Raw genomic sequence first — 92,213 nt, forward strand, 5'->3', positions numbered from 1 at the left:
CAGCCGCTTGATCAGCTGCCACCAGCCGGCGAAGAGATCCTCGGCCCGGCGGCTGGGGATCAGCACCGCCTGAAGCCACCGCGAATACCCCGTCACCATCGTCAGCACCGGCAACTGCGACGGCCTGCGGGTCTGCCCGAACCCCACCGGCAGCGTGATCGGCGGGAACCACAGATCGCACTGAGCGATCTCCCCAGCCACATACGCGGTGCGCGAGACCGGATCCGGCGGCAAATACACCGGCCGCAACTCCGCCACCCGCCCCGACAGCACCCGGATCGACCGCGTCCACCCGATCCGCTCGGCGATCACCGTCGCCGGCATCGTCGGATACGCCCGCAGCAACTCCCGGATCTGCGGCTCGACCGCGTCCACGATCGAGCCCTTCGGCTTACGCACATACTTCGGCGGCGCATCCGAAGCCAACGCTGCACGCACGGTGTTGCGCGAAATACCCAACACCCGAGCGATCACCTTAATCGGCAACCCCTCCGACCTGCGCAAACGACGAATCTCAGCCCAATCTTCCACAGACAACACCGCCTTCGGTCCTCCCTGACTCGACTCGAGTCAAGGTCACCGGACAAAGGGGTCAAAATTCGGATGCCACGCCGGGGTCAGTATTCACGTGCCGTCGACAGCGCTTGATGTCCGGACCACCTCCACATGCGTGGAGAGCACGCACCCCACGCTTTCGCGCCGCGCTTGATGTCCGGACCACCTCCACATGCGTGGAGAGCACGGCAACAGGTCGGGCAGAGGTTTTGCGTGTTCCGGACCACCTCCACATGCGTGGAGAGCACTCCCGATCGATCAGGTGCAGCATCAGCCAGTTCGGACCACCTCCACATGCGTGGAGAGCACTGCCGCAGCACCTCGCCGGTGTTGCCTCGGAACGGACCACCTCCACATGCGTGGAGAGCACTGGAGCAGCTGCTGGAGCACATCACGGACAAGCGGACCACCTCCACATGCGTGGAGAGCACTACCCGATGTGATCGGCAGCGGACCGCCGGGGCGGACCACCTCCACATGCGTGGAGAGCACCCTTTGCGACCTGCAGCTTTAGGTAGCGGTTTCTCCGTTTTTGGCGCGGGGTGGCGGACATGTTGGTTGCATGGGTTTGGTCTGTTTGGGTGATTGTTTTTGTGGACTTGGTGGTTTTGTCGGGGGGTGTCGTTAGCGTTCGGCGCTCGACGTGATCGTAGTGGTTTGTTGGCTGGGGAGCGGTGTCGTGTTGGTGGATCTTCGTTTTTGGGGGAAGCAGCGGGGGCTTGGGGTTGGTGTTCGTTATCCGTTGGTGTGTCACGGTTTGGATGCTGCGGCAGCGGTGCGGGTTTTGTGGCGGGATGTGGTTTCGGCGGGGTTGCGGGCGCGGATCTCTGCTGGGTTGGGGATGTCGGAGGCTGAGGCGTGCGCGGTGCTGGAGTTGTGGGCGTCCCTGCATGATGTGGGCAAGTTGACGCCGTCGTTTCAGCGGCAGGTGAGCATTCCGCCTGGATTTCCGGATGATCCGGCGGGGTTGAGCGTTGCGCATGAGCGGGCGTCGCATATGTGGGTTCCTGCGGCGTTGGAGTCGCTGGGCTACCCGGGTGCTGGCCGTCGGTGGTCGCGGGTGGTTGGCCAGTTGTTGGGTGGGCATCATGGCAGGTTCGGCACGCTTGACGTGGCAGATTTGCAGCCGGCGTCGTTTCCGTATTCCGGCCTGGGAGGCCGGGAGTGGGAGTCTCAGCGCGTCGAGATGTTGTCGGTGTTGGCGTCGGTACTGGGTGCTCCGGTACCGAGCGGGCGAGCTGCGGTACCGGTGGCCGCGATGGTGACCGGGCTGGTGATTCTCGCGGACTGGCTGGTCAGCCAGATCGGGTTTGTCCGAAGCCGCCTGCAGGATGTCCCTGCCGTCGGTGATGTTGACTCGTTGGCGGGGTTCCTTGCGGGGTCGGTGCAGGAAGTCCCTGGCTGGCTGGAGCGTGCCGGGCTGTCCCGGTTGCAGCTGAAGCCCGGCTCGTTCTCGGACGAGTTCCCTGAGTTTTCGCCAAATGCGTTGCAGCGCAGCGTTGCTGGGCGGTTGCCGGAGTTGCTGTCTGGGCCGGGGTTGTTGATGGTGGCGGCGCCGATGGGGTTCGGTAAGACCGAGACGGCGCTGCATGCTGCGCGGTTGATGTTCCTTCCCGGTCCCTGATCAGGAATCGTGCCCGGCAGCACACCCAGGTACGCCAGTCTCAGCAGCACGGCCGATCATCATGCCGGAGTGATCCTCGGTCCTGCCAGAGCACCGACTCGAGCGGCCGACATCCCACGAACCATCGCACACTGTCTGCCATCAGGGTGGATGAGGTTATCGGCAAGGGCATCGTCGGCCGGCGTCGTTTCCGTTCTTGGGTCTGGAAGGGCCGGAGTGGGAGTCCCAGCGGCGCGAGATGCTGCCAGAACACGCACGTGCCTGGACCAGCTCCACATTCTTGGAGAGCACGAACCCACTCAGCGGATCGGCCGACGGCCGTGCCGACCACCTCTCAGCGCGTGGAGAGCGCCGCCCATTGCAGCCTGAAAGAACCCACCGAGGCTCGTCCACGATCCTTGACACACCCACACCCCCACGCGCTTCGTGAGCTGCGATGTTAGGATGCGGTTTCTTACTCAGACTTGGGTGGTCGCAAAGGCGTTTAGACCAGTCCTGTTGCACCGACAGCTGACTCAAGGGTCTTGCGCGGTGGGGCGAGGGTGAGTAGGCCGCAGCCGTAGGCTTTGCTTGGGCCGATTCCGGTGGTGAGTGCTGTCGTGAAGGCTTGGTGGTCGGTGATGACGAGGTGGCCGTCGTAGCGAATTTGATCGACGGTGAGGGTGTTACCGCGGTCGTGTTGTTTGCCTGTTTGACGTGGTGCGGTGGTGAGGCTGATGTCGGGGCGCGTGTCGCTGCCGGTGGGGATGATGAATCCGTGCCGGGCTGCTTGGTTGATGAGCCAGCTGATCTGCGCGTCAGGTTTGACGATGGGGTAGCGGTTGTCCCGCCGGCCGCCGGTGCGTTCTGGGTCGTGTTGGTCTTTGAGGCGGAGGCGTTTGGTCGGGTTGGCGGTGAGGCGGAACGCGAAGGTGCGTCCTGGTTGGAGGGTTTCGAGTACGGGGGAGAGGTCACGTGTGTTGGCTGGCTGGGCGAGGTAGTCGTTGAGGTGGCTCCAGTTGGGGCGAGTGCGGCTTTGGACGTAGAGCGTGTGGCCGTGGTGGGTGCGGTCGAGTCGCCAGAGCACGCCGTGGTGTGTGCGGGCCGGCGTGTTGTCGGTGATGTCGGGGAATCCGGACATGACGGTGCGGTGCATGTTGTGCAGGTCGGCGTGGTCGCGGCGGAAATCGTGGGAGGTGGTGTCGGGGATGAGTCGGCTCAGGTACACGGTTGTGCTCCGGAGTGGATCAGGGATTCGGTGAGCTGGACGTGTCCGGTCCGCACGGGGCGGGTGGTGAACAGCCGGTTGCCGGGTGTGAAGGAGACCGGGACGTCGCGGCGGGGTTCGGCGAGCTCATCGGTGGGTTCGGTGTCGGTGAGGGTGCGCAGGGGGAGTTCGCGGCCCTGGTGAAGGGCGTCTTCGGCGCGTCGGCGGGACTTCGGAAGGTTTTCCAGCCAGGGGTGGGTGTTGAGGGTTTCGGTGAGCGTGGAGGCTGAGATTCCGAGATAAATGCTGTCGGGGTGGGGGTTGACGAGTGGTCGTGAGGGAACGAAGGCTTTGCGTCCGAGGTACAGCGGCCATTGTGGTTGCTGGAGCGCGGCGTGCCAGCGCAGCAGTTCGTCTCGGTCGGGGTGTTCGAGGACGACGAGGAAGACGGCGTCGGCGAGGTAGTAGCGATCGCTGATGACCGTTTGATGCCCCTTGCCGTCGGTGTTGGGCACGTTGCTGACGGTGTGGAAGTCGCGTTCGACGAGCCCTTCGCGGTCGACGCGGATTCCGAGGCGGGTGTGGGCGAGCCGTTGGATCTCGCTGGTGTTCTCTCGCGCGATCCCGAGTGCGGCGGCAAGCAGTCCGACGACACCGGACTTGGTGGGCTCGTGGGCGGTGTCGCGGTTTTGAAACCGGGATCGCAGACCCCAGGATTGCATGGGGGCGTCCAGACAGACCGCGAGCGTGTTCGGGGATGTCATGCGGTGGTGTCCAGTGCCGCGGTCAGCAGTCGGGAACTGAAGGTGTCGATGGTGTCGACGTGTTCCTCGGTGGGGAGTGGGGCGCTGTCGCTGCTGAGGGCGGCGCCGGCCACGGCGAGCAGGTCGCTACTTCCGTAAAAGCCGCGCAGTGTTTGGAAGTGCCCGAACAGCTGTTGGGTTGAGGCGGTCATCAGGTCGTGTCCGGTGACCGGTTTGAGGAAGGCGTTGGCCAGATTCCAGGCGCCTCGGTCCCGGACGGTGCCGAGCAGAGTTTCCGGCATGGTGCGGGCCGCTGTGGTGCTTTGCTTGCCTGTGGGGGTGGAGTGAATGAACGCGCCGAGCCAGGCCCGGGCTGCCTTGGCGACGAGTTCATCGTCGCCTTCGAGGTTCTCTCGAAGCTGGTTGAGGTCGAGGTTGGCGTACCGGTAGTAGCAGGCGGTGTTGAAGTCGATGGTGCCGATCATGTCGGCACCGGGTTCGTCATCCTTTTTGAGGTCGTCGATAGCGGTGTAGTAGTCGAACTCGGTCGTGACGGCGTGGGTGGACAGCGCGTGCGCGACCTGTGAGGCTGCGGTGACGTTGAATTCGGTGTTGTCAGCGATCATGCGTCCGAACAGCCCGATGTCCGCCACACGGCTGGCGTCGAGCAACTTCCTGGTGGCCACGGCGTCCTTCGTCGTCTTGCTCTTGGTGAACGTGGCTACCGGATCATCACTGGAGTTGGTCTTCTTTTTGGCTGCGGCCTTCTTCTTCGCTTCCTTCTCTGCGGCCTCGACGACCTTGGTGAGGTCATCCCAGTGCTGCTGGCAGTACTCCACGAGAGCCTGAGCGGCTTGCTTTCCGACGAATAGCAGGTACTGCGAGCGGCGGCTGTCGACCACACCGAACCCGAGTTCCGCGAGGCCTGCGGAGAGGATGTCGGTAGCGCGTGGGTCGGCCTGATGGGTTCCGTCGAGGAGTTTTTCAGCGGCGAAGACGACTCGTTTGGTGCGGTCGCCGAGGTCGGCTTCGTCCAGGCCGTGTTCGGTGAACAGATCGCGCGCGGCGCGTTTGAGCGATTGGCTGGAAAGTCGGGCACGGGGCACGCCACCGAAGGTCGCGCTCTTGGGCTGGCCGAGGTCGTCGCGGTTGAGGTTGCTGACGGGGAAGGACTGGAGCAGGTGAAGTTCGAGGATCACTGATCGGTCTCCTGGGAAACGGTGCTGGTCTGGGTGCTGGTCTTGCGGTGGAAGTCTCTGGCCCAATGCCACCGGACGTCCCGTGCTCGGTCCTCGTCACGGTCCGGGTGCAGAAGGATGACCAGGTCATCGAGCAAGGCGTGGAAGTTGACGGCGATGCCGTCGCTTGCCAGCAGCTGGAGAGCTGAACGCAGGTGCTGGGGCAGGCTGTTCGCGTCGGCAGCGAGCAGCTGCCGCAGGCGCTTCTTCGCGGTCCCGCTGGGCCGGTGCTGATCGAGCCGTTGTAGTGCGGTGCCGAGAGACAGGCGCGTTCCACCGGTCTGAGGCACGAGCGCGAAAAGCCCGGCGACGGTGAGCCAGATCTGCTCTTCATCGCGGGGCGGCTGATGCTCGAAGACGAGCGCCAAGGCGTCGTGCTCGTACCGTTGTTCGGTGATGGTTCTGCGCAGTTGCGCGAGAGTGCGCCGCGCTTCAGCGGCGAGGTGGTGATTGCCCGATGTCAGGTTCCATGCGATGCGTTGAAGGTGGTCGACGAACTCCCGTCGCCGCTGGGGCACCGGGGAAATCGCGCTTGTGGTCATGGATTCGCGTTCCTATGGCAGGTGGCGGGAGATCTGGCCGTCGAACTTCTTGAGGTGTTTGGACACGGTGGACTGGAAGTTCTCGTAGGCTGCGGAGATCTCGAAGAGGTGCCGGCTCTGGCGTTCGCGCAACTGTGTGACCAGCCGGTCCGCGGCTTGGTTGGCAAGGCCGCGGACGGTCTGTTTCCAGTTGAGCACCGGAGGCTTGGCGGGCACGTCGTCGGCGACGCTCTGGCCGAGGTGCACCAGGAGCTCGGCGAACTCGGGCGGGAGCTGGGGCCAGTAGGACTGGGCCAGTCCCAGGTTGCGCTTCGCCTTGCTTCGGATCCTGGCTGGTTGTTCTGCGTTGAATGCCTGGCGGCATTCCTTGTCGAGCGTGCTCAGTGCTTTTCCGAGATCGTCGGCGAGTGCGACGCAGCTGCCCAGCACCTCGCCGAGCCAGGGTTGACGGGCATTGAGCAGGGCGGCCGGGGCGGGAAGTTGTTCTTGCAGCCAGGTGCGGACCGAACCGCCGCCGCTGTCGTCGAGTTTTTGACCGAAGACGCGCAGGGTGAACACGGTGTGCGGGGAGAGCGTTTCCCACTCGACCTGTTCCGCCACGTGCTCCAGGACCCGGGGGCGTCCATGCTCGTCGGCCTCGACGAGCAGCATGTCGCGTGCGTGTCGCCAGATGCCGTGCAGCTCGGCTAGACGGACCGGGTTCCATTGCGGTTCATCGGTTGCAGTTTTGCCCTTCTTCTGCTGAAAGCTGGCCATGAGTTCGACCCGGTAGAGCTCGCCCTTCAAGGCGGTGCCAGGCGTGATCACGGCCCCCTCGACCTGGCCACCCTCTTTGGCCGGGTGCAGCAGCACTCTGCGGGCGGGCCAGGTCAGCAGGTCCAGCCACCCGTAGGGGGGACGTTCCTCCGGCGTCGGCGGCGGAGGTTCGGCGTCCCACGCCGGCCGGTCCTCATCCGCTGATTTCCAGGGCTTCTTGCGTGGCGGGTCGTACTCACAGGTGTTGAGAAGCAACGTTTCCTTCAGCGTTGCTCCCTCCACTAGCACCATCCCGAACCGGTTGCAGAGGCTCGCGACAGAGTTCTTCGTTGTGACAGGAGTTTTGGTGCCGCCCGGGTCGTATGCCTGAATCGTGACGAGCCAGCGAGCCGCCTCGGCGGGAGACAGATCGATCTGGTCGCCCGCCCGGGTGTGGTCGAACAGAGTCCTGTTGTTTCCTGCCGCTCGGAAATGCACCAGCGTCGCGGCCGAATTCATCTCCAAGCTGCGCAACTGCGGGCACTGCAGGAACGGACGCTCGGCATCGAACAGATCGAAGTTTCGACTGTGTTTGTCCAGGTACTCGTCGACCTCAGCGGAGGGCAGGGTCGGTGCTTGCCAGAGCTGAGCCCAGTCACGCCACGTTTCAGGACCCCCGAGGGCATGGTGGAGTGCTGCGATCAGTAAGCGGTGCAGCGCGGCGGTGACAGGCGGCGCCTCGGCGTCGAGCCACCGCAGCTCGTGCGCATCGCGGAAGACCTCACGCAGGCTGAGCACCCGCGGGTGTCCGTCGAGATCGAGCACGGGGATCCACGGCTGGCCGGTGAGGTCGAACGTCGGCGGTGTCGTCACTGGTCCTCCTCGATGCGCAAGCCCAGAACCTCGTGAAGGATGAACCGCACCGGTCCGGTCCGGGCGGTGTCATCGAGCACGAGGGCGTGGTGGTCATGCAGCCACCCGGAGTGTCTGAAGCGGACGGGAACGGGCAGGGCTGATACGGCCTCATGGGAGGTTTCGGTGAGATCGTCGAGAAAGATCTGCACGGTCGAATCCAGCAGCGCTTGGATCTGCGACTCCGTTAACGGTTCGGGAGTGGCGAGGTCGACGGTTGTGCCGTCGAGGGTTGTTGGATGCGGCGTGTTGGGGAGTAGGAGGACGACGTGGAACGGTTCGAGCTGTGGGAGAGCGTTTCCGGTCACCTGCGCTCCTTCCACGCGGTGTCCTTGCGTGTGCGGCTGGCCAAGGTGGGGTACCTGGTCAGTTCGCGGATCGAGTCGTTCGCGCCGAGTGGTGGAAGGTAGAAGCGACTTACGCGAGATTCCTCGTTGGCGTCCTGTTTCAGCATGCTCTGTGTGGCTGTGTCGAAGCGCCGCGCCCACTGACCTTGCAGCTGAGTGGGGTCGGTGTAGATAGCATGAATAAGCTCCGGTGCTTCAGCGGGCAGTTTGAGTTCTGGGCGGTTCTGCAGCTCCAACCAGGTGCGTAGCAGCAGCGCGGGGTGATAGACGGTGTGCAGGCCGCGCGCGAACTTGGGCCCCTCGTGACCTTCGGGCGGCTGGAGCAAACCGAGCTCAGGTACCGGGCAGGCACGTGACTGCGGATCGCGCTTGTGGCGGTGAACCCGGCCCAGGCGCTGGATCAACTCGTTGACCGGCGCGACGTCGCTGACCAAGCAATCGAAATCCAGATCCAGGCTGTGCTGCAGGATCTGGGTGCCGATCACGATGATGTGCGGACGAGCCTGCTCGTCCGGTCCAAGAGCGGTGCGGAGCCGCTTCTCGATCTCCCGTCGCTGGCGGGAGGGGGTCTGGCCGGTGAGCAGCACCAGTTCCGGTGGGGTGGTCCAGTTCTTGATGGCCTGCTCACACTGGACGTGGGTCTTCTGCGCGTCACGGACCAGGTTGCGGATGATCACAGCGCACCCGCGAGCATGGAGGCGTTCCTCTAGCCAGCCGGGCAGCTGTTCCTCGTCGTCCAGGTGATACACGGTCACAGGCGGGCGCTGGGCGTTCACGCCTGACAGGCCGATGGGACGCGATGGCGGCTCGTCTTCGGCACCGGTCCACATGACCTGTTGCCCACCTGCCTTCGCCGGGCGCGCAGTGATCTCGCCGGGCTTGCGCCGTAGGCGTCCCGCTCGCCAATGCGCGATGAGTTCCTCCCGGTCGTCAGCCGGCAGCGTGGCTGACATCAGCACGACAGGGATTCCAAGACGACCGCACCACCACATCAGTCGGCGAAGCAAGGTGGTCATGTGGGCATCAAGATCATGTGCCTCGTCGATGACCAGAACTTTCCCGGACAGACCGGTGAGCCGGACGAACACGTGCCGCGACGTGATCGCCGCTTGTAGCGCTTGATCGACCGTCCCGACACCGATGGGAAAAAGCAGGCCCCGTTTCCTGGTGAACCACTCGTGACCGTCGTGGGCGCCGTCGCCGTCTTCGTCCACAGCGCTCGGGGCGACACGCCTGGCCTGCACGAGATTCGGCGGTTGGTCGATGCCGAGGCGATCAGCGACCTTGGCCAGCTCGGTGTGGATCTGAGCAGCGGTGGCACGGGTCGGCAACGCGAAGTACATGCCAGATAATCCCAGCCGACGTGCCAACGTCGCGGCAGCTTGGAACCCCGCGCGAGTCTTGCCCTCCCCAGTGGGTGCTTCGATCACCAGCACCCCGGGCTGGTCACATGCGGCCACAACGTCTTCGACGACCCGTTGCAGCGGCCGCGGTGTTTCGCCGAACAATCCCGTATACGAGGTGTCGGCTGGCGGAGTCCAACGCTGCCACCGCAAGCGGTCCCCGATAGCCGTGGCTGCTCGCTGACGGGAGAGACCGAGGTATGGGCGGAGATCATCCGGTAGCGGAAGTTCCGCATAGAGGAAATTTCCGGTGTCGGAGGCGATCCAGTCCGATACCGATGTCAGCCCGGCCAGTCCGACGAATGCAGGAACGGACAACGACACGGCATCCCACGCAGCCGCAGCAGGATCGCCAAGCCCCCACAAACGCGCCAGCTCCCGAACCACCTCGACACGCAGGTTGTGCCACGGTTCGGCCCCGTGATGCGCACTGCGGTCGCGCGCCGCCTGAACGCTCCGGGCTGTGGGCATCGCCCCGTGATGGCCACCGAGCCCGAAAGCCAGCGCATCACGAACATCAACGCTTGCTCCCCAATGAGCCAAACACCGACTCAGATGCACAGCGGTCAGAACACCGTGCGTCGTCCTGACGTCCGGATGCTTCGACGTCCCGCGCAAACGCTCCACCAAGCCCCGGACCTCTTCGCCGAGGTACCGCACGGCGAGATCGTCGCGCATAGCCTGAAAAATCGGGCTGCATTTGCCGATATCATGCCAGCCGCACATCACCGCGACCCACGCACGGACGTCGCCCAACGGGCCCAGCCCACGCTCTAGCTCTCGCCGAACCTCAGGTCCCAACAACACGTCGTAGAGCAACTCGGCTACCGCTGCGGTATCGATCGCATGGCACACCAACGGATGCGGCACATTTTCTTTGCCGGCTTTGCCCCATGCTCCCCACACCGGGGCGTTGACACCGATGCCGTACACGTACTCACCCCAGAATCGACGGTACCCAACGAAGCGCCAAGTGATCAATTGCGCGGCACATGTTGCCTCTTGCCCCCGACAGCTCGAGCCGGAATCCGGCAGATACCGGAGGAAATAACCCAAATGGAGCAGTTTTCACGTCCAGATTGGTGCCCGATACGGTTGCAGTGCTCCTTGGTAACTCCACAACGACAGGCCTGGGCGGTGCGGGGCGCTCGAGAGTTGACGACACCGCCATCAAATCAAACAACAGACGGCACCATCATGTGTACGTATCTTCCGGTCGCGGCGATCTCCTGGCTGCTGCTCGGTCCCGGCACATCGGCGACGCAACCTCCGCCGCAACTACGACCCCAGCAACTGGCATGACAGAACCCTGTCAACCAAGCCCTGTCTCCGCTAAACACCGCCCTGTACGGAGCGGTGCCCAGCGCCATCCTCGCGCTGGGCTGCTCAACGCTCCTTCGTCTACGACATCGCCGACCTCTACAAAGCCACCCACACCATCCTGCTTGCGTTGGCGGACCACAAACTCGGCAACCACGAACGCGAAGCCCGCTGGCGCCTCCGCCGCGACTTCCACCTCTACAAACCGATGCCCACCATCGTCGGCGACATCCAGGAACTCCTCGACCCCACCCGAGTCACCCACCTCGACGACATCGACGAGCCCGACGAAGTCGAGCTCGTCCACCTCTGGGACCCCCGCCTCGGCCCCGTCGACGCCGGGATCAACCACGCCCAGCACGGAGAGGTCTAGCGACCATGCCGAACCTCGTCGTCATCTCCACCACCGCCGTACCGGACTACGTCCGCGGCTCGCTGAGCCGCTGACTCACCGAACCAGCCCCCGGCCTCTACATCGGCTCCATCTCAGCACGAGTCCGCGAACACCTCTGGAAACAAGTCAGCCAAGCCATCGGCGACGGCGCCGCCGTCTGCGTCCACCTCGACAACAATGAACAGCGCTACACCATCAAAACCGCCGGACAACGCCGCCGCCACGTCATCGACCACGACGGCCTCCAACTCATTGCCTTCACCCCTCTACCCGCCCCACAAGATCACCAAAACGAACAACTGCCCTTCTAAAACCCCAGGTCACAAAGTGCGCTCTCCACGCACGTGGAGGTGGTCCGCCACCGCAGTGGCCGAGGCGACGCTGGCTCAGCGCTCTCCACGCACGTGGAGGTGGTCCGTTGGTGACGGCGTGGATTCCTCCGGCAGGGACGTGCTCTCCACGCACGTGGAGGTGGTCCGGTGGTGCAGTGCGGGCACCGGTAGCGGGTGGCGCGCTCTCCACGCACGTGGAGGTGGTCCGCCGAGGCACTGGACTACGCCCAGCAGCTCGTCGTGCTCTCCACGCACGTGGAGGTGGTCCGCCGAGGCACTGGACTACGCCCAGCAGCTCGTCGTGCTCTCCACGCACGTGGAGGTGGTCCGCTCCTGGGCAACGCCGTGACGCCGCCCGCCGCATGCTCTCCACGCACGTGGAGGTGGTCCGACCCCGCTGAGGTCGCCGATGAATCGGAGCTGGCGCTCTCCACGCACGTCGAGGTGGTCCGTTCCCTGCATCCGGGGCGGGGCTGCGAGCTGGTGCGCTCTCCACACATGTGGGGGTGGTCCGCGCACCGAGAAGATCGGTCTGAGGCGCCCAGAGCGTTCTCCACTACGTGGAGGTGATCGGAAATTGAACAGTGCTGGTGAGATGGCTTGCTGGACCGTGCCTGACCAGGGTGGTCTCTGCGTGAGTGTCGAGTATGCGATGGCGGACGCGCAGGAGCTTGGGGTCATGAATCCGCATGGCTGCCGCTGGCTCGCGGGAGCGGTGGGGCATGGTCGGCGTACTGGCTTGCTCTGGTGCTTCCTCCGCTGCCTCAATCGCATTGGCCTTCGCCTGTGGCTTCCGACCGAACCGGTCCTAACAAGAGCCGGCCAGGTCTCGCAGCCACTCAGCTCATATGCGAGCGAGCAGCGTAACCGTGCTCTGTCTGGTTTGTGTTGTTGGTAAAGACACGTTCCTGGCCAGTGTGGACACATGAAAACCGTTCCCTTATGCGGGTGTTTTGGTTAGGCATGGGTATGTAATGGAACTTGTCGTGAGAAGTAGTGATTTGATGTTGGTGATGAGGCATGACGCAAGTTCTTCGAGACCCCGGTGAGGTGGAGCGTGTTGCGGTGACGGTCGCCGTTGCTGCGACTATGTTGTCGCTGTCGCCGTGGCAGGTCAGGAAGTTGATCGCTGACGGGAAGCTGCGGGCGAGAAATACCGGCAAGGCCTACATTATTCCGGTCCACGCCATCAGCGAGTTCTTGGATGGGGCGGATACGCCGTTGCGGCACCCCGACTCGCCTTGAGCACTTCGGCCTGTCTTGAGTGATCGTGTTTCCGGTGCGGTCGACGAATGCTGCCCCCTTGACCGCTCTGCTAGCGGCTGGCGATGCATCGGTGCTCGACGGCGTTCTCCTGCGTTGCGTGGAGATGCCGTCCGTGTCTGGGGAGCGATGTGTGCCCGCGGATCTTGTCTCGTTCGGTTCTTGGACGGGCTTGGCGGTGTTGCAACAGGGGAGCGCGTGATGGCGGAGATCGATGATCGGATTGTCCTTCCCAGAAGGGTGTATGACCGCCTACTCGCAGATGCTGCGGCCTGGAGGGACTTCGCGGAGCGGTTGCACGACGAGTTGCCGGTGCTGGCGCGGTTGATCGAATCTCCGCACCTGCGTGAGCTGATCAGCGACTGGTTTGAATGGGACCGGCGTAGTCGCATGGTTCGGTCGTCTCATGCGATCAGCGCCCGCGAGGACTGGACGTTGCAAGCTGCCGTTCCCACGTTCGCCGACCTGCGGCGTCGGCGTGCGCAGCCTGGGGAAGTCGCTGCTGAAGCGCGCCGGCGTCGTGGGGAGTACGTCGGTGGTCCGGTGGATTGGCATACGGGGTTACCGGTCCGTGTGGACTGCGGTCGGTCAGCATGAGGTACGGGCGGGAGAATTCGGATGCTGCTTCCTGGTACGACCCGGCCGATGGCGTGGTGTATCCCGCCGGGAACACGGTGAACGCGGCGTTGGAGGCAAAGGCACGGCGAGAGCAACAAGACCGCGAGGCCGCGAAGGTCCTCAGGATCGACGGCGGAAGGCCGGCGGAGCCGGTGCGCCGTGTCGCGTGGCGCAGGGCCAGCGATTTCGGGATCAAGCGACGCAAGTGGGCTTGGGAAGACCGTGTTCCGCTGGGGGAGGTCACGTTGTGGGTCGGTCATGCCGGCATCGGCAAGTCGTTGGCCGCCGCGTGGTTGTCGGCCCAGGTCACTCGTGGCGCCCTTGCTGGTGAGTTGCGTGGCAAACCGGCGCCGGTCATGTACCTCGCTACGGAAGATTCGTGGGAGCTGTCTCTGGCTCCTCGGTTGCTGGCTGCGGGAGCGGACATGGACAACGTGCTTGCGCTGCATACCGAGACGTTGGTCGGTGAGGATATTGCCGAGGGAACGCTGTCGCTGGCTGTGGACATTCCTTCCTTGCGTCAGGCGGTGGAGAAGACGGGAGCACGTGTGATCGTGCTCGATGCTCTGTTGTCGGCGATGAGTGGGTTCGATTTGGCCAAGCAGGGGATCGTGCGGTCGCTTCTGGAGCCGTTGTCCAGGCTCGCTCAGGACTTGGCGGTGGCGGTGGTCGGTGTCGCGCATTTCCGGAAGTCTGGAGGGGCTGAGCCGTTGCTGATGATTTCCGGGTCCGCGGAGTTCGGGCAGGTGGTGCGATCCGCGGTGGGGTTCGCCCGCGACCCTGATGCGGAAGACGGGTCGTGTGTGTTGTCGGTGATCAAATCGAACGTCGCGTCGCTGAGGACTCCGTCTCTGCGATACGTCGTCGCACCGGCTTCGGTACGTGCCGAGGATGGGCTGCCGACCGAGGTGGGGCGGTTCGAGCTCGTCGGTGAATCGGACCAGGATGTCTCGGCGTTGCTCAATCACGGGCAGGTGTCGGCGGATGAGCAGTCGGAGCGGTCGGAGTCTCGTGAGTGGTTGATGGCGTACTTGCGGGACTGCGGTGGCCGTGCTGAGGCTGGGGATGTGATCCGGGCTGCCGAGGCGGCCGGCCTGTCGAAGGACAAGGTCAAGAAGGCGCGGGTGAAGATCGGCGCCAAGACAGAGAAGATGGGCTTCGCCGGGCGGTGGGAATGGGTTCTCCCCGAAGGTGCCGGAGAAGGTGCTGAAGATGCCAGGGATAGGGCGCAGGCACCTCCGGCACCTTCAGGCACCTTCCAGACGCCATGCGCGGGTGCTTGTGGTCTGCCACTCGGCGATGAACCGGACAACCAGGATGGCTTCCACGCCGAATGCCATCCCGACGGCAGGCCGTGATGCGTCGGTGCGCCGCGTGTGGCAACAGAATGAGACTCGAGGGGGCCTACCACCCGTGGTGCGACCCGGAGGTGCGTGCCGCTCTCGTGCGGAACGCGGTCTGCTGCAGGGTGTGCGGGGAGCAAGTGAAGGAGCTGACGGGCGACGGTGAGTGCGGCTGGTGCCGCGATCGATGCACTAGGTGAGTTGGCTACTCAGGCGTTGGGCAACGATCTCGGCGAAGGAGAGGGGGGAGTTGCTACACGGCTGGCTCACCCAGCAGCGCCGGCGTTCTCCTCCAGGTGTGTGATCGATGCGGTGCCTGGAATTGGCAGCACGACCGGCGAGAGGTCGAGCAGCCAGGACAGTGCCTACCGCGCACCGGGTGATCACGAGGACGTGGTTGGTGAGTCCTCGGGCGTCCAGATCTTCAAGCACGGCGAAAAGGTGGTGCTTGACCTTCGGTAGGCAGGAGTCGGTGGCCCGAGTGAATAAGCGCCTGCTCGGCGTTAGCGGGGCGGGCGCACTCTGCGGTGATGGAGGCGGTGCGTAGGGTTCCGGTAGCGTTCCGCTCTGTGGCGAACGAGACGAACACGCCCGAGCTGGCGACTTGGACCATCCACGGCGAACGACTGATCGACGACACCCGGCGGCTCAAGCTGAGTATCGCGTCCGTCGAGCTGCCGGACGGTGTCACGTTCGAGCAGTACGTCTTGCGCATGCCCAAGGCCGCGATGACCGTGGTCGTCAACGACGACCGGGTGCTGATGATCTGGCGGCACCGGTTCATCCTCGATCAGTGGGTGTGGGAGCTCCCCGGCGGCTACGTCGATCCGAACGAAGACCCGGCGCTCACCGCCGCTCGCGAAGTCGAGGAAGAGACCGGATGGCGCCCGCTGTCGATCCGGCCGTTCGGCACCTTCCAGCCAATCACCGGTACCGCCGACTTCGAGAACCTGCTGTTCCTCGCTGAGGGAGCGGAGGACACCGGCAAACCGGCCGACATCAACGAGACGGCCCGCGTCGAGTGGGCGCCGCTCGCCGAGATCCCCGATCGCATCGAGCAAGGGCTGATCCCGGGCGCTGCGGCACAGGTCGCCTTGTTCAAGCTGTTGGCGCAGCGCCGAAGCTGATTCCCATCGCGGCCAGTCCCTCACCAAGCTCAACCACCACCGGCACGGCCTGGTGACGGTGGAGGCGCTTGGCGAGGTCCTGCAAGTAGAGCTGGGTCCGCGCTGACTGCAACTTGCGGCCAAGGCGTAGGGCGTCGTGGCCGACGGCGCACGCCTCTTCGATCTCCCGCAGGTCGGCGAGGATCGAGGCGAGCAAGGCGGTGTTGAACAGCTTGCCGCGGTCGTATCCGGCGCTCATTTCGAGGGACCGGCGCGCGAAGCGCTCCGCGGCGCGGAGGTCGCCGAGTTCGCGCATGCAGTGGCGATCCAGCGGGCGAGGCTGTCAAGGGTGCCGAGGATCGAGCTCACGTCGCCGTCGGCGTCATCCGGGCCGAGCTGGTGCGGCTCCGAACGGGGTCGCGGGCGGCGATCATGTCCAGCCAGGCCGCCGGCCACCATGCCCGGGTGCGGCCGTGGTGGCGGCGTCGTACCTCGATCTCGCGGAGCCAGCGGCGCATCTGCTCGGCGCAGTGGCCGCAGCAGTAGCGGCCGAGGTCGGCGCGGGAGCAGCGGTCGACGATGCAGGGCGCGGTGTGGTCGTCACGGATCACGCGGTCACCTCCGGGGGAACGCCTTGTCGGCTGGCCACCATCCGGCGTTGACCAGCAGTGCCCGCACTTCTGCGGCGGGCAGATTGGCCATGCGCTGCGCCCACTCGTCGGCCGCGGCATCGACGTCTTGCGGGCGTTCGCCGGTGAGCAGCGCGACCAGATCGTCGACAGTGAAGGTCATCCACTGCTGTCCAGGTTCGCTGACTCCGTGTCTCTTGTGGACGATGACGGCCGCCACGGCGTCGTCGTTGCCGCGCTCGGTCTCGACCGCCCATTCAGCGAGGTTGAGGCGGGTGGTGTTCTTGCACTCGGCGACGATCCGGCCGCCGAGCATGCCGGGGGTTCGCAGTCCGCCGATGTCGCCGCGGTCCTTCGCCCCGGTGCGGGCGCGGCGGTCGATCCGGTCGTCGACGTGGGCGGCGAGGTAGTCGGACACGGAGCGCTTGAACCGGGTGCCGACCACCTTGGCTGACTGACGGGTGCGGTGGCGGTTGGCCGTCATCGGGTGCCGCCGATCCTGACTTTTCGTTCATGGGACGGGGTGCCAACCTGGCCAGGGCCGGCTTCCGTGTTCGCCGCGTAGGCAGGCGAGGCGGTGGTCAAACTGGGGCTGGATCGCGGGGTTTGTGCTGGCAATCTGTGCTGCCATAGTGGTCATCCGCAGCTCGCGGATGTCTCGTAGGACCTCGAAGCCGTCCCATTTTGTGACGTCGTATCCGTAGATCTTGCAGTAGGCAAGCCATGCTTCGGAGTCGATCATCTGCGTTGTGACGTACCCGACCGCGGTCGACACGAGGTCCCATTCAGGAGGCCCGAACGAGCAGCGTTCGAAGTCATGGAGAACGGGGCCGGCCGCTGTCAACGCGACGTTTCCCCGCCATGCGTCCCCGTGGACCACACGTCGGGCCATACCTTCCGGCAGGTCAGCGTAGGCGCTTTCAAGCTCATACAGCCGTTGGCTCATCCACGCACGATCATCCGAGGACAACGCGCGCGCGTTGTCGATCCGATCTGCCAGACGGACGAATGGAGCCAGTTCGGGAAGGCTGAACCCGGGAGCCGGAAGGCTGTGAAAGTCGCGTAGCACCGTAGCGACGTCGGCGGTCGTTCCTTGGTGGTGTGGTGGCAGCTCATGCCAGAACGTGACCGCGCGACCGAAGGCGGTGACAGGCTGTTCGACGTCGCGAAGAGGGCGCACGGCAGCCACGCCATTATCCTCCAGCCAGGTGGCGACTTTGATTTCCTTTGCCGCCGCCTCCTCCTGGCCTGATCGGGCGATGCGTGCGACTACGCCGTTGGGAAGACGGAAGAGAGCGTTCTCGCCGAGCCGGATCACCTCGGCGCCATCGGCCCGCAGGCCGACCCGGGTGGCTGCTGCGTTGAGCACTGCTGCAAGAGACAAGTCGTTCATGCCTTCGCCACTGCTGACCCGATCCGGCTGCAAAGCTCGGCGACCTCGTCGAGGCACACATGGGGCTTGCCCACCCTGCGAAGTTCCCTGAGATCATCAGCAGCTCGCCGTGACTTGATCGGCCCCGCCTCCTGAAGTGCTTGAGTACCGAGTTGAGCGGCCTCGGTTGGGTCGCCGGCGACCATCGTCAGAGATGCGAGCTTCGTCTGACTGATCGCACGTGATCGAGCGTGGGCGTCGGCGTGTGCAGCCACAGACCCTGCGAGACGGCTTCGAGCCTCCGTGATGAACTGGCCACGCACCCCGAGTTCCCACAACGCATGCCCTGTGTCACCAGCATGCTGGGCAGCGTCGTAGTACATCATCCACGGTGGGTTCTCTGCCGGATTCGCGTTACTGAATGACTCATCAGCGAGCCCGACCGCAATCAGGGTGTCCTGGATCCGACCGAGCTTTCCGAGAGCCCGGGCTCGGGCGGTGTGCAACATGGCGCGTTCAGTCGGCACGAGCCGGTCGGCTCGAACGAGTGCCAGTTCGGTGTAGGTCAATCCTGCGTCAGGGTCTCCACACCAAATCGCCTGGCGTGCCATCGAGGACAGGACTTTGGCACGCAGGTGCCAGTCTCCGGCCTCCTCGGCGCACGCCAGCGCAAAGCGGAACATACGGTGGGCGTCGTCGTGGGCGTAGGCGTCAAACGCCATAAAACCTGTGACGTGAGCTAGATACCCAACCGCCGACAGCAATTCGTTCCGAACTGCTGGGGCGCACCGTCCGTTGAGAAGCTCCGCGGAATAACGCAGTTGCGCGGCTACTGCTTCCCGGACCAGGCCGCCCCCGTAGCGGGCATCCCAGCCGCCGAAGGCTTGGGCGGCGGCACGAACGTCTGCCACCTCGGACGCGCCAACGACGGATGGAACTGGAGTCGGCTCGCTAGGGGCGAGCATGTCGAGGATCGACGGGCCGACTAAGGCGGCGGCGCTGACGCCGACGGCCGCACGTAAGAATTCCTGACGGTCCACGTCGACCACCGTAGAACGGCTGCGCCGAGGACGTCGAAACCCCAACTCCCGATCGGTGCGGACTCCGAGTACTGCGCGTAGTCCTGCGCGCCGGTCGGCGTCTTGTGGCCATCGGATCTTTCCCTGTTCAAGTTTGCCGATGTAGTTCGCGTTCAGCGCGGTCACGCGAGGTGGGTCTGTGTGCTCGAAGACCCACGTGTTGACCAGGTCGGCAAGCTCTTCGCGTGACAGCGGTTCGCCCGTTGCGTTCGGTGACTCGGAGCGCTCACGGGCGCGGCGAAGTAGATCGTTGGGCTCAGACACGGTTGTTCTCCTTGAAGGGCGGAGTGTGCCCATGTTTGCACAATGAGTAACCGGCGTCACGTTTGAAGCTCCCGGCTATCCTCCCGCAAACATCCCCTTGACAACCCAGCAATGCACCGTTCCGGTGCCTCCGCGCCACCGGCAGAGTCGGCGCCATGTCGGGACGTCGGAAAGCAGAGACGGAGGCTGCACAGGTGCGATGGGCGCGCAGTGGGGCGGCGAAAGCGGTTGCGGCAGGGGAGGTATCAGTACGATGACCAACCCGGCGAACACCTTCCTTGAGCTCGGCACGCTGCCTGCGTGGCTCGAACAGCACATCCAGGCGATCGAGGACACACGTCGCGCTGGATACAGGTTTCTCTACCTTCCGAGCCTGGAGAACCTGACGATGTTGCAGGCATTCCACCCGGTGCATGGGGCCACTGACTGGTACTGCGCGGGCTCGGCGACGGAAGCGATCGGGTGTCGGTTCGTTCTCGACTTCGGTCGGCCGCGCCAGTTGTGGCAGGCGTGCGGTTCGGTCACTGACGTGATCGGCGAGCTGCTGCAACTACCGCCGCACGGGTCCCCGGGCGCCCCGAGCCTCGCGCTTTCGCGGCCTAGCGACCTGTGGGTGCCCCCGATTGCGCGGTCGACGTTCGGTGGCATCGGCCTTTCCTGATACGCCGTTGCGCGGCGATTGGGTTCCTGTAGTTGAACCCCGTTCCGGTACCCCGGCCGTTTTCAAGAGGAGGAGAATATGTTGGCAGAGTTGAAAGAAGTTTCGTGTCGCGATCGCGCGGGCCGGGACCGGGACGTCGTGGTCGGTCACATGTCCTCGGCCGTGTGGCTGCGTATGGCCGGCGAGGAGCGATTGCTCGACCTCGTGCAGGCTGAAGCGTTGCACGCTGCGATCGGCATTCAGGTCGCCGCCTTGCAGACCGCGCGCCGTGAGGCGGTGCGGGCGTGAAAGATCTCGCTTTCGCCCTGATCGTCGTCGCGGCTCTCGCCGTTGCACTGGGAACGGGTTTGTGGTGGCTGGTTCTCGGCCCGAACGGCCTGGAATCGGAGCAGTCGGAGGGAAAAGAGTGAGCCGCCTGGGTCTGTCGAACCGATCGTCCTCCGCGGAACCCGCCGAGATCGACGATTTGACGTGGGTGGCGAGCCCGGAAGAATCAGTGATCCACGCCCACTTTCTCGGGGTAGGTCTGGCGTGCGGGCACAAGGTGGCCGACGAGCCGGAGACCTGTACCGGGTATCTCCCGGCGTCGCGCTGGCGCGGCTACCAGCCGCACCTTGCGTGTCTGGCCGCTGCTCCGGCATGGATCACGGATCTCGTGGAACCGCGACCCGCTCGCCCGTACGGCGAAGAGGAAGCGGCCACGGGGCGGCACGCCATCGAGATGGTGGCGACGCTGCGGATGCCCGGCCTCGCACAGGGCGTCAAAGCGTTCGAGCGCGCGATGGCCGTGCCGCCGCCCAGGTCCACCGACGAAAACGGCCCCGGCAGTTCCACCCTGCCGGGGACGCGAGCGGAGTCTAGCCGGACGTCGACCCCGGGGTCGACCGCGCCGTGCCAGCACCGGGAGGCCGCATGAACTTCCTCGGCCGGCGAGGGGTCAGGCCAAATTCGTCCAAATCGGATGGTGGCGACAACGCCGCACCGCGTCGGACGGTCCGCTACACCTGTCCCCGCAACCACGAGTTCGAGATGCAGTTCTTCGAGGACGCCGACGTGCCGCCGTCCTGGGACTGTCGCATGCACGGCGCCGAGTCGAAGCGCGTCGACGGCGGCGAACTGGAACAGAAGCAGACCAAGCCGCCCCGGACCCACTGGGACATGCTGGTGGAACGGCGCACGCTCCCACAGATGAAGCAGCTGCTCGATGAGCGGCTGGCGCTGTTGCGCTCACGCACTGATTAGCGCCCTCAGCTCGGTCCGGCGGCCTGGCCCCCCGAGCCGTCGGGCCGAACCAGCCTGGCCACCCGTACAACGAGGTGCGGGTGGCCAGGATCTAATTGCCAGAAGGAAAGAGTAGTGTTGTCGAAGAAAATAATCCCATGGCGAAGAGTGGTTCTCCTGAGCTACCTATGGGAGATGCTGTGCGCGTTTAACCTGTTTATCTATCTTCGTGTGGACAGGATTGCTTCTTGTCAGGTTTCCTGGTGGTGGGCAGTCGTGGTCCACTCGATCGCCTCGATCCTCCTCGCGGTGATCATCCAATTCTATCGAGCGAACTGGGCGCGAATCGCCTTGGCGGCGATGGGTGTCGCAAGTGTCTTTCTTGCGATCTACGGCGGCCTGCACGGCGCGACTTTTGAGATGGCCCTGCAAATAGTCCTCGTCGGAACCGTTCCTTTCCTGTACTTTCGGGATTCCGGAAGCTCGCCTGATCATCCAGAGGTCGATGCTCCCGAGAAAGCGATGTCACGCGAGGGGGCGCAGTGAAATACGTGATGACTGCCGCCGTGCTGCACAGTCTGATCGTGGCCTCGATGCTGATCGGTGCCGCGTCCACTGTGGCTGACATCGACCGAGGGGTGGTTCGAGCCCGGCCCACGGTGTGCGAGGCCGGCGTCTAGGGCGCCCGAATTCACGGCTAGATAGGGCCGGCGCGGGGGCGCATGCAGCGCCTCCGCGCCGGCCCTAGGGAAGAAGAAATGCGATCGAGTCAACTAAGGCGGAGTAGGATTCTCCTAGACGGCAACAAGTCCCGAATCGGTCCGGAACACTTGGGGTACGTTACTCCAAGCGAGGAACTTATTATTCTTGGCGTCGTCAACGGGTGTCGCAATTCAGAAGTAGTGGAATTGTTGGAGCTGAGACTCAATTCCGTCAAGGCGCACGTGAGAAATATCATCAAGAAATTTGACCTGAATGCGCGATCGGAGATTCCGCTCGTCGCCTACGAAACAGGATTGGTGGTTCCCGGATGGGTCGCCTCTGCTGAGTGGGTTCATGCGCCGCAGGTTGGTCGAGAGTACTAGCCGAGTGAACCCACGCCGAGATTGTGGCCGCTGGTACCGCTGCGGCCGTCACGGTGCTGAGGTTGAAGAGAAGGATTCATGCTTCGTTTCTTGGCGCGTTCCCCTCGCGGCTACGACACGCCGCCGCTGCATGTGCGGAGACCATCAAAACGGTGGCTCAGGATCGCCGTCGCTGTGGTCGTCGCTGAGGTGGCCGTCGTTGTTGCTCTGGCGCTCCAGGGCGAGATCACAGCACTTGTCGTGGTTCCGTTGCTGGCTGTCGCTGCTGCGCACGGGATCGGCCTCGTCGAGTCGCGCACCTACGCCATTGGTCGTGACTGGATTCGACACGGATTCTGTGCGGTCGCCTTGGACGACATTCGGTCAGCGGGTCTAGTCCGGGGCAGCGTGGTGCTCCGGGACGGCCGGGGGGCCGTGCGTTTCCCAGTGAGCGTGCTGCGCGACGATTTGCAGTTCTGGGATCCGATTGACGAGGCACTCTGCCTGCGGGAGGACACCGAGATTTCCCAAGCGGTGTGCGAGCTCCTTGACGAGCTAGCGGAGGCCGCGGCATGAACCACGGTCCTCGGGCATGGCCCCCGCGGCTTCACCTGCCTGCGTGCGAGCTCTCGAGAGCCATCCAGTGTTGTCCCGGTCCCGAGGTGTCGGCCGGGTGAGCAGTCGCCTTGATGATGCGGCTGCGCGGCTGCATCGGCTTGCCGACCAGATGCCCTACGCCGTGGTGCACGGTGTCGGTGACGAGCTGGAGACCGTCGCGGAGCTGGCGAACGAGCTCGTCGGCGACACGGCCCACGCCGATCTCCTCCCGGTCGTGCTCAGGGTGCGCGCCGAGATCGTGGACACGGGCACCTGCGGGCTCGACAGCGTGCGAAAGGCCTTGCAGGACACCGCAGAGGCGATCCGGGATGCGAGCAACCGCGCCGACTCGACGCCCAGTCAACCGGCGCCGCCGGCGAGCTCAACGAAAGCGCACAAGCTGAAAGACGTGAAGCGGCCCCGCCACAACCGCAAGGACCTTGAGCGGGCGTTCGTCGCGTTGGAGGCCCATGGCTGGGCCATCCAGAAGACCACGAGCCACTGGACGGCTTGGTGCCCCTGCGGAAGGCATCGAACCGGCTTCAGCTCCACGCCTTCAGGGCGAAAAGACCTGCATCGCGCGAACGCCGCGCTGCGTGACTGCACAGGAGAAAGCTCATGACCTCACCCCCAGTGCCATCGACGTTTGTCGCGCTGGTACTCCACTACGCCACCGACACGGTCACCGGCGACGACCTGCATACCTTCGTCGAGCGTGTCAACGAGAACTGGATCGGCCTCGTCGGCACCAACGACCACGGATCGTGGGTCGATCTCGAAGAACAGTTGATCAGACTGGAGATGGCGCACCCGGACCGGGAAATCGGCGTTGCCGTCGCGACAGGCGCAGCGCTACAGCTGCTTGCCTCGTCGTTCGGTGTGGAAGGCGTCCACCTCGATGCCAGGTGGTCCATGGATGTGGTCCCCGATAGCGGCCCCGACGATGAGCGCGTTGCCGCGTATCTGGACACGACGTCCGAACGCAACACCGCCTATCGGGCTGAACGGGAACACGCACAGCAAGACACGACCACCGAGTCCTAACCAGCCCGAAACGTGCGTCAGGCGGCCTACCTGCTCAAGGTGACGCGCGAGTTCCGCGACAAGTCAGCTACGAGAACAGAAAGAAAGCCACATGTCAGAGGTGAGCGAAGCGGCGGCGCAACTTGAGGCCCTCGCTGACACCCTTCCCTTCGGTGCGGCACAAGCCGTGGCCACCGAGCTGGAATCGATCGCGACCCAAGCCGGCAGCCTGGTCGCCGAGACCGGCCACGCCGACGTCGTCGGCTCCATTACCGCCACCGGGACGCAGATCGCCGAACACATCACCACCCAACTCGGTGCGCTGGCCGTGCAGCTGCGGGACAAAGCCACCGCAATCCGAACGTAGACGGCGCTTCCAGAACCAATTTTGTACTCCCAGACGACAAGTTCTGATGCAGCAGAAGGAGAAACGTGCCCGGTATTGAAGAAGTTCGCGCGGCAATCGCGCTGGCGAACCAGAAGATGCAGGAAGGAATCGCCGCCCTGCAGCAGGGCAACCTCGCGCTCGAAGAGGCGCAGGCCGCCTTGGTGCCGGCGACCCAGGGCAGCACTCAGGAGGAGATGCAGCACGCGCACGGCTCGCTCGCCGAAGTGCGGCAGGTGATCAGCGGCGTGCAGGCGCAGATCAGCGCCACGATCAACGCCACCGAGGGCTACGCGGGCAGGCTGTGACGATGGCACCCCGCGATGCCCGGCGCGGATGGCTTCTGAGCGCTGCGCTACTTGCCGCCACGGTCACGAGGTGCAGTAGCCCGGCCGCCGATCCGACAGGAGACCGGTTCACCGCGCTACCGGGACCGATCCGAACCGTACGACATCGAGGTATCCCATGTCGACAGTGCTCATGACCAGCTCAACAGCCTCGCGTAGCACCATCCACGATGCATGTGGCGGTACGAATCCGATGCGGCGGGTGGTCGTTACCGGTGCTGCTGGGTTTATCGGTGGGCATCTCGTGGAACGGTTGGTCGATGCCGGGGTGCTGGTGATCGGCGTTGACCGGCGAGATCCGGACCGCGATGTCGCCGCCGCGGCGAACGTGGAGGCTGTCCGGGCGGCGCCGAACTTTGTGTTCGTCCCGGCTGATCTGGCCCACTGCGCGGCGGAATCGCTGGTGTTGGACGCCGACGTGGTGTTTCATCTGGCCGGTGTGCCGGGGGTTCGGCCCTCGTGGGGGCCGGGGTTCGCGGAGTACGCCGAAAGCAACATCGTGGCGACCCAGCGTCTGATGGAAGCGGCTGTGCGGTTGAAGGTCCCGCGAGTGGTGCTCGCGTCCTCATCGAGCGTGTACGGCCGGACCGGTGGTGCCGCGTCACCGGAGACCGCTGCGACGGCGCCGTTGTCGCCGTACGGGGTGAGCAAGCTGGCCGCCGAAACGCTGTGCCTAGCGTACGCGCGGCGAAGCGACTCAGCGACAAGAGTGTCGGCGCTGCGCTACTTCACCGTCTACGGGCCGCGCCAGCGTCCGGACATGCTGATCGGCCGGGTGCTCTCGGCGGCAATGGGGGGCCCGCCCGTGCGGTTGTTCGGTGCGGGCGACCAGCGACGCGACTTCACCTTCGTCGACGATGCGGTGGCGGCCACGCTCACGGCCGCCACCGCCCCAGTAGCGGGCGTGTTCAACATCGGCGGCGGCCGGGCGGCCAGCGTCGCCGATGTTGTGCGTATCGCCGAAGACATCACCGGTACCCGCATCCCAACCCGCCCCGTCGCCGCCCGGGACGGTGATGTGCCCGCCACCCTGGCCGACCCGACCCGCGCTCGTGAGGAGCTGGGGTGGCAACCGCGGGTGAATCTGGTCGAGGGCATGACCCGGCACTGGCGGTGGCTCAACGCCGAAGCCGGCCACGCCGAAGCCGCTTCCTGACGAAAGGACCTGATCAGTGCACACATTGTCAGCAGGATCGGCCACCGAACTGTTCACCGCGGCCTGCAGTTGCCTTCGTATGCACGGTTCGGCGGTGGCGCCCCGTGGATTGGCCACCACTGAACTCCTCGGCACGCACTTGCACTTGACGCGGCCGCGTTACCGGTTCGTTGATGCGGCCCCGGCAAGGGTGATCAACGCCGCGTTCGCGGCCGCCGAGGCGGTCTGGATCCTGTCCGGATCCGACGAGCCGTGGATCTTCGACTTCAACAAGCGGCTGCGCCGTTTCACCGACCACGGCCGCCTGCAGGGCGCCTACGGGCCACGGCTTCGGAACTGGCAGGGACGGGATCAGCTGGACACGGTCCGGCGGCTGTTGGAAGACGACGACCAGTCGCGGCAGGCGGTGATCCAGCTGTTCAACCCCGCTCGTGATTTCTCCGGCCACCGCGATGTTCCGTGCACCTTGGGCTATCGCTTCTACATCCGGTCCGGGCGGCTGGTCATGTTCACCACGATGCGCAGCCAGGACACGTGGCTGGGCTTTCCCTACGACATCTTCACCACGACCTTGCTGCAGGAGCTGCTGGCTGGATGGCTGGACGTCGACCTCGGCGAGTATCACCACCTGGTCGACTCGCTGCACCTCTATGACGACCACCTGACCTTGGCCGAAACACTCAACACACAGCCCACAGACCACCAGGCGGAGGCCGGGGCGCAGCTGGATCTGCGGGTGCCGTGGGAGGACTTCGACACGCTGCTGGCCCAGATCACCGCAGGGGAACTCGTTGGCCACGCCGGTTGGGATGACTTCGCGATCGTGTTGGCCAGCTACCGCCGCTGGAAGGCCGGTGATCGCGACAATGCCCGAGCGTTGCTGACCAGCTCGGATCAGCTGCTGTCGGCCGCGCTGCGCCGGTGGTACGAGCTGCTGGAATCCGAGCCGCACCGGATCGCGTCCGCACCGGCCACGCCCAACACGGGCGGGAGGCTGGCATGAGCCGATTGGTTCCGAACGTGGTGCTGGGGCTGTGCGCGTTCACGCACGACTCGGCCGCCGCGCTGCTGATCGACGGGCGCCTGGTGGGCTTTGTCGAGGAAGAACGGCTTTCCGGCGTCAAACACGACCGTTCCTTTCCCCGGCACGCGGTGCAGTGGCTGCTGGGCGAGCAGGGCTTGAGCGTCGCCGATGTCGATGAGGTCGCCTACAATTTCGTGCCCGCCCGCTACCTGCCCGCCGCGCTCCCGGCCCCGGCGCGACTGGTCGGCGACCCTCGTCGGGCGCTGGCGCGGTCGCGGTCGTTCGTCAAGGTCGCCGCCCGCACCCACGTCCGGCTGGCCGAGTTGCGCGCATGGTTCCCCCGCGCAGGGGTGAGGACGATTCCGCATCACCGTGCCCACGGGCTGTACGCCTTCGCCGCATCCGGTGCCGACGACGCGGCCGTGCTCATCGTCGACAGTCTCGGCGAGACCGAGACCACCACGATCGCCTCCGCACACCACTCCGACGGTCGGCTGGTCTTCCGGCAGCGTGAGGCGCTCACCGACCCTGCCTCGCTGGGATACGTCTACGGCGCGGTGACCGAGCACCTGGGATGGCGCCGTGGTGATGAGGAAGGCACCGTCATGGCCCTGGCCGCGCTGGGCGACCCGACCCGGTTCCGGCAGCTGCTCGCCGACGCGGTGCGCATGACCAGCCGCGGATTCACCGTCGACCCGCGGCTGATCGCGTTGCGAGTGCTCTCCAGGCGCACGCAGCGGCTGACTCCGGAATTCATCGCCCGCACCTGTCCACCTCGGCACAGTGACGAGCCGGTGACCGACGTGCACCAGGATCTGGCCGCGGCTCTGCAGGAGCGCACGGAGCAGATCATGCTGCACCTGGCCCGGCGGGCACGGCAGGCCACCGGAGCCTCCACGCTGTGCGTCGGCGGAGGTGTGGCGATGAACTGCGTGAGCATCGGCCGAATCGCCGACGCCGGAATCTTCGAGGCCGTGACCGTCCCGCCCGCACCCGGCGATTCCGGCACCGCCATCGGGGCCGCGCTGGCTTCCTGGCACCACCACAGCGGGCACATGGCCACCGGAGTCGGAAACGCCTGCTACCTCGGCCCAGCCTTCGGCGGCCTCACCCTGCCCGCCACACCACGGCCCGGCGCCCGCGCCCGACGGCTGCACCACCGAGCCCGCTACCTCGCCGAACAACTCGCCGTCGGCCGCATCATCGGTGTATTCACCGGAGCGCTGGAAGCCGGCCCCCGGGCACTGGGCCACCGGTCCATCCTGGCCTCACCGCTGGATTCGTCGGTCGTCGACCGGCTCAACAGCACCGTGAAATACCGCGAGCCGTTCCGGCCGTTCGCGCCGGTCATCCTCGCCGACAAGGCATCCGACTACGTCCGCCTCGGCGCACCCTCGCCGTTCATGTCACGAGCGCACCCCGTCACCGACCTGGCGCGGGAGCGGATCCCCAGCATCGTGCATGCCAACGGCACCGCTCGCGCCCAAACCGTCGACGCGGCCCAGAACCAGTTCCTGACCGAGGTGCTCACCGAGTTCGCCGCACTCACCGGCACCCCGGTGCTGATCAACACCTCGCTGAACGTCAAAGGCAAACCCATCTGCGGCACCCCGGAGATGGCGCTGGACTGCTTGGCTGAATCCGGAATCGATGCGCTGCTCCTGGGGGACTGGTGGGTGGTGCGCCAGTGAAGATCGGCTACAGCTTCTGGGGATTCCTCGGCGCCGGGATCACCGACACCCCAGACGGCGGGCGCAGCCACCGCCGCACCCTCATCGACGGACTGCGCGAGGCCGGGCACGACATCGTGTTCCTGCAAACCAACCGCGACCTCACCGAAGCCGGTACCGACCTGCGGCAGACCTACCGCTGGGACACCGGGTTCCCCGAGATCGACGCGCTGTTTCTGGAGTGGCGCTGGCCCCTCGCGGGCCGCAACACCACCCCATGCGGCGCACCCAGGCACACCTGCGACCTGCACCGGCAACAGCAGCTGGTCGAGCATTACACGCAGCACGGTCTGCCGACCCTGCTCTGGGACAAAGACCAGCAACTCCCAGCAGCCGACCCACTGCGCAGTCATCCTGCGGTGTGGGTGTGCGAGCCAGCGTTGTACCCGAGTCCGGGGGCACACAGCCTGCTGTTCCCGGTCGCCGACGACACGCTGGACACGGTTGACCCCTCCGAACTCGCGCGAGGCCGGAGGTCATGGCCACTGGTGTATATCGGTAACCAGTACGGCCGTGACGAGGCGTTCGACACCTACTTCGCGCCAGCCGCCGCCGAGCACCACCACCAGGTCGCCGGGAAATGGACAGACACCGACCGGTGGCCGCACGTGCAATTCATCGGCCGGATCCCGTTCACCGCGGTGGACCCGCTGTATCACGACGCGTTGGCGACGGTGCTGCTGTTGCCGCCGCGCTACGCCGCCAACGGCCAAATGACCCAGCGGCTGTTCGAAGCCGTCCTCGCCGGATGCCTGCCACTAGCCCCGGCCACGATCCGCGGGGTCGAGCACTATGTGCCCGCCGACCTACACATCACCAGCGGCCAGCACGCCACCGAGCTGATCAGCGAACTGCGCCTCACCGGGACAGCTCGGCACGCCGATCTCCTGGCCGAGTGCCTGCACCACCTGAAGATCTTCCGGCTACACCACCAGCTGGACATGATCGACACGCTGCTCAGCCAGTCCCGACGGATACCACCGAGACTGCCACGGTAAACACCGGGCACAGAGCCTGACCAACCGGAACGGAGGACCATGCGCAAGATCGTGATCTGCGGGTGCGGCGGCAGCGGCAAATCCGAGCTGGCGCGCCAGCTCAGCCAGCGACTCGGGTTGCCGGTGACGCACCTGGACACGGTGTTCTACGACGCCGACTGGAAACCCCTGGGCCAGGAGGCTTTCTCCGACAGGCAACGCATGCTGGTAGCCCGGCCAGGGTGGATTATTGATGGCAACTACGCCAGCACCATGCCGATCCGGCTTACCGCCGCTGACACCGTGATCTTCCTTGATCTACCCGCGCTGACATGTCTATGGGGCATCCTGCAGCGCCGCCTCCAGCACCGCGGCGACGACGAACTGTCGCGTCACCTGCGTGGCCGGATCACCTGGGGATTCATCAAGTACATCCTCGGCTACCGGCGCACGATGCGTCCGAAGGTCGAAACCCTGATCGCCGAGCATGCCAGCGGCACGGCGATCACCCTGCGCTCCCGCCGTGAGATGCGCCGGTTCCTGCGCTCGGTGCCCAGCAACGGCGGCCACCCTGACTCGGCGCGCGCATGAGCACTAACCCGTTCCTGAGTGGGCAGCAGGAGCTGTACGGCACAAGCCGGCGGCTGGCCAGGCGCACTGGCGCGCTGCATGGCGCCAAAATCCAGGGCCGACCGGTGCCCGAAGTCATCAGCGAACTACCCGACCCCGAACGAGCCCGTGCAACCGTGATCGACGTCGGCTGCGGCCGCGGTTCCACCACCGCGCACTTGGCCCAGCAGTGGAATCCCGTGCTTCTGGCCGGCATCGACCTCTCCCACGCGCTGCTGGACGACGCCCGCCGACGCCTCCCGCAACAGGCCCATGCAAGGTTCTTACGTGCTGACTTCCACGCACTGCCCCTGGCCGAAGCCAGCGTGGACGTTGTGGTGGCAGCGTTCTGCCTCTACCACGCACGCCAGCCTCGGCGGGTCATCGCCGAGTTCGCCCGTTGCCTGCGCCCTGGCGGCCAGGCAGTGCTGGTCACCAAGTCTGCCGACAGCTACCGCGAACTAGACGAGCTCGTCACCGCAGCAAGACTCGACCCACACGCCACGCGCCGGCCCAGCTTGTACGAGACGTTCCACAGCGGCAACGCCGAGCACATCACCACACACCACCTCGCCGTGCGCAAGACGGTCAACCACCAGCATGTGTTCCACTTCCGCGATGCCGCACACGCGGCGCGCTATTTGACCACCACCCCGAAATACGACCTCGCCGCCGACGAACAAGCCATCACTACCGCACTTCATCCCCTTGTCGGCCAGTCCGGGGTGACCGCGACCTCGACAGTTACTTACGTCCTGGCGGAGCGACGATGACCACCCGGCGATTCATCAAGACCTACCGCGACGCCCACTCCGCGGACACCGCGCGCGAGCACTACCGGTGGCTGACCGGTCTCAACGCCGGGGTCGAGTACCCGGAAATGATCGGCGGGACCGACACGACCTTGGGCTTTGCCCACGTCACCGGGCGGACCGCCGAACTCGACGATCTCCCTGCTGTCGCCGCCGTATTGGGGCGTCTGCACCACGCCGCCCGCCGGGCAGGAATAGACCGGGCGCAGGTCAACTCCCGCTACATCACCCCTGGTGGGCTGTGGCTCGCCCCGTTCGCCGGACCTCGCCGCAAGCGGCTGCACCATCAACGTGATCAGACCCCGGACTCGCCACTGGATCATCAGGACATCGACGCATGGCTGGACCACGCCGCGCTGTTCCCTGCCGCGATCTACAAAGACTCCAACCCCCGCAACTTCCTCATCACCCCCGACCGCGGTCCCGTCCTGGTGGACTTCGACTCCCTGACGCTGGCCCCCGCCGGCTATGACCTGGCCAAACTCCTGGTCACCACCGGGATGACCTACGGCCGGCTCTCCCGCAGCGCCGCCGATGACGCGGTGGCCGCCTACACCCACGAACTCGGCGAACCCTGCTCCCACACCGAAATCGCTGTCTGGGCGGAGTTTCACGACCTCCTGACCCGCCGCTACCTCGGCCGCCACGGCTACCGGCATCCGTGGTCGGCCGTACGCCCCTGGCCCGCGCACGACGTGGTCAGCACACCTACCGAACGGAGCCGCTGATGCCCGTCACCACCGAACTGGTCCTTGCACGCCACGGCGAAGCCGCCTGCAACGTCGCCGGACTCGTCGGAGGTCCCCGTGGCTGCACCGGGCTCACCGACCACGGCCGCGAGCAAGTCGCCCGCCTGGCCACCCGTCTCACAGGCGAGCCCGCCTTCGATGCGCTCTACACCAGCCCCCGCCAGCGCACCCAAGACACCGCCGCCGCACTGGCCCACGCGCTGAACCTCACCATCCGCACCGACGACGAACTCCGGGGACTCGACCACGGCGCGGCCGACGGCTGCGACTGGATCAGTATCAAAAACCGCTTCGGTGGCCGCCCCCAGCGCTATCCGCATCAGCCGATCGCCGAAGACGCCGAAGCTTGGAACACCTACCTCGACCGCACCAGCCGGATCCTGGCCAGCCTCATCCACCGCCATGAGGGCCAGCGCATCCTCATCGCCGCCCACGGCGAGACCATCGAAGCCAGCTTCGCATTCCTACTCGGCTTTCCGCGCTCAGAAGCCGAACAACCCGGCATCGTCACCAGCCACGCGAGCCTGACTCGCTGGCAGCAACACCGCAACCGCTTCGGCCACACCGTGTGGATGCTGGCCGCCCACAACGACATTCAGCACCTCGCCGCTACCGCAGCGGAAACCGCAGCCGGATGAACGACGAAAACGTTGAGCGTCTGCGCGCCCTCGCACGCTCCGCCGGCTACGACCCGGCCGACATCACCTCACCGCCGCTGACGCATGCCACCGGCACAGTCGTGCGGATGCACAGCACCGAAACAAGCCTCATCGGCAAGATCCACCGATCCCGCACGCTGCACCAACGCGAGGTGAGCGCCTACCGCGAATGGACCCCGCACCTCGCCGACGCCACGCCCCGGCTCCTGGCCGTCGATCCGGACCTGCCCGGAATCGTGATCACCGCAGTCCCCGGTCGGCCGCTGGACGAACTCGACCTTCCCCAAGAAGCCGAACACGCCGCATTCCGCCAAGCCGGGCACCTTCTCCGCCGCCTGCACCAGATCCCCGTCACCGGCCACGCCCCAGGAATCACGTCCTACCTTGCTGAACGCGCGGAACACTGGATCGCCCGCACCACGCTGCATCTCACCCGCCACGACACCCAGCGCATCCGGCACCACATGCAGCGACTCATGAAGATCACCACAGCACGCGTGACCGCATGCCACCTTGATTTCCAGCCTCGCAACCTGCTCTGGCATCCCGGCCAAGGACTCCGGCTCATCGACTTCGAACACGCACGCATCGACCTCGCGGCACGAGACCTCGTCCGCATGACCACCCGCCACTTCGCCCAGCGCCCCGACCTGAAGGCCGCCTTCTTCGCCGGATATGGGCCACTCAACGAATCCGATGCCGCAGTACTGGCCCACTGCACCGTCCTCGACGGCCTCACCACCCTGGCGTACGGACACCGAAACGCTGACCCCGCCTTCATTCAGCACGGCCGCGCCTTGCTCAGCACACTGCACCAGCGAACACTCAGATGAGTTCCCCACCCCGCGTGTTGGCCTCCGAGCGGCGGGACCAGCGCCGAGATCAGAGCTGGCTGATCAGACCCCAGCAGGGATCGGTCACCGGGTCTGACCACGTTTACACCACGTTCCGCGCTGCGTGATCTGGATGTCCGCTGTGCCGCTTCGCGGTCGCGACGGCGTTGCACGAGGCGGCGAGAATGGCGGGGGCTGAAGTCGCGTCGCAAGCGACTGAGACCACGGCTCTGATTGTGCGGGAGATCAGCACGAAGCTGGGCGCCGAGCTTGGCTGACACCGCGGAGCGCTCCAAGAGCTGAAACCTGCCAGCCCGCACGCCATTGGTGCGAGGTTGTCACATGCCCGGAATACGTTCCTCAATGTTCACCAGATTCCATCCAGATCAGGATCAGGCGCCCAGATGACGCAGGTCGGCCGTTGCTGAGTACGCGCGAACTCGCGCAGCGCCTCTTGAACCCGCGCGATGGGAACCTCGGCGCCAGGAGACATCACCATCAAATGGCCGTCCATGGTGAAGTAGTCGACGTGCTCGGTATTCGTGCCGTCAGCGGGCACGAGGCCGGACGTGGCGTCGAACCACATGAGCGCTCCGGTGGTGCCGCGTACACCGAGGGTCAAAGTGGGCGTGTCCTCGCCAGGCTCGTGCTTAAAAAACCAGGTCAGGCCAGCTTCGGCGCCTTGGCGCTCTTGATCGTGCTCGGCGAGGCCGCGGATGATCTTCTCGATGTCCATGGCCGGGGTGAGCAGAACTTGCCCGTAGTTGAGAACGTCTGTCCCCGAATCGCTCATGCCTGCCCCCTGTAGGTCTTGGAGAACGGCCTGCCTGCCTGGGTGGTGCCGTGAACCGTCAAGGTGAACCCCTTCGGCAAAAATCGTTCGATCACTTGATCACACCCTGGTGGCTGCGTCGGCTGCGAACCGCACGGAACATGGTTGATCACTAGCTCGCTGTGGTGCTTGCCCGTCTGCGTCATCATCGCGGCCACCTTCATCTCGACGTGGCTGCTGACGAACCTCGCAAGATGACGAGAGATCCCGACTTCGCGAGCCCGTGCAAGAACCGCCGGCGTCCAGGTCTGATCGATACCCGAGACGAAACTACTAGTCACCGAGCCGTCGACGAAGCCGACCGTCTTCTCCCCGGCTTTTCCCTCCTGGACACGACGAGGCAGGACATCGGCCACCGCCCCGGCTGCTGGCGGGTACTGGGACCCGTCCTTCGCTGTCACGTGTCGAGGCTGACCACCCGAACCCCCTCCACTGGTAGGCGGAGCGCTGGGCTCTGCCGCACCAATACTTTTGAGATAGGCCGCGCAGGCATTACGCACCTTCAGGCAGATCTGCCATGCCCGGTCGATCTCCTCTCGCACGTCACTCAACGCGCCGATCGTCGCGGCCAGCTCGGCGTCGTCGGTCTCCAGCGCGAGCGGATACAGCTCGGTGCCTGCTTCATCGATGCGCTCGCCGGCCATCTGGATCTCCTCCGGCGGCAGCTTCGCCATCGCCGCCCGGACCTTCGCCGCCACCGCCGCTACGTCATCGCCCACACAGGCCGATGCTCAGCACGACCCCGACAGCTTCCGGGCTTCGCGAGCAGTCGTCACCGAATCGGAGGAGCGGATACCACCCGAACAGCCTGACGAACCCGATCAGTGTTACGGCCGGGGGTGCTGGTGCTTCGGCGTTGTGGTGCTGCGTCCTGCGCGAGCTTCGTCGATCGACTTCCGTAGTGCTGCTTCGAGGTCCGACACCGGCTCCGCGACCGCCTCGGCCTCGGTGGGACGGCCGGCGAGCTTATCCACGATTCGTGCTTCGACCGCTTCGCGGTAGCGGTCCCGCCACTGCTCGGGGTGGAGATCGGCCGACATTGCCTCGACCAGTGTCCTGGCCATCTGCCGCTCGGCGGGCTGCGGCGCGGCCCCTGCCGGGGGTACGTGGTCCGAGGCGGGGTTGATCTCGTCCGGCCAGTACAGCAGGCACCAGCACCAGCAGGCTGCCTTCCTGCCGCAACATCGTCAGCCGTTCCCTGCCGCGCAGGGAGAGGGTGCCGAGTGCGGCGCGGTCGGTCTCGGCGAGCACGTCGCGGAGCAGGGCGTAGGCGCGTTCGGCCAGCGGCTCGGGGTGGACGTAGTAGGCGCGGCCCACCGCCACAGGATCGATCTGCTTGATCGGCACGAACTGTCGGACTTCCAGCCGGCGGGTGCTGGTCAGCGGGAGGTTGGCGAAGTCCTCGTCGGTCAGCTCGACCAGGCGGCCGGCGTAGTCATAGGCGCTGGTGATCTCCGAGGCCGGAACCTCGCGGTTCTCGTTCTCGCAGAACTTCCTGTAGCGGATCCGCGCGCCGCAACCAGACCCGGTGTGGATCTGGTGGAAGCTCACCGAGCGGTCACGGGTGGCGCGGTGCAGGGTGCATCCGATGGTGACCAGCCCGAAGCTTATCTGCGGGTATTTCCTGTTTTCGCAGGTCAACGAGCTGCGTCATGTTGAGGCACATTAGGCATTAGACGCCGCGGCTTCGGCGGGCCTTTGCTGAGGCGACGCTTGCTTGAAGTGCCTCCGTCAGATCTTGGAAGGCGGTCTCGCCGCCTCGCGGCGGCGGCACTGCGACAGGGCGGCCTGCGAGCTTGGCGTCGATGCGTTCCTGCAGCTTCTCCCGGTACTCGTCTCGGTAGGCCGACGGGTCGAAGGCGTCAGCGGACAGCGTGTCGACCAGCATCTGGGCCATATCCTGTTCGTGCGGTGCAGCGTGCACCTGGCCGACCTCGGAGAGCAGCGAGAGTTCTGGTTTCCGGATCTCGTCAGGCCACAACATCGAGGTCATATTGTGGATGGGGTTCAGCACTGACCGTTGACCGCACTGTGTCCACCGCCGTCCAGGCTGTTTGTCCTTGGGCGGGGCGCGGGTTGAGGTTCCCACCACGTTGGCAGGACTGGGTTCTGCTGGAAGGACACGCAGTGCTGTCTGCGACGGAGAAGATTGAGAGCGGGGTTTACTGCGGCGTTGTCAGCGTTGGCGGTCGGCTGCTGTTGTGGCCAGTTCGGCGAGTTGTGTGGCGTCCGGCAGGCCTGTGAGTGCGGCGCGTGCTTGTTCGGCGCTGGAGGATGCCATCTGTGCTGCCTTGGTGACAGCTCCGGTGCGTGTCATCACGGCGAGGATGTCTCGGTGCGCGGTGACGGGATCGATGCCGCTGCGGAATATGGTGGTCAGGCGGTCGCGGTCGGCGTTGTCGGCGGCTTCGTAGGCGAGCAGGACGGGCAGGGTGGGCTGCAGGTTGGCGACGTCGCTGATGGCTGTCTTACCGGTGACCTGGTCTTCGGCGGTGTAGGGGAGCAGGTCGTCACGGATCTGGAAGGCCATGCCGAGTTGTTCGCCGTACTGGCGTAGGGCCTGGCTCTGCTCAGGGGTCGCTCCGGCCAGGATGGCACCGGCCTGGCAGGAGGCGGCGAGCAGCGCGGCGGTCTTGTCGTGGATCACGTTCAGTACGGTCGGTATCCCGCAGGTGAGGTCGCCGCGGAGTTCGGTTTCGCGCATGAGGCCGTGGCACATCTCTCGCCCGGCCTCGACGACTATCCGTGCTGCGTCCAGTACGCGCTCAGCTGCGGGCCCGCCGCTGAGCATGGCCGCGAGTCCGGTCATCGACAGCCCGTCGCCGGCTGCCACGGCCTCGGCGAGGCCGTACTGCTCGGCGGTGGTGGCCCGCCCGCGGCGTACCGGGTCCTGGTCGATGATGTCGTCGTGGATGAGGCTGGCGACGTGCATGCATTCGATGCCGGCGGCGAACGTCAGCACCTGCTCCACGTCACCGCCGACGGCTTTCGCTGACTCTATGCACAGGATGGGGCGCAGGAGCTTGCCCGGTGGGAACAGGGCGTCCAGGCAGGCCACCTCCAGCAGGCTCTCGCCGCTGCCCACCCAGCGCCGTAACTCGGCTTCCAGGTGCGGGATGTGTGTGCGGCCGGCTTGGGTCACAGCGCTGGACATGACACGTCCTTTCGATGGGTCAGCAGGGGATGGCGGCGCGCAGGAAAGGGCGCCACACGGTGAGGAACTCGCCCACGGGTGGTTGGATCCGCCGGTGTAGCACGTCCTGACCTGCGGCCAGCACGCTGGCCACGAGCAGCCTGTAATGCTCGTCCAGTGCGTGGATCAGGGGGCTGATGAGGGTGTGGTCCAGTTCAGCGGCCAGGGCCGGAAACCGGTCAGTGACGCGCGCGGCCTCGAACGCGATGAGCTCACCCATGGCCGGTGTCCAGCGTTTGGCCTTGACGCCGTCCGGGTCCACGCCGAACCGGTCGAGATCCTCCAGCGGGAGGTAGAGGCGGCCGTCGTCGAGGTCTTCCGACAGGTCGCACAGCACGTCGGACAACTGGCACAGTTCACTGACCTCACCGCCCAGTGACGCCGCTTCCGTGATTTCGGGGCCGGCCACGACCCACACGCCCGCGAAACCTGTGCCGTTCACCTGCCTGGCCCACTGGCACAGTTCCGTGTAGGTGGCGAAGTCGCGGAAGTCGACGTCGCGCCGCATCGCGGTGAACATGTCCTCGATCAAGGACAGCGGCATCCCGAAAGTCCGGTAGGTGTGCACCGTGGCATGCAGGACGGGGTCGTCGGAGCCGCCGGCGGCGAATGCCGCCCAGGTGGCCTCCGTGAATTCGGCGAGGCGGCGCTGACGGTCCTCGGCCGGCCCGCTGTCCGCACAGACATCGGCACGGCAACCGTGTGCCGTAAGCGCCGCCATGTGAGGCCGTGCTGCTGCGGGCATGGCCCGCAGCAGCATGACCGCTCTGTCGGGCACCCCGTTGAGACCGGATACCTCGCGCGCGCACATCGTGTAGCAGTGCCGAAGGACGGGATCAGCGATACCCGCCGCGTCCAGCCATCGCCTTACCAGCATCTGTGAACCCTTTCTGCTCAACCGGATCCCGTTCGGGGCCAGGGCTTCGCTCTCCGATGAGGACGCGGCACATCCCCCGCCTGGTCCTGGGCAAGGCACCGCACCGGGGTGCCGTTCAGGGGGCGTCGACGTGGTCCGGGGTCGGGCGCTCAGGGTGCCGGTACCTGGGCGCCCAGGGCAGACGGAAGGGTGACTTCGCGGTCAGGGCGTCTTTGGTGCGGCGGTGGAAGGCCAACAGCCCCAGCAGCGCCGCACCGGTGAACCACAACAACTGCACGGCCAGATCACCAGGCCGGGACTGGTCGGTGAAGCCCGCAGCCGCAGCGGCCTGCATGGTGCCGTAGGTGGGCAGCAACTGCGTGGCCGAGCTTCCGGTGCCGCCACCGGCCAGCGGGCTTTGCAGGCCGACATCGACGAGACTGACCATGATCAGGGCGAACATGCCCTCCACCTCCCGGCGCAGCAGCGAGCCGAGAACAACGCCCACCGCCCCGTAGGTCATGGCCCCGCAAAACAAGGCCGCGGCGAGCAGCACAGACTGACGCGGACTCCAGGCTATGCAGATCACCGCGGTGGCGTAGCCGGCGATGGCGGCGGAGGCCAGGGTGAGCGAGGTGGTCTTGGCCAGGACGAGATGGATACGCGGGTAACCGGCCATCGCCAGACGGCGATCGAAGCGCCCGCCGTTGAACGTGACGGCGAACATCATGAACCCGGTGATGAGCGTGACGGCGTTGATGGCCCCGGTGATCTGCGTGATCTGATTACCGGCCGGAGCAATCAGCTCGCCGGTCGCGTCCAGCTTGAACGGCAGGGCCGTGCTGGGGATGACGGCGTGAGCCAGGCTGACCCACGTGGGGATGAACAGGACGACCAAGACCATGGCGAGCCGGTTGCGGGCATGTTCGATCAGGTCAAAACGAGCTGCCGTGACGAACAGGTGCAGGTGCCGCCTCACGCCGGCACCTCCTCGGCGGGGCGCAGCACGCCGCCCTCCAGGTGCCACAACTCGTCCAGGCGCTCAGCGTCATAGGCCAGGTGGGAGACGACAAGGACCGAGCGGCCCGCGTCACGTAACCGGGCCGCCAGGTCCCAGAAACGCTGGTAGGTCTCCCAGTCGAAACCCTGGTAAGGCTCGTCCAGCAACAGCACCTGCGGGTCATGCATCAGCGCCAGGGTCAGATTCAGCTTCTGACGGGTTCCGCCGCTGAGCCGGCCGGCACGCTCATCGACGTACTCTGACAACCGCAACGCCTCCATAACCTGCTCGGCGTGCTGCAGATCCGGCAGCCCGCGCGCGGCTTGGAAGAACTCCAGATGCTGGCGCACGGTCAGAGCCTCGTTGACCACCGCATCCTGCGGGCAGTATCCAAAACGGCCCCCATGACAGACCGTGCCACCCAGCGGTCGCAGCTCACCGGACAAAATCTTCAACAGAGTCGACTTGCCCGCACCGTTCTCCCCGACAATCCCGGCCAGCACTCCAGGCCTCAGATCAAGGTCGAGGCCCCGCAGGACCTCACGACGGCCGTAAGCGTGACGCACATCCCGGACCTCCACCGCACCCCCGGTCTGAAGGCGGTGGCCCGCACTCGCTGCTGACCACTCGCCGCACGGCAAGACTAAGCATCTACGTTGACATGCTCTCCGCCGTGAACGGCGGGAGATTCCACCACGGCCAAGCCGTGAATCGGGCCCCTAGCGGGAGGTCTTACTTGGACTCCACAGGCTTTCCCACCTGGTGGTGGCGTTCCGCACGCCCTGCGATGCCCAATGAAAATGATCTTAACAGCTCGGCGAGCTCACCTGAAGGGGCCGGAACTATGGTGCGGTTATGAGCGACGCGACTGCGCGGATCGGCACCATGGCCGCCTGGCGGTGGTGGACACCCGCGTTCTCCCGTTGCCGCAGACAACAGGACTGATTGAATGCCTGCATGTCGCCAGCCTCATCCGCGACGACATCATCGACCAGGACCCAGTACTGGTGCCTGCTGTTGGAGTCCGAGCGCAGTGAAGCTGAGGGAGTCGAGGTAGGCATGCAGGCCGGTTTCGGGGCTCCAGCCGTGTTGGGTGGTCAGGAAGAGGGCGAGTTCGGCGCGGACTTGGGGGCTGGCCTGCTGGAAGAACTGGTCGGTGAGTTCGAGGAGGCTGGCGAGGTGTCGTTGGTCATCGGCCTCGTCGAAGACTGAGTCCTCCGGTGGAATTTCTTCGGGATCGTGCTCGAACACGGGCAGCTGTCCTTTGTCGCGTCGGCCTATGTGGTCTTGCGTCGAGTCCTGCCGGCCCTGGCCTCCTCGACACTGGCTTGCAGGGCGTCCATGAGGTCGGTGACGGCGGTCGAGCGTGGGGGCGGCACGGCTTTCTCGATCGTGGTGTCGGCGCGTTTGGCCTCGATGAGCTCGCGGATTTTCTGCTGGTAGGTGTCGTGGTAGTCGTGCGGGTCCCAGTCGATCGACATGGCTTCGATCAACTGGACTGCGGTGTCGAGTTCGTGCTGGGAGCTGGTGGTCTGCTTGGGCAGCAGCATGCCGCCGAGCTGCTGATGCGGATCGCGGATTTCGTCGGCCCAGTGGAGCAAGCAGAGGTGAAGGGCGTCCTTGCCCGGCATGAGGGCGGCCGGGTGCTGCTTGTTCCGCAGCACCAGGGTCGCGATTCCTGCTCGGTGGGCCTGGTGCAACGCGTCTCGAAGCAACGCGAAGACCTTGCCGTATTCAGGTGCACTGGGTGCGAGGTAGTAGGTGTCGCGCACGTAGATCGGGTCGATGTCGTCGAGGTCGACGAACCCGATGATCTCCAGCGAGCGGCTGCGGCCCGGGGCGATCTCTTCCAGCTCCTTGGGGTCGACGACCACCCAGCCGTCCTCGGCGGGAAGGCCTTTGACGATCTCGCTGTAGGGGACCTCGTCGCCCGTGCGTTCGTTGACGCGCTTGTGCCGTACCCGGTCGGTGGTTCCGCGCTGGATCTGATGGAAACGGATTGTGTGGTCCTCGGTGGCGCTGAAGATCTGCACTGGTAGGGCTACGAGGCCGAAGGAGATTGCTCCGGTCCACGCCGCAACCATGCTTCTACCCGCTGCTTCGGTGTCGATGTGGCTTGCCGGGGCGGGTCTTCGTCGATGGCATTGGACTGACGGACCCCGGGGCGCACTCCTGTGGGCAACTGGGTCCTTCCTCCCCGGCAAGCCACCTGCCGGTTTCCCGGAACGCTGATCCTGATGCAACCTGCGACCCGGGAGCAGGGCAGAAAGTCCCCGGGATTCGATGTGAAGCTCTTTCAGGTGAACGGACGGCTATGGTCGCTGCCGCCATGGCTGACCCTCCGCCGCGCCGTCGACCCTAGGGACATCCGTGGTTTCCTCCGGCAACGGCGCTTGCGACCGAGCCGTCCGCAGGGCTGCCGCGGCGACCCGAAGATCATCTACGCCTCCGCGGTCATAGACGTGCTTCAGGAAGCGCAGGACCAACCAGAGGCACAATGGCGCGCTGATCAGTCCAAATATGCCAACGAGGACGACGATGGCTGAGGACAAGATCTCCCCCAAGCGCCGCGATCGAACGCGCGACGCAGCCAGTGCCGACACGATGTCGGTCGCCAGCCCCATCCTTCCCCAGGCGCCCGCTGCGACGCGCAATCCACCGGTTCGATCCGACCCGTCCCATGTCCTGGAAGACAGTTCGGCAGTGGCCCCGAACCCATCGCAGTGCCGAGGAGGCTAGCGCATGCACCGGTCCGGTTTCGAATCCGTCATAGGCCGAGCCAGGTTGCGTAGTCGGTGAGGTCGGTGTGGCTGCGGCGGTGCAGGGTCAGCAAGACGGCGGTGGTCTCGCGCACCATGGGATGCAGGCGGGTTTGCTGTGGCGCGATCGACCGGGCGTGCTGTAGAGCACCCAGAGATTTGGTCTTGTCGCCGCTGAGCAGGTGAGCGCGGGCCAGGTCAATGTAGTGGTGCCCGCGCCGGGTCTTAGGCATAGCCTGGGGCGGCGACCATCCTGCTGCGGCGGAGAGAGCCGATTCGGGTTGTCCGAGTTCAACGTGGGCCGCGATTTCGTGCGTGGTGGTGTTCGCCGGCCCGAACGTAAGCCCATAGTGGACTTGGTCGGTCGTGCCGAGCCGCTGTGCCAGCTCTCGCGCGGCTTGGACGTGATCCTCGGTAGTGCTGGCGTTGCCCGCCCGGGACGCGAGCGTCACCGCCCGAAGGTGCAGACTTCCCGCGATGGTCAGAGCTGCCGTACTGGGACCGTGGAGATGGTGGCCCTCGATGTCGGCTAGGGCGGTGTTCATCAGCCTGATGCCGTGGAGGTAGTCCCCGGCGGCTTGGAAGGACTGCGCGCGTGCCCATTGCGCGAGCCCGCCGGCGAGCGGGTCACCGCTGCGTTGGGCGGCGTCGATGAGCTTGTGCTCGACCGACTCGGACAGGTCCCGGTACCCGAGCCGGTAGGTGACGTGGTGGGTGGCGTAGTAGACCTCGGTCAACAGCCCGTAGACGCGGCTGCGCTCGTCCGGGTTCGCGGCGTGCGCCGTGATGAACAGTTCTTCCAGGAGCCCGGGGAGGCGTGCGGTCAGGCGCCGGTACTCGGCGTTGCGCCGCAGTTTCCCGACCTCTGCCACGTCGGCGGCGATGGCGCCCGGTGAGCGGGGTCGGGTGTCGTCGTCGGGCGGGAGATCACTACGCCGCAGCACCGACCGCAGCGCTTCCACGGCCCGGTGAGTTTCGGCGTCTCGGGCGTTGTCGTGGTAGGGCTGACCGGTCAGCTGCTCTACGGGAACCCGCAAGGCACGCGCCACGTTCGCGAGCACAGCATGGGTCGCGGCGCGCTCGCCACACTCGATCTTGGCGAGAAGCGACAGCGAAACCCCTACTATTTCAGCGAGTCTGAATTGAGTCATGCCGTTTGCCTTGCGACGCAACTTGATTGCTGCGCCAACGTGCTCGGTCTCGTGCATGGGTCGCTCCTGCTCCTGACGCCGCTCGCCGCCTGGTCGCTGTTCAGCGTGGCAAAGTGTGCGGGTTTTGTGAACGTCCGCGATCTCTTCCGGGGTGAAACTGTCTGTGCCTGGCCAGGTACAGACAGTACTGACGATGAAGGGAGAACTCCGTGACGGTGGACGAGCTGTTCCGCGGCGAACTGGTGGAGGGCACGCCGTCGGCGGCCGAGGCGATGGGCACCAAGGCCCCCGGTCCGGAAGACGGAAACAGCAAGGGCGACTACTGCAACTGAGCTGGCACTGATCCAGCTCGCGGGGGCGGGCCTGCGCCCGCCCCCGCTCATGTTGAACGAAGGCGGAACCCATGCTTGCTCTCCGATTGAACCTGTCCGATCTCGGCGCACCCGGCCAATGGAGGTACTGCGGCGGCCGATGGGAGCGCGCCGGCAGTTGGATCGCCCCGCCACCGGTCACGGCGTTGCGGGTGTTCGCCAAGCACGAACCCGACTCGACGACGTTCGTGGTGCGGGAGCCGTTGACCACCGACATTACCCCGCCAGAGAACGGCCTCGACCCAAACCAGCGGGCCCACTGGCCCGGCGACTACCTCTGGCTCCGGGTGGGCGCCGCAGAGGTGGAGGTGGAGGCGAGCGCGTATGGCACCGCGCCGGTCTACCTCACCGCTACCGCCGGCACCCTGCACGGTTCGTGGTGGTTTCCCGACCTCGCGCCGCACCTGTCCGAAACCCAGCTCAACGTTCGAGGGGTTGCTCGCCTGCTAACCCGCCAGCAGCCCTACACCGCCGAGACCCCGGTCACCGGGGTCTGGCAGCTGACCGAACGCGCGCACGCGACGTTCACGCCCGCTGGGCTGACGATCAGCTACCCCGAACCCGCAGCCCATGTGCTCCACGCTCGCGACGTCGCGCCGGGCGTCGACGTGATCGAGGCGTTCGAATGCCTGCTCACCCAGTCGATCGCGACCCGGCTGCCGCACGACGGCATCGGCATGGAGCTCTCCGGCGGCATCGATTCGGCCAACGTGGCGCTCTCGCTTCGGGAAGTCCACGACGGGCCGATCGTCAGCGCCGGTCTGATCGTCGACGACGGCGAGCTCGGGCACCTTCAACAGCAACGGCGCAAGGAGATCGCCGCGCGATGCCGACTCCAAGACGAGCCGATCCGCGCCGCGGCGTTTCTCCCGCTTGCGCCGGGCGGAATCCGCGCGAGCGGGCGTCCGCATGACGTCGGCGAGTTCTACCGAGAAGCCTTCGCTGCACTCGGCCAGCACCTCGCGAATCACGGAACCCAGGTCGTCCTGACCGGAGTCGGCGGAGATGAACTCAGTGCACTTCGCCCCGCCGAATCCACACCGGCACCGCCACCGCTCGAACCGGTCCCGTGGCTGTCCGACCGTGCCTGCGATGCGGCCGACGACACCGACATCGCGCCGCACCCGGTCCTGCCGACGTCCGTGCTGACGGGCAGCGCGGTCCACAATCCGGACTACCTCTCGGCTGGCCTGTGGCCGCTGTCTCCGCTGGCGGCGCCGGCCCTCGTGCGCTTCGCCGAACAGTTGCCGGTGGACTGGCGCCGTTCCAAACGGTTCCTGCGCCAGCGTCTTGCCCGAGCGGGGCTACCCCGATCGGTGACCCATCCGGACCGCACCGAGAACTTCCTCGAGGTCATGCAGTTCGGGCTCCGGCATCACGGCATTCCCTTGGCGCGGCGGCTCTTGCGGGACGGAATGCTGTTGGTAGACACCGGTTTCGTTGACCCCGTGGCGCTCGCCGCCGCCCTGGGCGATGCTGGTTCTGGCGACCGAGTCCCGAGCGTCCTCTGCGACACGCTGATTGCCGAATTGTCCCTGCGCAGCCTGCTAGGGTGTCCCGCTCCGCGCCGACCCTGGAGCCCCGATGACGAATGACCTCAGCCAGTGCAGCCTGCTCTACGCACGCCCAGATTGGTATGACGAACTCCTGTCGGAGGCCACAGCTCCACTCCAAGCGGTACGCGACCTGATCGCCGACTACCAGCCCGACGCGAGAACGATCCTCGACGTCGGGTGCGGGACCGCCCGAGACCTCGCGAGCTTGGCGGTCGAGGGCTACAGCTGCACCGGCCTTGATCTCCAGTCGGCGATGGTCGACTACGCCCGCGAACAGCACCCCGAGCTGACTATCGAAGTGGGCGACATGCGCACCGCCCGCCTCGACATCACCGCCGACGTGATCCTCTGCCTCGGCAACTCCCTGGCCTACCTCCACGACGACACCGACATCCGTGAAGCGTTCGAGACCTTCGCCGCGCACGCCGAGCAAGGTGGGCTGCTCATCCTGTTCACCCCGGTAGCCCCGCCGGCACCAGACGCGGCCGAACCCAGCACCTCCCGGGTCGACACCGGAACCCTGCACGCCGAGGTCACCACACGGGTGGTCTGGGACGCCGAGAAGCAGCTGACCACCATGTATCGGGACTGGGCGTTCGACACGGGAGACCTGCACTCCGACGTGATCACCCGCCGCGTCCTGCCCACCGGCGTCCTGACCGGGTACCTCGCAAGGGCTGGATTCGATCTCCTAGAGCAGTTCGCCGACCCTGCCCACCGCAATGAGCACAGCCACAGCTCGGCGCGGGCACTGTTCACCGCTGCCCGCTACCGCGGGTAACAGATGCGGTTCCGCGTTAGCCGATCGGCTCGGGCGGGTCTGGCTCCGAAGTCGTCAGTCGGTAGTCAGCCCGGTCGGGCTGGGGCGTCCGCGCGCAAGGTGACGACTGTTTTCGGCACCCACATCGTGTGCCAGACACCGCCGCCGCTGCCATCGCCGCGGCGCACCCGGAACCGGACCTCGGCGATCAGATGCCCCATGGTGTTGCGGCGCCACGCGAGCAGTTCACCGGGTACGCGCGTTTGCAGGTCCCAGCCGGCGGGGAATGGCTCGACCGGACGCGTGATCGGGTACAGCTTGGCCAGGTCCACCCATACCGGCGTCGGCGGACGTCGCAGTCTGTTCGAACATATGGTCTAATGTAGGTGGTGCGTGCCCCGACAGCACGCCGTCGTTTCCGGGTAGGGGAAGTACCTGGAAACGCAAAACAGCACCCTCGTTCCCGGTTCGTGCCGGGAATGAGGGTGCTGTTCATCGTGAGATGGCCGGTATATGGCTCGCCGGGCAGCGGGATCGGTCGGCCAGTGGCGAGACGTGCGAGGAGCCTACGGTCTCGGCGCGGCCAGCGGGGCAATGATGCTCCACGCCTCGCGAGCCGTGCCTTGCTGGGCAGTGTCGAGTGTGGACAATCATGCATAGGCATGGAATTGATGACCAGCGCTTCGGCGCTGGTCGCCAGCTGGCTCTTCCGTGGGGTAGACCAGAAGCCCAACACCCACGGAAGAGCTCACAGAGGTGTTGAACCTTCGCAGCTTTCAGTCCCGGCCGGGGACCATCGTGTCGTACCAGCGAGAGAAGATCGAGTCCCCAGATGTGGCGGAGTTGTTGGTACTGAAGATGTGGCCGATGTCCTCGGCTACATCTTGTCGCCGTTCGTCGTCGTAGTCGCGCTGTGCGCGGGCCCAGTCGTCCATGGCGCTCCCCAGGGTTGACCTGTGGTTGACGCACTCGATTGTGACATGGTTGCTTGCCGGGCCATGTGGCTGTGCTGGTGGGGACAGTCTTGTGTCTTCAGCCCGATCATCGGGGGGCGGCGTCGGTTTCTCGATCCATTTCGCTGCTGCGTTGTCACTGGTGGTGTGGCGTAGCTGGTCGACTGCCAGGAGGACGGTGTTGTGCTCTCGGTGCCCGACAGGCGAGTATTAGCGCCGGGTTCCGAGGTGGCGCGGCGCATCCCCATGTCCTCGCCACCCGGGCCTGGTGTGGAAGCGGTGGAGCACATCCCAGTTTCTCCCGCTTCTGCGCTCGACCGCCGGGTGGGAGTGGTTGTGTTGCCCACTCGGCGGTCTCCCTCTTTATGGTGGCCGTCGCGGCTTTCGGTGGCCTGGGTTGAGGCCCGTCATGCGGGCACTGGGGCAGGTGGGTGAGCCCAGGAGCTCAGTACGCCACGCGGATCAGTCCTGGCGGCCACGTCGGTGAAGTAGCGAGGGCCGTGCGCGCGCCACTCGTATCCCATCGGGATCGACCCGATGGGATACAGCGTGCCTCCCAAGTTCTGAGCCCGGGTCCACCAGCGGCGGTTGCGCTCTGCTTGCCGTGTGAGCCAGGTGGCGTCGGCGCCGGCTGGCTGGTCGCTGAGGACGTCGACGAGGTAGTGGAAACCGTCGTCGCCGGGGCCGGGCTTGGGCAGTCGGAGCGCTGTGTCGCCGAAGGCGGCGGTGCGGTGGGGCAGGATCAGACTCCATGAGTCTCCGGACAGGTCGTGCGGGCCGATTTCTGGACGCGTTTGGTCAAGGTAGGTGGTGATGGACCGGCCCGGGAGCGTCAGGTCGGACCAGCTGCGGGGGATTGTGTGCCAGGCGCGCTCGGCGATCGCGTCGTCGTAGATGGCGTCTGCTTGGGTGATGTGCTCCCAGTAGTTCAGCTCGAACCGGGCGCTGGGGCTGCCGAGGGCGGCCAGCACGCGGTCAGTCGGGGGTTTGCGCGTGTAGTAGGCGACGGCGATCACCCGGAGGGTGCTGGTGTCCGGTGGGTGGCATTGGGTGGAGAGCTCCGTGACGACTCCTCGGTCGGCGAGCACGCGCATCGCGGCGATCGCTTCGCTAGGGGTGGCGACGTTCAGCATCCAGGTCCGGGTCCCCGGTAGCGCTTGGCACAGCTGTAGGTGTGCTCTGGTGATGATGCCGACGCGCCCGCATCCCCCGAGCGCAGCGCGGAACAGGTCTGAGTTATCCCGCGGTGAGCACCAGTAGATCCCGGTCGGAGTCACGAGCTCGAGCCCTGTGCAGCGGTCGGCGATGCTGCCCTCGCGCCAGTTCATCGACCAGCCGCCGGCGGAGAGGACGCCGCCCACGCTCAGGCGGGTGACGCCAGTGGGGCCGGATACGAGCCGCTGCCCGGAGTGCCAGGCGGCGTGAACGACCTTGCGGAGGGTCGAGCCCGCCGCGACATCGATCGTTCCGGGCTGCACCGAGTAGATGGAGTTCATCGAGGTCATGTCGATCCGCAGGCCACCCTCTGGCGGGATGCTCTGCCCGGACATGTTGTGCCTCGTCCCGGTGGCCCGTACGGGCACGGGAACCTCCTGTTTGCTGCACCATTGCAGCACTTCAGAGATGTCCTCCGTGGTCTTGGCGATCAGCACCGCTCCGGGGAGGGCGTGCACGACGTTTCCGAGATCGCCGGCTGCGCCCTGCCGCGTGGCCATATCGGTACGAAGCTCGCTACCGCCAGGAAGGTCCGGGATGCTGTTCCAATCCGGCGTGTCCATGTGCGTTCCCCTCAGCCCCAGATACCAAGACGAGGAAACTGTCCGGGATCGCGAAGCTCCAGCAGAACGGGTAGCACGCGAAATACGCAGGTCAGGCGCGAAAATACCTAGGAGGTAGTCACTGGCTACTCATCGAGACGGTGCTTCTACCCGCTCGCTACTCCGTCAATGGTGGCCTGGTAAACGCGGTGGCATCTGGTGTCGCAGATACCCAGGCCAGTGCAAGGGCGAGAATCTTGGCGTCGTCGGGGGAGACGTCGTTGCTCATCTTCCACCCGAGCTCGGAGAACCAGCCCCAGTCGGTGTCGATCAGGGTGTGTTCGCCATATGGCTCAGGTGAGCCGTCGACGATTGCCGCGTAGATGCGCCGCTGGAGCACGCGGTCGTCGTTGCCGACGAGAGTGAGTTCGGGTGGGAGCAACCCAGTGTCGCGGTGGAGACGTCCACGTGCAGCGTCTTCGACACGACCGTCCTCAACAGGACAGTCGTCGATGGTCGCGCTGGGGTTTGATAGAGGCCCACGCGCGATTTACCCATAGATAGCCAGCAAATACACGCGATGTTGGCTGGGGCTTATGAGCCAGACGTAGGCCAGATGAGGGGGAGTGCGTCGACGCCGCGCAGCCGCCCGGTGGTGCGACGCGGCGAAGCGCCGGGCGCGAGCTGGAAGTCTGGGATTTCGTCGAGCACGACGTTGAGGATCTCTGGCAGGGCGACCATCGCGAGTGGACGTCCGATGCAGGTGTGGGGGCCGGATCCCCAGCCCAGATGTGCGCCGAGGCGGCGGTCCAGTCGGACCTCGTCCGGGTTGTCATGGCGGGCGGGGTCGCGGGCGGCGGCGCCCCAGCACTGCACCACGGTGGCGCCGGGTTCGAGTTGTATGCCTCCGAGCCAGGTCGAGTCGCGCACGGTGCGGCCCGAGGCCCACACCGCGGACTGATGCCGTGCCATTTCGTCGACGAGCGGCGGCAGCAGGCTGCGGTCGGCATTGACGCGGGCACGCATGTCACGGTCGATCGCGAGATGCAGCAAGATGCTTGACAGCAGGTCACGTGAGGTGAGACTGCCCGCACCGGACATGATCACGGCCCATCGCAAGACTGCGGCGGTGGTAGGCAGCCGGCCGAGTGCCGTCGGTGTCGCCAGGATGGTGCTGATCATGCCATCGCCGGGGGCTTCGCGTGCGCGGCGAATTTCGTCTCGGAGAAAGCTTTCGAACGCCGCCGTGTCGTTGACGGTGGCGTTCGGGCTGAAGGCTGCTTGGGCGAGCGTGCGGTACTCGTCGCGTTGTTGAGAGGGTATGCCGAGCAAACCGGCGGTGAGTGTCCACGGTAGGTGGCCGGCGATGTCGGTCGTTGCCTCGCAGCGACCTCGCGGCAGCAGTTCGGCGATCCGGGTTTGTGCGACTGTCCGGATGTAGTCCGCCCACTCCTGCACACGTTGGCGGGTGAAGTGCGGCTGCAGCGCTCGACGAGTTGCGGTGTGCCCTGCATCGGGGTCTTGGTCGAACAGCGGCGCGATCACGTCCGCGGTCGTGTCGAGCTCGGCGCTCGCTCCTGCGGACGCGGCCCGCGCCGTGAACAGGTCGGGCCTGCGGGCGACGGTCTGAACGTGCTCATGGTCGATGACCAGGACCGAACCATCTCGCAACCGCATGACCGGACAGGCGCGCCGCGCCTCGGCCAGAGTCGCATCGAGCTCGTCGGCGGACGCGGACAGGTAGTCGAAGGGGGCGTCCTCGCGCATGCGGTGCTCGCTTCCGGCGACTGCTGATCATCGTCGTTAGTCTGTCGAGGCCCGGACAGGGCGCGCAACGGTCGATCGGGCGATGATCAGCGAGCCTGCTGCAACCATGTGGCCAAACTCTCGCGAGTCTGACCCGTCTTGCGGTAGATATTCCGCAGGTGGACCCGGACCGTTGACTTCGCGATGTAGAGCTCTTTCGCGATCTCCAGGTCGGTGCACTGCTGGACTACGAGGCGAGTGACTTGCAACTCGCGTTCGCTCAGCGGCTCGTTTCCGGCGTCGCCATCAGTGGTCTCGGCGGCGAGTTGGACGAGGACCGCCAGCGCATCGTCGTAGTGCAGGGCTTCCTCGCGAGCCTCGTCGAATAGCTCCATGTAGCGCTGCTGCCCCAAGCCTGCCCTGGCCTGGTTCTGGCCACGCGACAGCGCGTCCTGGAACCCCACGAGCTTGTCGCAGCGAGTGCCCGTGGTTTCGGTCATTCCGGCCACGATGCCGCCCAGCCGCGCTGCGCGCTCGTACTTGCCGGCAGCAGCCGAACGAGCGCTCTCGGCGAGAGCCCACCACGTTGGCCCCCACCTGTCGTTGAACGACGCGTGGATGGGAATAGAAGAAGCGAACAACTGCTCGGCCTCGGCCAGCCGGTCGGGCTCGTCTGAGCAATGCACGATGTCGAACATGGCGCGGGTCCAGCGCGCCCATCCGAGCTGGTGCTGGGCGCCGATCTTCTCGGAATCTGCGAGGAACTTCGCCGACACCCGGTCCGCGGTATCGCGGTCACCGTTGAACACCGCCGAAAAGCCACCCCACATGGCCAAGTTGGCCCAGACCGGGTTCTCGGGATCGGCGTTGTAGGCATCGTTGGATGCCTGCTCCATGACCGGTATGGAGTCCTTGTTGGGGTTACCGAATGTGCTGTACACGGCCTCTGCCACGGTGGCCATCAGAGATTTTTCGCACATCGCGGCTTCCAGGGCGCGGATCTCCTCGAACCGTGCGTCGGTGGGAGATCCCTTGCATAGATCCACATACGAGGCGGCGGCGAGCGCGTTCGCGCGCATCATGCCGGGCTCGGTGAGCTCGGCGACCCGGTCGTACCAGTAGGAGATCTCGTTCACCGCTCCAGCGGGGAACGGCACACGCGTGTTGAACACCGCGTCGAGCAACCGGAGGGCCCTCGCGACCTCCCCTCGCTCAGCGCAGAAATCCAGTGCCAGCCAGACGTCTGGCAGCAGTCGTCGGCAGTGGCGCAGCACATCGATTTCCTGCGGTCCTAGCCAGCTTCGTGCGGCACGCTCGAACTCCTCGGTCACCCAGCAGTAGTGCCGCCAGCGGACCTCCTCCGCCTCGATGGTGAGCTGGTGCTCGCCGTAGTTGCGGATGGTCTCGAGCATCCGCCATCGGGTGGTGCCGTTCACCTCGTCTACTCGAACGATGACGGACTTCTGCGCTAGAGCTGCGTGGGTCGCGTCGATCACATCGGCGGGCAGGTCGTCGTCTGCGCATACCGCTCGAGCGATGGTGAGATCCCATGAGTCGGGAAACAGCGCTAGGCGTCGCCACAGCAGTTGTTCAGCACAGCTGCAGAGCTGCCATGACCAATCCAACATGGAGGTGAACGCCGCGTCGGCGCGGGCCACGTCGTCATCCGGATCCAGGTCGAGTTCGTCGAGTCCCCAATCATCGACCTCGGCGCTGGTATCGGCGGGCGTCGACAAGATCACCGGTAGCCGTTCCGCGATCTCGTCAACGGAGAACGACAGGACGTTGCTGGCGAGCAGCTCGATGGCCAACGGTAAGCCGTCTACCCGCCGACACAGATCGACGATGGAGCGGTAGTGCTGGCGGAAGTTCACGCCAGGCCGAGCTTGCTCCGCCCGGCTGATGAACAACTCGGCCGCGGCGAAGCGGTCGTCCGGCCGGAAGTCGGCAGTTCTCGGAACGTGCAACGGGCCCAGGGCGAACACGACCTCGCTGCGGATGCGCAGTGGCTCCCGGCTCGTTGCCAGCACCGTGATACCCGGCGCGGCTGCCAGCAGCGCGGCGACGAACCGTCTCACCGCGCCGCGGAGGTGTTCGCAGTTGTCCAACATGATCAGCATCGCTCGTTGCCGCAGGGTGTCGATCAGTGCCTTCCCCGGCTCCCGGTCGCCCATGTCCTGCAGCCGCAGCTCGGAAGCGATGTGCTGGATCAACATCTGCGGATCACGCAGCTGCCTCAGGCGTACGCGCCCCACCTCTCGGCCGCCGACCTCCGCCAGGTGCAGCACTTCCTTCGCGATTCGTGTCTTCCCTCCGCCGCCGACGCCGTGGATGGTCACCACGCGCCCACGGGTAGCGCCTGTCACCGGGGCTGCCAGCTGGCTCAACTGCCGTAGCTCATCCTCGCGGCCCACGAGGTCATCGACTCTGGAAGGCATCTGCGAGCCGGCGTCCATCACGTTCCCCCCTACCGATACCGCGTGACCGCAACCACCCGAGATTCGTGCCCAGCACCATCCACAATGGTGTCGTGCATTCGGACTGGGCGGCAGTTGCGACGCTGCCGAGCGACACGCCCCTCCCGGCATATTCTGGAGGCGATCGTATCCGGGCGAGCGTGCTCGCCGCCGGTGCTTCGTGACCCGAAACTGGTGCTGGTCCGTTTGAGTGAACCCTTTGGGTGATCACTCAAACGTGGCGGACGTACTGGTGGATCTCGCCTAGTCTCGGCGGATACAACCACACGAGCCTCTTGGGGAGAGGCTGGCACAACGCCTCGACCGTGATACCGATGTCGAGGCGGGCCACCTGCATCGTGGTGACTTGGCCGGTGCGGAGCAGACCGCACCCCCGTGCGCAGGGGATGGCGCGCGGAATGCCGGAGCAGCGTTGCAGTGACGCCGTTTGAGCGTGCTCTCCGTTCAGAGGCTCCATAACAGAAGGTGTGCGTAGGGGATGACGCTTACCAATCACGATTTCCGGACCCGGACACTGCACTCACCTCGTCTCAAACTTGGCCTGATCGTCAGACCGCGCAGCGGGTTCACCGCTACTCTCCCGGGCCTGCGCAGCCTGATCTACCGCCACTCGGACGGACGGCATCATAGAGGGACCGGCCGCGCCCTTCCGCCCCTGGCGTGGGCCTGGATTGTCGTAGGGCATCTGTTGGCACTTGGGGTGTCGACGGCCGGCGCTGCGGTCGACGACTACATGCACTGGGAATGGGCGCGGTTCGGCTTGCTCTGCTTGGGCGCACTCATGCATGTGGTGTTGACGCTGGAGGCGGAGGAGCGACGGCGTGGTGCTGCCGCGGCCGGTGGCTGCCAGCATGTTGATCAGACCAGCGTGTGGACTTTCGTCGGAGCGCTCGTGCTGCCGGTTCCCGCTGCGCTTGTGCTGCTCGCTGTGGTTCGGGTGGTGGTCTTCGTGATCGCGCGACGCCCGCCGGTCAAGTTCTTGTTCTCAAGTGCGTCGATCGCTGTCAGCATGCTGGTTGCGCATGCGGTGGCGGTGTCAACGCCGCTGCGGGACTACCTCACGGGGCGGCAACCGTGGCCGGCAGCCGGAGCGCTGCTGGTTGCCCTAATGGCGTTGGCGGCCGCAGCGCTGGCTTACTACGTGGTGCAGGCGGTCCTCGTGGGTGTGGTCGTGGGACTGTCGACGCACGATTGGCGCCCTGTGAATCTATTCGATAACCGCAGGACGAACCTGCTTGCGCTGGGCACGTTGCTGGGTGCATGCCTCGCTGCTGTGGCGCAGTCGGTTTCGCCGTGGCTGTTGGTGGTGGCAGTGCCCTTGGTGGTGGCGTCTACTCGGGACAGGCAGCGCCTTCACCGGTCTGACGTCGAGCGTGAGGGGCTGCGTTACGACGCGATGCACGACGAGCTGACCCGCCTTCCGGTTCGCCGCGGGTTCGATCCGTTCGCGGAGCTGGAGCTGGAGCGTCGCACGCCAGCAGCGCTGCTGATCATCGATGTAGACCTTTTCAAGCGGTTCAACGAGAGATTCGGGCATCTCGGCGGCGATCGTGTGCTGGTGGGGATCGCCGACGTGCTCCGGTCGGTGACGCGTCACGGGGATTTGGTGTGTCGCCGTGGCGGCGGTGCCGGTGACGAAACGATGGTGTTGCTGCCGGGTGCAGAATCCGACGAGGCCACGGCAATCGCCGAACGCATCCGTGCGGGAGTCGAGCAGGCCCGGATCGCCGTGACCAGTCCGGCAGGCGGGCATGCCCTGGTGCTGGGCACCGACGCCCCGGGACCGACCGTCTCCATCGGCGTCGCGCTGTCACCCCGTGACGGATCCACGGTGGAAGAGCTCGAGCACCACGCCGACCAGCTGTTGCGTCGGGCTAAGCGACGCGGCCGGAATCAGGTTGTGAGCACGGAGACGCGGGAGTCTGAGGCGCAGGTAGTTCGGGCGTGACCGCTGTGCGGTGGGGGTGTTCGCGCCCCCACCGCACAGCGCCGTCCAAGCGCTGATAGGTCGGTAGACCGACGCCTTTCGGTGTGGTTCACGAAATTGAAAGTGGGAATAAGGGAAGGCTCGCGTTCGCTGGCGCGAGCCATTTCGGCATGCGTTTTTTCGGCGCGATGTGTGGGGCTGTGAGCCGGGAGGAATGCGTCGGGTTCCCGTGCCGATTCCGTCCATGAATGAATACGATCAGTTATGACACAGAGCGGTTTGCTGCTCCATTAGTGTGATCGTAGCTAGGTTTTGTGCACGCTGTGTGGTGTTACTGAGCGCGACGATGTAGACCTGATGCAGGCCCTCGCTTGAGGAGATGATCGCGAACAGTAGTCAACGGGGCCGGTAACAGCCGTCGGAGGCTGGGCGTCGAGTCGCAGCGGTAAGCCCATTTGGGTACGGAGCGTTACGTAGGTCGAATGTTGCGACGGTCGCCTCGGATGGCGGAGTCGGCCGTCCCGGCCCCGTTTGCCAACTCACGTTCTGATCCGCGGCATACCGCGTCGCGTCAGGTACACGTTTGGGGAGATGAATGACTGCCTTTCATTCTGGAGCTCGATATCCGATCGCGCACGCTCAGGCGTTTCCCTTGGGGGTGCGGTTGGTATCGAAACCGGAACCAGTCGTCGAGCAGGTCGGCGAGTTCGAACCACAGCAGCGCATCGACGCAGAGTCGGGACTGCGCGTGTGGCGGGTGAAGGTCGTGGACTTGGCTCTGGTGTCGCAGCTGGAGACCAAGGTCAGTGTGGAGATCCTCGCCACCACGGCACCTGTGCTGCCGGGCAAGTGGCGTGAGGTGGAGTTCGTGGGGCTGACAGTCGAGCCCCGGCCAGGCACTGGGCCCGCCGGCCCGTGGACCGATTGGGTCTACCGCGCGCTCGGTGTCGTGGCCGCACCGCGGACCGCAGAGGACACCAAGCCGCTACCGATGTGGCTGGTCTTCGGAGACGACGTCGGATCGCGCCCGGCCGGGTCTGATGTGGAGGCCTCTGATGGTCAGCGATGAGTTCCGCTCCGCGATGAGAGCGGCCGGGTGGTCGACGGAGCGCCTCGCGGACCTGCCCACGCTGTGGACGCACGCTCCTGCCGACGACGGCGGATGGTGGTTGCTCGGCGGAGAGTTGGCCGGTGACCCGGACGTGATGGTGCGCGTCGAGCACGCGTTTCCGCGCGACGCCGTGTCCCGGCGCGATCTCACCGAAGCCTTCGCCGCGCTGCTGGGGCACCTTGTCGCCCTCGCGGTCGGCGGGGCCGCGGTAGCGACAGACCTCTCGCGGCAGGAAGTCGCTGAGCTCAGCTCCCAGTTGCGCTGGCTGCGCGTACTGCTGCGGTCGGGGACGTGAGCGCCATGGCACCGGGACGGATCGAGCGAGGCGACGTCCCCCGCCGAATTGCGCGGGGCTGGGTCAATCTGGCATTCGCCGTATGGGGCGGCCAAGCCCCTCCGGCATGGCACTCCGACGCCGCGTGCCGCGGTTACGACCCGCGCTACTGGGACGAGGCCACCGCCACCGCACGGAGGATCTGCGCTTCGTGTCCGGTCAACGGGCCGTGCACTGCGGACGCACGACGAGCCAGGGGCGTGACGTCGCAACAGTACGTGGAGGACATCTACGATGTCCACAGTGGAAGGAGGAAGTAGTGACTGGTATGGGCGGGCGAGTGCCACCAGTGACATTCGGAAGTGAGCTGCGACGGCGCCGCGAGGAGAAAGACTTGTCGCTGCGAAGACTCGCTGATCGGGTCTATTACTCCTTCGGGTATCTGTCCAAACTGGAGCGCGGTGAGAGTGTGCCGGGGCTGGAGGTGGCAGCGGCCCTCGACGAGGCTCTCGGCGCGGAGAATCAGCTCCTGGAGCTGGCGGCGGACGACGTCCTCGGCGGCCTGCGCCTGTCCAAGCCCGCGCAGCTGCCGCCAGGTGTGGCCGATCACGTGGGGCAGCACCGTGAACTGGCGTGTCTGGAGGAGGTGCGAGCACAGATCACGCCGGGGGCGGCGCGCAGCGTCGTGGTCACGGGAGGCCCAGGCGCGGGCAAGACCTCGCTCGTTCTGAGGTGGGCAGGACAGGTGGCGCCCGAGCACTTTCCGGACGGGCAGCTGTTCGCGGACTTCGGGGGTTGGGGTTCGCGTGAACGCCGCGCTCCTGAGGCAGTGCTCGAAGAGTTTCTGTATGCGTTGGGCGTGCCGTCGATGATGCTCTCGCTGACGCCCCGAGAGCAAATGGCCGCTTTGTTCCGCTCGTTGCTGGCAGAGCGCAGAGTCCTCCTCGTGCTCGACGACGTCGACTCCTCCGAGCAGGTGCTGCCCCTGTTGCCGGCTGCTCCTGGATGCATGGTGGTGGTGACCAGTCGCCATCGGCTGGACGGGGTGACTCGCACCGGCGCCATGCAGGTGACGACCGAGGGGTTTGCTCCGGCGGACTCCCGCGATCTGCTGGCGAGAGTCGTAGGCCAGGCGCGAATCGATGCTGAACCCGCGGCTGCCGAGTCGATCGCGGCATGGTGCAGCCATCTCCCGCTGGCCGTGCGCATCGCAGCTGATCAGTGCGCAGCCCATCCTCACCGCAGCCTGACCGAGCTGGCGGCGGACCTCGCTGAGGACCCGCTGGAGTGGGTGTCGCCTCCCGGCTCCGCCGCAGGCGTCCGCGACGCGATCGGCGCATCCTACGAGCGATTGCCGGGACAGGCAGCGCAGCTGATCCGGTTCGTGGGCATCGCGCGAGGCGAGCTCGAAGTGAAGACTGCCGCGGCGATATCAGGCTGGCCGGTGGATCACGCTCGCCGGTGGATGCAGCACCTCTGCGACGAGCACCTGATCGTCGAGACCGCGCGCGATCGCTACCGCATGGTAGACCTGGTGCGCGCAGCAGCCGCCGAGCACCTGCGGGCCACTGAACAGCCCGAGACCATCGCCCTCGCAGTGCGGCGATGGGTGCAGTGGTACGTGCACTCGGCATCCGCAGCGAGCGTCCACCTGGCACCGCACCTCGACCTACCGGCGCTGGAAGCACCCGATCTCGCAGTCGCCTCGCTGATCGCCACGCCGCCCAACGCTGTCGCCGCGCGGCGATGGTGGGAGCTCAACATCCCGCAGTTGGCCTCTGTCATCGAGCACGCCGCGGAGATCGGGCAGCCGAGAGCGGCATGGAGCATCGCAGTGCTCAGCGGGCACTACCTCTCCTCGACGCCACGGTATCGAGACTGGGTGGCCGCGATGTCCACCGCGGCCACGATCGCCGACGCCGCGCACGACGTTCCGGGGAAGGCCTGGTGCGCGTACCAGCTCGGGACCGCGCTCGCCGTGCTCCGGCGCCACGACGAAGCGCTGGCGCACCTGTCCGACGCCGTGCGCCTTCGGGACTCCCTTGACGACCGGGTCGGGCTTGCCTGGGCGCACTGCGCGATCGCCGCCACGGCCCTCGACATGGGCCGGTATGAGGATGCGCGACGGACCGCCGTCGTTGCGGCCGACGAATTCCGGGCTCAGGGCAACGACTTTGGTGTCGCGACTGCCATGGTTTGGCTGGGGACGGCGCTGCAGCGACTGGGCGTACTCGATCAATCGCTCACCGAACTCACCGGCGCTCTGGCGCGATTCGACAAGCTGGGGGCCGCTGACGGCGTCGCACTCGCGCTGGTGCGCTTGAGCGATACCTACCGCCTCCAGGGAGATCACGATCGGGCTCTGGACCACGTCCAACGCGGTATCGCACGGCGGCGACAGCTGCAGGATGACGGGGGCGTTGCCGACGGGCTGCTCACCCTCGGGGCGATCCACCACGATCAGGGCGACGTGGCCGCTGCCCGACGCGCGTGGGCCGGGGCTCTCGAGATCTTCGACGACCGCGGCGATCCACGAGCATCTGATGCACGAGCACGCCTGGCCACCATTCCGCCACCGTCACGAGGCGGATGGTGATGTGGCCTCGGACAGGACACGCAGAGTGCAGAGCAGGACACGCGGCAACGCTTCCGCACCCGTGTGAGCGATGCCAAGGTGACTGTGCGGTCGGCTCGCCGCTCCTGGTCACAGCGACGCAGAGCCGGTTCGCCAAGCGGAGGCCGGCTGTCGGGGGCGGTCTCCGCGCCCCTGGTGCCGCACCTGCATGCGGCACCAGGGGACCGACTTTCAAGAAAATCCCATCTGCGGAAGGAGACTCCGTCGTTGGCCAGGATTCCCCTGCGGTCCTCTCGGCGGCTACGGAGCTATGTGGCCATCGGCATCGGTATCAGCACGGCGGTGTGGAGCACCTCCGCCGTAAGCGGTTGCGAATCCTCGCCGGTACCGACCATCACTGAGCAGGGCCAGCTGTCGCCGGGTAATGCCACAGGCACCCGCAGTGCCCTCGACACGGTGGCACCAACAGACGAGGGCCGACGCCCCGTTGTGGGCGTGCTGGTTCCCGCTGGGGACGTGTGGATCGTGGACACCGACACCCTGTCCACCGTCCTCGAGATCCGCAGTAATGCGTTTGATTGCACACTGAGGTAAGGCCGCGGCAGGCGAGAGTTGGATCCGGCATTCGCCGCTGTGAATACGGACGTGTCCGCATCCACGTCCATCTGCGCCCGAATGGAAAAGTGTGCTCGTCGATCCTCCTCATTGGACACAGTGACACGCCCTCCTGGACGGTGAGGGCATTGCACAGTGGAAGTGCCGCGCGGCGGAGTTCGCCGCAGTCGGCGCTGGAGCTTTCTTTGGGAGGTCTTTCTCCCGGCTCCTGCCATGTCATCCGCGTTTCCAGCGATCACGAAAGAGAATCTCTTATGGCGACGAAAAAGGGAAATGTGCCCACCGGTGCGGTTCGGGTTCGGGGCGGGCCGATGGCGATGGGGCCTCAACGGCAGCGACTTCGGCCGATGGTGACTGCGGATTCCGCTGGGGCACAGGCGATTTCCAGCGGCGACGTGCAGATGGACCCGGGACATTACAGTGCGGCGCACGTGCACGAAACATCCGAAGTCATCGTCCGGGTCCTCGACGGATACGCCGCCACAGTGACCTGGGATGCCGACGGCGCCGTGACTGTGACCCCGCACCAGGCCGGCGACGATATCTACATCGCCCCCGGGGTGCCACACGCGGCCATCAACCTCTCGCGGACGCACGGGGTGCTGGCATGGGAAGTACGCACGGACCCGGCGTTCAACGACGACGTGCACGCTCGCCCGGAGCTGGACCGCCACATGCCGGAGTTGGCTCAGCAGGCCCAAGATGACCATCTCGACCGAGTGCGGGCTGCACAGGCCCGAGGGGAAATGCCATGGCGGTGATGCCTGGGCAGCCACTGGTTCGGCTGGACCGCAACGAATGCACATCGCTCCTGCCCGGAGCCGCCGAGGCGATCAGGGACGACGTCGACGGGTGGCACAGCTATCCGGACCCCGACGCGTGGCTGCTGACGGAGATGCTCGCAGCCAAGCTGCGCCTGCATCCTGACCAGATTGCTGTGGGGCCCGGATCCGCGGAACTGCTCGAACGCATCCTCAGAACCTGTGTGGGCGGCACGCGCGGCCAGATCGTCTACGCAGCACCGGCATTCGAAATGTATGCCGAGCTTGTGCGGCGGGCAGGTGCTGTGCCGGTGGCCGTGGCTCATGGCGCGACGAACGTCGACGCACTGTTGGCGGCCATCACACCGGCGACGCGGGCTGTGATCGTGTGCAATCCGCACAACCCGACCGGTGCCGCGCTGACCACAGCGGATCTCGACTACCTGCTTGCCCACGTCGGGAAGGGCGTTCTCGTTGTCATCGACGAGGCGTACCGGGAGTTCGTCGCGGATGCCGATATTCCCGACGGAGTCGGGTATGTGGCACGTGGCCACGACCAGGTCGTGGTGACGCGAACCTTCTCCAAAGCACACGGACTCGCAGGACTGCGGGTGGGGTATCTCGCCGCGCGCCCGTCTCTGGCCGGGGTGCTGCGACGCGCCGGTCTGCCCTTCCACGTCAGCGCGCCAGCGCAGATCGCAGCCACTGCCTCACTGCGGGCCGACGCGGCATTGGAGAGCCGATGTTCCTGGGTGCGGGCGGAGCGGGAGCGCGTCCGCGACGCGCTTCACGCCGCCGGCTTCCGTCAGGTTCCCCGAAGTCACGGCAACTTCGTGTGGATCCCGCTGCCTTCGTCGGTCGAGCCTTTCGTTGCGCACTGTGCGGAGGCCGGGTTCGCCGTGCGCGGCTATCCCGGCTATGGCGTCAGGATCTCTCTTGCCGCGCCAGCGGACAACGCGGAGATCATCCGAGTGGCCGCCCGGGCACGCATGATCGAGCAGGTAGACCGCTGTGTCACAGACAGCAACACGGCAATGGCCTAAGTAGACACAAGGAAACTCTTCAATAGACACGTCATCTTTCGGATAGTCGAGGGCGAATACCCGCGAATGTGCGGCTGGTCCGAAACAAAGTCCAGCGGGTACGCGGATTCCTGACTCGACGAAACTGGGGGTTTGTTGTGGCCGTCCCTCACCATCCGTTCAACCGGCAGGCAGGGAGCTCCTCCTGCCGCACAGACGGCGCGGCGACGGCGTCTCCTGAGCTGCCCAGCGTCCCAGATTCTGCGGCGGACGCGCCCGCGCCGCAGAACGAGTATCCGGGTCCAGCCCCCTGCCCGGATGCTCACCTCGCCTCGGAGTCCCCCGGAGCCCTCTCGCCGGGGGACTCCGAGGCGAGACCAGATCAGTCCATGCCTGTCCCAGAGCCACTGGGTGGCGACTTCTCCGCGACAGGACTGCGCCATTTGGCCCGGCAGGTCTGGCTGGGGCTACCCGAGGCTGATGTTGCCGCTGCCGTCGACGCCGGCGCGCTCAGCGCACTTCGTGACGGCGGTGAGGCGGCGGAGGCCTTCGCCATCGCATCGGCAGCGGTCGCGGCGCGGCTCCAGTGCCAGGGCCCGCCCCCGGAAGCGCCACTGCATCTGGATTGGCAGAAGGCGGGTCTCGGGGTCGTAATACCAGTGCTTCCCGCCAGTCCCGGAGCCGGGGCGACCGTGGCGGCCACAGTGATCGCCGACGCGTTGCAGCTGGTGGGCTGGAGGGTGCTCCAGGTCGACACCGCGGACCCCGCTCGCTCTGGGCTGTCAGTGGCGGCGGCCTCGGACGGACCGCTGATGGCTGGACCGGACCAAGCCGTCCGGATCCGCCTGTCGTGGAGAGGACGCGGCCTGCTGGCCCAGCTCAGAACCGACCTTCCGGTCCTGTCTCCCGGCATGGTGCCACCGCCCCCGCACTGGGCCCCGGTGCCGATGTGGCGCTCGGCGCAGATCACCGTCGCCGACCTGTCCTACGACGCGTGGCGCCTGGCGGCGAACCTCCTCACCGGGCCCGGCATGTGGCTGCGGGACGGACATCCCACGCCACGGCCAGTGCTGGTGGTACGCCCCACGCGCCCGTCATTGCGCGCCGCGGAGCAGGTGCTGGCGCGACTGGAAACGTGGATCGCCGCAGGCATTGCCGTGCAGCCGATCGCGCTGCTGGTCACCGGTGCCAAGCGCTGGCCTGAAGGAGTGGCCGGTGCCGCAGGCAGACGTGTGCACGCCTTGATGGACCGTGTCGTGTTCCTGCCTCATCAGTCCACTGTAGAGACTTCGGGTATCACCTCGCAGATCACTCCCGAATCACTCCGGGATGCCGTAACTCCGCTGCTGCGCCAATGGGGCCTTGCCCCTGAGGTGCCCGGGCGTAAGACCCGGTTTTTCAAAGGAAACAAGGGAAAGAAGGGAGACCGGTGATGCTGGACGAAGTCATGCACACCGCAGCGGTACTGCTGGATCAGGCGCCCGCCCCTGCACAGCCGCCAATCTGGATCTTTCCACCAACACCGACAACAACGACCACGACGAATCCGTGGGTGCTGCCGGACCCCGCGCCTGTGCGGCCTAACTGGTCGGGAAAAGTGGTCGAGCTGGTCGGAAACATCCGTTGGCTGGCTGGGCTCGCTCTAGTGGCGTGCTTCTTTCTCGGCGTCATAGTCTGGTCCGCCGGACGCGGTATCGATCACCACCGGGCCGGACGGATCGGGCTCGTGATGATGCTCGTCGGCGTCTTCGGCGGCCTCGCGTGGGCTCTCGGCTACACCCTCATCAGCTACATGGCTGCAACGGGGTAGCCATGCCGAACACACGCACCCAGCCCGCGCAGGAGGCAGCGCGCCGACGTCGAGCCGGAGCCAACCTGATCGCTGTGATCGCCGCGGGCCTGCTCGTCACGGCGGTGGCGGCCGGTCTGGTCGTCTCACATCGCACTACCACACCGCCAGCCCGTCCCATCCCCGAGCAGCCGCCGACGCCGGCGGAGCCGGGAGCCACCGATGACGGCGGATGGGATGTCGCTGCGGAGGAGGCCTTGGCGCGTCGGCCGATGCTGCGACTCCCGGTGCAGGACGCCGCTCCACAGCCGCTAGCGGAGTCCGCTGGAGACCCGATCACGATCCCTCGGCCCACCGACAGCATCGGCCAGTGGATCCCACAGGTTGCCGTGCCCACGCCGGAGGGAGCGCTGGCGCAGCTCGCAGCATTGTCGGAAGTGGCGCTCGCCGGCGTCGACCCTGCCGTCGTCGACCGCGCGTATCGCGAACTTGCTGTTCCTGGGGCGCCGGATCCTGGCATGAGCGTGCCGCACAGTACTGCTGCGGATCTCCGTCTCGCCGCGCGGATGGCCTCCAGCGGCCCGGTCCCGGGCCTGACTGCGACCTACGAGGTCACGCACGGTCTGGTCAAGGGAGTCACCGACCAAGGCCGGTTCACCGTGGTGTGCGTCCTCGGCGAGCTGGTGATCGACTACCGCGGCGCGACCGCCAAAGCTGGGCTGGGGGAGTGCCAGGCGATGCGGCTGACCGCCGACGGCTGGCGGATCTCGCCTACCGCACCGGCCGCTGCTGCCCCCAGCGCGTGGCCAGGCAGCGCCCCCGCAGTCCGCGCCGGATACAGGGAGCTGCGCGATGCCCCCTGACCTGCAGATCCCGTCCGTCGGCGAGTACCTCGGCGGCTATCTCGGTGACTTCGGCAGCGGCGTCGCTGACGCGCTCATGATGGGCATCTGGGCGCAAGGACTCGCGATCTTGTCGGGTGCCCTGCGGCTGGCCGATCAGTTCGGCACTTTCACAGTCTCCACACAGGAGGGTCCTGTCTCCGTGCTGTGGCCGGTGCTGCGGTGGCTGTCGGGCGCGATCGCGCTGGGGCTGTTCTTCCTCCACCTGGCGAAAGCGGCCTTGCGTGGCGGCCGCGGATTCCTCCGAACGATCTCAGGCCCCGTGCAGTACGGGGTGGCGATGGCGGCGACGGTGTCCACGGCCGCCGCGTTGCTGGCCGCCACCAACGAACTGACCGACTTCCTGCTGAGCTATGGACTGCACGTCGATTCCTTCGAGCAGGCGTTCCACAGCACCTCGATCCTGAGCGCCGCGGCCAACGGCGTCCATGGGATCGCGCTCGGCCTGATCGCGATCTTCGGCGTCATTCCCGCCGCGCTCGGATTCGCGCTCGAGATGCTCTTCCGCGAGGCTGCGATCCTGCTCCTGATCGGCACATCACCGGTGGCGGCCGCCGGGCTGCTGGCTGACGGCACCGCCACCTGGTTCTGGGTTTTCCTGCGCTGGCTACTGGCTGCGATGATCATGGAACCGGCCTTGGCTTTGGTGATCGTCGAGGGCGTCGCGATCTTCGGCGGCGCTCAGGGGCTTTCCGGCGTCATGGTGGGCGTTGGCGTCCTCATCATCGCGCTGGCCGTGCCTCTCGTGCTGTTCCGGCTGTTGGCCTTCGTGGACCCGCGGACCGACGCGGGCGCGGCCTTCCGCCAGTGGCTGTCCAGCCACGGTGTTGACTCCTTCGGGCCCCAGAACCCCGCGCGCGAGGCCGAAATGGCCGCGGTCGGCGGCGCCTATCGGCGGATGACGGGCGGGGGAGACAGCGGCGAGGGGCACGGTAGCTTCGATCTCGCTGATGACGTCGAGTCCGCTCACACAGGCCGGTTCGAGCAGGCCCAAGCCGGCGAGCCAGCGCCGCGTTCAGAGCAGACCGCCGAGAACGTTGATGAGGCAGCTGGCGAGGTGGCACAGAACGGTGCGGCCGCCGCCGGCGCGGCCTCCGGTGGCGCCGCGGCAGCGGCCGCCGCCGCCGAAGCAAGCTCCTCGGACGACACCGACGACGTGGACTCCTCCACCCAGGCCCCGTCCCATGAACAGCACAGCGGAGCCCCTGACTCTGCCGTCGACGGTGGTCACCTCCCGGCTCAGGACGCGTCGCCTCCCGACGAGCCCGTGGGGCCGAGCAGCGACGGCAGTGACGGCGGCGGGCGCACACCCGGGAGCGACGACGCGACCAGTGCGCGCATAGAGCAACGCCCCCACGACCACCCCACGCCAGAGGACAACGGCGCTGTCCCCGGAACCGATGAGCAGCCCCCGCACGACGCGCCCCCGTCACCGGAACCCTCCGGGAGCGCCGACGCAGCCGACGCAGTCGACGCAGCCGACGGTGGCGGCACGTTCGGCGCCCGTATGCAACGGCGCCTGCACGACCGCTGGCAGCCCCCCACCGCCGACGGCGGTGATCTCCCCGAACCCGATGGCCAGGCCCCGGTTCAAGACGCGTCGCCTCCCGACGGGCCCGCGAGGCCGGGCACAGCCGGCGGCGATGGCGGCGAGCCCGCAGCCGGGACTGGCGACGGCTCCTTCGGCACGCGCATGCAGCAGCGCCTCCACCAGCGTTGGCAGCCCCCACCGGCCGACGACGGCGATCGGGCTCCTGAACACGACGGCGATCTCGATGACGAGCGGCCAGGTCCAGATGCGGAGGAGACGGAATGACGACCACGCGGGTGTATCGGGGATTCCGCCGAGAGTCCACAGGATGGATCTTCGGCCTGACCGGACCGCGAGCGATCGCAGTGGCTGTGCTGGCCGTGCCGGTGGTCTGGGCCATCTCTGCGGGCCGTTGGTGGACCGTGCTGGTCCTGGCCCTGGTGTGCGGAGCTCTGGCCGCACTGGTGATCGTGCCGGTCCGAGGCCGGCCAGCAGCCCGGTGGCTCGTGGACTGGGTGCTCCACCAAGTCGGTGTCGCTTTCGGATGGTCGCGATGGCAATCGCGCGCCGCCGCAGGCTTGCCTGTGAGCCCCAAAGAGCCGGATCTGCCTGGAGTCCTGTCGCGGATCACGATGCCCGACGGACCACCGTATCGCGGCCGCCGGGTGTGCCTGCTCCACGACACGGCTGATGGCCGTTGGGGTGCCACAGCCCGGCTGGTGCACACCGGCGTGGGGCTGACCTCGGCTGAAGTGCGGGAGATGCTGGCCAGCAGGCTGGGGACAATGCTGCGGTCACTCGGGCAGCGCGGCGTCATCGACCGGGTCTCGGTCGTTGTGCGCAGCGTGCCTGATGACGGCACCGAGGACGCGATCTACCGAGACCGCCACCAAGCACCGGACGCACCCGAGCTGGCGATCGCTGCCACGGACGATTTGTCCCGGATCGTCGGCGGAGCCAGTGTGCGCCACGAGGTATACGTCACCGTGTCCGCAGCGGAGGACGCCTTGCGCCGGCCAGCGCGCGCCGCAGGCGGAGGAGTCGACGGACGTGCCGCGGTCCTCTATCGCGCACTCGATGGCATCGAAGACCCGCTGCGAAGCCTCGGGGCGAGCAGCGTGCAATGGCTCACCGGTGCCGACATGGCCGAGGCGATCCGCACCTCCTTTGCCCCGCAGGCCGCGTCCGTGCTGACCGCCGCTCGGCTGACAGGCACCGCCGGTGACGACCGGGGCTTGCCGCTGGCTGCCGCCGGTGCCACCCAGGCACCGTCGCCGGATCGCCGGGCGTACCACCACGACGGGTCGACGTCAGTGTCCTACAGCGTGCTGATGCCACCCACCGGCACCACCTTCGGCTCGTTGGGTCCGCTTCTGGTGACTCGGTCGCCGGGTGAGAGGCGGACCCTGGCCATTCACTACGAGATCCTGCCCCAGGCCGCGGCAAGCCGGGACGTACGGCGGCAGCGGTTCGCGGCCGGACTGGCACACGAGCTCAAGGCCCGGCGCGGTTTCGTGCGGACCGCCACGGATTCACGGTTGGCCAGGACGGCAGGCGCCCAGGAACAGGCGGTTGACGCCGGACACGCGCTGGTGCGCTACGCCGTGTGCGCCTCGATCACCGTTCCGTCGAATGAGTCCATTGAGGACCACGCCGCGCGGATGGAAAGCGACATCGCCGGCCGGTTCCGGCTGCTACGTCTGGAGCTCGCTCAGGATTCCGGTTTCGTCGCTGCGTGCGTGCCGGTGGGCGTGGGCCTGCCCCGTGTGCGAGAGGGGCTGCTATGAGGAGAACGGAAGGGCAAGAGCGGACCGTCGCCGAGCTGCTGGGTACGTTCGGCGGAACGCCTCTGGCGTCCTCTCAACGGCACGTCACGGAGCCGGAGCGGAGTTCTCGGCGGCGGAAGCGGCTCAACCGCGCGGTCGCGCCGCGACGCGGTCGCGCGAGGCCTGGCGCAGGCTGGTCGCCTGTACCGGCGCCCCTGACGGTCTACCGCGGCACCACCAGCGAAGTCGGCGGTGTATGGCCGTTCCTGGTGTCACACGGAGTCCCGGTGGCAGGCGCGCGCATTGGCTACGACACGCTCTCCGGCGGGTCGTTCTATTGCTCGCCCATCGAATGGGTGCTGCGATCCTTAGTCGCCAACCCCAACCTGATCGTGTTTGGTGAACCCGGCCAGGGGAAATCGTCGACGGTTGTGGCATTCATGCTGCGCATGATGCTGTTCGGCGTCCGCAGCCTCGTCAGCGGCGACGTCAAAGGCGAATACAGTCCCGTGGCGCGGGCGTTGGGATGCGAACCGATCATCCTCGGCAGTGGAATGACGGCCCGGGTGAATGCACTGGATCTCGGTCCGTTAGCGAGCCGGTGGGACGACTTCACCGCAGCCCAGCAGCGCGAGGAAGTCACTGGGTTGCTGGGCCGGTGGGTCCAGCTGCTGACCGCGCTGGCCGAAGCGCAGGGACACCGCGTCGACCAGACCGACGAAATGGTGCTGGCCGCGATCCTGCGACGCCTGACCGGCGTCCGAGACGGCTACACGACCCTCACACCGGTGACGATCCCCGATGTGCACGCGCAGCTCGCGCAGCCGGACGAGCAGCTGTGGCGCGACACACGATTCGGCTCAGAACGTCAATTTTTGGACCATCTGCGCGGGATCACCGACACCCTCGGCAACCTGATCAGCGGCCCGCTGGCCGGATTGTTCGACGCGCCGACGACCATCCGGCTCGACTGGGACGCGCCGATCCAGACAATGGATCTCTCACGGCTGAAAGCCCGGGGAGATCAAGCGGTCGGGGTCGCACTGACCGTCTTGGGCTCGTGGTCGGCGACGGCGACAGAAATGCAGCCAGACGGCGATATCCGGATCGTGATCCGCGACGAAGTCTGGCGGCAGATGCGACTGGGCCTCAAAGCGGTGCAGGCCGTCGACTCCGACATCCGGCTCTCCCGACGCGAGAAGCAGATCCAAATCCTCGTCCTGCACAAGCCGTCCGATCTGCTGACCGTAGGGGCCGCGGGAAGCCAGGAGGCCGCCATCGCCCGAGAGCTGATGGCCCTGTGCAGCACCAGAATCCTCGCCGGCCAGTCAACCCACGTCGCCGCCGAGCTCGCCGACGCCCTGGGGCTGGGGGAGGAGGAGCACCGGCAGATCACCAGGTGGGCGATGGAACGACGCGGCCGAGCACTGTGGAAGTTGGAGAACCGGCCCGGCTTCAAGGTGCAGACGGTGCTGTCGCGCGTGGAGAGACGCCTGTTCGACACCAACGCGCAGCTGCGGCGGGGCCGGCGGTGACCGGTGAAGCGCAGCATCGTCGTTCCCGCCGTGGCCGCCGCGCTGTACCTGCTGGCCGCGCCGATCGTCGCAGTCGGACTCGTGCTCGGCACGGCGCTCTCCGGCGGCGGTACCAGCGGTTGCACCAGGACGGGCGGCGTTGGCGGCGGCCAGCAGCAGTTGGGCGACCGAACGTGGTCGGACGAGCAGATGACCAACGCGCACACGATCGTCGCGACCACCGCCGCTCGCGGCTTGCCCCGGCGCGCGGCGGTGATCGCGGTCGCGACGGCGATCGTCGAATCAGATCTGGAGAACGTCCATTATGGAGACCGCGATTCGCTGGGTCTCTTCCAGCAGCGCCCGAGCATGGGCTGGGGAAGCCCGGCGGAGGTCACCAATCCCACCTACGCCACCGGGGCGTTCCTGGACAGGCTGGTCCGCGATGACGACTGGAATGATCTTGGTGCGGCGGCGCAGCGGGTTCAGCGCAGCGCGTTCCCCGACCGTTACGGCAAGCGCGAGGCTCAGGCCACCGCACTGGTCGACCGGTTCTGGACCGGACCGGACAACCCACCACCAGGAGGGCCGTCGCCAGGGGCACAACAGGCCGGGTTCTCGCCTGTCGTGACGGGGTGCCCGGACCAAGGCGCCTCGAACATCCCCCTCGACCCGGCCCAGCTTCCCCCCGGCTTCACACTCCCCGCAGACCCACGACAGCGGACCGTGGTGAGCTTTGCCCTGGCACAGGTGGGAAAACCATACGTGTGGGGCGCGAAAGGGCCCGCAGCGTACGACTGCTCCGGGCTGACGCAGGCGTCGTGGGCTGCGGCAGGGGTGCCGATTCCCGCCGGCACCACGACCCAGGTCACGGCCGGAACCGCGGTGCCCAGTCTCGCCGCCGTGCAGCCAGGAGATCTGCTGTTCATCCCGGGAAGCCTCGGCAGCCCCTCGAATCCTCGGCACGTCGGCGTCTATATCGGCGGCGGACTCCTCGTGAACGCCTACGACGAGACCAAGGGCGTCGTCCTGGAGAACGTGCGCGCCTGGGCCGGGGAAATCGTGTCGATCCGCCGGCCTGCACACCCGGTCATTCCCGCACCACCCCTGGTATTGAAGGGAGAACCGCGGACATGAGTAGTAGTCGAACCGGAGCTGTCATTTCTCCCATGGCGCGGCGTGATTTCGCGCTGATGGCCGTGATGCTCGCTCTCGTCGGAGCCATTCTCGGTGCCGCGGCCGTGCTGACCGTCGGCGCCGTCGTGGCCACCGCCGCATGTGGAGGCCCATGGCAGCTGCCGCCGGTCGGAACGTGGCTCACCACGGCGATGGCGATCCTCGCTCACCCTGGGCACCTCGAGGACGCGGTCCCGGCACCCTGGGGTCCGGTGCTGGCGGGGCGCGCCGGAACCTACTGGGCCATCACCGCGAGCGGCGCCGCGGTGATCGCCGTTGCGATCGCCGCGGTCAGCCGAATCGTGTGGCGGCTGTTCGCCCCGATGCCCTCGGGGCACGCCAGCCGCGCTGATATCCGGCGCGAGCTGTCACGCAGCGCGGCGCGGCGCACGGCGAAGTGGACGCGACCGAGCATGACCTGGCAGGAGCGGCAGCAGGCACCGATCGAGCACGTCGCAGTCCCGAGCCACCGCGGTCCCCACGGGCGTCCGTTATGGCTGCCGTTGGAGAACCCCACCGGGGCGGTCGCGCCGACGCAGTCCAGCAAAAGCCGAGGCGACCTGGTGCACAAGGTCATGGCCGCGAGCGGGGCGTTGTTGTGTTCCACCACAAAGCCCGATCTGTTCGAGTTCTCGGCACTGTCCCGGATTCGTGACGTGGGAGGGCCGGTCCTGGTATTCGACATCACCGGGTCGGTGAGGTGGCCGGCGAAACTCCAGTGGTCACCTGTCACAGGATGCACCGACCCCGACGTGGCGTGGCGTCGCGCTGAGGCGATGGTCGGAGCGTCCTCCACCGACCTACAGGGAGTCAGCGGGAACGACAAAGTGTTCCGCGGCCGCGCGAAGGTGGTGCTGCAGGCATACCTGCTGGCCGCCGCGCACGCCCGGCGTGGAGTGGAGGCCCTTGTTGACTGGTCCATCACGCGCGCGCCCGAACCGGTCCAACTCCTCATGCCCTACGCCCCCGAGCTGGCGAAGAACCTCCGCCAAGAGATCACGATGGTCGCCGAGACCAGCGACGCGGTGTGGCTGTCGGTGCGCAGAGCACTCGAGCCGCTCATGCAACCGAACCTCCGGGAGCTGTGTTCCCCACCACCGGGCGAGGAGTTCGACGTGCAGGCGTTCATCCGCGCGCGAGGCACCCTCTACCTGATCGCGAGCCGGGAGCAAGCCGCATTGGCGGCACCGATCCTGACCGCGCTGGCCGACCTCTGGCTGACCACAGCCCAGGACATGGCACTCCACACCGAGCACAACCGACTCGAGCCCCCGGTGTCCGCGATGCTCGACGAACTTCCTACCGCCACGCCCGTGCCGAGGCTTCCGAAGATCTTGGCTGACTCCGCGGGCCGCGGTGTGCTGGTGCACTGGGCCGCACAGTCCATCGCGCAGCTGGAAGAGGCGTACGACCAGCTCGGCGCCCGGCAGCTCATCGACAACACCACCGCCCTGACTATCTATAGCGGCCTGAAGGACCAGCGCACCCTCGAATGGATCTCAGTCCTCGCTGGACACCACGAGCGGCTCCGCTATCAGCAGCACGCGGACGGAGCCCTCACCGTCGGCCGCGCGAGCCTGTCCACTGAAGACGCTCCCGTCTACCGGCCTGGCGCGGTCCGCATGATGCGCCGCGAACGGGTCCTGCTCATCCACCGCCATCTACGGCCGCTGGAAGCACGCCTGATCGACGTCACGCAGCGCCGCGACTGGAAAACGATCAAAGCAGACATCGCCACCGTGCGCTCGGGATCGGCCGCGGTCCGAGCTGACGGAAGCCCAATCCGGGAGGTGAGCAACGCGTGACTGACGAGGAGATCCCCGAACCTCAGGCCCGGAATCCAGACGACACGACGCATGACCACCAGGACGAGCTGCACGCGATCCTCACCGAAGTCATCCAACGCCTCCGCGCCACCGAAACCAAAGTGGAGGACCTGGAACGCGCCTTCGGCGAGGTGATGCAGGAAGAGACGCGGAAACGCAGCGAACCCGCACCATGGGTGTGGTTCCCACCGCCTGCGACGACGAACGACACCCGCACCAACGTGCGAGCGTTCATCGAGTTCTACAACCTGACCTACGTCGGTGGTCGCGCGCAACGGATCCCCGAATGCTGGGAGCAACACCCGGGCCTGGCGACGGAAATCGCGACGCTGGCTGCTGCCTGGCGGGCAGCCAACCTCGGCCGCAGTGCGCACCCGCGCGACGCCCAGTCATGGCATCACCACTGGAGGCCCGGCGCGATCGACCGCATGGTCCGCGACTGGACTCACCCGTCGTGCCTGGACGGCGATCACCGCCAAGCAGGCGCCGACGCCCGAACGGACCGGTTTACCGCAGCCGAACACACCGAAACCAAGGCAGGCTGACCATGACCGGGAGGCACCATGCCCACACCCGAATCGCGCGACCAGCTCACCACGCTGTGGGACGCGCTGCTGACCGACGCCGACGTCGACCCGATCACCGCCACCGCCGCCACCCCAGAACCAGCCACCGCCGAGGAAGACGACCCCGATCGAGAGGTACTCCGGGGCTATCTGCGTGGTGCGCCGGAGCACGACCCGGTCGCAGCGATCCTCGCCGGCGAGGCCGACCTCCACGACGACGACCTCCACACCGATCTCGACGACGGCCTGAGCTACTGACTACCCGAGGAAAGGAGTTGTCCCATGCACCCAGCTCCCTGGGAGAGATTCGACGACGAAGAGCGGCGCGCCGCCGAACGCCGAGCCGACGATCAACGACACCTCGACGACGAGCGCCGGCGGGAAGAAGAGCGGATCGACGAGCTGTACCGAGACGACGACTCCGAAGGCTATCGCTACGACTACGGCCACTAACGGGAGAAAGGAGGCGCGCGATGCGTCGAACAGTGAGCCGCAGCGCGCGACTGTGGGTCCTCGTGTGGGACGTGGACGAAGCATGGGGCCACCTGGCAGTCCTCGCCACCGGAGAGCGCCCGCCGGTCTTCGTGCGGTTCGTTCAGCTGGAGGATGACCCGCAGCTGTATGAACTCGCCCGCACGTGCTCTTCGGCAACGCGCGGCGGTCTGCGTCAGCTGTGGTTCCTCGGAGAAGGAGACTTGGCATGAAACCTGGGCTGATCACCGGGGCGACGCACACCGTTCATCGCCTGATTGAGCAGGAGCTCACCGTCCCCCACATTCTTCCTGGCACACTCCTCGAACGGGGCGAGACGGTCCTCGCCTCGGGTTATCTGGTGGCATTGCTGGAGACCGCGTGCTGGCAGGTTGTCCACCCGCATCTGGATCCGCATGAAAGCGCGGTGGGCGTGGAGTTCGCACTCACCCACTGCGCGCCAGCGTGGCCAGGCGATCTCGTGGAGATCACCGTGACCTGCACGCGGGTCTCGCGCGAGACGCGGGACGTCGAGTGGCACACGTCAGCCACCAACCTCCGAACCCAGAAGGTCATCGGCAGAATGCGGCACCGGCTGCGCGTCGTGGATAGCTGCCGGTTCCAGGAACGCACGACGCGCCCTCACCCGAATGCTCCCAGCGGTGGTTCTCGTCAGCCGGAGTCGTGACCGGCTCACTCCATGCCAGCTGCGATTTCCCGTGTTTTCCGGCGAAAGGGTGCGGCGTCGTGAGCGGAGCGGGAGCGCAGCAGCTCATTGCTTTTCTCGAGCATATGGCTGATCTCTACGCGAGACAGTCATCTGCAAGTTCCGGGACTTGGCGCTTCCGGTCGTTCCCGGAGCTGTTGCTCGCAGAAGGAAGGCTTTGGGTGACAGCGGCCAGCAGGAATTCCCCGTGGACGGCCAGTTGCTGCGGCCAGATACGCTCCCCACTCGCGGTCATTTGTACGCACCGTGACAGTTCCGGCTTCGGTCGACCCATCGGGTCGTGGCAACCGACAGCAATGCGGGAAGCGGATATCTTCACCGGATGACGGACTTCCGCAACTTCCGGCATGCCTGTTACACAGCTGCCCGTCGCACCGGCGGCAAGGTGCTCGAGTTCCGCCTCACCGACGGCGTGACACCCAACTTCCACCAGGGGCTCATCGCTTACCACGATCACACGGTCGTCGTGGCCTGCACGCGCGACTCGGCGATACTGGCCGTCGCAGAGCCCCGAACCATCCACTTGGAGTCAGGCCCGCTGACGTTTGTAGACGCTCCTGCGCTAACGGCTGTCCTGGCAGAGCTGTCTGGGTTTCAGGTGCTCACCCCGTCCGAGCTGAACGGCCCGGTCGATGCCTCAGCCTGGCCTGATGTCCTGTTGAGCGACATCAAGTACTGGCGGCCCGGCAACCTCGGCGAAGCACTCTTCAACTACTGGGACTGACGAACGCCAGAACCTCGCCGTGTTCCACACGTCGTCACGTACCGTGATCACGCCACGGCCAGATAGCTCCCCGCTAAGTGGCCGCCAGCGGGGAACCTGAACTGGCCACTGACACTTTGGGAGAGCTCGACGCACTATCCCACGACAGTGCAGGCAGAGCCCTCGAAGTGCTGGCAGAACGCGTCCCACCAAGCCGATGCTGACCCGGACCTGACGTACGCGGAAGGCTTCGCGTTGATCGCACCGAGCTCGATGGGAACCGAACACGCGTGGTGCATCCCGAGCGACGATGCTGGCGCCGTGGACGTGACGTGGCCCGAGGGCGACGGCGCGGCCTACATCGGTCTGCCGATCACCGACACTTGGCGCAGGAAAGCCCAGGCCGACTCCGGTCATTGGTCGTTGCTCGTATCCCACACCAAGGTCGGGGTCCCTCTTGCGGGATGGGCCGGACCCCAGCACGCTCGTTGACGTCGGGCGTCCCGTCGCCGATATCCGGACTCATCTCGCGTGATCTCGTCTGCGGTTCAGTAGCGCAGTCCGCTGTCCAGGTGCTCATCCTCGCCTGCATCGAGCTCCTGGTTCTGGGCCGCAGCGTCGTCGTGACGGTGGACGTGATCCTCAGCGGGAGCAGCCCGCTCGGTGGTTTTCCGTAGGTCTTGTCGAAGCACGTCGAGGGACTGCTGGTGTTGGCCGCTCCCGCCGCGGTCGGCGGGCGACGTGGCAATGGCCCGCCGCCACGCCGTATCGACCGCGTCCCAACCACGCGCCTGAAACCCGTCGCCTTCAGGGCGATCCCCGAACGGATTCGTGGGATCGGTACTGGTGACCTTGTGGGTATCACGCCACGCGGCAGCCCACGCCGCGGCACGGTCCCACCGATCAGCGAGTGCGGGGGAATCCGGGCGCTTCCCGAGCTGATTCGCCCACCGCGGCCGCTGGCGTTCGACCGCGCCACGGAGCTCTTCGACGCGGTCGCCGATGGCGCTGTTCATCTTGCGCAGGTAGAGCTGCAGCTCTTCGTCGTGTCCGGCGACAGCGGCGCGAACGTGCTGGCTCAGCCAGGGCAGCGCCGGCCGGTTGCTTCCACCCGCCGCACGTTGCACAGCCAGCTCAGCGACTACGGCGTGAGCCACGAACCTGTGATCATCCATAGGATCATTCGTCGGCCGGGTCGCCAGCTGTGCTGCTGCACGGGCGACAGCGACGTCACTGTCCAACCCTCCCTGGTGTCCCCCGGCTGCGTGGCGCCACACGATGTCCCACCGCTGCTCGCCCGGGTCGACCTCGGGGACCGCTGCGGTCACCAGCGCGCGCCAGCGCTCCACATCACCCGCGGCGGGATCAGCCACGCGCGCCGGCGGCTGATGCGTGCTGACGTGTTTCTCGACGCGGTAGATCAGCACAGCTGCAACGTCATCAGCGTCGGCGAGCGAGCTCTGGTTGGCCACCGCGGGCAACAGCCGCTCTGCCTGCCAACCTGCAGTCTCGGCTTTGCGAAGCACTTTCCGTAGCGCGGGCGCCGCGTCAGCCTCGGCAGCCGCGGGATGCACGTCTCGCAGGAGTTGGTCGTAGCGTTCGTGGGTGACCAGGTCGACTGCGTACTCGTGATACTGCACCAGCGTCGACAGCGACTCGGCTTCGGCCAATGCCTCCCGCAGAGCTTCGGTCGCCGACAGTTCTATCCCGCTGCGCCGCAAGACCCCGGTGAGCACGTCCAGCGGATCGTCCTCGGGTGGGGTTTCGCGATGGCTATCGACGACGTGGTGACTGGTCACCACGTACATCCGATTCATCTCCATGGAGCGGGTGATGCCGGGGTAGAGCTGCTCACGAGTGGTTTCCGGCGTGACCACAGTATGGGCGGAATCCCGGACAGACATCCCCTGAGTGCGGTTAAGGGTGGCGACGTAAGCAAGCTCAACGTGCCGGTCGACATAGTCGGCCGGCACCGTGATGCGACCCTGGTGAGCGCGGTGACGCAGGTGCATCGACCCGTCGCCGGCCACTTCGAGCACGGTCCAGGTATCGCCGTTCTTTACGAAGTCCTTGCCCCCGCGCACTGTGAAGCGACGTCGGTTGTCCCGGGTGACCACCCAGTCCCCACGGCCCGCGACGGTTCCGTCATGCAGGCGCGCGACGTGGGTGGTGTCGACATCGCCGCGTTCGACCCGTTGGGCGTGAGCCTGCAAGTTCAGCCAGACGACATCCTCGGTACGGGGGACGATCAGCAACGTTTCGAGCCCGGCATCGAGATCCGCGCGCCACGCCCGGTGCGCGGCATCCCGCATCGTTTCGATCGACCCGGACGCGATCCAGCCCTGCTCCTGGTAGTACCGCAAACCGTCGGGGTTGCCTTCGCGGATCAGTAGAGACGCGGCGGCCTGCGCAGGGTCGCTGAACCGCACCACCTCATGCAGCCGCACCACGCCGACATCACGGGCGAGCAGACGGGCAAAGCCGCCGGCTTCCACCGCGGAGAGCTGGTGATCGTCACCAATGAGGCGCACATCGGCTCCGCGGCTGATGGCCCAGTCGACCACGGTGTGCAAGGTGTGCGTTCCCGCCATGGCGAACTCATCGATGATGAGCACGTCACCGGGGCCGAAACCGAACATCTTCTCGCCAAGACCGTGCTTCAACGCAGTGGGCACCTGGTGCAGTGTGTGCGGGATCGCGGAGATGGACTCGCCCAGCTCCTGGGCAGCCCTCGCACTGGGGCCGAAAGCATAAACTCGTCCGCCTGCAGAACGCCACGCCGCGGCGAACACCCTCATAGCGGTCGTCTTGCCCGTTCCGGCAGGGTCGAGAGCACCTTGCAGGCGGCGACCGGACCGGGCGAACTCGGTAACCATGCGCTCCTGGCCGGCGTTGAGCGCCACATCCCGTGCAGCGGATGCGGCAACTGCGGCGGCGATGGTGTGGGTCGTCAGACGGTGGCCGCCGTAGCGTCGTGCGAAGCCGACCATTTCCTGCTCCTCGCGCAGGGTCTGCTCGGTCGTGTAGCGCGCGGAGTTGTGCTCGACGAACACGCTCTCGCCCGAAGACCGCCGCAGCGCCGCGGGCTCCTCAACTAGCGATGGTGCTTGGATCTTGACGGTGTCGGCCTGGGCGATGATGGTCTCGACAACGCGCTGCACGAGCTCGTCGCGGTCACGCGGAAACAGGTGCAGTCCGGCGGATTGCCTGTGCGCCTCGGCCTCGAGATTCCAACGGTTAAAGGTGGCGTGGTTCTCCGAAACGACGTGGCGCGTCACGCTCGCTAACGCGGCGACGTCGACCTCCGTCGCCTTCTGCTTGCGGCCGTGCAGGATGCGCCCGATGAGCGCCTCTCTCGCTTGTTTGCCGATGACCGAGTCGGCGAACGCCTGCCATCGGGACTGGTGCTCGGCCAGACTTCGCGGTGGTCCTTTCGCCCTGCGCGTGCCGTACTGCGCGCGGCGCGAAATCTCCAACAGCTCCTTCGGATCCGGCTCGCGGCCGTTGCGGTGGCGGAACTCCACGATCCCTCGGGCGCGTTCCGCCTCGACCTGCTGGGCGCGCTGCGACCACGCTTTGATGAGTTCGTCGGGCATCCCCTCCAACTGCCACACCGGGCGCGTGAGGTCGATTCCTTCGGCTGGCCGCAGGACGAACGTCGCGCCCCGTTCACGTAGCAGGTCGCGGTAGCGGCTGTTGTAGAACTCGCTCACGGCAACCGCAGCTGCGTAGATCGTGCGACCGTCGAGCGACGTCCAACGCCCATCCGTCGCGCGCTTCACCTTGGTGGAAACCGGCACGTGCGTGTGCAGGTGCGGGTCCCCGGCGCGCGAGTCCCAATGCTCGAACATCGCGCCGGTGACGCCGATGACGTCCACCTGGGCTTCGCCTTGGCGTCCAGACCGAGTGAAGGCGACCTCGGCCTCGAACAACGCGATGGAATCCCGAACTGCTTGCCGATGTGCGTCGGCGATCAATTCCCTGGTCACCGGATCAGCAACCGCCCACGCAGCCGAGACACTCTTGTCAGGAGCGAACACCAACTCGTAGCCTGCGGTCGCGTTGCGCAGCGCCCTTTTCTGCTCGGAAATCCAGCGGCGCAACTCAGTCTCGTCAACCGGTTCCCGGCCATCGTGGTCGGCGGCGAACGCCTCGGAGTAGACGCGTGCGCGGATCTCCTGGCGGGTGTCGGCATCCAAGGGAGCGCCGATCGGCCGGCCATGGTCGCGGTTGTGCTGCTTGTACGCCTCGCCAACGCGCCGGCGCAGCGCGTCCTCGCCACCGTATTGGGGAAACCGACGTCCGAGCTTGGTCGCAGCAAGTGCGGCTTCGACGCTGGCTCCCCCGGCGAGCAGCTCCGCTTCGATCCGGTCAGCGTCCGGGTGCCGCCCCTCTCCGAACAACGCCATCATCTGTTCCTGGGTGACCTCGCCGTCCACCCCCAGTTCAGCGGCGCCTTCACCGATCCATTCACCAGGTGGATACCCGTGGTTGACGTAGTAGTCGGCCATGGACTCGCCAGGCAAGTCGTGATCGGCGCATCCGACGGACCCGGTCAAGTATTCGTACCCGCCCGGCGTCATCTTCCGCAGCGCCATCACCACACCTCCAGCATGAAACCGGCCAATTCCGGGGTGCGTGTGACGCCGTGTCCAATATGGCCGACGGCGTGTTGAAAGCGGTGAACAGAGCGTGCGTTTTGACGCGAATAACGCGACCGAAGCTGCATCAGATGAGATGCGGCTTCCCGGTTTCAGATGATCTGCAAGATGTGCTTCGTGTCAGTGAAAGGGGTGGCGCGGCTGGGTGGTGCAAGGGGCGGCGTGGCGGCGCTGGCGAGGACGGGGCGCGGCGCAGGCGACGCGGTGGTGAGCAGGGGCGGACGTGGCGAGGTGACGTGCGCGGGCGGCGTGGGCGTGGCGGCGTAGCAGGGCGACGCGTGCGGGTGTCGGCGGTAGGCAGCACAGGGCCCCCGGTCAACCCAAGACCGGGGGCCCTGGGGGGAGGGCGGGTGCTATGCGGCGCGTTCCGTAATCGCGGCGTCGCTTTCCTTGAAAATCTCGTGGCAGGTGCGGCACAACACGTGTTCTTGCTCCTGGTGGAGGCGGGGCCGGGCGTTGCCGCCGCCGCACTGCTGGCACTTCGGGGCGGTGCCCTGGACGGTGGTCTTGGCTGTGGAGTCAGTTTTTGCGGTGGGCTTGGTTTTCCGGGCCTTGGCCTTGCGGGTGGTGGTTGCCTTCGGCGTGGTCTGGGCTTTCTTGGCGGCGGGGCGCTTGTGCGATCGGCCGTTCGCGGCGGTGTTGCGGACGACGGCGGCGGTGCTGTTCTCGGCGGCTTTCCGGTCGTTCGCTTCTGGGGCGGCTGCCGGTGCAGCGGGTGTGGCTTCGGCGGCAGCGGGTGTTTCCGCGTTGGCCTTTTTCGCGGCGGCCCGCGCGTCAATGTGCTCGGCGGGGACGCTGCGGTTCACCCATGCCGCGATCACCCGTCGCTGGGTGGTGTCGGCGGCGTGCCAAAGCTTCTCGATGCGGTCAAGCGCGGCGGCTGGTGCGTGGTGTTCCCAGATGTAGGCGCATGCGTTCTCGATCATTTCGGCCGAGACACGCTCTGCGGCCGCGCGGGCGGCGCGGCGGGCTTCCTCGGCGGCGGCGATGGCTTGGCGCGCGTGCTCGGTCGCGGTCTGGAGTTCGGGCCACGATGCGGGTTCGGGCAATCCGGAGCGCTGGTGTTCGCGGCACTCTCCGCACAGTCCGTCAGGGGTGCGGCGGTCGGTGATGCTGCGCTCGGTGTTGCATTCCAGGCAGGGCCAGCCGTGGCACGGAAGCGCGGCGCGGTCGTAGTCGATATTGCAGGTGATCGGTTTGTCTCGCTCGCGGTCGTCGGGGGAATCGACGGTCGGGGCGGCGTAGGTGCCCGGCTTGCGCTGGCGCGACGCGTTGCGGTCCTCGCGTCGAACCTGCACGGCGTTTCCGTGTTCGTCGGCGGTGGCGGTGCGTGCCGTCGTCGGCCGCGTAATCGGGCTGGTGCGGCGGTATGCGGTGCGCTCGCGCTCTTGGGCGCTGAGCTCGCATCGTTCGTTTGCCCAGGGAATGAAAGCGGTGATGATCTCAAGTGCGACGTCGTTACCGCTGGTGCGGGCGCGCTTCGCGCCCCATTGCAAGCGTGCGAGCGCGGGGATGGGGGTACGTCCGGCGGTCTCCTGGACGCACCAGTTCATGACGTTTTTCTCGTGCTGGCCAGCACGAGAAAGGGCGGTTTTCCAGTCGCGATCTGCGATCGCGCGAGCGACGTTGGAATCGAAATGAGAAACAGTTTCGGGAGCAGAAATCGTCTGGGACATGAAAACCCCTATCGGCGAATTTTCAAGCGAAGCCAGGCTTGGCATTCCCGGCTGTGTTGCAACTCCCATTTTAGTTATAGACTAGTGAGTTCACAAGATTAATTTCGGTACTCGGCATTTTTGTCTAAAAGTTGCCAGTCTATATTTCAACGCTCTGACCTGCATGTTTGATGTATTCTGTCCGGCGGACGGATTGAAAAATTGTCGCCGTGAGGCAGCGAAAATGGGCCGGTTTGGAAAGCGTTTCCAACTCTTCTTTTTCCGGTTGGGGCGAAAAGAAGCGCAGCCTGGAGCTGGGGCGGGTCAAATCGCACGCTTTGGCGAAAAAAATTTTGGATGGGGTAGGGGCCCCGTCCAAAAATTTTTTCGACAGCGATTTGACGCGGCCCAGTGGAGGGCTACACTCCGCTGCCCCAAGCGGGAAGAGAAGAGTTGAAGACCACCCGGCAGACGGCTGACCAGGCCGTGGCCGTCAGGCAGCACGACTAGGACCGACGGCCGTCGGCAGAGAGAAAGCGGAAGGGCCATCCAGCTGTGTCAGCGGCACGCTGCAAGACCGACTCAGCTTGGGCAGCAGCCCTGTACGGAACGAAGCGAAGACCGATTGGGCGCGGTGCACCGATTCCTACCCGGACGCCGCCGGCGCCGCGATACACTCACCACCGGCGTCCGGGTGTCGAGGTTCTCGGCGAACCTCAAGCGACACGGACGCCTGGTGTCGGCGCGGTCTTGGCAGGCCACTTCGGTGGCAAGCCCTTCGGGGCTTCCGCGCCGACACACCAGGCGCGCCGACTTCGGCACGCCGTCAGCACCCTCACCGCCACGCCACGACGGCGGATCTGCCGCGGCGTGCACCTCAAACTCCCGTCACGCACGTGCGGCTGGCGACAGCAACTCCTCACGCATCTCGGAGCGCAGGGCCATCAGGTAGCGGCCCAGCCAGTTCTGCCCCGGGCCGATGCACCGGTCGGTCCGGCAACCGCAGGCACCCCAGAATTGGTCGTGGTGCCGGTTGCCCTCGATGAGGACGGCATCGCCGGTGGCGAGCAACCGCGCGGCGAGTTCCCGATCAGAGAACTTCGCCTGGAGGACCGCGGGCATGACCAGGTGGCGCCCCCGAGCGTTCCAGTCCTGGAGGGAAGACAGGGACAGCTCGTGACCGAGGCACTTCGCTTCGCGTGGGGTCGGCGCGGCGGCGATCCGCTCCCGTAGTCGTTGGTCGTTCGTCTTGCCGCCGTGGAAGGCGTGCTCCGCGGAGGGATAGCGCAAGTCGCCGCGGCCGACGACTGGGTCCGGGCTGAAGTTGGACAGGAAGCGGAAGACGCCCTGGAACTCGTCGATAGACGGTGCGGAGGTGGCGTGGATCCGTTTCACCGGGATGCCGGCCCGCGCTGCGAGCCCGGCGGTATGACTGGCGCCGCGTGAACCATCGCGGATGAACGCCAGGCAGACGTCAGCGCCGAGCTCGACCATCTCTGCGTTGCGACGGAAGCCGGCGCCGCGACCGGAGGCCCGGTCGGCGGGATGACGCTCGACGCGTCCGCCCCACGATCGCCAGCACGCCTCGCACAGCGCGTCAGCTCCGCGAGGGCAGGCGCCGGAGACGAGCACGCCGTCGGGGTCCCACTCTGATGCCAGCGCCAGCATGATGCTCGCCGGCTCATCCCAGCCGCGTGATCCCGTGATGATGATGCGCTTTCCCATGCCACAGCTCCCTCCTGGCCGTCCCCGGTTCGGGGCGTCTGATCCACTCGAAGCGGAGTCGACGACACGAGCGGGCGGTTATGCCATTCCCCCCGTGACGCCACCGAAGACATGTGGACGCGGCAGCGGGAGAGTGTTGCGCGGCGCGGACGTCGCTCCGTGTGGCCGGGTAGCCTTCGGGATTGTGGGGGCTGACGTGATGACACCGTCAGAAGGAAGGGACATCATGACCGAGCCCACCCGACGCAGGCAGCGCCCCCGCCGTTCCACGTACGCCAGCCAGCAGCTGGAGCGACTGCGACAGGCCAACGCCGCACAGCGGGCCGCGTATCTGGCGCGGGAAGAGCGAGTCGAAGAAGTGCTCGTGGAGTACGCGCATGCCATGGCGGAGATCCAGGCAGCCGAATCCGATCGAGACGAGAAGATCAGCCGACTCCAACGCAAGATCGACGAGCTGAAGGCGAACACCGAAACGAAGGTTGCTGCGGCGCGGGACCGGCAAGCCGCAGCCGCGTGGGTGATTCACTGCGCCGACCGAACAGTCGAACAAGTCGGAGAGACGCTCCACGTGAGTGAACGGGAAGCACGGCGTTTGATCGCAGTCGGCCGCAAGGCCGCCAACGCTGAAGAAGAACAGCAGGAGACGTCGGACTCGTCACACGCAGCGCCTGGTTTACGCCAGAAAGAAGCGACGCAGGTGGCTGAGTCGAGTCCGGCGCGTTCGCGTTCAGGAGAACCGCGTCCGAACATGATCGAGCCCGATCAAGACGGCACACACTCGGTCGAGGCTCCATCGGTTCTGGGCGGGGGTGGTCAGGAGACGTGAGCGGTGAGTGCGCAGCAAGGCTGTCCCGCGTCGGAGCGCGGTCGCCACGAAAGATCCGGCGGCCACGCTCCGCCGATGTTCGCACGGCAGCGCCGGCATGGCGGGCGGCCAGGTACGCGAGCAACACCGCGCGCTCGTGCTACTGCTCGCGGTCGGTGGTGGTGTACTCGGACTTCAGCTGGCGCAGCACTGAATCCCTGGCTTCGGCCGGCAGTGCGTCCAGGGTGCGGAGGATGGTGATGAGTGCCCGGTCGGATACGTGCTCACCGAAGGGCTCGTTGTTGACCACCACGTACACCTTGACGTCGTTGATGCCGCCGTGGTGGGCGAGGTACTCCAGCCGGTCCCGGACTTCCCCCAGCTGCAGCGTGGTGCTCGTAGGCTTGTGCAGCACGACGTAGATGGGCCTCTTCTCTGGGCTGCCCATCCTGGTACGCAGGTCCACAAGGACCTGGACGTAGCGGAGCATCCCCAGTAGGTCGCCGAGGACGCCGTGGGTGTGCCGCTCGATCCGTGCGCGGATGGAGGGATCCACATCGAGCAGCACGTCGTCGGTGTGCAGCCAGATCAAGGCGTCATCAGGTATCTCGGCGAGCAGCTGGCCGATCGGCGGGATGGCAGAGGGAACGGTCATCTCGTTGGGTCTCTCATTCGGATGGTGGTAGCCACTTATCTGTGGAGCACGACCTGGCTGAGGTATCGCGGATCGGTACGTCCCGCCCCACCGTTGTGGGGCGGGACGCAGGCTCACTTCTTCGTCGATCGCGTTGCGCCACCGCGGCTGCGCAACTTCACGCCGGATTCGCTCAGCACGCGGTGCACGAACCCGTAGGACCGCCCGGTCGCTTCGACCAAACCACGAATAGTGGCGCCCTTCTCGTACTTCTTTCGCAGCTCGCTGGCGAGCGCGTCACGCGCTTTGCCCGTGATACGTGCGCCCTTCTTCAGCTCCGACATGCCTGATTCCCTTCAGATTCGGTTGATACTTCCGATTGGCGTTCGGGCTCCTCGCGCACGATGGGCACGGTCACGATGACGTGACCGCTCGCACGGCGAAAGCACGGTGCGAGACCTGATGAAGTGGGCAGCGCCCGGCCGAGGAGCCCGAGCCGGTGATCGAAACGGAAGCTGGTGAACCGCATGAGCGGCGTGCGGCGGTTGTGTGGGAGGATGCTGACGGTGAGGGCCTCCCCGGTGCAATCGGGGAGGGCCTCACCTTTTGCGTTACGTCGCTTCAGCTTTGGGCAGCCAAAGCTCTGGTGCGTTGGTGGTCAGCTGTTCCGGCGCTCGCGTGCGGCGTTCCGCTCTTCGGCGGGCAGCGCCATGTTGTTGGCGTCCTGGGTGTCCCGGTCGGGCTGCCGCTCGACCTGCGCCTGCCGCCGCGCCTCTCGCTGCGCCTGCTCGGCCTGCAAGCTGTCTTCGGGCATTGTGCTTCTCCTCAACTGTTGTTCTCCCGCACGCCACCAGACGACGGCGTGCCTTCCGCCTCTTCGAAGAGGCAGGAAGCGCGATTTCCCGCTAAAAACGGGTGTTCGGCAGAGCTAGGCCCTGGCTAGGCATCGGCTCCCACAGCGATGCCTAGCCAGGGTGAGCGGGCAGCGGGCACCAGCCGGTGGTGCGCGCCCAGCTCGGCCAGAAAGTTCAGTTCAGCCGCCGCGCCGCGGCGTGGGATGGCTCGCGGCACTGTGTGCTGAATGGCATTGACAGAAACGCGATCAGACTCGAAAAGTGGGCTTCGGGGGACGACGGTGTGTGACCGTCGTCCCCCGAAGCTGGGCCGCCGGGATCAGAACGGAACCAGGGCCATGGCGCCTTCGCCTGGTGAGGGATTCCGCCACGTTTTCCCCGGCCTGAAGCCAGATGCTGCAGCGCAGGAACAGGGCGGCGCCGTCCTTCCACTCGCCGGTCTGCCGGTCGAAGGTCCGGGGCGTGGACGCGACGGTGAAGTTCGCGACCGTCGGCCCGGAGGGCGTGAAGCGCAGCTCCGGGTCCCCGTTCAATGATCAACCGTAGAAGACGGTCACTGACTTGCCATCCGGACTCGTGGCGCTCGCTGCGCGGCACAACGGACCAAACGAATCACCGTCGGCGGTGTACCATTCACCGACTTTATATCCGGCGGCAACCAGCGCGGGTGTGATTACATCACGCTCACTCTGCGCCCAATTGCTGTAATCAATGGAGATATCCGGAACGATGTCGTAAACGTCCACTTCTATTCCTCTCATTGCGGATGATGCGAGAGTACGAACGGCTGACATGTCCGTCGGGACGCTGGATCACAGGGTGGTCAGCGCGCAGACCGGCACCCCTTTCTTCTCCAGCAGGGCGCGGCCGTCGCCGGAGGCGTCCTTCGGGGACGACGGTGCGTGCGACCGTCGTCCCCGAAGCTGGGCCGCCTGATCAGAACGGAACCGGGGCCATGGCGTCTTCGCCGTTGAGACCGGCGTTGTCGGATGCCGTGCCGGACCACGGGTCGTCGCTGGGGCTGGCCGTGCCGCGCTTGGCCTTGTTGACGCTGGCGGTCGCGAAGCGCAGGGACGGCCCGATCTCGTCGACCTCGAGCTCGACGACGGTGCGCTTTTCGCCTTCCTTCGTCTCGAAGGAACGCTGCCGCAGCCTGCCCTGCACGATCACGCGCGTCCCCTTGGTGAGGGACTCCGCCACGTTTTCCGCGGCCTGCCGCCAGATGCTGCAGCGCAGGAACATGACGGCGCCGTCCTTCCACTCGCCGGTCTGCCGGTCGAAGGTCCGGGGCGTGGACGCGACCGTGAAGTTCGCGACCGCCGCACCGGAGGGCGTGAAGCGCATCTCCGGGTCCGCGGTCAAGTTGCCCAGGACGGTGATGACGGTTTCGCCGGCCATGATGACCTCCTGCTGAGAGTTGGATGATCGGTTCGCCGACTCCCCTCCGCTCTCCGGTTCCTGACCGGGGAGTGCTCGAGGGGCTGTCGATCTGCGCCGTGCTGATCAGTTCGTGCCTGCTGGTGCAGGGGTGCGCGCAGCGCATCGCGAAGCGACGCCGCAGGCGCCCTTGCGTCAGCTGGCTCGGACTGATGGCCTTTAGGCAGATCGACAGCCCCGGGACTCCCCGCCACCGTCCGCTCCTACCTTGCTGGCTGAGTAGGAGCGGACGGGCTTCCCGTGTTAGGGCGGAAAGCTGCTGTTCCACCGGCTACCTGCGTGGCTGGCACCGGGCATGCCCTTTCCGCGGAACTACCGGGCTAGCATGGGCTTATCCACGGACCATCTCTGCGAGTTCGGTTCGCGAGATACCTGAGAAAATGGCGAGCGCTAGCAATCTTCCCAGAATGTGGTCGGGATCGCTCTGAATGGCGCGTTCCAATGCGATCACGGCGAGCGTGCCGTTACCGAGCATGTAGGCGGAGTACGCAAGCAGTGCGGCGACATCGGCACACTCCGGGACAGGGGCTTTTCGCACGAGAGAAAGCCAGAGCCTCTCGGCGGACCGGGCGGTGTCACCCAGTGCTGTGCCAAGGGAGACGTCACGTATTTTCTTGTCGGATACAGCGAACAACACGCGTACCAGATCGTCGTCACTCAACTCCCCGCCGTTGTCGATGCGGTTGATGGCGTCGAGCACGACCTGCAAGTTGCGAGTGAGCAAATCGTGTGCGTCATCGTTCGCAGCCTCTTGATGGAGGAGATCGAGTTTGGCCGACCAACTGGCCACCGCCTCGTCCGATTCAGGCGCGACGAGTTCCCGCATCTCATCCCTGCTGCTGAAGGTCACAGATCCGTGAACGGCTAGCGCTGCGCCCAACGGGGATGACATCGGGTCCGCGACCGTCCCGAAGTGGTCCTGGTCGCGGTAGCACTTCCATGGTGCCTCCGCCCGAATTTCGGGCGTCCATAGCGCCTCCTCGACTGCGATCCCGCACTGCTGCAGTGATTCGCAGAGAACTGCAGCTAGCGCGGAATGTGGAAGCTTTCCAAGGTCTGCAGTGGACACATGGACACTTCCTGGGTATTCATGGTGGCTTTCGCAGGATTGGACTTCAGGCTTGTCTGTGACGACGATCGCGAAGACGGCCGCGGTGTCCTCCGGTGCGAGAGGTCCTGTTGGCAGAAGCTCGGCAAACTCTCGGGAATGCGCCGAACACGGCAGATCGAAGCGCAGTGCGTGGCCAAAGTGCAGCGTAGACTCCACGGTACGAAACACCAGCAATACCAGTGAATCAGTCGGATAGAACCCCAGTATGTGCGGGACTGCGGCCAGCATGTCGGACGGGGTGGATAGACGAAACATGTCGGAGTCGAAGTCTTCCATCGGTTCTCCTGAGACGTGACAACGGCTGGGCAAGGACGTAAATCTGGAGTGGTATAAGGACGCAACAGAACCGGCGCCGACCGGCTCGGTCTAGGATTTGCTCTGTCGGTCATTGCCGCATCGATGGCTGGTCTGAGACCGCCAGTGATACCCGGCAGGCACCGCGGGATGGGCCTTCGCAACTGGCACGGTGGGGTAGCGGTGCGCGGCGCTGCTGCGGTGAGCTCCGCCGAGCTCGCGCAGCCCGGCGGACCTCCTGGCGGATCAGAACGGCACGTCGTCCGGTGAGGGACTCTCGTCGAAGAATCCGGCGAAGCTCCCGCCGGTCATCGGGACCGTTCTCCGCGGCATGAGCCCCAGGGCTGGCGGCTCGATGCGATCCCAGTCGGAGCTTCCACGGGCGTAGTAGCGGCCGTCGATCGCGATCACGTCGCTGATCGACAGGGCGCGGTTGCCCTTCTGGAAGTACTCAACCGCACGGTGATCCACGCCGCCGGCGTGGGTGGAGTCGTACGCCGTGCTGAACGGGGTGAGTGCTCGATCCGCCAGGGCGCGGTCTGTCTCCCCTCGCAAGGTCGGCTCGTCGAAGGCGTACACCTCGATAAGCCTGTGCCCGGAGCGATACGTCGCGACGCCATCCATGGTGATGTTGTGGAAGATGCGAATCGTGGTGGGGTAAAGGCGATGAACGGAGCTGGTGGTCGACGCCTGCGCTCCTGAAGAGCTGTCCTCCGCGTCGAAGCGCAGCATCACGGCTTCGAGCATGAACACAATGGCAGCCAACGAGGCGTCCGAACCGGATCCGTTTTCGGTCGCGTCGTTCACCAGCCGCAGTGCCACCTTGCGGTACTCGGCAGAGTTGCGTGGCGGCATGCCATCGAGGTGCACGTGTGTGAATCCCACGAGATTTTCCTTCTGTTGGGGTTGCCCATCGGGCGGTGGGCGCACACACAAGGGCCATGCTGGGATGGGAGTGTCCAGCGTCTTTGTGCTGGACGCCTCCATCCCAGCATGGCAGGATGCGCTCGCTCACCGCCGCGGGGCAAGCCCGGCTCCTGTCGCAGCGTCAGCTGTGCCCGCGGAGCTCGGAGTGGAAGTTCTCGATTGCGTTACCCAAGATCACTGCGGGGGGTAGTCCAGTGTGGACGCACCAATGCAGGATGTTGCCGACCAGGTCCTGCGTTGCGTGCTTGGTGCATGCTTCGCCCGTGGCCAACGCGTGAGCTTGGACGGCGACGGCGGCCCATGCTGCCCGCAAGTTGTTGTCAAACTCGTTTCCTTCGGGGGTGTAGTCCCATCGATGCTGCCGTTCGGCGCCGACGGCTGCGAAGGCGTCGTCGTCGACGTACTCCGCCGGACGGTAGCTGGCTGGGTATGTCTGCGCTGGTCGTGCACCAGCGGCTGCGACCGCGCATGCCATGGCGATGAGCTTCCGCACGGCGGTTCGCTGGAGATGCTGAGACCATCGACGAGTCACGATGTCCTCTCCTTCCCTCGTTCTCGCGTCCGGGTCAACGCGCCTGTGTCCGTCTCGTGGCACGGTGCAACGGCCGTCGGGAGTCTTTCCGTAGCTGTTCGTAGTGGCCCACCAGGCGGGTACGGGTGGGCCACTGCCGGTCACGCGTTGGCACAAGCGGCCATCGCTTTGAGGGCCAGGTCGTCGAGTGCGTCGGCCCGGTCGGCGTCGGCGACGGTCTGGCTGTAGCTGGTGACTGCGTGGGCGACTCCGGCCGCGCTCAGCTGACCGCCGGCGGTGAAATGCCGGAGAATGCCTTCACGCTCAGCGTCGCTGAACTTCAGTGACTGCGCGATTGCTCTGATCGTCTTGTCCGGTTCGGTCACCGGTGCCCCTGCTTGCTGCTCGAGTTCATCGACCTGCTCGGCGAGAAACTCCGGTGACAGCCATCGAGCGACTGCGTCTCGGGCCTGTGCGGTGATCAGCGACAGGTGCCTGCGTTGGGTATCCAGTGACCAGGACACAGCACCCTGTTCCAGCTTGGACCCCATATGGACTTTGCGGATGGCGAGCGCAGGCAGGGTCAGACCGTTGCTGCAGACCTGGATCAGCAGCTCAGGCTTGAGGGTGACGGCACCGTCCCCGGTCTCGGAGTTGGCGACGCGGAACCCGGCGAAGACAACCGGCTCGTCTCCTGGGGCGTAGCCGCCTTCGGCGTGAGTGTCCTGATGCCAGTGCTCAAGTGCGGTAGATACCCTGCGCCGCTCGGCCTCCAGCGCCGGATTGGCGAACGGATTGCGGTAGCCGTTCAGGAAACGTGGTGCGAGGGCCGAGACGCTCGGCGAGAACACCTTGGCGCGCATCGACGACTCGGTGAGATCGCATGACCGGATGCTGACGTCCACATCGGCTTGTCGGATTCCGTCAAGGACGGCAAGAAGAACGTCCAGGTGGTCGATGAGACCGTAGCTGTCGGAAAGCAACGCACGGAGAACGCCGTCACCGCCGCCGTGGCCGCGGAACATCCGGAGGAGGAACTTCCGCTCATCAGAGGGGTGAAGGACGGTCGAACGTCCATCGCGCCCGCGGCGGGTCTTCCCGTGCAGGAGTCCGTTGACGTTGCTGTCGTAAAGGTCGGGGCGTTCGATGCGGAGCCGACGGAGGAACTGAGCGGGGATCCGCAGCTTGGCGGCGATGTCACCGTCGGCTGACGCTGTGGGTAGATAGAGACCGTCCACGATCGTGAACCCGGATTCCTCCAGGAGGGGTCGACACCTGACAGTTCGATCGCGGCATTGCGCGACCGCAGCGCCGTGGCCGGCGCGACGACATCGATCTTGGCGCCCTGCTGTTCCTCCAGGAGACGCCGCAAGTCCTGGAAGGTCGCGTTGCGTGCGGTGAGCAACGACATCTGAAATCACTCCTTCTGTAGGAAACCCGGAGCTAGGTGGGTTTGCCGGTTCGACGCTTTGTGCGCGGGGAGGGGCATATGCCGGTGGGGCATGAATAAGCCCGGGAGGCCGGGTGTTGGCCTGGGAACTGGGTCGCCGACGGGGTTCAGGGCTTCTCGTGAGAGCCGGGGGTTTCGCCGGGGCCCGGTGGCTGCCCGTTCTGCTCGGCGTCGGCCTGGGAGGTCTTGTCATCATCTGGCCACAGCGGGTCGCCCATTTCGGCGGCCAATTTGCGGTAGATCGGCGTGCCGGGGTCGTTGCTGTCCTTGGGCATGCGTAGTTCTCCTTGGTTTGTTCGGCTTCATGAGATGGCAGGGGATCCAGTTGGGATCCCCTGCCGGGGCGAGTTCGTGGCTCGTCGAAAGGTCATGCGTGACGTGACGAGTCAGCAGGACTCCTTCTGGATGTGGTGATTGGGGAGTGCGAGGTGGCCTTGGGCCTGGAGCTCGGCGAGTTGCGCCTGCTGGCGTTGGTGCTCGCGGTCTGCGCTTGCTGTGTGATCCGGACTTGTGATCTGTTTGATCAGCTCCTCGGCTTCGGCGCGGGACAGACCCATATATGTCCCCTGTGGACTCGGCTTCAGATGTCCAGATGCAGGTTTGGTTGTCCGCCTTGGACACGCTGAGGCAGCGGATGCCCTCCCGGGTGGTGGGGCGCACTCCGGCAGCCAGCGATCCCGGTTGGGGTCAAGCCGCGGGATGCGTTTCGCCGCGGCTTGACCCCAACCGGGATCGCTGTAGAGTGCGCGCTCCCCACCACCCGGGGCAGCGATGCCGCGGGCCGTCCCGCTGTCTGCTTCTCGAGCGGAGGTTGTTGCCTGTCGTCGGCGGCTCGATCGTGGAGTTCGGCAGACGGGGACGTACCGGCGTGCCCTCCTCTGTACTAGAGAAGTTTCGGGTCTTCTCCGTAGATCTCGGGGTGCAGCGTCATGCCTACGATCAGCAGGCACCCGAGGCACTCGCAGCCGACTGTGCCGGCCGAGAGCTCGTTGGCAGCGAGGTCGCGGTGTAGTTGCTGGCCGGCGGAGACGATGTACTCGCGCATCCGCGTGACTTCGGCGATGAGCGAGTCGATCGCCGCTGCCGTCTCCGGGGTCTCAGTGCGGTGGGCGTCGAGCAGGTGTGCTGCGTGCTTTGCGGACTGCTTGAGTTCGGTGACTTGCCGTGTGCCTGCGCGCTGACCGAGCTGATTGATCTGGTAGATCAGTTTGGTGAACGGGACGAGTGCCGTTTGTGTCAGGTGCTGTGTGACAACACCGGCTCGTGCGGCTAAATGATCGAAAGCGCGGCGGTCGGCGGCGGCGTACACGCGATCGGCGTCTTTGCGTTGCTGGACCAGCATCTGTTGGTGCCGATCCCGCAGACGTACGTGGTCCTCGCTCAGCGCTTGATGGTCGCGCTGGAGCTCTTGGAGCTTGCGTAGGGCTGTGGCGAGTTCTTCTGCGGCGACAAGGCCGCTGGGGGCTTCGGCTGTGGTCATGGATGACTCCTCAGGGCTGCTGAGCAGGCTCACCCGGCGGCGGTGCTCCGGGCGGACTTGGAAGGGCTACGCGGGGCGTGGACTCGGCGGTCGCCGATCACGACAGGGCGATGCCAGCGTCGACAGCGATCACCGATCGGCGGTCTGCCTATGCGGAGGTACCGGACTCGCCTGGGGGAAGGATTGTGGTGTCGAGTTCGTACGCGGTGCCGTTGAGGCGAACCTGGATACGCTCGTCCTGATGCGCTGGCGCGCTGGCCTCTTCGGTCCTGATGTCGATCACCATGACGTCGTCATCGGGGTGGCGGAAGGCGGTGATGGCCACACGATCACCATCGATGCTCATCGTTGGGTGTGTGACCGGACGAGCCAACCACAGCTCGGGTCCGCCGTGCAGATCCTGCAACGATGCCTGGAACATGCCCGACGCTACGGTGCTCATGGCCCTGACCGTTGCTCTGGTAGGCAGCGTGCACCGGTACAAGCCGGCGTCGGGTTCGCTGGGGTCCTGGGGCTCCCACCACTGATGCGCTTCGTCGGCACCCAAAGCCGAAGTGAGGGAGTCTTGGATGCGGTAGACCGCGTGCGCCCAGGTGAGGTTGTCGGAGGTGCGGTAGGATGTCGCCGCGCGCGGAAACCTGTTGTCGTCGGCGTGCCAGAGGTCGCGCCCCTCGCTGTCGAGGACGGCGTGCAACTCCACGCCTTTGGGGTCAACGTCAATCTTGCGCGTGTCGATGACGATGCCTGTGGCCGTGGGGAAGACGTCGTGGACGAGCCGGGCGACGTCGGCCACCCGCAGAACATGCAGCTGCTGCTGGGCATCCTCGATCGTGTCGAGTGCGCGGTACAGCTGGTTGGTGAACCACGCGTGGGGAGCGAGCTCCACCCTGATGCTCTCCTGGTCTATCTCGGTCACTGCGGGATCGGCGGCTTCTCCCGGATTCCTGGACATGGCGCGATCGGGTACAGGCATGATTGATGCTCCTCAGGTGCGATGCAGCGTGTTCCGCTGGACAGGTGCGAAGAGGCGGGGGGGGGGGGGGGGGGGGGGGGGGGGGGAAAGGGGGGGGGGGGGGGGGGAGGGGGTAGGGGGGGGGGGGATTGGGGTGTCTTAATGCAAACACAGGCTCGTTTCCCATCGTGTCCGCTC

The 92,213-nt window shown here is 66.2% G+C and carries 99 protein-coding genes, 2 pseudogenes and 2 CRISPR repeat arrays; of the genes and pseudogenes, 56 read left to right on the forward strand and 45 right to left on the reverse strand.

Features of this window, described 5'->3' with window-relative positions:
• Nucleotides 1–540: pseudogene (locus AC07FN_RS22040) on the reverse strand (IS21 family transposase); the annotation flags it as partial.
• A gap of 112 nt (nt 541–652) precedes the next feature.
• Nucleotides 653–1,048: a CRISPR direct-repeat array (repeat unit 30 nt; unit sequence CGGACCACCTCCACATGCGTGGAGAGCACT).
• Nucleotides 1,049–1,234: 186 nt separating this feature from the next.
• On the opposite strand from AC07FN_RS22040, the gene AC07FN_RS22045 reads away from it, so the two are divergent.
• Nucleotides 1,235–2,179 (forward strand): CRISPR-associated endonuclease Cas3'', encoded by a 945-nt coding sequence (locus AC07FN_RS22045; protein WP_478397284.1) that lies wholly within the window; start codon nt 1,235–1,237, stop codon nt 2,177–2,179.
• A 484-nt stretch (nt 2,180–2,663) separates the two neighbouring features.
• On the opposite strand, the gene cas6e is transcribed toward AC07FN_RS22045, so the two are convergent.
• Genes cas6e through cas3 form a run of 7 tightly spaced genes read right to left on the reverse strand, consistent with a single transcriptional unit; the run spans nt 2,664 to nt 10,218 of the window.
• Nucleotides 2,664–3,386: a type I-E CRISPR-associated protein Cas6/Cse3/CasE gene (cas6e, locus tag AC07FN_RS22050; protein ID WP_478397285.1), complete on the reverse strand. Its 723-nt coding sequence runs from the start codon at nt 3,384–3,386 to the stop codon at nt 2,664–2,666.
• Complete coding sequence (cas5e, locus tag AC07FN_RS22055; protein ID WP_478397286.1) at nt 3,377–4,129, reverse strand: type I-E CRISPR-associated protein Cas5/CasD; 753 nt, start codon at nt 4,127–4,129, stop codon at nt 3,377–3,379. The genes cas6e and cas5e overlap by 10 nt, the downstream gene beginning before the upstream one ends.
• The gene (cas7e, locus tag AC07FN_RS22060) at nt 4,126–5,307 is read right to left on the reverse strand and encodes a type I-E CRISPR-associated protein Cas7/Cse4/CasC (protein WP_478397287.1); all 1,182 of its coding nucleotides are present in this window, start codon (nt 5,305–5,307) and stop codon (nt 4,126–4,128) included. The genes cas5e and cas7e overlap by 4 nt, the downstream gene beginning before the upstream one ends.
• The gene (casB, locus tag AC07FN_RS22065; protein ID WP_478397288.1) at nt 5,304–5,888 is read right to left on the reverse strand and encodes a type I-E CRISPR-associated protein Cse2/CasB; all 585 of its coding nucleotides are present in this window, start codon (nt 5,886–5,888) and stop codon (nt 5,304–5,306) included. Before casB ends, cas7e begins: the two co-directional genes overlap by 4 nt.
• Before the next feature lie 12 nt (nt 5,889–5,900).
• Nucleotides 5,901–7,496, reverse strand: coding sequence for a type I-E CRISPR-associated protein Cse1/CasA (casA, locus tag AC07FN_RS22070; protein ID WP_478397289.1), 1,596 nt, complete (start codon nt 7,494–7,496; stop codon nt 5,901–5,903).
• Nucleotides 7,493–7,843 (reverse strand): hypothetical protein, encoded by a 351-nt coding sequence (locus AC07FN_RS22075; RefSeq protein WP_478397290.1) that lies wholly within the window; start codon nt 7,841–7,843, stop codon nt 7,493–7,495. Before AC07FN_RS22075 ends, casA begins: the two co-directional genes overlap by 4 nt.
• Nucleotides 7,840–10,218, reverse strand: a complete 2,379-nt coding sequence (cas3, locus tag AC07FN_RS22080) for a CRISPR-associated helicase Cas3' (RefSeq protein WP_478397291.1) — start codon at nt 10,216–10,218, stop codon at nt 7,840–7,842. The genes AC07FN_RS22075 and cas3 overlap by 4 nt, the downstream gene beginning before the upstream one ends.
• 517 nt (nt 10,219–10,735) lie before the next feature.
• On the opposite strand from cas3, the gene AC07FN_RS22085 reads away from it, so the two are divergent.
• From AC07FN_RS22085 to AC07FN_RS22110, 6 genes are all read left to right on the forward strand, one after another.
• Nucleotides 10,736–10,978, forward strand: coding sequence for a hypothetical protein (locus tag AC07FN_RS22085; RefSeq protein WP_478397292.1), 243 nt, complete (start codon nt 10,736–10,738; stop codon nt 10,976–10,978).
• A gap of 110 nt (nt 10,979–11,088) precedes the next feature.
• Nucleotides 11,089–11,310: a type I-E CRISPR-associated endoribonuclease Cas2e gene (gene cas2e / locus AC07FN_RS22090; protein WP_478397397.1), complete on the forward strand. Its 222-nt coding sequence runs from the start codon at nt 11,089–11,091 to the stop codon at nt 11,308–11,310.
• Nucleotides 11,311–11,330: 20 nt separating this feature from the next.
• Nucleotides 11,331–11,845: a CRISPR direct-repeat array (repeat unit 27 nt; unit sequence GCTCTCCACGCACGTGGAGGTGGTCCG).
• 506 nt (nt 11,846–12,351) lie between these two features.
• On the forward strand, nt 12,352–12,576 hold the full coding sequence (locus AC07FN_RS22095; RefSeq protein ID WP_478397293.1) for a helix-turn-helix domain-containing protein: 225 nt from the start codon (nt 12,352–12,354) through the stop codon (nt 12,574–12,576).
• Between the two features lie 219 nt (nt 12,577–12,795).
• Nucleotides 12,796–13,191 carry a hypothetical protein gene (locus AC07FN_RS22100; protein ID WP_478397294.1) on the forward strand — a complete coding sequence of 132 codons (396 nt, stop codon included), beginning with the start codon at nt 12,796–12,798 and terminating at the stop codon, nt 13,189–13,191.
• Nucleotides 13,188–14,570 carry an AAA family ATPase gene (locus tag AC07FN_RS22105; protein ID WP_478397295.1) on the forward strand — a complete coding sequence of 461 codons (1,383 nt, stop codon included), beginning with the start codon at nt 13,188–13,190 and terminating at the stop codon, nt 14,568–14,570. Before AC07FN_RS22100 ends, AC07FN_RS22105 begins: the two co-directional genes overlap by 4 nt.
• Before the next feature lie 554 nt (nt 14,571–15,124).
• On the forward strand, nt 15,125–15,682 hold the full coding sequence (locus AC07FN_RS22110) for an NUDIX hydrolase (protein ID WP_478397296.1): 558 nt from the start codon (nt 15,125–15,127) through the stop codon (nt 15,680–15,682).
• Here the strand turns inward: AC07FN_RS22110 and AC07FN_RS22115 are convergent.
• From AC07FN_RS22115 to AC07FN_RS22135, 5 genes are read right to left on the reverse strand one after another with little or no spacing between them, the layout of a single operon-like run.
• Complete coding sequence (locus AC07FN_RS22115; RefSeq protein WP_478397297.1) at nt 15,654–15,977, reverse strand: hypothetical protein; 324 nt, start codon at nt 15,975–15,977, stop codon at nt 15,654–15,656. The genes AC07FN_RS22110 and AC07FN_RS22115 overlap by 29 nt on opposite strands.
• Before the next feature lie 49 nt (nt 15,978–16,026).
• Nucleotides 16,027–16,272, reverse strand: coding sequence for a hypothetical protein (locus AC07FN_RS22120; RefSeq protein WP_478397298.1), 246 nt, complete (start codon nt 16,270–16,272; stop codon nt 16,027–16,029).
• Between the two features lie 4 nt (nt 16,273–16,276).
• Complete coding sequence (locus tag AC07FN_RS22125) at nt 16,277–16,774, reverse strand: hypothetical protein (RefSeq protein WP_478397299.1); 498 nt, start codon at nt 16,772–16,774, stop codon at nt 16,277–16,279.
• A 27-nt stretch (nt 16,775–16,801) separates the two neighbouring features.
• Nucleotides 16,802–17,683: a phosphotransferase enzyme family protein gene (locus tag AC07FN_RS22130; RefSeq protein ID WP_478397300.1), complete on the reverse strand. Its 882-nt coding sequence runs from the start codon at nt 17,681–17,683 to the stop codon at nt 16,802–16,804.
• The gene (locus AC07FN_RS22135) at nt 17,680–19,005 is read right to left on the reverse strand and encodes an XRE family transcriptional regulator (protein WP_478397301.1); all 1,326 of its coding nucleotides are present in this window, start codon (nt 19,003–19,005) and stop codon (nt 17,680–17,682) included. Before AC07FN_RS22135 ends, AC07FN_RS22130 begins: the two co-directional genes overlap by 4 nt.
• Before the next feature lie 253 nt (nt 19,006–19,258).
• Here AC07FN_RS22135 and AC07FN_RS22140 point away from each other — a divergent pair, with 253 nt between their 5' ends.
• The 21 genes from AC07FN_RS22140 (at nt 19,259) to AC07FN_RS22240 (ending at nt 32,852) form a co-directional block, all read left to right on the forward strand.
• Nucleotides 19,259–19,666 (forward strand): hypothetical protein, encoded by a 408-nt coding sequence (locus tag AC07FN_RS22140; RefSeq protein ID WP_478397302.1) that lies wholly within the window; start codon nt 19,259–19,261, stop codon nt 19,664–19,666.
• A gap of 78 nt (nt 19,667–19,744) precedes the next feature.
• The gene (locus AC07FN_RS22145) at nt 19,745–19,954 is read left to right on the forward strand and encodes a hypothetical protein (protein ID WP_478397303.1); all 210 of its coding nucleotides are present in this window, start codon (nt 19,745–19,747) and stop codon (nt 19,952–19,954) included.
• Complete coding sequence (locus tag AC07FN_RS22150; RefSeq protein WP_478397304.1) at nt 19,951–20,076, forward strand: hypothetical protein; 126 nt, start codon at nt 19,951–19,953, stop codon at nt 20,074–20,076. Before AC07FN_RS22145 ends, AC07FN_RS22150 begins: the two co-directional genes overlap by 4 nt.
• 245 nt (nt 20,077–20,321) lie before the next feature.
• Nucleotides 20,322–20,582 carry a hypothetical protein gene (locus tag AC07FN_RS22155; protein ID WP_478397305.1) on the forward strand — a complete coding sequence of 87 codons (261 nt, stop codon included), beginning with the start codon at nt 20,322–20,324 and terminating at the stop codon, nt 20,580–20,582.
• Complete coding sequence (locus AC07FN_RS22160) at nt 20,579–20,908, forward strand: RNA polymerase-binding protein RbpA (protein WP_478397306.1); 330 nt, start codon at nt 20,579–20,581, stop codon at nt 20,906–20,908. The genes AC07FN_RS22155 and AC07FN_RS22160 overlap by 4 nt, the downstream gene beginning before the upstream one ends.
• A gap of 114 nt (nt 20,909–21,022) precedes the next feature.
• Entirely contained in the window at nt 21,023–21,433 is a 411-nt protein-coding gene (locus tag AC07FN_RS22165; protein WP_478397307.1) for a hypothetical protein, read from the forward strand.
• Nucleotides 21,430–21,567 carry a hypothetical protein gene (locus AC07FN_RS22170; protein ID WP_478397308.1) on the forward strand — a complete coding sequence of 46 codons (138 nt, stop codon included), beginning with the start codon at nt 21,430–21,432 and terminating at the stop codon, nt 21,565–21,567. Before AC07FN_RS22165 ends, AC07FN_RS22170 begins: the two co-directional genes overlap by 4 nt.
• A 483-nt stretch (nt 21,568–22,050) precedes the next feature.
• Entirely contained in the window at nt 22,051–22,527 is a 477-nt protein-coding gene (locus AC07FN_RS22175) for a hypothetical protein (RefSeq protein WP_478397309.1), read from the forward strand.
• A 97-nt stretch (nt 22,528–22,624) separates the two neighbouring features.
• On the forward strand, nt 22,625–23,170 hold the full coding sequence (locus AC07FN_RS22180) for a hypothetical protein (protein ID WP_478397310.1): 546 nt from the start codon (nt 22,625–22,627) through the stop codon (nt 23,168–23,170).
• Nucleotides 23,167–23,592 carry a hypothetical protein gene (locus AC07FN_RS22185; RefSeq protein WP_478397311.1) on the forward strand — a complete coding sequence of 142 codons (426 nt, stop codon included), beginning with the start codon at nt 23,167–23,169 and terminating at the stop codon, nt 23,590–23,592. The genes AC07FN_RS22180 and AC07FN_RS22185 overlap by 4 nt, the downstream gene beginning before the upstream one ends.
• A gap of 100 nt (nt 23,593–23,692) precedes the next feature.
• On the forward strand, nt 23,693–23,938 hold the full coding sequence (locus tag AC07FN_RS22190; protein ID WP_478397312.1) for a hypothetical protein: 246 nt from the start codon (nt 23,693–23,695) through the stop codon (nt 23,936–23,938).
• 65 nt (nt 23,939–24,003) lie between these two features.
• Complete coding sequence (locus AC07FN_RS22195; protein WP_478397313.1) at nt 24,004–24,264, forward strand: hypothetical protein; 261 nt, start codon at nt 24,004–24,006, stop codon at nt 24,262–24,264.
• A gap of 232 nt (nt 24,265–24,496) precedes the next feature.
• Nucleotides 24,497–25,459 carry an NAD-dependent epimerase/dehydratase family protein gene (locus AC07FN_RS22200; protein WP_478397314.1) on the forward strand — a complete coding sequence of 321 codons (963 nt, stop codon included), beginning with the start codon at nt 24,497–24,499 and terminating at the stop codon, nt 25,457–25,459.
• 145 nt (nt 25,460–25,604) lie between these two features.
• Nucleotides 25,605–26,462: a thymidylate synthase gene (locus AC07FN_RS22205; RefSeq protein WP_478397315.1), complete on the forward strand. Its 858-nt coding sequence runs from the start codon at nt 25,605–25,607 to the stop codon at nt 26,460–26,462.
• Nucleotides 26,459–28,174, forward strand: coding sequence for a carbamoyltransferase family protein (locus tag AC07FN_RS22210; RefSeq protein ID WP_478397316.1), 1,716 nt, complete (start codon nt 26,459–26,461; stop codon nt 28,172–28,174). Before AC07FN_RS22205 ends, AC07FN_RS22210 begins: the two co-directional genes overlap by 4 nt.
• Nucleotides 28,171–29,211, forward strand: a complete 1,041-nt coding sequence (locus AC07FN_RS22215; protein ID WP_478397317.1) for a hypothetical protein — start codon at nt 28,171–28,173, stop codon at nt 29,209–29,211. Before AC07FN_RS22210 ends, AC07FN_RS22215 begins: the two co-directional genes overlap by 4 nt.
• Nucleotides 29,212–29,250: 39 nt before the next feature.
• Nucleotides 29,251–29,781: a P-loop NTPase family protein gene (locus AC07FN_RS22220; RefSeq protein ID WP_478397318.1), complete on the forward strand. Its 531-nt coding sequence runs from the start codon at nt 29,251–29,253 to the stop codon at nt 29,779–29,781.
• Nucleotides 29,778–30,572, forward strand: coding sequence for a class I SAM-dependent methyltransferase (locus tag AC07FN_RS22225; protein WP_478397319.1), 795 nt, complete (start codon nt 29,778–29,780; stop codon nt 30,570–30,572). The genes AC07FN_RS22220 and AC07FN_RS22225 overlap by 4 nt, the downstream gene beginning before the upstream one ends.
• Nucleotides 30,569–31,339: a phosphotransferase gene (locus AC07FN_RS22230; protein ID WP_478397320.1), complete on the forward strand. Its 771-nt coding sequence runs from the start codon at nt 30,569–30,571 to the stop codon at nt 31,337–31,339. Before AC07FN_RS22225 ends, AC07FN_RS22230 begins: the two co-directional genes overlap by 4 nt.
• Complete coding sequence (locus AC07FN_RS22235) at nt 31,339–31,998, forward strand: histidine phosphatase family protein (protein WP_478397321.1); 660 nt, start codon at nt 31,339–31,341, stop codon at nt 31,996–31,998. The genes AC07FN_RS22230 and AC07FN_RS22235 overlap by 1 nt, the downstream gene beginning before the upstream one ends.
• Nucleotides 31,929–32,852, forward strand: coding sequence for an aminoglycoside phosphotransferase family protein (locus tag AC07FN_RS22240; protein ID WP_478397322.1), 924 nt, complete (start codon nt 31,929–31,931; stop codon nt 32,850–32,852). Before AC07FN_RS22235 ends, AC07FN_RS22240 begins: the two co-directional genes overlap by 70 nt.
• A gap of 367 nt (nt 32,853–33,219) precedes the next feature.
• On the opposite strand, the gene AC07FN_RS22245 is transcribed toward AC07FN_RS22240, so the two are convergent.
• The 10 genes from AC07FN_RS22245 to ku (AC07FN_RS22290) all read right to left on the reverse strand — a co-directional run bounded on the left by AC07FN_RS22245 (nt 33,220) and on the right by ku (AC07FN_RS22290) (nt 40,817).
• Nucleotides 33,220–33,645: an Imm1 family immunity protein gene (locus AC07FN_RS22245; RefSeq protein WP_478397323.1), complete on the reverse strand. Its 426-nt coding sequence runs from the start codon at nt 33,643–33,645 to the stop codon at nt 33,220–33,222.
• On the reverse strand, nt 33,642–34,403 hold the full coding sequence (locus AC07FN_RS22250; RefSeq protein ID WP_478397324.1) for a DddA-like double-stranded DNA deaminase toxin: 762 nt from the start codon (nt 34,401–34,403) through the stop codon (nt 33,642–33,644). Before AC07FN_RS22250 ends, AC07FN_RS22245 begins: the two co-directional genes overlap by 4 nt.
• A gap of 247 nt (nt 34,404–34,650) precedes the next feature.
• The gene (gene ku / locus AC07FN_RS22255; RefSeq protein WP_478397325.1) at nt 34,651–35,325 is read right to left on the reverse strand and encodes a non-homologous end joining protein Ku; all 675 of its coding nucleotides are present in this window, start codon (nt 35,323–35,325) and stop codon (nt 34,651–34,653) included.
• Between the two features lie 31 nt (nt 35,326–35,356).
• Complete coding sequence (locus AC07FN_RS22260; protein WP_478397326.1) at nt 35,357–35,668, reverse strand: hypothetical protein; 312 nt, start codon at nt 35,666–35,668, stop codon at nt 35,357–35,359.
• A 192-nt stretch (nt 35,669–35,860) separates the two neighbouring features.
• Nucleotides 35,861–36,826, reverse strand: coding sequence for a polyprenyl synthetase family protein (locus AC07FN_RS22265; protein ID WP_478397327.1), 966 nt, complete (start codon nt 36,824–36,826; stop codon nt 35,861–35,863).
• Between the two features lie 31 nt (nt 36,827–36,857).
• Nucleotides 36,858–37,754 carry a phytoene/squalene synthase family protein gene (locus AC07FN_RS22270; protein WP_478397328.1) on the reverse strand — a complete coding sequence of 299 codons (897 nt, stop codon included), beginning with the start codon at nt 37,752–37,754 and terminating at the stop codon, nt 36,858–36,860.
• A 115-nt stretch (nt 37,755–37,869) separates the two neighbouring features.
• Entirely contained in the window at nt 37,870–38,712 is an 843-nt protein-coding gene (locus AC07FN_RS22275; RefSeq protein ID WP_478397329.1) for an ABC transporter permease, read from the reverse strand.
• Entirely contained in the window at nt 38,709–39,314 is a 606-nt protein-coding gene (locus AC07FN_RS22280) for an ABC transporter ATP-binding protein (protein WP_478397330.1), read from the reverse strand. Before AC07FN_RS22280 ends, AC07FN_RS22275 begins: the two co-directional genes overlap by 4 nt.
• 403 nt (nt 39,315–39,717) lie before the next feature.
• Nucleotides 39,718–39,984: a hypothetical protein gene (locus AC07FN_RS22285; RefSeq protein WP_478397331.1), complete on the reverse strand. Its 267-nt coding sequence runs from the start codon at nt 39,982–39,984 to the stop codon at nt 39,718–39,720.
• 26 nt (nt 39,985–40,010) lie between these two features.
• Nucleotides 40,011–40,817 (reverse strand): non-homologous end joining protein Ku, encoded by an 807-nt coding sequence (gene ku / locus AC07FN_RS22290; protein WP_478397332.1) that lies wholly within the window; start codon nt 40,815–40,817, stop codon nt 40,011–40,013.
• Nucleotides 40,818–40,907: 90 nt separating this feature from the next.
• Here ku (AC07FN_RS22290) and AC07FN_RS22295 point away from each other — a divergent pair, with 90 nt between their 5' ends.
• Nucleotides 40,908–41,279 (forward strand): hypothetical protein, encoded by a 372-nt coding sequence (locus AC07FN_RS22295; RefSeq protein WP_478397333.1) that lies wholly within the window; start codon nt 40,908–40,910, stop codon nt 41,277–41,279.
• A gap of 221 nt (nt 41,280–41,500) precedes the next feature.
• Here the strand turns inward: AC07FN_RS22295 and AC07FN_RS22300 are convergent, their stop codons facing one another.
• The gene (locus AC07FN_RS22300; RefSeq protein WP_478397334.1) at nt 41,501–42,700 is read right to left on the reverse strand and encodes a helix-turn-helix domain-containing protein; all 1,200 of its coding nucleotides are present in this window, start codon (nt 42,698–42,700) and stop codon (nt 41,501–41,503) included.
• Between the two features lie 152 nt (nt 42,701–42,852).
• Here AC07FN_RS22300 and AC07FN_RS22305 point away from each other — a divergent pair, with 152 nt between their 5' ends.
• The 3 genes from AC07FN_RS22305 to AC07FN_RS22315 all read left to right on the forward strand — a co-directional run bounded on the left by AC07FN_RS22305 (nt 42,853) and on the right by AC07FN_RS22315 (nt 45,351).
• On the forward strand, nt 42,853–42,975 hold the full coding sequence (locus tag AC07FN_RS22305) for a hypothetical protein (RefSeq protein WP_478397335.1): 123 nt from the start codon (nt 42,853–42,855) through the stop codon (nt 42,973–42,975).
• A gap of 86 nt (nt 42,976–43,061) precedes the next feature.
• Nucleotides 43,062–44,609: an asparagine synthase-related protein gene (locus AC07FN_RS22310; protein ID WP_478397336.1), complete on the forward strand. Its 1,548-nt coding sequence runs from the start codon at nt 43,062–43,064 to the stop codon at nt 44,607–44,609.
• The gene (locus AC07FN_RS22315) at nt 44,599–45,351 is read left to right on the forward strand and encodes a class I SAM-dependent methyltransferase (RefSeq protein ID WP_478397337.1); all 753 of its coding nucleotides are present in this window, start codon (nt 44,599–44,601) and stop codon (nt 45,349–45,351) included. Before AC07FN_RS22310 ends, AC07FN_RS22315 begins: the two co-directional genes overlap by 11 nt.
• 65 nt (nt 45,352–45,416) lie before the next feature.
• Here AC07FN_RS22315 and AC07FN_RS22320 read toward each other — a convergent pair whose 3' ends face one another.
• The 6 genes from AC07FN_RS22320 to AC07FN_RS22345 all read right to left on the reverse strand — a co-directional run bounded on the left by AC07FN_RS22320 (nt 45,417) and on the right by AC07FN_RS22345 (nt 52,242).
• Nucleotides 45,417–45,662 carry a hypothetical protein gene (locus AC07FN_RS22320; RefSeq protein WP_478397338.1) on the reverse strand — a complete coding sequence of 82 codons (246 nt, stop codon included), beginning with the start codon at nt 45,660–45,662 and terminating at the stop codon, nt 45,417–45,419.
• Between the two features lie 444 nt (nt 45,663–46,106).
• Nucleotides 46,107–46,265, reverse strand: a complete 159-nt coding sequence (locus AC07FN_RS22325; RefSeq protein ID WP_478397339.1) for a hypothetical protein — start codon at nt 46,263–46,265, stop codon at nt 46,107–46,109.
• Between the two features lie 425 nt (nt 46,266–46,690).
• Entirely contained in the window at nt 46,691–48,061 is a 1,371-nt protein-coding gene (locus tag AC07FN_RS22330) for an FAD-binding oxidoreductase (RefSeq protein WP_478397340.1), read from the reverse strand.
• Between the two features lie 157 nt (nt 48,062–48,218).
• Nucleotides 48,219–48,440 (reverse strand): hypothetical protein, encoded by a 222-nt coding sequence (locus AC07FN_RS22335; RefSeq protein ID WP_478397341.1) that lies wholly within the window; start codon nt 48,438–48,440, stop codon nt 48,219–48,221.
• Nucleotides 48,441–48,634: 194 nt separating this feature from the next.
• Nucleotides 48,635–49,807, reverse strand: coding sequence for a cytochrome P450 (locus AC07FN_RS22340; protein ID WP_478397342.1), 1,173 nt, complete (start codon nt 49,805–49,807; stop codon nt 48,635–48,637).
• 86 nt (nt 49,808–49,893) lie between these two features.
• Nucleotides 49,894–52,242 (reverse strand): LuxR C-terminal-related transcriptional regulator, encoded by a 2,349-nt coding sequence (locus AC07FN_RS22345; RefSeq protein ID WP_478397398.1) that lies wholly within the window; start codon nt 52,240–52,242, stop codon nt 49,894–49,896.
• Nucleotides 52,243–52,741: 499 nt separating this feature from the next.
• On the opposite strand from AC07FN_RS22345, the gene AC07FN_RS22350 reads away from it, so the two are divergent.
• The 22 genes from AC07FN_RS22350 (at nt 52,742) to AC07FN_RS22455 (ending at nt 73,540) form a co-directional block, all read left to right on the forward strand.
• Entirely contained in the window at nt 52,742–54,211 is a 1,470-nt protein-coding gene (locus AC07FN_RS22350; protein WP_478397343.1) for a GGDEF domain-containing protein, read from the forward strand.
• A 643-nt stretch (nt 54,212–54,854) separates the two neighbouring features.
• Nucleotides 54,855–55,259 carry a hypothetical protein gene (locus AC07FN_RS22355; protein WP_478397344.1) on the forward strand — a complete coding sequence of 135 codons (405 nt, stop codon included), beginning with the start codon at nt 54,855–54,857 and terminating at the stop codon, nt 55,257–55,259.
• The gene (locus tag AC07FN_RS22360) at nt 55,246–55,596 is read left to right on the forward strand and encodes a hypothetical protein (RefSeq protein ID WP_478397345.1); all 351 of its coding nucleotides are present in this window, start codon (nt 55,246–55,248) and stop codon (nt 55,594–55,596) included. The genes AC07FN_RS22355 and AC07FN_RS22360 overlap by 14 nt, the downstream gene beginning before the upstream one ends.
• A 5-nt stretch (nt 55,597–55,601) precedes the next feature.
• Nucleotides 55,602–55,895: a WhiB family transcriptional regulator gene (locus AC07FN_RS22365; protein WP_478397399.1), complete on the forward strand. Its 294-nt coding sequence runs from the start codon at nt 55,602–55,604 to the stop codon at nt 55,893–55,895.
• On the forward strand, nt 55,787–58,171 hold the full coding sequence (locus tag AC07FN_RS22370) for a tetratricopeptide repeat protein (protein WP_478397346.1): 2,385 nt from the start codon (nt 55,787–55,789) through the stop codon (nt 58,169–58,171). Before AC07FN_RS22365 ends, AC07FN_RS22370 begins: the two co-directional genes overlap by 109 nt.
• Nucleotides 58,172–58,462: 291 nt before the next feature.
• On the forward strand, nt 58,463–58,744 hold the full coding sequence (locus tag AC07FN_RS22375; protein WP_478397347.1) for a hypothetical protein: 282 nt from the start codon (nt 58,463–58,465) through the stop codon (nt 58,742–58,744).
• 368 nt (nt 58,745–59,112) lie between these two features.
• Nucleotides 59,113–59,526: a cupin domain-containing protein gene (locus tag AC07FN_RS22380; RefSeq protein WP_478397348.1), complete on the forward strand. Its 414-nt coding sequence runs from the start codon at nt 59,113–59,115 to the stop codon at nt 59,524–59,526.
• Nucleotides 59,517–60,569: a pyridoxal phosphate-dependent aminotransferase gene (locus AC07FN_RS22385; RefSeq protein WP_478397349.1), complete on the forward strand. Its 1,053-nt coding sequence runs from the start codon at nt 59,517–59,519 to the stop codon at nt 60,567–60,569. Before AC07FN_RS22380 ends, AC07FN_RS22385 begins: the two co-directional genes overlap by 10 nt.
• A 422-nt stretch (nt 60,570–60,991) precedes the next feature.
• Entirely contained in the window at nt 60,992–61,981 is a 990-nt protein-coding gene (locus tag AC07FN_RS22390) for a hypothetical protein (RefSeq protein WP_478397350.1), read from the forward strand.
• The gene (locus tag AC07FN_RS22395) at nt 61,981–62,358 is read left to right on the forward strand and encodes a hypothetical protein (protein ID WP_478397351.1); all 378 of its coding nucleotides are present in this window, start codon (nt 61,981–61,983) and stop codon (nt 62,356–62,358) included. The genes AC07FN_RS22390 and AC07FN_RS22395 overlap by 1 nt, the downstream gene beginning before the upstream one ends.
• Before the next feature lie 2 nt (nt 62,359–62,360).
• Nucleotides 62,361–63,200 carry a hypothetical protein gene (locus AC07FN_RS22400; RefSeq protein ID WP_478397352.1) on the forward strand — a complete coding sequence of 280 codons (840 nt, stop codon included), beginning with the start codon at nt 62,361–62,363 and terminating at the stop codon, nt 63,198–63,200.
• Nucleotides 63,190–65,055, forward strand: a complete 1,866-nt coding sequence (locus tag AC07FN_RS22405) for a hypothetical protein (protein WP_478397353.1) — start codon at nt 63,190–63,192, stop codon at nt 65,053–65,055. The genes AC07FN_RS22400 and AC07FN_RS22405 overlap by 11 nt, the downstream gene beginning before the upstream one ends.
• Nucleotides 65,052–66,557, forward strand: a complete 1,506-nt coding sequence (locus AC07FN_RS22410) for an SCO6880 family protein (RefSeq protein WP_478397354.1) — start codon at nt 65,052–65,054, stop codon at nt 66,555–66,557. The genes AC07FN_RS22405 and AC07FN_RS22410 overlap by 4 nt, the downstream gene beginning before the upstream one ends.
• Nucleotides 66,558–66,823: 266 nt before the next feature.
• Nucleotides 66,824–68,071 (forward strand): ATP-binding protein, encoded by a 1,248-nt coding sequence (locus AC07FN_RS22415; RefSeq protein WP_478397355.1) that lies wholly within the window; start codon nt 66,824–66,826, stop codon nt 68,069–68,071.
• Between the two features lie 3 nt (nt 68,072–68,074).
• The gene (locus AC07FN_RS22420) at nt 68,075–69,187 is read left to right on the forward strand and encodes a C40 family peptidase (RefSeq protein ID WP_478397356.1); all 1,113 of its coding nucleotides are present in this window, start codon (nt 68,075–68,077) and stop codon (nt 69,185–69,187) included.
• Between the two features lie 32 nt (nt 69,188–69,219).
• Nucleotides 69,220–71,031: a type IV secretory system conjugative DNA transfer family protein gene (locus tag AC07FN_RS22425; protein ID WP_478397357.1), complete on the forward strand. Its 1,812-nt coding sequence runs from the start codon at nt 69,220–69,222 to the stop codon at nt 71,029–71,031.
• Nucleotides 71,028–71,597 carry a hypothetical protein gene (locus AC07FN_RS22430; RefSeq protein ID WP_478397358.1) on the forward strand — a complete coding sequence of 190 codons (570 nt, stop codon included), beginning with the start codon at nt 71,028–71,030 and terminating at the stop codon, nt 71,595–71,597. The genes AC07FN_RS22425 and AC07FN_RS22430 overlap by 4 nt, the downstream gene beginning before the upstream one ends.
• A gap of 18 nt (nt 71,598–71,615) precedes the next feature.
• Nucleotides 71,616–71,876 carry a hypothetical protein gene (locus AC07FN_RS22435; RefSeq protein WP_478397359.1) on the forward strand — a complete coding sequence of 87 codons (261 nt, stop codon included), beginning with the start codon at nt 71,616–71,618 and terminating at the stop codon, nt 71,874–71,876.
• 24 nt (nt 71,877–71,900) lie between these two features.
• A complete protein-coding gene (locus AC07FN_RS22440; protein ID WP_478397360.1) occupies nt 71,901–72,071 on the forward strand; it encodes a hypothetical protein in 171 nt (56 codons plus the stop codon).
• Nucleotides 72,072–72,091: 20 nt separating this feature from the next.
• Nucleotides 72,092–72,322, forward strand: a complete 231-nt coding sequence (locus AC07FN_RS22445) for a hypothetical protein (RefSeq protein WP_478397361.1) — start codon at nt 72,092–72,094, stop codon at nt 72,320–72,322.
• A complete protein-coding gene (locus tag AC07FN_RS22450) occupies nt 72,319–72,777 on the forward strand; it encodes a thioesterase family protein (RefSeq protein WP_478397362.1) in 459 nt (152 codons plus the stop codon). Before AC07FN_RS22445 ends, AC07FN_RS22450 begins: the two co-directional genes overlap by 4 nt.
• Nucleotides 72,778–73,138: 361 nt before the next feature.
• Nucleotides 73,139–73,540 carry a hypothetical protein gene (locus AC07FN_RS22455; RefSeq protein WP_478397363.1) on the forward strand — a complete coding sequence of 134 codons (402 nt, stop codon included), beginning with the start codon at nt 73,139–73,141 and terminating at the stop codon, nt 73,538–73,540.
• A gap of 527 nt (nt 73,541–74,067) precedes the next feature.
• Here AC07FN_RS22455 and mobF read toward each other — a convergent pair.
• Complete coding sequence (mobF, locus tag AC07FN_RS22460; RefSeq protein ID WP_478397364.1) at nt 74,068–78,117, reverse strand: MobF family relaxase; 4,050 nt, start codon at nt 78,115–78,117, stop codon at nt 74,068–74,070.
• Nucleotides 78,118–78,297: 180 nt separating this feature from the next.
• Here mobF and AC07FN_RS22465 point away from each other — a divergent pair, with 180 nt between their 5' ends.
• Nucleotides 78,298–78,447 (forward strand): hypothetical protein, encoded by a 150-nt coding sequence (locus AC07FN_RS22465; protein ID WP_478397365.1) that lies wholly within the window; start codon nt 78,298–78,300, stop codon nt 78,445–78,447.
• 86 nt (nt 78,448–78,533) lie between these two features.
• Here the strand turns inward: AC07FN_RS22465 and AC07FN_RS22470 are convergent, their stop codons facing one another.
• On the reverse strand, nt 78,534–79,856 hold the full coding sequence (locus AC07FN_RS22470) for a hypothetical protein (protein ID WP_478397366.1): 1,323 nt from the start codon (nt 79,854–79,856) through the stop codon (nt 78,534–78,536).
• A gap of 867 nt (nt 79,857–80,723) precedes the next feature.
• Nucleotides 80,724–81,560, reverse strand: coding sequence for an NADAR domain-containing protein (locus AC07FN_RS22475; RefSeq protein ID WP_478397367.1), 837 nt, complete (start codon nt 81,558–81,560; stop codon nt 80,724–80,726).
• 226 nt (nt 81,561–81,786) lie between these two features.
• Here AC07FN_RS22475 and AC07FN_RS22480 point away from each other — a divergent pair, with 226 nt between their 5' ends.
• Nucleotides 81,787–82,386 (forward strand): hypothetical protein, encoded by a 600-nt coding sequence (locus AC07FN_RS22480; protein ID WP_478397368.1) that lies wholly within the window; start codon nt 81,787–81,789, stop codon nt 82,384–82,386.
• A gap of 139 nt (nt 82,387–82,525) precedes the next feature.
• On the opposite strand, the gene AC07FN_RS22485 is transcribed toward AC07FN_RS22480, so the two are convergent.
• The 12 genes and pseudogenes from AC07FN_RS22485 to AC07FN_RS22540 all read right to left on the reverse strand — a co-directional run bounded on the left by AC07FN_RS22485 (nt 82,526) and on the right by AC07FN_RS22540 (nt 92,036).
• Nucleotides 82,526–83,020, reverse strand: a complete 495-nt coding sequence (locus AC07FN_RS22485; RefSeq protein ID WP_478397369.1) for a hypothetical protein — start codon at nt 83,018–83,020, stop codon at nt 82,526–82,528.
• A 113-nt stretch (nt 83,021–83,133) separates the two neighbouring features.
• Nucleotides 83,134–83,343, reverse strand: a complete 210-nt coding sequence (locus AC07FN_RS22490; RefSeq protein ID WP_478397370.1) for a helix-turn-helix domain-containing protein — start codon at nt 83,341–83,343, stop codon at nt 83,134–83,136.
• A gap of 314 nt (nt 83,344–83,657) precedes the next feature.
• Nucleotides 83,658–83,813 (reverse strand): hypothetical protein, encoded by a 156-nt coding sequence (locus tag AC07FN_RS22495; RefSeq protein ID WP_478397371.1) that lies wholly within the window; start codon nt 83,811–83,813, stop codon nt 83,658–83,660.
• Between the two features lie 381 nt (nt 83,814–84,194).
• Nucleotides 84,195–84,386 (reverse strand): annotated as a pseudogene (locus AC07FN_RS22500) (single-stranded DNA-binding protein); the annotation flags it as partial.
• Between the two features lie 3 nt (nt 84,387–84,389).
• The gene (locus tag AC07FN_RS22505; protein ID WP_478397372.1) at nt 84,390–84,599 is read right to left on the reverse strand and encodes a hypothetical protein; all 210 of its coding nucleotides are present in this window, start codon (nt 84,597–84,599) and stop codon (nt 84,390–84,392) included.
• Nucleotides 84,600–84,789: 190 nt separating this feature from the next.
• A complete protein-coding gene (locus AC07FN_RS22510) occupies nt 84,790–85,251 on the reverse strand; it encodes a single-stranded DNA-binding protein (RefSeq protein ID WP_478397373.1) in 462 nt (153 codons plus the stop codon).
• Between the two features lie 370 nt (nt 85,252–85,621).
• Nucleotides 85,622–86,677 carry a DUF4192 domain-containing protein gene (locus tag AC07FN_RS22515; RefSeq protein ID WP_478397374.1) on the reverse strand — a complete coding sequence of 352 codons (1,056 nt, stop codon included), beginning with the start codon at nt 86,675–86,677 and terminating at the stop codon, nt 85,622–85,624.
• A 264-nt stretch (nt 86,678–86,941) separates the two neighbouring features.
• Nucleotides 86,942–87,580, reverse strand: coding sequence for a hypothetical protein (locus tag AC07FN_RS22520; protein ID WP_478397375.1), 639 nt, complete (start codon nt 87,578–87,580; stop codon nt 86,942–86,944).
• 714 nt (nt 87,581–88,294) lie between these two features.
• The gene (locus tag AC07FN_RS22525; RefSeq protein WP_478397376.1) at nt 88,295–89,371 is read right to left on the reverse strand and encodes a hypothetical protein; all 1,077 of its coding nucleotides are present in this window, start codon (nt 89,369–89,371) and stop codon (nt 88,295–88,297) included.
• A gap of 319 nt (nt 89,372–89,690) precedes the next feature.
• Nucleotides 89,691–89,858, reverse strand: coding sequence for a hypothetical protein (locus tag AC07FN_RS22530; protein WP_478397377.1), 168 nt, complete (start codon nt 89,856–89,858; stop codon nt 89,691–89,693).
• Nucleotides 89,859–90,466: 608 nt separating this feature from the next.
• A complete protein-coding gene (locus tag AC07FN_RS22535; RefSeq protein WP_478397378.1) occupies nt 90,467–91,063 on the reverse strand; it encodes a hypothetical protein in 597 nt (198 codons plus the stop codon).
• Between the two features lie 148 nt (nt 91,064–91,211).
• Nucleotides 91,212–92,036, reverse strand: a complete 825-nt coding sequence (locus AC07FN_RS22540; protein WP_478397379.1) for a TolB-like translocation protein — start codon at nt 92,034–92,036, stop codon at nt 91,212–91,214.
• Nucleotides 92,037–92,213: the final 177 nt, after the last annotated feature.

It is taken from the genome of Saccharopolyspora sp. NPDC045941, assembly GCF_056431445.1.

Bases quoted from the DNA above. Each gene is read 5' to 3' on its own strand.
- AC07FN_RS22115 (WP_478397297.1), bottom strand. From the start codon at position 15,977: ATGCGCGAACTCGGCGACCTCCGCGCCGCGGAGCGCTTCGCGCGCCGG.
- AC07FN_RS22185 (WP_478397311.1), top strand. From the start codon at position 23,167: ATGACCTCACCCCCAGTGCCATCGACGTTTGTCGCGCTGGTACTCCAC.
- AC07FN_RS22510 (WP_478397373.1), bottom strand. From the start codon at position 85,251: ATGGCCGGCGAAACCGTCATCACCGTCCTGGGCAACTTGACCGCGGAC.
- AC07FN_RS22140 (WP_478397302.1), top strand. From the start codon at position 19,259: ATGACCAACCCGGCGAACACCTTCCTTGAGCTCGGCACGCTGCCTGCG.
- AC07FN_RS22200 (WP_478397314.1), top strand. From the start codon at position 24,497: ATGCGGCGGGTGGTCGTTACCGGTGCTGCTGGGTTTATCGGTGGGCAT.
- mobF (WP_478397364.1), bottom strand. From the start codon at position 78,117: ATGGCGCTGCGGAAGATGACGCCGGGCGGGTACGAATACTTGACCGGG.
- AC07FN_RS22350 (WP_478397343.1), top strand. From the start codon at position 52,742: ATGACGCTTACCAATCACGATTTCCGGACCCGGACACTGCACTCACCT.
- AC07FN_RS22330 (WP_478397340.1), bottom strand. From the start codon at position 48,061: ATGGACACGCCGGATTGGAACAGCATCCCGGACCTTCCTGGCGGTAGC.
- AC07FN_RS22225 (WP_478397319.1), top strand. From the start codon at position 29,778: ATGAGCACTAACCCGTTCCTGAGTGGGCAGCAGGAGCTGTACGGCACA.
- AC07FN_RS22405 (WP_478397353.1), top strand. From the start codon at position 63,190: ATGCCCCCTGACCTGCAGATCCCGTCCGTCGGCGAGTACCTCGGCGGC.
- AC07FN_RS22470 (WP_478397366.1), bottom strand. From the start codon at position 79,856: ATGTCCCAGACGATTTCTGCTCCCGAAACTGTTTCTCATTTCGATTCC.
- AC07FN_RS22345 (WP_478397398.1), bottom strand. From the start codon at position 52,242: ATGGACGCCGGCTCGCAGATGCCTTCCAGAGTCGATGACCTCGTGGGC.
- AC07FN_RS22125 (WP_478397299.1), bottom strand. From the start codon at position 16,774: ATGACGGCCAACCGCCACCGCACCCGTCAGTCAGCCAAGGTGGTCGGC.
- AC07FN_RS22105 (WP_478397295.1), top strand. From the start codon at position 13,188: ATGAGGTACGGGCGGGAGAATTCGGATGCTGCTTCCTGGTACGACCCG.
- AC07FN_RS22400 (WP_478397352.1), top strand. From the start codon at position 62,361: ATGCCGAACACACGCACCCAGCCCGCGCAGGAGGCAGCGCGCCGACGT.
- AC07FN_RS22365 (WP_478397399.1), top strand. From the start codon at position 55,602: ATGGCACCGGGACGGATCGAGCGAGGCGACGTCCCCCGCCGAATTGCG.
- AC07FN_RS22245 (WP_478397323.1), bottom strand. From the start codon at position 33,645: ATGAGCGATTCGGGGACAGACGTTCTCAACTACGGGCAAGTTCTGCTC.
- AC07FN_RS22495 (WP_478397371.1), bottom strand. From the start codon at position 83,813: ATGCCCGAAGACAGCTTGCAGGCCGAGCAGGCGCAGCGAGAGGCGCGG.
- AC07FN_RS22095 (WP_478397293.1), top strand. From the start codon at position 12,352: ATGACGCAAGTTCTTCGAGACCCCGGTGAGGTGGAGCGTGTTGCGGTG.
- AC07FN_RS22435 (WP_478397359.1), top strand. From the start codon at position 71,616: ATGCCCACACCCGAATCGCGCGACCAGCTCACCACGCTGTGGGACGCG.
- ku (WP_478397332.1), bottom strand. From the start codon at position 40,817: ATGGTTGCGGCGTGGACCGGAGCAATCTCCTTCGGCCTCGTAGCCCTA.
- AC07FN_RS22515 (WP_478397374.1), bottom strand. From the start codon at position 86,677: ATGGAAGACTTCGACTCCGACATGTTTCGTCTATCCACCCCGTCCGAC.
- AC07FN_RS22535 (WP_478397378.1), bottom strand. From the start codon at position 91,063: ATGACCACAGCCGAAGCCCCCAGCGGCCTTGTCGCCGCAGAAGAACTC.
- AC07FN_RS22160 (WP_478397306.1), top strand. From the start codon at position 20,579: ATGAACTTCCTCGGCCGGCGAGGGGTCAGGCCAAATTCGTCCAAATCG.
- AC07FN_RS22100 (WP_478397294.1), top strand. From the start codon at position 12,796: ATGGCGGAGATCGATGATCGGATTGTCCTTCCCAGAAGGGTGTATGAC.
- AC07FN_RS22260 (WP_478397326.1), bottom strand. From the start codon at position 35,668: ATGTTGTGGCCTGACGAGATCCGGAAACCAGAACTCTCGCTGCTCTCC.
- AC07FN_RS22395 (WP_478397351.1), top strand. From the start codon at position 61,981: ATGCTGGACGAAGTCATGCACACCGCAGCGGTACTGCTGGATCAGGCG.
- AC07FN_RS22410 (WP_478397354.1), top strand. From the start codon at position 65,052: ATGACGACCACGCGGGTGTATCGGGGATTCCGCCGAGAGTCCACAGGA.
- AC07FN_RS22450 (WP_478397362.1), top strand. From the start codon at position 72,319: ATGAAACCTGGGCTGATCACCGGGGCGACGCACACCGTTCATCGCCTG.
- AC07FN_RS22360 (WP_478397345.1), top strand. From the start codon at position 55,246: ATGGTCAGCGATGAGTTCCGCTCCGCGATGAGAGCGGCCGGGTGGTCG.
- AC07FN_RS22130 (WP_478397300.1), bottom strand. From the start codon at position 17,683: ATGAACGACTTGTCTCTTGCAGCAGTGCTCAACGCAGCAGCCACCCGG.
- AC07FN_RS22315 (WP_478397337.1), top strand. From the start codon at position 44,599: ATGACGAATGACCTCAGCCAGTGCAGCCTGCTCTACGCACGCCCAGAT.
- AC07FN_RS22480 (WP_478397368.1), top strand. From the start codon at position 81,787: ATGACCGAGCCCACCCGACGCAGGCAGCGCCCCCGCCGTTCCACGTAC.
- AC07FN_RS22485 (WP_478397369.1), bottom strand. From the start codon at position 83,020: ATGACCGTTCCCTCTGCCATCCCGCCGATCGGCCAGCTGCTCGCCGAG.
- AC07FN_RS22325 (WP_478397339.1), bottom strand. From the start codon at position 46,265: ATGGACGACTGGGCCCGCGCACAGCGCGACTACGACGACGAACGGCGA.
- AC07FN_RS22455 (WP_478397363.1), top strand. From the start codon at position 73,139: ATGACGGACTTCCGCAACTTCCGGCATGCCTGTTACACAGCTGCCCGT.
- AC07FN_RS22210 (WP_478397316.1), top strand. From the start codon at position 26,459: ATGAGCCGATTGGTTCCGAACGTGGTGCTGGGGCTGTGCGCGTTCACG.
- cas5e (WP_478397286.1), bottom strand. From the start codon at position 4,129: ATGACATCCCCGAACACGCTCGCGGTCTGTCTGGACGCCCCCATGCAA.
- AC07FN_RS22425 (WP_478397357.1), top strand. From the start codon at position 69,220: ATGGCGCGGCGTGATTTCGCGCTGATGGCCGTGATGCTCGCTCTCGTC.
- AC07FN_RS22380 (WP_478397348.1), top strand. From the start codon at position 59,113: ATGGTGACTGCGGATTCCGCTGGGGCACAGGCGATTTCCAGCGGCGAC.
- AC07FN_RS22385 (WP_478397349.1), top strand. From the start codon at position 59,517: ATGGCGGTGATGCCTGGGCAGCCACTGGTTCGGCTGGACCGCAACGAA.
- AC07FN_RS22340 (WP_478397342.1), bottom strand. From the start codon at position 49,807: ATGCGCGAGGACGCCCCCTTCGACTACCTGTCCGCGTCCGCCGACGAG.
- AC07FN_RS22235 (WP_478397321.1), top strand. From the start codon at position 31,339: ATGCCCGTCACCACCGAACTGGTCCTTGCACGCCACGGCGAAGCCGCC.
- AC07FN_RS22270 (WP_478397328.1), bottom strand. From the start codon at position 37,754: ATGCTGGTAAGGCGATGGCTGGACGCGGCGGGTATCGCTGATCCCGTC.
- AC07FN_RS22230 (WP_478397320.1), top strand. From the start codon at position 30,569: ATGACCACCCGGCGATTCATCAAGACCTACCGCGACGCCCACTCCGCG.
- AC07FN_RS22440 (WP_478397360.1), top strand. From the start codon at position 71,901: ATGCACCCAGCTCCCTGGGAGAGATTCGACGACGAAGAGCGGCGCGCC.
- AC07FN_RS22220 (WP_478397318.1), top strand. From the start codon at position 29,251: ATGCGCAAGATCGTGATCTGCGGGTGCGGCGGCAGCGGCAAATCCGAG.
- AC07FN_RS22490 (WP_478397370.1), bottom strand. From the start codon at position 83,343: ATGTCGGAGCTGAAGAAGGGCGCACGTATCACGGGCAAAGCGCGTGAC.
- AC07FN_RS22475 (WP_478397367.1), bottom strand. From the start codon at position 81,560: ATGGGAAAGCGCATCATCATCACGGGATCACGCGGCTGGGATGAGCCG.
- AC07FN_RS22175 (WP_478397309.1), top strand. From the start codon at position 22,051: ATGCTTCGTTTCTTGGCGCGTTCCCCTCGCGGCTACGACACGCCGCCG.
- AC07FN_RS22300 (WP_478397334.1), bottom strand. From the start codon at position 42,700: ATGCACGAGACCGAGCACGTTGGCGCAGCAATCAAGTTGCGTCGCAAG.
- casB (WP_478397288.1), bottom strand. From the start codon at position 5,888: ATGACCACAAGCGCGATTTCCCCGGTGCCCCAGCGGCGACGGGAGTTC.
- AC07FN_RS22530 (WP_478397377.1), bottom strand. From the start codon at position 89,858: ATGCCCAAGGACAGCAACGACCCCGGCACGCCGATCTACCGCAAATTG.
- AC07FN_RS22540 (WP_478397379.1), bottom strand. From the start codon at position 92,036: ATGCCTGTACCCGATCGCGCCATGTCCAGGAATCCGGGAGAAGCCGCC.
- AC07FN_RS22445 (WP_478397361.1), top strand. From the start codon at position 72,092: ATGCGTCGAACAGTGAGCCGCAGCGCGCGACTGTGGGTCCTCGTGTGG.
- AC07FN_RS22145 (WP_478397303.1), top strand. From the start codon at position 19,745: ATGTTGGCAGAGTTGAAAGAAGTTTCGTGTCGCGATCGCGCGGGCCGG.